The organism is Bacillus sp. 0102A (assembly GCF_036765155.1).
Classification (GTDB): Bacteria; Bacillota; Bacilli; order Bacillales; family Bacillaceae; genus Bacillus; species Bacillus subtilis_G.
Map to the genome: position 1 here is coordinate 395,148 of NZ_JBAIZW010000001.1, position 115,343 is coordinate 510,490.

Below are 115,343 nucleotides of genomic sequence, written 5' to 3' on the forward strand. Positions count from 1 at the left end.
TAGAGCATTGAAGAATCGCATTCATTTCAGCGTGAATCGTTCTTGCGCAATGGTCATCTATCATGAGGCAGCCTTCGTCTGCGCAGTGTACGCCGCCCGCGATTGACCCATTATATCCTCCTGCAATCATGCGTTTGTCTCTGACTATAGTAGCGCCGACAGACAATCTTGGGCAGGTGCTGCGCAGCGCCAGTAAATGGCTTTGAGCCATAAAGTATTGATTCCATGAAATTCGTTCCACGTTGTTCCCTCCAAATGTTGTGTTGCCTGACCTTAGTTTACCTATCATTATGCATGACCGTCAAATCACTTTACTGTAATGGAAGACTTTATTTTCTCAAGCGACTTCTCACCGATTCCTGAAACTTTAGTGATCTCTTCAATTGTCTGGAAACGCCCGTTTTCTTCCCGGAATGCAATAATAGCTTCAGCCTTTGATGGCCCCACCCCTGAGATGCCCTGTAATTCCTCTAAGGTTGCTGTATTGATATTTACCGGTGCTTCCTTCCCTCCATCGCTTTTCACAGCGCCTCCGGATCCTTGCTGCATCGTTGTCTCTTCTCCCTTTTTCGGGATGTACACCACTGTCCCGTCCTGCAGCAGCTCCGCCAAATTCACTTGCATTTCATCTGCTTGTTCACCGGTCCCGCCCGCTTTCTCAATCGCCTGAGATACTCTGTCCCCTGTTCGCATTTCATACACGCCAGGATGCTGAACAGCACCCTTTATATCAATCACAATGGTATCGTTCTCGTCTTTTACCGCCTCCTGCTTTACCTCCGTATTTTCTGTCTCAGTTGATACAGCCTGCTTCACCGGCTCTTTGTTTTCCCTGCTGGCCAAAACGAAAATAACCGCTATGAAAGCAGCTGCAGAAGCCGCTAAAATGATTGCTTTTTTATGCTGATACAACCAATTCATCGTGCATGTTCCCCGCTTTCGTCATAATTTATTTTCATCACACATATGGTTTAGAGGATAATAGCTCAAAGGAGGGGAAATCATTGAAGATTGGTTTTATCGGCACAGGAAATATGGGTACGATCCTTATAGAGTCATTTATTGAATCAAAAGCAGCCGATCCCTCAAACATAACAATCACAAACCGCACAATTGAAAAAGCGTTACACATAAAAAACCGCTACAACAGCATAAACGTAACAGAAAGCCTTGAAAAGCTTGTTTCTGAAAACGAGATGATTTTTATTTGTGTTAAGCCGCTTGATATATATCCTTTACTAGCAAGAGCGACGCCTTATTTAAGAAAGGACCATATTCTCATTTCAATTACAAGCCCGGTTCAAACTCAACAACTCGAGCAATATGTACCGTGTCAAGTGGCGCGAGTAATTCCCAGTATTACAAACAGAGCGCTGGCAGGCGTTTCTCTCGTCACTTTCGGCACAAGCTGCGGAGAATTTGCAAAAACGAAAATCAATGAGCTCATGAAGCATATCTCTCATCCGCTGCAAATTGAAAGTGACATCACGAGGGTGGCATCAGATATCGTAAGCTGCGGCCCCGCTTTTATGAGCTATCTGATTCAGCGGTTTATAGATGCGGCCGTTTCGGAAACGTCAGTGTCCAAACAGGATGCTATTCTGATGTGTAAGGAAATGCTTGTCGGAATGGGTAAACTGCTAGAAACCGAATTGTATACCCTGCCCGCGTTACAGGAAAAGGTCTGTGTTAAAGGCGGTGTGACAGGAGAAGGCATTAAAGCGCTGGAAAGCGGTGTGCAGGATATGTTTCACCGGGTATTCCAAAATACTCATATGAAGTACGAGGAGGATATTTCCGCAGTGAAGAAGCAGTTTCATGTGTAGACGAGTATGTCATACTTTTGTCTGCACTGCAAAAGCATAAAAAAGCATTTTAAAAAACCATCGTCTTAGGAAACGATGGTTTTTGATTTCTGCGCCTTGAAAAATAGGCGTTCTGATTGTGTTGTTGGTTCTAAATCTGTAAAATCAGCTGTCACGCCGTGCAGCTGAAAGCCGCAGTTCCTCAGCATTTCTTCATATTCATCCACCGGGAACGTTCTTTGCTCGTGCGTCTCATCAAAACGGTCATACGCTTCTCCGTTCCGCACAAAAAACGACATATCATGAATGACAGAAAGCTCTTCACTTCCGGCAAAACTCTGCCAAATATAGCTGATATCTTCATCCTGGTCAGCAAATGTGCTATCCGGAAAGACTTCACCGACTTTATAAGATGAATGAACATCAAATAGCAAAATGCCTTCAGGTTTCAACACCCGAAATACACTTTTGAAGGTCTCGATCACATCATTCTTCGTTTTTAAATAATTTAAAGAGTCACAGCATATCACAACAGCGTCAAACTGGCCGTCAAAGCCAGTAATGTCTCTCATATCCTGCTGAAGAAAAAGAATCGGCTGGTTACTGTAGACCTTTTGCTGGGCGTAAGCAAGCATTTCCTCACTGAGGTCGATCCCCGTGACCTCGAAGCCTTTTTTGGCAAGCCGGACTGAGATTTCCCCTGTGCCGCATGCCAGATCGAGGATACGGCCTTTTTCCGGGAGAGCTGCTTCAATCCACTTTGTCCATTGATCGTAAGGTGCGTGCGACATTAACTCGTCATACACACTTGCAAAGCCTTGGTAAATCATTGGTTCATTCCAAGCTCAAGATCTGCGAGCGGAGCGTCTCCCCACAGTTTTTCCAGATTGTAGTAGCTTCTTTCATCCTTGTGGAAGACATGCACAATCACATCGCCAAGGTCAACGAGTACCCATCTTGCTTCATCGAAGCCTTCCATCTTTTTGATTTGAATGCCGTTTTCTTCGGCCTGATCCTTGATTTCACGGGCAATCGCCTGCACCTGTTTATCTGAATTCCCGTGGCAGATCAGAAAATAATCAGCAACCAGAGATATGCCTTCCATATCCAGTGCTAAAATATCCTCTGCCCGTTTATCATCGCAAGCCGCAGCTGCGATCTTTAAAATGGACTTTTGGTTCATTCACAAATTCCTCCTGTTCAGTTGCCGGACACAAGCCAGTTATACGTTGAAAATGTGTCTGGAAAAACCGGTTGATTTTTTTTCATAAGAAACATCATTGTATTTTTAATGGATTGAATCAGCGCTTGATTCAAATCTGTCTCGGCAAGTTTACGCACCTCATCGACACCGGGAAATGCCCGGTTTGGTTCAATGTAATCGGCAACGTAAATCACTTTTTCTAAAAGTGTCATGCCAGGCCGTCCAGAGGTATGATACCTGATGGCGTCAAGAATGTCTTCATCTTGAATCCCCGCTTCTCTTTGGACCAAATAAGCGCCGACCGGAGCGTGCCACAGCTCCGGATTATGATCCAATAAATGCGAAGGCATTTTTTCTCGCGCAATAATTTGTTTCATTTCTTCTTTCGGGCGGAATTTGGCATAATCATGAAAGATAGCCGCTGTTTCCGCTTTTTTAGGGTTGGCTCCAAAACGCTCCGCAAGTTCGATCGCCGTGTTCATCACACCAATCGTGTGGATATATCGGTGTTCGGTCAATTGCTGCTTAACGCAGGCAAGTGCCTCCTCACGATTCATATAAACCATTCTCCTCTACATACTTCTTCACTTTATCAGGGATTAAGTAGTCAGTGGGTTTCTTGCTTTTAAACCGTTCCCTTATCATAGTTGATGATACCTCAAATTCCGGAACGTCTGCAAAGAGAAGCGGATAAGGGGTTTCAACATGAAAACCGGGGCGCTTTACTCCAATAAATTGAATGAGGTTCAGCAACTCATCCAGCTTATACCATTTCGGTAAATATTCAATCATATCAGCACCGATAATAAAGAACAGCTGATTATTCGGATAACGCTTCTTCAGTAAAGAAACAGTATCAAACGTATAGGAAGGCCCTTCTCTTTCCATTTCAGCCAGCTCCAGCTTAAAGGACGGATTAGACTGAATCGCAAGCTTCAGCATTTCCACGCGATGAAAGCTGTCCGTATAGTTTTCTTTCTGTTTATGCGGCGGAATTTGATTGGGCATAAACCAAATTTCATCAAGCCCCGCCTGAAACAGCACCTCATTCGCCATTAAGAGGTGGCCGTTATGCGGAGGGTCAAACGTGCCTCCGAAAATACCGATTTTCTTCATTTCAACCACCTTTAAGGAAGCTCGATTTGTTTATTTTCCTTTGATTCCTTATATAACACAATCGTATTGCCGATTGTCTGCACCAATTGAGAGCGGCTTCCTTTTACAAGAGCTTCCGCAACATCGTTTTTATCCTCTTCACAATTCTGAAGAACGCTGACTTTAATCAGCTCTCTCGCTTCAAGCGCCTCAGCAATTTGTTTAATCATGTTGTCGTTTACTCCGCCTTTGCCTACTTGAAAAATCGGCGTTAAATGATGCGCTTTTGAACGTAAAAAACGTTTTTGTTTACCTGTTAACATTCTGTTCCTCCTAATTTTCCTATAACAATTGATCTCATTTTTTCAATATCAGGCTCTTGTCCAGTCCACAATTGGAAAGACAATGCTGCCTGTTCTACAAACATGCCTACTCCATCTAGTGTTTTCAGGCCTTTTTGGTTTGCTTCTTTTAAAAGAGCCGTCTGAATTGGATTATACACGATATCACATACAACGGCACTGCTTGCGGCACGCTGTAATGAAATTGGCACATCGTTCACGTTTGGATACATGCCCACAGACGTTGTATGGATAATCACATCATACTGCTCAAGCCGCTCTTCTGCTTCTTTTATGCTTAACACTTCTTTATTTTGAAATGAGGGAGTGGATTCTGTAAGCTGCTTTGCTTTTTCTAACGTCCGGTTGCAAATGTCAAACTTTATCGGAACATTGCGGGCAATTGTTGTGAAAATGGCTCTTGCTGCTCCGCCCGCGCCGATCATTAAAAATGACAGTTCAGAGATGGGCTTGTCCAATACCTTCATTAATGACTTCACAAAGCCTTCCCCGTCGGTATTGTATCCGACAAGCTTGTCTCTCTCTCTTCTCACCGTGTTTACGGCACCGATCACTTTTGCACTATCATCAATATGATCCAGGTAATCCATAATGGAAACCTTATGCGGAACAGTCACATTGATTCCTTGTACGCCAAGTGCTCTTATTCCTTTTACCGCATCTTCCAGATCATTCTCTTCTACCTTGAAAGCATGGTAATGTCCGTCTAGACCGAGATCTTTCAATGATGCGTTGTGAATATCAGGTGACATGGAATGGCCAATCGGATTGCCAATAACTCCGTACAGCTTTTTCATGCTCCTCTCCCCTTTTCATTAAATTAATGAGCGCCGAACAAATACGTGAACGCCTTTTGGCGCGTAAGCAGTTACTTTTTTATCGGCGTCATGCACTGTTACCCAGCCTAACCCTGAGAAAACGATATCTGTCTTATTGTCTTTTATCGTAAACGTATGGGCGACCAATTCCGGAAACTCATCCATTTCATCTTTTCCCGGAGGTGTGAGCAATTCCCCTGCATGCTTTTCATAAAGCGCGTCTGCATTTTCCAGTTTTGTCCTATGAATCATCAGCTCATTCGGCATATAGCAAATAAAAGGAGCCCTTTCTCCGGACACATAATCGAACCTTGCAAGCCCGCCGAAATACAGTGTTTGCTGATCGTTAAGCTGGAATGTGCGAGGTTTCAGCTCCTTTTTAGGAGATAGTATTTTAAGATCCTTTTTATTGACATAATGCGCCATTTGATGATGGTTGATAATGCCCGGTGTATCATAAAGCGATGAGCCGTCGTCCAGCGGGATTTCAATTGCATCAAGAGTTGTGCCAGGAAATTGGGATGTCGTAATGATATCTTCTTCACCTGATACTTCTTTAATAATACGGTTAATAAAGGTTGACTTCCCTACATTTGTACACCCAACAACATAGACATCTTTATCGTTGCGATAATACTCAATCGCATCAATGACTTCTCTGATCCCCTGGCCGCGTCCCGCACTGACCAAAAATACGTCAACCGGTTTTAAGCCAAGCTCTTTCGCTTCACGCTTCATCCACTGGATCAGACGCTCTCTTTTCAGTGACTTAGGCAAAATATCAGCTTTATTGCCAATCAATAAGATAGGGTTTCCCCCCACCAAACGCTGCAGCCCATTGATCCAGCTGCCGTTAAAATCAAAAATATCAACAATTTTAACAACTAGAGAATCCGTTTCCCCAATACCGTGAAGAATGTTTAAGAAATCATCATCCGTTAAGGAAACATCTTGTATTTCATTATAGTTTTTCAGTCTGAAGCAGCGCTGGCAAATCACATTTTCTTTCGTAAGCGATGCAGGCGGCGCGTATCCCAGACCTGTTTTGTCCTCGGTTTGGATTGTCACTCCGCAGCCGATACAAACAACCTTTTCCATTTCTTACTCCTCCCACTGAATGTGCCCTTTTCGTTTGAGAGCACTCAGTATTCTGCGTTCGACCTGGCGGTTAAAGCGCGTAATAAACCCGTCAGATGAAGCAACAGGTACGACCAAAATCGTATGGTAGCCGTTTCGATTTCCCCCGAGTACATCGGTCATGAGCTGATCTCCGATGACCACGCAGTCCTCTTTTTTCAGCTCCATATTGCGCACAGCTCTGTTAAAGGCTTTGCCCATTGGTTTTCTTGCTTTGTAGATGAATGGGATTCCAAGCGGCTCTGAGAAAAGTTTTACTCTTCTTTCATTATTATTAGAGACAATCGTCACTTTAATGCCGTGGTCCTTCATTTCTTCAAACCACTCGATCAAACGCGGCGTCGCGTTCGGCCTGTCCCACTCAACAAGCGTATTATCCAGATCAGTAATAATTCCTTTTACATTTCGTTCCTTTAATTTCTCAGGCGTAATATGAAAAATATTTTTCACGAACTCGTCAGGTAAAAAAAACTTTTTTAACAAAACCCGCACCCTTCCCTTTTCTCTTTAAAATGATTGTCGAAAAAAATCGAACTTGTGCCTAAAGAAAAACTGAGCAAAAAAATTTCGACAAAAATTGGGTTTCTTCACCAGTTGTGGATAAAATTACACACACTATCCACTCTTATTACATCACTCTTTAGACAAATTATAAACACGATACTCACAGGTTATCCACTTTCTGGTGTGGATAACAGAACGATTGTTCTTATATGCATTTCATGGTAGATTAAAGATAACTTCAGCCTCAGATGTACGCAACGTATCAATGTATGCATTAAAATCATGAATGATTCCAACTTTTAAGGAGGTGCCACTCCCATTAATTGGGTTCCTAGCATGAGAAAACTGTCTGATGAATTACTAATAGAATCTTATTTCAAAGCCACCGAAATGAATTTAAACCGTGACTTTATCGAGTTAATTGAAAACGAAATAAAAAGAAGATCGCTCGGACATATTATTTCCGTATCTTCTTAATAGGAACTTGTCTATTTTTTCCGGGCGTATTTCCTTTTTTTACTCAGATGACTGATATTATATCACTTCGGTTGCGCGCTTTACTACTGTTTTCAGTAAAAAACACCCCTAAAAAGAGGTGTTTTCAAGGGACGGTAACTATGCTAACCAATATATGCCGCCCACAACCAGGAGAACAACAACTAAAACAACGATAAAAGCGTATCCATATGCTCTGCCTGCGCCATACATTGAAGCGCCTCCTTACATAAGGTTTATAACAGCCTATGTAGAAGAAATAAAACGGCTTAGGCCGTTGTCCGGCTCAGTACTTCAAAACCTGCCCATCTTGTATTCCTTCATATACAATCCTTGCCCCTTTAGGTGTCATATGATTGCCTGAAGGATCTATCAGACCGGATTGGATAAGCGCTTCATCAGTTGCTTTTCCGCCGCCTGCTTCTATAAAATGCTTCCAGTTATCTACAAGAGGGACATTCAGGCGCTCCGACACATCTCTTGTAATATCGTTGTATGAATTGTGCCATTTTCTCGCCCCGCCCTTTGGTTCAAAAGCAGCTGCTTTATATCTCGAATAGTAAAACAGATGGTGCTTCCCGTTTCCTTCTATAATTGGGATACATGTCATTAGGATTGGTTTGATCCCGTCTTCTCTGCTTTCTTTAATAAAATAAACGAGATTTTCTCTAAAACGCTGCTTCGATACTCTCGGTTTCCCCTCAGTCAGTATCGCGGCGTCATTTGTGCCGAACATAATAAACAAATACTTCGGTTTTTGATCCAGCACATCTGTCTGAAACCGCAGACGTGCATCCTCTGTCGTCTGTCCGCCAATTCCCGCATTGAGTATATCAAGCTTTCCGCGTTCAGCCGTTTTTAACATATTAACCCATTGCTGTGCTTTTGGATAATCGCGGTAGTCCCAATTAGAGCCTCGCGTATTGCTGTCACCAAATGCTACAACGTCTTCGTATCCCTTACCCTCGCATCCTGCTGTAACGGACAGTAGAAGGAAAAGGATAAAAAAATGCTTCATCTTTACACCCCCAAAAGCCTCACCTTAATGTTATACCTCTGTTCCCCTTCGTTCAACGAAGAGTTTTTTTGTTATTACTGTTTTTTCCTATTGTTAACGTGTCCCCCTTAGTGAAAATCATGCTGCTTTCATTACGACATAGGATGATTCTCTTAAAATTCCCTTCTTCTCAATCGAAAAAACACACAAACCACAGAGAAGAAAATAACCTGAATCCGCACTAGACACAGGTTATCCCTTACCCTGTGTTCACTTTAACTTCGATTTAAGCTTGGCCTTTGTTTTTGGTCCATAGATGCCGTCTGCAGTTAATCCGTTCATAAGCTGAAAACGCTTGACGGCATTTGCGGTTTTCGGTCCGTAAACTCCGTCAATTCCATTATTTTCGGCTCCCTTATCAGGGTAAAAATGAAGCGCGGCTAAAGCCTTTTGCAGCTGAAGGATTTTCGTGCCCTTTCAATAAGGCGAAGTGAGTTTTATCATCCCCGACGGCAGCGGATAAGATGGAGATGACTCTTTTGGAGGTGTATCGGAGAAAGAAATTCCGTTTATAAAAGAACTCCAGTGCTCCAAGAGTTTGCCCGGACAGTCCTTCCCGGACCATTTTTTGTGGGGAACGACATGTTTCAATGGAATATTTTTCGGATCAGCCACTGGGCATTTGCTGTTGCTTTTTCAAAATCGCCATCAGCATTTTCGCAGATTTCAATCCCGATTGATTTGCGGTTCCCTGTCCCATTTGTGCCGTCACCCGCATGCCAGCCATTTTCATCTATCGGGAGATGCTGATAAATGACTGAATCATCAACTGTAAAATGCCAGCTGACAGAAGTGCTTCGATTTTTCACATAATTGGCGTGCATTTTCGCATCAGCGCCTTTGGCGGTATTCGCTGTATTATGAACCGTAATATAAGCAGGAGTCAGCGCATAGCCCGGACGATTATCGTTCGATGCCGGAATAAAATCCTTTTTTATCGTGACCATTTCTATCCCTCCCTGCTATTAAAGAATGCAGAAAACATAGGGATGGCATGCCCTATTTTACAAGATAAAAAAGAATTGTGTTCTAAATCCAAATATCAATTTTAGTTGAATCGCTGAACTGACACCAGTTATACTAACGTAGATGACGGAGGTTTTGGCTCCTGACATCACCTTAGTTGGGAGTGACCATAGACATGTTAAAAAAGATACTAGGTATCATCGTGATTATAACTGTCATTGTAGTCGGTTTTTTTCAGAAAGAAGCTTGGCTTGAGGCAATCAAAGCAGGAGGGATGTTTTCTGTTTTATTCAGTATGCTGCTGATTGCTGCCGATGTTTTTTTCCCCATTGTGCCGTTTGCTTTGGTTGCTGCTTTAAACGGCGCTGTGTTCGGAATCGCAAATGGGATCTGGATTACACTGACTGGCTCAATGCTTGGTACAATCATGCTGTTTTTTCTCGCCAGATACAGCTTTAGAGATTGGGCCAGAAAAAAAGTTCAGGCCTATCCCGCTATCCAAAGCTACGAGGCTTCCTTCAACAAAAATGCTTTTACCGCTGTTTTATTAGGAAGACTCATCCCCGTCATTCCTTCTCTTGTCATGAACGTGATATGCGGGCTGAGTCAGGTTCGCTGGCATGTTTTTTTCTTCGCGTCTCTCATAGGAAAAATCCCGAATATTGTCGTTGTTACCATTGCAGGTGCTAATTTTTCCAGCGACAAATTACTGTCTTTCAGCATTTACGGAGCCTACATTCTGATCATCATGATGATCATTTGTAAAAAATTCCCTCATCTGCTGAACGTGCAAAAAAAATAAGGAGGCGTGTTCGTCCCCTTACTTTTTTTCTGTCGCATGGCCTCCGAATTCATTTCGAAGCGCAGCGACGACCTTTCCTGTAAACGTATCATCTGTTAAAGAACGGTATCTCATCAGCAGCGACATGGCAATCACCGGAGTTGCTGTCTGCAGATCAAGCGCTGTTTCCACCGTCCACTTTCCTTCACCTGAGGAATGCATGATACCTTTGATCTGATCCAGCCTCGCATCTTTAGAGAAAGCTCGCTCAGTCAGCCCCATAAGCCAAGAGCGAATGACAGAGCCGTTATTCCATACTCTGGCAACCTTTTCGTAGTCAAAATCAAATTGGCTGTTTTCAAGCACTTCGAATCCTTCACCAATCGCGGCCATCATTCCGTACTCAATGCCATTATGAATCATTTTCAAGAAATGTCCGCTTCCCGCCTCACCAGCGTAAAGATATCCGTTTTCGACGGCAGTATCCCGAAACAGCGGCTCTGCAATCTCCCATGCTTCAGGGTCTCCTCCTATCATAAAACAGGCACCATGGCGCGCGCCTTCCATTCCGCCCGACGTTCCGGCATCGAGATAATGGATACCCGCTTCTTTCATTTGATTGTGGCGGCGAATCGATTCTTTATAATGAGAGTTTCCGGCTTCAATGACAATATCGCCTTTGCTTAATAAAGGCGCCACATCACGCAAAACAGCATCGACAACGCCATGCGGCACCATAACCCATAGTATACGCGGCGTGTCTAATGAAGAAATCAACTCTTTTAGATTCGTTGTCCCCTCAGCCCCATAGGCTTTCAGTTCATCAACAGCCGCTTGATTCACATCATACCCGACAGCTTGATGTTTGCGGTCAATGAATTGCTTTCCTATGTTTATGCCCATTTTTCCTAACCCGATTAATCCAATTTTCATGTCAGTTCCTCCTGATTGTTTAAAAAGCCTTTACTCTTTATGTTCCCTGTGAACTGTAATGAGATACGTATAAAAACAAATGAGGCCAAAATGGATTTTACCGTTCCCTCATCCTTTGTGATTTGTATGTTCTTTAGCACAGCTTTTCTTTTTCCGAAACAGCTTTAAGTGGTTTGACTTTCAGCTGCGTGCTCCGCCGAGACGACTGCGAATTCGGATGCGTGTCTTGTGTACCCCGGGCGCTATTGTTTCCGACTGTTCTAGGCCCATTCTTGAGCTTTTCTTTTAATTCATCCTTGATTTACTATCTTTTTAAGTTAAAATATGGGAAGAGAATTTGATTTTTTCAAATAAAGAAGGTGACATATTGCAGAATCAATCTCACACTTTTATTGGAGTTACGAAAACTGCTGTTTATTTTTTATACGCTGCACTTGCAATCATCGGCTTTGGGATCGGGTATTTTATCCCGCAGTTTGCAAAATGGACATTATCACTCCCGTGGATTCCTTTTGAAGGACCGCTCCGGCTGGTCACCTCTTTTCAGGGATCACCAGCTGCATTTATCACTGCGCTGCTTGGCGTGTCTGCAGGGATTTGGTTCGCTCATTCTGTTATTGCAATGCTGCTGTCTGTAAAAATTACAAATGACACAGTGGAATTAATCAAAGGAAAAAAAGTGCAAACAATTCATTCCGGTGACATCGCTCTTGTGTTTATGGATCACAAACGGCTTGTCCTCCTAGGAACAGCCGGATATGAATTGGCACGGGAAGAAATTGATGAAAAACCAGTGAATGTCGAGAAGGCCTTTAGAAAGCACAATTACGAATGGGCAGCAGATGGTGATCCTTTTAAAGATCAATTTCGCCGATGGATACCTGATGCACCAGACCTCTCGCCAGGCGCCCATGCCTTATTAAAAGCTCGTCACAAAGCGCTGGAGGACGAAGAAAAAGACGATATTGAAGAATTCCGTCTCGAACTGGCACAGCTGGGCATTGTTGTACGGCACGAAGACACACGCCAATATTGGCGAAAAGCAGAAACCTATCCCCCGAAAATTCAGCACGGCGAAGGGTTGTAACAACAGAGGCTCAAGATAGAGCCTCTTCTTTACTACTGCACAATAAACAGCACTCTGGTGCCGTCAGGATAGCTGCTCATTTGATTCCCTACCCACGAGCCGGCCCCGCGATTATCAGAAGGCGTCACATATCGGACATCAGCTCCTGCGCCGCCTTCCTGACAGACCGCCATCGGCCACTCATCCCGGTCATAGCCCGGCTTCGTCGGGATCCCCTTTAATGATTCCTCCCGCCTTTTGTCTGCTCCATCTCTATCAATGGTGCAAACCTCAGAATGTCCCTCTGCAATCGCATCTCTAATATGATCGCCTGTTTCCGGATAACGAGACAGCGGAAAAGTCAACACTTTGTCATACAAAGAAGCGCCTTGGATCTGCTGCGGAACCATTAAACAAAGAAGAACTGCTGCAGCAAGAAACAGGCCTGCCATCCACTTTTTCATTCCCATCCCCCCATACACATTTTTTGTTCATTTCAATGTATGGGAGTCTGATAAAAATTATATTTAAAATTTGAAGTTCGTATGCTGCTCACAAAAGCCAAGCTCCCCTGCGAGAAATTTCCCGGTACAGACACAGACAGCCTCCCGCCTACATACATTTACATATAGGCTTTAGCCTATATACTTTTGTGGAGGTGACGATGGTGACAGGTGTTTTCGCAGCGCTCGGCTTTGTTGTTAAAGAGCTTGTCTTTTTAGTATCTTACGTGAAAAACAATGCCTTTCCACAACCGCTCTCAAGCAGCGAGGAAAAAAAATACTTAGAGCTCATGGCTAAAGGGGATGAACATGCCAGGAACATGCTGATTGAGCATAATCTTCGCTTGGTCGCCCATATTGTGAAAAAATTCGAAAATACAGGTGAGGATGCAGAGGACTTAATCTCCATCGGAACAATCGGGCTGATCAAAGGAATTGAAAGCTATTCCGCCGGAAAAGGGACAAAGCTTGCGACGTATGCCGCGCGGTGTATTGAAAACGAAATCCTCATGCATTTGCGCGCACTGAAAAAAACAAAAAAAGACGTCTCCCTTCATGATCCGATCGGGCAGGATAAAGAAGGGAATGAAATAAGCCTGATCGACGTTTTGAAATCAGAAAATGAAGACGTGATTGATACGATCCAGCTCAATATGGAGCTTGAAAAAGTGAAGCAATACATTGACATTTTAGATGATCGTGAGAAGGAAGTGATTGTCGGCCGGTTTGGGCTTGATTTGAAGAAGGAAAAAACACAGCGTGAGATTGCTAAAGAACTCGGTATTTCGCGCAGCTATGTGTCGCGGATTGAAAAGCGGGCGCTGATGAAGATGTTTCATGAGTTTTACCGGGCGGAGAAGGAGAAGCGGAAGAAAGCGAAGGGAAAATGATTAGAAGAAGCCGGATCTCATATTCCGGCTTTCTTTATTTTATTCTTTTAAAACTTTTAATATAAAACCAAATAAAAGACACTGACCCCCGTTTTGCCGATGTTTAAGGCTGATTCCAAAACAGCATCGAAACAGCTGGTATTACTCCTGCTACAATAAGAATAATGGCATTCCCGATAAGACCAACAACCTTTGTTCCTCCGCCCTTACTTACAAGTGCAATAATAATTCCGATTAATGGTAGAATAATCGAAAAAAATATCATAACTGGTCCTGAAAAAAGATCCCCATTAAAAAACGAAATTCCAAAAACCATCAACGAGATCAAGAAAAATAAAATTGAAATCCCACCTAAGTTTTTCATCATCCTCATCCTTTCTTAAACATTAAACTAACCATAAACATAATCTTGGGTGAAAAACAAATTAATAACTATCTGTTTATTTTATAGATTAAATAACAATGATCATTCACTTGTCTACAATATAAAGGCGTATAAAGACGAATTCCCTCATAGAAGAATTCCAATTGCAAATAAGCTTGACTATCGAGGACAATTCAATTGTGCAAGTTCATCTTTAGGATTTTGGGATCATGAATCAGTAAATGAACGGGACGCATTTTATTTGGTTGCGGAAAGCTTTACTGACTTTATAGGTAAATCTGGAAATGCTCTTTCCTTTATGGACTAATGCTGATCGGCAGAGAAAGTTGAAATACCTTCCATCGTAAGATAAATTGAGGCTTAGAAATAAAAAGATCGCAAAGCTATCTTGAAGAAGCTTCACGGTCTTTGAGTCTTTTTTTGCTAAGGCGAAGTCAATGGATTTCCAACGGAAACCGCTGCACATACATCCATTGATTTTTATTTTGATAGTGGTTTCCTCAACTCTTACGATCATTGTGTCTGAGATGATAGATGCATTTGGATTTACCCAATGCATAGGGGTTTTATGAGCATGTATACCACACAACAATGAAGGTGAAGGAACTTGCACGTTTCAATCAGCATTGGGATCAAACGGGTGTTGATGTTCCTCTGCTCTACTATTTAGTATTCGATAGCTGGACTCTCCAATATGAAGCGGAATATCCAGCTTCTCTAAATTTAGCATTCCATTTTTTAAGAAAAGCTCTTTATCTTGATATCTCTGTAATACTTCTCCCACAACCCACTCTTGATCGCCCAAAGTGGATATACTGTGTACTTTACACTCATAAGCAAAATACGCATCAGTTAAAATCGGTATCTTAGCTTTTCGTCCTTCTTCGTATTGAATATGAAATGCTTCAAACTTATTTATATCTCTGCCGCTATGGGTGCCTAATGCTTGAATTAATTCCGAACATCTCCCTGGAAGAAAGTTCACTCCTAAAACAGCACTTTTCTCAATCATTTTGTAAGTATATGTCCCTTTGCCTATTGATACCCCATACATGCCAGGAGAAGATCCAATATACGTGTGCCACCCAGAAGCCATTGCGTTTTTTTCACCTTCATATTGAGCCGTAACGACAGCTACCATTCCAGGGTAGGAGTACCAAGTTGGTTCGTCTATCGGCGCTCTCATATTCATCGCTCCTTTTGTTTTAAATTCATTTTTTACTAGAATTTGAAATACGATAAAACGTGTTTCAACGTCTTTTTGTTGATATCCTCCAATAATGGAAGTCACTTCAACATATTTTGTAAGTTATACGCATCTCATGGAAAATGTTCTGTAATCCCAAGTCCTGCAACATCAAAGGACTTTGGCTACATCCAGGCTTTTCTTCAAATGGATCATTCGTTTTAGGTGCAAGCCCGTTAAATAAATGGGCTCCAAGTACATACGGAGGGTTGTTTCCGCCTTGCCATTGCCGCATAAGTAAGCGAAGCGTTTTACCTCTTTTATTTTTCATCTTATACATCCTTCCTTTTACAAATTCATAAGAACGATGCATAAATCATAAACCCTATAGCAACGATAGGGTCAAGGGGTTCGTTATTTTTTCCGCACTCTAAATTCTGTGAGGAAGTCTTCTTCTCTTAATGAGTCGTAGCTGTTTGGAAGAGAAATTTGATATACTTTTTCATCCGTTTGGATGCCATGAGATTCAATAAAATGGTACAGTTTTTGATAGTATGAAAAATAATTTGTTGCAGAGCAATCAAATGAGATACACACATATTCACCGGATGGGAAAGAATCGATCGTAATGTTTTGTCCTCCTATCTCTATCTTTACTCCATCATGAATGGTCGTATAAACACTGTTGCAATAAATATCACCGGAATCTTTATAAGGCTTTAAATCATAAATAAGTCCATAATAGTTATCAACCAAATCTCCTCTTTCTTCAAGGACTTCAGCCAATTTTCGGTAATACAAATCTGATTGGTCATGAGGATTCACTTGAGGTGTCGCTGCTTTTAAAATGGTTTGGCCTTCTATATGTCGAACATAAACTAGACCTTCTTCTTTTTTAGTGCGTATCTCCACTTGTTCATGAAGCTGATTCTTTCTTCTATGAAGCAATTGCCTGGCACGTTCGAGTCTTTCCATTTCACGTTCAATCACGCTTTCTTGCCCGTTAAGAAAGGTTTGCATCCGTTCAGGGGTACATGTATGTGAGATAATGCGCTTAATGTCTTCCAAAGGTGTTTTAATACATTTGAGATATTTTATGATATCTAAATAAAAGAACTGTTTAACATGATAATAACGATAGCCGTTGTTCTGATCTGTATATTGAGGCTTGAAAATTCCGATCTTATCATAGTAGCGCAATGTTTGAATTGAAATGTGATTGAGACGGGCTGTTTCCCCAATCGAAAAGTATTCCTTCATCAAACTCATCCTTTCTTCTTTGTTCGTTCTTAAAAATTTCATTATGCACGATGACAGTCAAAATCCTAACTGAACGATCTCCGAGAAAAAAACCGTTTTAAGACAATCTTCTTTTTCCTCCAGTTCGTTTTTAATCCTACGTCTAATCTTGTCTACAGATGATCTACCGTCAGATCTTCCTGAGCAAAACCATTCCTTTCTTTACCACTTTAATACAATAAAAATGGTAACCCTTGATTTTAAAGATTTTTTAAGCCTTTGAAATAAAAAGCATCTCTAGAAACCCATTTTAGAACAAATAAAAAGAATCCATTTCGAAAAATGTTTGATCAAAATGGATGTCTTTTTTGTGAATTCGTATACATTTTTTATAAAAAAGGTTGATGATTAATTACTTAAAAGTAAACCTATATAAATCAGTGTCTCTTTGTCATTATTATTTCCGCAAAATCTTCTCCATCGATTTCCCCTTTGCTAGCTCATCGATTAATTTATCCAAATAGCGGATTTCCCGCATCGTTGATTCTTCGATATCTTCCACTCGGACGCCGCAGACTACACCTTTGATCAAAGCCCGTGAAGGATTCAGTTGGGGGGCTTTCGCAAAGAAGGTTTCAAAGTCTGTCTGTTTTTCCAGTTGCCCTTCTAACTCTTCCTGGCTATATCCTGTCAACCAACGAGTGATTTCATCGACTTCTGATTTTGTGCGTCCTTTTTTCTCAGCTTTCGAAATATAATAGGGATAAACTTTTGCGACACTCATTGTATAAATCTGATGTTTAGTCATGATAATCCTCCTTTATGGCTTGTTTGGGGAATAGTTACAATTCAGCTATTAACATAATTGTATCAAATTTTATTTCAATGCCACATATGTTTTGACTTCAAAGCTTGATACAAAATAATCACCACCTTTCGCTATAGAAAGATGGTGTTTTTATATTCAAAATCCTCATCTCTAAGAGTAAGATTCATATTCAGATGAGCAAGGATTTGTTCACCGGATCATTTCCGTATGGTGGTAAAATTTCCACTAACTAAGACTTTAGGAAAGATATGATGAATGCAGATCTATGAGTTAACACTTTATTAGTTTCAAAATAATCAATACCTATATTCTTACATTGACAAGGGTATGCCTCCTCCTTAAAATGAAAATGATTATCAACATCACTTAGGAGGAAATACAGATGCTTAGCGGGAAGATTCGTTTGAAAATTAAATTTACTTTCTTATCGATGCTCATCTTTTCTATTTTATTAGCAGGATGTACTAATGCAGGAAATTCAACAGAGATGAAAAAACATAACAATATGGTCACAATTGCTTGGCCTAGAGATATAGGCGAAATGAACCCGCATGTCTATAACCCTTCCCAATTGTTTGCCCAATCAATGGTATACGAGCCTTTGGTCACTTATGGAACGGGCGGGAAGCTTAAACCGCATTTAGCTGAGTCTTGGGATATATCTAATGACGGTAAAGTGTATACATTTCATTTGCGTAAGGATGTCAAATTCTCGGATGGAACAACCTTTAACGCAAAAATCGCGAAAAAGAATTTCGACTCCATTTTAAAACATCCTGAGTTGCATAGCTGGCTAGGATTTATGACAAAAATAGCTCAAACAAAAGTGATCGATGATCATACCTTTCAATTGACACTGACTGAACCATATTATCCAACCATTCAGGAGCTGGCAGTTGTACGGCCTGTTCGGTTTTTAGGAGAGGCTGGATTCCCTAAGGATGGCGATACATCAAAAGGTGTCGCAAAACCGGTGGGAACGGGTCCATGGGTATTGGACGAATATAAAGCTGATGAATATGCGATTTTTAAACGCAATGAAAATTATTGGGGTGAAAAGCCTAAAGTCGAGAAAATCAAGGTGAAAGTCATCCCAGACGCAGAAACAAGAGTGCTCGCATTTGAAAAAGGTGAATTGGACTTAATTTACGGTGAAGGCGTCATCAGCTTGGATGCATACAAGCAGCTGCAATCGACAGGTCAGTATGAAACTAGTCTTTCTGAACCGGTAGCGACGAGACAGCTTGTCATGAATACGAAAAAAGAACAACTTTCTGATGAACGTGTGCGCCAAGCCCTGCACTACGGTTTTGATAAAGACGCCATGGTGGAAGGCATTACCTCCGGGTTAGAAGAAAAAGCAGATCATATTTTGCCGACAACTTTCCCATACACGTCTGATATTGATGTAAAGCAAGTAAAATATGATGCGGAAAAAGCGAAAGCGTTATTAGATGCGGCCGGCTGGAAACTTCCGAAAGGCAAGACGGTTCGTGAGAAAGACGGAGAGCCTCTTGAATTTAGTTTAATGTATGATTCAGCGGAATCCATTCAAAAAGCAATGGCAGAAACGCTGCAAGCAGAGTGGGCAGCGATTGGAGTGAAGTTGAATCTTGAAGGAGTAGAATTGGCGACTCAGGTTAAGCGGTTCAAAGCGAATGAATTTGATATGAACTTCTTTAGCAACTATGGCTCGCCTTATGACCCGCATACATTTGTAAACATTGTCGCGTCAAAAGGATTTGGATTTAATGAAGCGATTTCTGCCTATCCAAACAAAGATAAGTTATTGAAGCAGATGGCAAAGGTTCCTCAAACAACTGATGAAAAAGAGCGTCAAAAGCTTTACTCATCTATTTTAACATCCCTTCAAGATCAGGGAGCCATCGTTCCGATCTCTTATATTAAAAAGACAGCGATCTACCAAAAGAATATGACAGACTTTACTTTCCCTGCCAACCGTGACGAACATCCATTTACAGGTATTCGCATGAAGCAGTAGGAGGCTTTTATGGGTATCTATATATTGAAACGAATCATGTCCATCATTCCAGTGTTTCTTTTAGCTGCGCTTCTGACAACTGGAATGATTCAACTCTCACCGGTTGACCCGGCTGAAGCGTATGTAGCAGCAGCGCATATCCAGCCAAACGATGACATTTTAGAACAAAAGAGACATGAGTTTGGCTTAGATCAACCATTCTTTATCCAATATGTAAACTCTATTTTGAAGATATGCCAATTCGATTTTGGCATATCTTATGTTTCGAATAAGCCGGTTTGGGACGAGGTTGCCCTCCGAATGCCAGCAACGATCGAACTTGCGCTTGGGAGTTTATTGATCGCGGTGCTTGTCAGTGTGCCTCTCGGCTTCTTTGCTGGAATCAAAAGAAATCGCGCAATTGATCATATCAGTCGCTTCATTTCCTTTTTCGGGGCATCCATTCCGACTTTTTGGTTAGGGTATATGTTGGTTTTTTTCTTTTCTGTTCAATTAGATCTTTTTCCAGTAGAAGGAATTGGGACATGGCAGCACCTCGTACTGCCGTCAATGACGCTGGCGCTTCCTTTAATTGCAATGTATACAAGGCTTTTGCGCGCCAGTGTGATAGAAAACCTGCAAGAACCGTATGTCCAATACGCAAAAATCAGAGGACTGAAAAATAAAAGCATTATGGCTAAGCATGTATTGAAAATGGCCATTTCTCCGATGATTACAGGACTAGGAATGAATCTTGGCAAACTTCTCACCGGAACAATTATTGTTGAAGTGGTTTTTTCTTGGCCTGGCTTTGGCCGTTATTTTATTGAGGCCATTTTCAATCGTGACATCCCGGTCATTCAATGCTATGTGTTCATAGCCGCCGCCTTTTTTATATTGAGCAGCTTAATCGTTGATCTCATTCAAATGTATATTGATCCGCGCATTTCCAGGAAAGAAGGGCAGTATCGATGATTATAAGCATACGCAGGATATACAAAAGTCAAAAAGTGATAACGGCATGCATCACCATATTATCCATTCTGTTTCTCATCGCTGTATTTGCCCCTTGGATTGCGCCGAATAATCCTGTTGCTGTTCATTTGGCATATAAGCTGCACCCTCCATCCTTGGAGTTCCCTTTAGGAACTGACCATTTAGGAAGATGCAACTTATCCCGCCTTTTGTACGGAACACGGATTTCTTTGGGATTTGCAATGCTCATTTTTATTTCCTCACTCGTGATCGGTCTCATTGTCGGTACGATTTCAGGGTATAAAGGCGGATGGGTTGATCAGCTGTTAATGAGATTTTGTGATGGTGTGATGGCCTTTCCAAACTTAATTTTAGTTCTTGGTCTAGTGGGCATATTCGGACCTGGACTTCCTCAAGTCATTCTTGCCCTCATGCTGGTGCAATGGGTCTATTATGCGAGAATCTTTAGAGGAATGGTGCTTAGCCTGAAAGAGGAAAACTTTATTAAAGCCGCAAAAATCAATGGATCATCACAATGGAAGATACTGAAAAAACATATCATACCTAATGTGCTCCCTCCCCTCGTTGTCATGGGTACATTGGAAATGGGCTGGGCCATTATGGACATATCCGCTATGTCGTTTCTTGGATTAGGCGTCCAGCCCCCAGCTGCGGAATGGGGAGCGATGATTCATGAAGGTAAATCGTATATTCGGACGAACCCTGAGTTGATGATTTATCCAGGGCTGATGATCATGGTTGTCGTGGTAACATTCAATTTATTGGGCGAGAGTTTATCAGAAAAATACGGAGTTAAACGTCGATGATAAAAAGGATGAGGAAGTTGGGAACAGAACAATCACCGGTGCTCAAAGTGAGAGATTTGCATGTACAGGCCAAAACGCAAAAAGGAGTTTCAACCCTAGTGCAAGACGTCAATTTCGAACTGAAGCGAGGTCAAATCCTTGGTCTGATTGGTGAGAGCGGATGCGGAAAAACAGTAACGGGCATGTCCATTCTTCAGATGCTTCATCAGAAAACAACCAAGGTGGAAGGAAGCATTTCCTTACAAGGCCGAGAATTAAACGGATTGGCAGATCAAGAAATGCGCAAGATCCGCGGCAAAGATGTTGCCTATATTATGCAAAATCCGATGAACGCTTTTACACCCGTTTTTACGATTGGTCATCAAATGGTCGAAACGATTCGCTCTCATACGTCTTTTAACAAAAAGCAGGCGAAGGAGCTTGCAATCGAAGCATTGCATAATGTGAGCTTATCCAATCCTGTTAAACTTTTAAAATCTTACCCTTTTCAATTAAGCGGCGGAATGCTTCAACGGGTGATGATTGCAACCGCTGTTTGCTTACATCCGGCCATTCTGATTGCGGATGAACCCACAACTGCACTAGACGTCAATAATCAGAAGACCGTGCTGAAACATTTAGACGCCATGCGCTCTGAATATGGAACGGCAATTTTGCTTATCTCTCATGATCTGGGTGTCATTGCTGAAATGGCGGACGAAGTCGCTGTGATGCAGAAAGGAAAAATCGCAGAAAAAGCAGATGTGTTTCAGCTGTTTGATGCACCAAAGCATGAATATACAAAGAAGCTATTGGGTGCACGTTTGACATTGCCAATAGATAAACGTTCCATTGGATCATGTTGATAGAATTTGATACGGGGTGATGAAGTGAGTTTACTACAAGTGAGAGGAGTCAGTCATTGTTATGGGGCTCGGACATTGTTTAAATGGCAAACCCAATCTAAACAAGTCCTTTCCGATATCAGCTTTTCGATTGACCAAGGTACATGCTTAGGCATGATTGGGCCAAGCGGAGCCGGTAAGAGTACATTGGGAAAAGTATTGCTTGGTTTAGAACGGCCGCAATTAGGTCAAATCCTTTTCCAAGGCCATGATATGTATAGCGCAAATAAATCGATCCGGCGAAAAATCCGTCGTGACCTTCAAGCTGTCTTTCAAGATTCATACTCGTCCGTCAACCCGCGAATGACAGCGGAACGGATTATCGCAGAACCATTAGAAAACTATGAAACACTTACAATAGCGGAACAAAGGCGAACCATCATCGAGCTGTTGGAAAGAGTAGGCTTAAGTGAACAGGATTTAACAAAATACCCGCACCAATTCAGCGGCGGTCAATTGCAGCGGATCAATATCGCTAGAGCAATCTCGCTCAAACCGAAGCTGATCGTATTAGACGAATCAGTCAGCAGTCTGGACATGGTAACCCAAATGCTTATACTCGATTTGTTAAAAGAGCTCAAAGATGAGTTTGGGTTATCGTATTTTTTTATTACGCATGATTTGAAAGCCGCTTATCAATTGAGTGACACACTAGGTGTACTGGATAACGGAAAATTAGTTGAACTTTACGAGTCCAAACTTCAGTTCTTTGCATCAGACCATCCAGCAGTAAAAGAGATGAAAAGCTCCATACTTGCAGAACACCCGCGCTTTCGTTCGATAGGAACAAAAACGGTTCAGCGATAAACTTGCTTAAGCCCTTTCATTACGTCAACTAGAAATGCCTCTTTCCTATGACAAAGGCAATGAAATCGTTCTTCGGTCGCCTGATCACCGGCGCAATCAATCAGCACGAACACTGATAAACATAAAAAAGCTGGCGCTAACGAGCACCAGCTTGATACTCTTTATGCTATAAACCCCCAGGCATCAGCACACCACGCAAAATTAATTTCCCTTGACTTTTAATTGGATACTGTTGGACTTATAGACGAGCTTCACTTTGTACTTGCTTGGCAAGCCCGTGGTTTCGATTGAAGAAAAGGATCCATTACGCTTATGATAGGTAATGATTGTGGATCCGTCAGCCGGTACATAATTGTCCGAAAAATGGAGACGTAATGTCCCTTTTATTTTTGCCTTGCCCTTGATTTGGAGCAGATCATGCTTACCGCTGAGATTGAGTTCAAGTATACCCTTGGCTGATTGTTTGTAGTCTCCACCGATGATCAGTTTTCCTGAGACATCTTCCTTCAGGATGCCTCTGTTGTTTGAAACATCACCTCTCCCAAAAGCTGTCTCGGAGCCGCCCTCAAGCGTACCCTGATTAATCCGCGTGCCGCCGGAGTATGTATTGTTCCCCTCCAGCTTTAACGTGCCTGTCCCCTTTTGGTAAGCTTTCCGATGCCGGAGATATCGTTGCGCCAGCGATCGAGTGCATAGAAGCCGCCTTTGGAAGAATCCATGGCCACGGTAACATTTTTGTCAAAAGCGCCATAGCCATCAGCGGCGGAAAAGAGATCAAGCCTTCCCCACCCTTCCCCATCATCAAGAACAGGATAAACGGAAGAGAGCGAAAAAGCTGCTGACTCCTCGTCAGCAGCTTTTTCAGAGACATCTAAGTAATCACTCTCTACAAAGGTAGACGTGTTTCCCTTTCTATCTATTTTCACAGTGAAAAAATGACCGTTTGTTTTGTGCAAAAGAAATAATACACTTCATGGGCATGTTACTCCTCAATTAATGCGCCATCATCTCATGGGCAATATCATGTCCGTCCATTTCTGACGGATAGTAGGTAGGCCAGTTTTTGACTTCATCGAGTAAAGCTTCACGGTCATCACCCCAATACAGATGGTAATGACTAGCTTTAGTCGGATAGATACTATGATCACTAAACTGAATATACTGAGGAAGGCCTTCAGCTTTTTTATCCAGTTTGAAGATGTATCTTACCCCTCTATTGCCCGCATCATATGTTAAAATTTCATACCCGTCATAAGTATACTTACCAGAATATTCTTTTCCGTTTTTGAAGAACTTTACAGTATCTTGCTGGATTAAGATACGGTCAACATCTGTTTTATACCCTTTTTTATAATACTCTTTATATTCTTCAGCTGTCTTGTCACCTTCATGTTCTGATTTATGCGAAAATACTTCATCAAGAGTGCCATCTTGCAGGTACGGATATACTGATTGCCAGTCTCCTTCCCAATCAGAAAGTGACCGATCCTTTACTTGGCTGTTTTTAAAATAGCCTTCATAAATTTTTTCTGTCTCTTTATCATGTGCATGTGCATGACTATGATCGTGATCATGATCATGAGATTCAGATGTTTGCTCTTGGGTTTTAGAAGAGTCTTCTGCAACTGATGAACTTGTTTTATGAGACTCACCTTTTGATGAATCTGAAGCCTGACATCCTGCCAATACTAGTAATGAACCAATCGTTAATATACCTAACCTCTTACAAAATAAAATTCCCATTACAACACTCCTTCTCATTAAAACGAAATAATTACGATTTGTATTATACAACGATCTTGTTAAAATATCAAAGGGAAAATGACCGAATAATGACTGAGTGCACTTTCCAGCCCCTCTCTCCTTATAAACACCGTGCGTCTGACTTGCCTACATCCGATTAATTTGCCATAAATCAAGTCCTTTAAAAGTGAAATTATTCCTAAGTTTTCGTTTCAAAGATACCCTATCCTTATAGAACCCCCCCCCTTTTAATCAGTTGTTTGTAATCATTTCATTAACTTGTAGCAGGAGCCGTTAGGCCGACGTCACCGCGTACAGATAGTTCATGCATCTTCGTGTACATGATTAGAATCATTCAATTTATATTGAATATGCAATTTTTTGCGGCGCAATGTTCTTTCTGTATGCTTCAAATTCATTTAGGGAAAAGTAACGTTGATTAAAGGAGGTTAAATCAATATGGATCATCAAACATTAGCTGCTCACGAGGCTGTAGACCTACATGAAATCGTGAACTTTAAAACACTTTGTATAGCGAAATCGAAATTAATGCAGGGACTTGTGTTTGATCAAGACCTGAAGGACTTGATGCAAAAAGATGTGCAGCAATCCATTCAAGATCTTACTGACTTACAAGCGGTTTATGAGCGTGCGCCATTTCAGGCCCCTGTCCCTGAAAGCCGTCCAACGCCAATCATCAATTGAAAGGAAGGTAAGCACCTTTGAACCATGATCATTTAGACCCTATTAATTCGCTGAATGTGCCTGAACTTGCCGATACCACATTTGCGATGGATTTTCTGATAAGAACAAAAGAAGGCGTGAGAAATATTGCTGTAGCTTTGACTGAAACCGCTTCTCCAGATGTAAGAGCCTTGTTGCGGAAACAGCTAATGCAAGGAATCGCGATGCATCAAGAGATTACAGAACTGATGATAAGCAAAAAGTGGTTTCACCCGTATGAGCTGAGCGAACAATATAAGCTGGATCAGCTCTCTGCAAAAAACACGATCATGGTCGGCAACATGGATCTCTTTCCTGTTAAAACAAATCGAAAAGGGATGTTTGACCGGACACCTGATGAACGCTAACACTGGAGGTTTTACAGCATGAAGGCAGTAACGTATCAAGGCATTAAAAATGTTGTTGTCAAAGATGTGCCAGATCCAAAGATTGAAAAATCCGATGACATGATTATAAAAGTTACCAGTACAGCCATTTGCGGATCGGATTTGCATTTAATCCATGGATTGATTCCTAATCTGCAAGAAGACTATGTCATCGGCCATGAACCGATGGGCATCGTTGAAGAAGTTGGGCCGGGAGTGACAAAGGTGCAAAAAGGCGATCGCGTCATTATTCCTTTTACGATCGCCTGCGGTGAATGCTTTTTTTGTAAGCACCAGCTGGAAAGCCAGTGTGATCAATCTAATGACAACGGCGAAATGGGCGCCTATTTCGGCTATTCAGGGGATACTGGCGGTTATCCAGGCGGGCAGGCAGAATATTTAAGAGTGCCCTTTGCGAATTTTACCCATTTTAAAATTCCTGAAACCTGTGAGGAGCCCGATGAGAAGTTAAGCGTGATATCCGATGCCATGACCACCGGTTTCTGGAGTGTAGACAATGCCGGTGTAAAAGACGGCGATACAGTTATTGTTCTCGGCTGCGGGCCAGTCGGCCTTTTTGCTCAAAAGTTTTGTTGGTTAAAGGGGGCAAAGCGTGTCATAGCGGTTGACTATGTAAACTACCGCTTACAGCATGCCAAACGAACAAATCAAGTAGAAATCGTTAATTTTGAAGACCATGAGAATACAGGGAGTTACTTGAAGGAAATCACCAAAGGCGGAGCGGATGTTGTTATTGACGCTGTTGGGATGGATGGGAAAATGAGCGACCTTGAGTTCCTTGCCAGCGGATTAAAACTTCATGGCGGAACGATGAGTGCATTGGTCATTGCTTCCCAAGCCGTTCGCAAAGGCGGAACCATCCAAATTACAGGTGTGTATGGAGGAAGATATAACGGTTTTCCGTTAGGAGATATTATGCAGCGAAACATCAATATACGCTCTGGACAAGCTCCGGTAATCCACTATATGCCATACATGTTTGAATTAGTGTCAACGGGCAAAATTGATCCGGGAGATGTTGTAAGCCATGTTCTGCCGCTTAGTGAAGCCAAGCATGGTTATGACATTTTTGATACAAAAATGGATGACTGTATAAAAGTAGTGTTAAAACCTTAAAAAAACGGAGGTTGCAGAAATGGAATATGCCTTACATGAAGTGCTTGAGGTCCAAGAAATGACTGCATTTAAGACCCTTTGTTTGACGAAATCCAAAACAATGAAAGCGCTGGTATCTGATCCGAAGCTTAAAGAAATCATGCAGCAAGACGTTGATATTACCACACGGCAGTTACAGGAATTTGCCTCTATTTTATCTAATGCAAAGCATGAATGAGGAGATGAATGATCATGAATCCTATCATTGAATATCTGACCGGCATGAACGTTTTAACAGACCAAATCATAGCCATGGACTTATTGATTGCAGCAAAAAACGGAGTCAGAAATTATGCGATGGCCGCAACGGAAGCTGGGACGCCTGAAGTGAAAGAGATCCTTACCCGTCATTTGGAAGAAGCCCTTGATATGCATGAACAAATCTCAAGCTATATGATGGAAAAGGGCTGGTACCACCCTTGGAACACAGATGAACAAGTCAAGCTGAATTTGCAAAATATTAATACTGCGATTAAATTACCCACCCTTTAATACATTGATTGATTTGCTGAGGAACAGTATTGATCAACTCAACCGTTCCTCAGCTTCTGTTTTTATTAAACGCTTAATTTAGTTTACTACATGAAGATCCCGCTATTTCAAGACCCCTTGTTTACATTTTGAAAGACAGCAGTTGCATCCCACACATTTAAGCCGAATTGACCTTCGGAGAATGTGGAATCATTCGTATCAATTACAAGACGATCATCTAAATAGATTTTGAAGTGATCACCCCGAGCCTCAGTTTTCAGATGATACTTCTTATTTACGTCTATCGGTGTTTTGTATTCGGCAATGACAGAAGCAGCACCGTTCTCAAATTTAAAGAATTTCACTAAGTCATGTTTCGCATCCACATTGGCAAGATAACCATTTTGGGCATCTTTGTCAGAGCGAAACATAAGCGCTCCTGCCCCCCTTCCGTTTCCATCCTTAATGGTGATATCAGATTCATAGGTGAAGTCAGATCCGGATGCTGAAGACAAAATAAAGGAATCACCCTCCGATCTTCCTTGTTTTCCTTCAATTGTGTCGGCCCACGTGCCATTTACAGTCGTCCAGCCAGCCAAATTAGAGATGAAAGGTGATGTTCCCCATACCTTTTTTAAAGGGTATATCGTTAAAGATTTCACCTTTACACCGCCATTCGCCGCATATAATTCTAGACCGTTGCTTGATCGATCCGGGAGTATGATGTCGGTTATGACCTGCTGTCCGTCATTCCCAAATACTTCAACTGAAGAGCGGTCGACAAAAATGCGCATCTTTACCCTTCCATTTACCGGTTTCAGCGGAGCTGTTTGTTTTCCGGTGTTAAAGGTCGGATTAAAGGTGACGTTCCCCGACTCACTCCGGTCAACGAACAGTTTGGCATTTTTTCGATCATAGCCGACTTTTGTGAATTGATTTCTGCCTGTTCGAACTTTAAAACCAAATTCAGCAGCTGAACGTGGTGTCACTTGAAATTCTGCATGTAGTTCATACGCATCTCCAGATAGGCCCGCTAACACATTTTGGCTTGTGGTCGATACGGTCTGATTCTTCCACTTTTTAGAGGTTCCGCGAATGGTTTGCAGCTCTTTTACTGGTGTTTGGACGACCCTAACCCCTCCAGTAAGCGTTTTCAATTTTAACTCTCTTGGAATGGACGCCGCACTTCTCCATGGGGAGGTAGGAACATCATTCGCATATTGCCAATTGCTCATCCACCCTAACCATAGCCGCCGGCCGTCTGAGGATGGAATATCGGACCAGGATACAGCCGCATAAAAGTCTTTGCCGTAATCCGTCCAGAGAACTTTGTTTGACGGATTTTCATTTTTAAAATGAGTTCCATCAAAGTCCCCTACAAAATATTGCATGCCTGATCCTCCCGAAACCGCTCCGTTTCCGACACTGACCTGCATCACCCATTTTTTTTGATTCGGATTGCCGTCTACCGGAAGCTCAAACAAATCCGGGCACTCCCATACTCCCCCATGGCTCCCTTGTCCCTGTCCAAACTCACTTGCATATGTCCACTGCTTCAGATTTTTTGATGTATAAATGAGGATTCGGTCATCGGCCGCAAGCACCATCACCCACTTGTTTTCTTTTTCATACCAAAAGACCTTCGGATCGCGAAAATCTTTTTTTCCCGGGTTCGGAATGACAGGGTTGCCAGCGTATTTCGTCCACGTTCTTCCTTTGTCATTGCTATAAGCAATGCTTTGCACTTGATGGCCTTCCCTGTCCTGTGTATAAACAGCCACAAGCGGCTTCTCTTCGCCTGTTTGAAAACCGCTTGTGTTATTTCTATCTACAACTGCGCTTCCAGAAAAGATCGTGCCTTTGTCATCCGGAGCCAGCGCAACAGGAAGGTGCTTCCACGTAACCAAATCTTTGCTCACGGCATGCCCCCAATGCATGGGGCCCCACTGAAGCCCGTATGGATGGTATTGATAGAACAAATGATATTCTCCAGCATAATAGACCATCCCGTTTGGATCATTCATCCAGTTTGCCTCCGGTGTGAAATGATATTGAGGACGATAATCTTCATCATAGTAGCTTGAATCTGCTGCCTCAACTGAAAAGGCGATAGTGAACAGCAGGGTAAACATAATAATGACTTGAATAAGTCTCTTTTTCATTTGTTTCGCTCCTCTCTTCATGTTTGATCACTTTCAAGAGAGACTGCTGCGCAAGTTGATCCGTTTCTGGCAATTCTCCTCTGTTCGCTGTTATCCGAATGATTGATATATGGTAGATTGCTGCAGTTTCCCTCTTCTTTCTTACATCACACAGCTTATGCTAAAAATCCAGCCCAATATCCAAGAATCCCGATAATAAAGATCCCGCAAATAATGAGAAGAGGATTCACCCCTTTGCGCAGCATCCATGCCACCAATAACGTTAACCCTAGAGGCAGCGCCCCCGGCATGATGCTGTCTAACACATTTTGTACGGTTTGAACATCCACTTTTCCGCTTTCATCCTTAATCCTGGACACAACGATGGGAATGTTGATGGTGGTCCATTTGGAAACGAGAGCTCCCATTACAAATAACCCGAGAATTGAAGCGCCCTCTGTCAGCTTTTGAATGCGATTCCCCGCTAAATCCTGCAGAATCTCCATTCCTTTCACATAGCCATACTTTAATCCGTAATATTTTGTGCTTAATCTTATGGCGTTCAGCAAGAAAAAGAATAGCAAAGGACCGGCAATGTTTCCGCCTAAAGCAAGGGATGCCCCTAACGCAGCTAAGACCGGGCGAATGGTTCCCCAGAAAATCGGGTCGCCTACACCCGCTATCGGCCCCATCAAACCGATTTTCATTCCGCTGATCGCTTTTCCATCAATTCCTTTATTGTTCGCCATTTCTTCTTCCATGGCTGCCGTCACGCCAAATATAGGCGCTGTCAGCCACGGATGTGTATTAAACCATTCCAAATGCCGCTGCAAGGCTTCGTTTCTTTTCGCGCCGGGACCGTATAGTTTTTTGATCGCCGGTATCATCACATAACAATAACCCATGGCCTGCACACGTTCGAAGTTAAAGGAGCCGAGCAAAAAATTTGAACGAATAAACATGCTGAAAATTTCTTTTTTCGTTAATCGCTTTTCTTTCTCCATCTTTTTCATCCCCCCTCATGGTTTAGGCATCAAGATCATCATCGTCATCATAAACACCGACTTGGCCACTGTCAGATGCGGCGGCCACCGCTCCGTGCGCAGTATGTTTTTGCATCATCTGCTGGTATAAAAGCGCCAGACAGAGACCGAGGGCTCCAAATCCTACTAAGTTGAAATCGGTAAACGCCGCTAATAAGAAACCAATATAGAAAAATGGCTTTAAATAAGGAATATTCATCATATTGATCACCATGGCATATCCGACAACAACGATAATGCCTCCACCTATTTGCAGCCCTTTTGTAATCACATCCGGAATATTGCCCAAGAACGCCTGAACAGCGCTGACACTGATCAATGCGACAATCAAAGTCGGTATCATGACGCGAAGCGCTTGAAACACCATCGCGGTTATATGCATAATTTCAATTCCTTTTATATTCCCTTCTTTTGCGTATTGATCAGCGCGGTGAATGAAAAAGACAGTGATCGTCCGCACAAAAATCGTCAGCGCTTGACCAGCAGCTGCCAAAGCAACAGCTACGGCAATACCTTCGCCAATTCCCTGATCAGCGGTAATGACTAAAATGGTTGAGATGACAGAGGCGATCGCTGTATCAGGCGCCATAGCAAGGCCGACGTTCATCCAGCCCAGCGCCATCAGCTCCAGTGTGCCACCGAGAATAATTCCTGTCTTTAAATCCCCGAGCACCAAGCCAACCAGCGTGCAGGCCACAAGCGGCCGGTGTGTCTGCCCTTCATCCAATACACTTGCGATTCCGGTGATTGCTGCAATGATTAACAACAAAATAATTTGTAATGAAGACATATTCTCATCCCCTTGATTATTTTGTTACGTTCCGTAAAATCTGTACAAAGTCCTCGCTGGCATCTGAAGGCAGCTGCCTCAACTCCAGTGTCACGCCCAGATCACTTAATGTTTCAAACGCCTTTATATCTTGCTCTGTGACGCTGACTGATTTTGTGATTTGCCTGCGATGATTTTCAAAACGCATCCCTCCAACGTTTACTGTTTTGATCGGTACGCCTGCTTCTACAAGAGATACAATATCGGACGGATTTTCAAACAAGAGCATTGCCGTTACCCCTTCATAACGCGGACTATGAAATGCTTTTGCCATTTTTGAAACCGAAACGGCACTCGCTTTTACATTTGAAGGCGCAACAGAAAGGATCAGCGCTTTTCTCATGTCGTCCTGTGCAATATCATCGGAGACAACGATAATTCGGTCTGCCGCATGGACTTTAATCCACCTTGTCAGGATTTGGCCGTGAATAAAGCGGTCATCAATTCTTGCTAACACAATGTTCATCACAATTCATCCTCTCTTGTTTCTTGATTGGCTGTTTTTACTTTTTCTAAATGTTCACTGCACACTTGAAAGCTTTGCTGGCTCATTGCTTTTAAGTTGTTCAGCAAAGCTTTAAGTGTCAGATGTTCTCTCAGGCTTAATACCTCCAGCAGAATCGGCAGGTTTACGCCGGCTGCCATATCCATTCTTTGATCTTCAGCAATGAAAGAAGCTGCCGCGTTATATGGCGTTCCTCCAAAAATATCGACTAAAAAAAGCACTTCATTTTCTTCCGGAATGTCTTTGAGCGCCTGATGATATTTTTCTTGCAGCGTTTGAACCCCTTCTCCTTTAAAAAACGGCACTGCAATCAGGTTATTTTCTTCACCGAATATCATCCCTGAAGACTCTTTTAATGCTATGGGAAAATCTCCATGACCACTGATAATAACTGAAATCATATCCATTGCTCCTTTCCTGTTTTGTACATCCATATATAATGCAAGGATCGTGCCAACAAAGTTGTGTTAAGCGCTTTCATTAAGTTTTCAGCAAATGACAGACGGTTGTTGAAACACTTGAAATCAAAAAAATAAACCTGTATTAAAATGGCGTTCCATTTAATACAGGTTCACATAAAAAAAACGCTTTTAAAACAGCTGGCCAGGCACTTCTTCAGCGAAGATGGCGGCTATAAATAATTTTTCATCATCACTTATGCGAAGTCCAAGCTTTTGTTCATATGGGGCTAATGTACGTTCTGTCACGTTCAGCATTCTTTTTAGCTGTTCATTTATTTCATCTTCCTCTGAGAAAGCTATCGGATTCTGCTTCATCACCCTCTCAAAGGCGAAAGCCGTATGCATGATGACTTTGATTAAAACAGCATTATTGAAAATGACTCCCAGCTCATCTTGAACGGTTTGCAGCCACTCTAATAACATCTCGATCATATGGTGGGGGTTCAAGAAGACAAGGTACTTTTTCAAGCTATCCTCGCAAAGCTCCCTGACAATGATATTCGCTTCGTTCAATCCATTGCTCAAGGGGATGCTTCCTTTGGTAATCGCCTGTTGAATCAGCTTCTCTCCCTCCCCTTCAATTAACACTTCTAAAGATACATGCGGAGCATTGATTTTAGGGTCTTTCGTTCCGACTGTCACAAGGATCTCATACTCTTTTTCAATTTCTTTTATGTTGTTTGCCAATTTAATGGATGAAACAGTCAATATGTGAATCGGGGTATCAGAGGCCTTGTTTACGATCGTTGTCAGGATGTCTTCCAGCTTTTTGGCCGTCCCGCTGCCTGTCGTACAGATGGAAACCAATGCCTTTTTTTTGCCGGCTACCGCTGGCTGCCGCTCCCATAACTCAATAAAATCCTTCGTGACCGATTGATAGATTGCATGCAAATTTAAATTCAAATAGTTCACTTTTCTGACAGCATCCAGCACCATTGAGGTCGTCACATTGCTGATTGTTTTGATGGCAATGCCTGTCTTTTCCTCCAGCTTGCTTTCCAGCATCGCAAGTGACCCCATATCTACCAGCATTAAAACACCTTCTCCTTCGTCAACCTGTTTCATTTTTTCCGCTACGCATTCGATAATGTCCGAAGGTGAAACAGAAAGCGGCATGTCAACTGCTGCAATGGGAGTGCTTCCTAACAGTTCTGTCGCGACTTCAACCATTGAACTCGCCGTGCTATTTCCATGTGCAGCCACGATAATACCAACCCTTTTGTTCTCTTTTAACGATTTGATGGAATGAATCAGCATTGTTAAGTAGATGACTTCTATTTCCGGGATGGCCACTTTAAAATATTTCTGAATTTGATCTTTAAATATCATCGCCACCCGATATTCTTTCACATGAGTGTCACGGATTTCATCAGTCTCCTGTGTATTTAAAACATCAATTTGTTTTCCGCGCTTTAAAAATGCGTCAATATGCATACTCAAGAAATAAATAAATTTACGGTCAAATGTGCAAGCCAGCTCATGCTCAGCTATTTCTTTTAACTGTTTGGTCATTTGAATCACGTCGTCTTCAACGAATGTCAGCAGGCTGTCCTTTTGAAACGCCCGATGATGAAAAAAACTTCTGACATGCAAATGGATATCAGTTAAGATGTACTGATTAATATCCTTTTTGGATAATCCTTCTTTCATAAGGGTTTTTACTTTTTCCTCGATCAAATGATACAAGTTAAATGAGAGGTCTTCGTCAATTTTTGTTGTTTCATCTTCTACAATCGGAGAGATAATCGTTGTAATATTGACATATTCAGAAATAGCTTTGCTTCTTTGCATGTTTTTGCTACTGGACATCCATTCTTGCTTGATTTCATCCGGCAGATCCCGAACAGTCAGTTCAATAACCTCATTTTTTTCAAGGTTGTGCAAAAACCCGTGTGCACAAACTAACTGGACATTTGATTTCAGCTGCCCCACATTTCCAAATTTCGCAGAATGAATAAGCGCATTATAGACATCTATGTGCACACTCAGATTTTTCTTAATTCGCTCTGCTTCTTTCCCTAATAAAAACGTCGTCAGATCCACTCTTTCTTTAAGCGATCGTTCTTCAAGCGAAGGAATATGTATGGTCATTGGAATTCTTCGCAAAAATGTTTTCAATAAAGCAGAACTCGGATTTTCTGTTGTGGCGGAAATAAACAATACGTTCGATGTTCGTTTATGTTCAGATTCCCCAAGCCGGTTATAAGAACCGCTGTCAATAAAATAAAACAGCATTTCCTGCCCCTCAGGAGGGAGACGGTGGATTTCATCCATAAAAAGAATGCCCCCATCTGCCTGTTCGACTAAGCCAGCCTTATCCTCGCCGGCACCTGTAAATGAACCTTTTTTGTGTCCGAATAATTGAGATAGCAATAATTGAGGATTGTTGTAGTAATCTGCACAGTTAAATGTAATAAATGGTGAGCCGGCCTTCAAAATGTCAGAGTAAATGGCAAACTGGTAAATACGGTTCACAAAAAGAGATTTACCGGAACCAGTCGGCCCTAGGAGGAGCATATGCAGGCCGTTCGGCGGATAAAAAACAGCTGCTTTTGCCTGAGAAATGGCTTTCTTCAAACTGCCTTTTGCCCCAATCATAAGCTCTAGAGGATTCGTAGAAATAGGTTGATGTTTCTGTTTGGAATTCCCAGAAAACGGCTTCAGGCTTTTCACTTCCATCAACTCGGTATCCCATTTCTTGTTGCATAACCTTTCCGCTATTTCGACTGGGATGTATCGCACAGGAAACGATTTTATTTTTATGACCTTTTTGGACCGGACGAGATTGTTCAACTCAAAACTGACATTGGACCGCTCCATTTTCAACTGATCAGCAATTTCCTTTGCTGAACTCCCCTGTACTTTTAAAAGATGATCTAAACTGGAATCATGAAAATTATGCATAAGCTGATGGTATATTTTATCTATTCTTTTCACGTCTATCATCCTTTGTCCTTATTAGATAAGCCCTGAATATTCCGAATCTTCATGGCGGAAACATCTCATTCTACACTTCCAGAAAGGCCTCTATAGCAGATTGACATGCCGGCCTTTTATGCTTATGTGTTTAGAATGTTGAATCATTTACATCTCATATTAGTATTTTAGATTCGCGTTCCCCAGGGCTGGACTCCTTCCAAAGTAATAATCAGTAAACAGTTTATCATTCTTGAGGAATGTAATGATGCCAAAATCACGAATGACAAAAAATGAATCTTAAAGACTAGGTCAAATCACCTAAAATACATCCAATTGAAACAAAGAAATGGCGTACACTCTATGTGTGTCCGCCGCAGTGATCACGATAAAAAATCAGGATTCAGCAACTGCTCGATCTTTCTCTTTTCATTATGCAAAACTTCTTCATCTTTACAATACATCTGGAAAGTCAGTGAATCTGTAAACATAAAAACTTTATCTCCATCGGCAAAAAATAAATATTGATGATTTCTTGCAGCCATTTTGCCCAGAATTGAAAAATCTCCGATATGATCGATTTGATATCCCCTGCTGGTCTCAATCAAAGCGGGCGTATGATCATACAATCCGCTACCTATTAAAAAAGCCTTGTACGCTTCATAAGCATCAGCAAACTCATCACCCAGATGACATTCACCCTCCCAGTCATTACTTAGAAATGGCGTAACAACTGTTTGCCCGAAAGTTGATAGATAAGGAGATATCCATTGAAAAAATAGATCCTCCATATGCACCCACTGTTTTTTTGAGATTTTTATATTTGAATACGGATTCTCGACTGATTCAAAACCGAATGATTGATAAAAACCTTTTATTTCAAGCTTATTCTCCGGGAGGCCAATCAGGATGCGATGTTTATTATTCTTTTGATGCTCCCAATCAAAAAACTGATATTCTGATAAAATTTTCAATAGCTGTGCTGTATGTAAGTTCATTATATGTCCTGCCTCATGTCATTCAATTCGCCTGTATCCTTAGTAATGCCCTCATAAGCATACTGTTATCATCTATCCTAGCAAAACAAAAAAGACATCGTCAAAACAATGTCTTTTTGTTTGCCATTACATATTTGTTACTGTTTTCACTCGGTCACGAATGACGGTTACGCCAGTAGGACGTTTTACCAAGACCTCTTTTCCTCACTGAGCATTTACCTTTTTTCTGCTATTCAATAAAACTGGGAGTGAAAATAAAGAGTGAGAGACATTTAGCACCTGTACGAACAAGCAAATGAAAATTATATTTTTAAAATTTAAAAAGTAAACATTGTATTCTTTTAGATGGTATAATATCCGATAAAACTTTATTCATCTTTTATTATTGGAGGAAAACAAAATTGAGAGGCAATTCTAACAAAGACAATTTTGGACAACAACAAAAATTGTCTAGAGGCCTTAAAAACAGGCATATACAATTAATGGCGATTGGGGGTGCAATCGGGACAGGTTTATTCTTAGGCTCAGGAAAATCCATCCACTTTGCGGGCCCATCTATTTTATTTGCTTACATGATCACCGGTGTATTTTGCTTTTTCATTATGCGTTCGCTCGGAGAACTGCTCTTATCAAATACGGGATATCACTCTTTCGTTGATTTTGTAAGGGACTATCTAGGAGACATGGCAGCGTTTATTACTGGCTGGACCTACTGGTTCTGCTGGATTTCTCTCGCGATGGCTGATTTAACGGCGGTCGGGATTTATACGCAATATTGGCTGCCTGCGGTGCCTCAATGGCTGCCGGGTCTTCTTGCGCTTATCATCTTGCTGATCATGAACCTTGCAACCGTTAAACTTTTCGGAGAATTAGAATTCTGGTTTGCATTGATCAAAGTTATCGCCATTTTGGCTCTTATCGCAACTGGTATTTTCTTGATAGCGAAAGGTTTTTCCGTTGATTCCGGCACAGCCAGCCTCACGAACCTTTGGAGCCACGGCGGCATGTTTCCAAATGGATGGCATGGATTTATCCTTTCATTCCAAATGGTTGTCTTCGCTTTTGTGGGAATTGAACTTGTTGGATTGACTGCAGGTGAAACTGAAAATCCTCAAAAAGTGATCCCTAAAGCCATCAATCAAATCCCAGTTCGGATTTTACTTTTTTATGTCGGCGCACTTTTTGTCATTATGTGTATCTATCCTTGGAACGTTTTGAACCCAAATGAAAGCCCATTTGTTCAAGTCTTTTCTGTTGTAGGCATCGTTGCCGCCGCCAGTATGATCAATTTTGTTGTATTAACATCAGCGGCATCAGCGGCCAACAGCGCTTTATTCAGCACAAGCCGCATGGTCTATTCTCTCGCCAAGGATCATCACGCCCCTGGATTATTGAAGAAACTGACTTCTTCTAAAGTTCCAAGCAATGCGCTGTTCTTTTCAACCATCGCCATTCTGATTGGCGTTAGCCTGAATTATATAATGCCCGAGCAAGTCTTTACATTGATTACAAGTGTTTCTACCATATGTTTCATTTTCATTTGGGGCATTACGGTGATTTGCCATTTGAAATATCGAAAATCAAGGCAGGATGAAGCGAAAGTAAACAAATTTAAAATGCCCTTTTACCCATTATCCAACTATTTAACACTCGCATTTCTCGCGTTCATTCTTATCGTATTGGCACTGGCGAATGATACACGTGTTGCTTTATTTGTCACTCCGGCCTGGTTTGTTTTATTGATTATCATGTATAAGGTACAGACCACCAGGGGACATAAGATAAAATAACAAAAAGACAAGGGATACACACTCCCTTGTTTTTTTGTATTAAAAATGATACTGCCGGACTAAAAGAGAATTTGAAAGGCAAAACAACTGCTTGACTGATCTCCAATTCATGTAAGCGGAATTTCAATTCATACCAGTTTTGATGCCGAAACCCACTAATATAATACCGGTTACTTTTTGAAACGCTTTCTGGAACTTCGAGTTTTTCATCCATTTTTTTGCGAAATCAATCATATAAACGAGAAAGAGGAACCACAAAACCGCTAATAAGGTTAGGATTGAAGCTAAAATGATGAGCTGCTGGTTTATATTTCCCTTTAGATTGATAAATTGGGGCATGATTGTAACATAAACCAAAACAGTTTTAGGATTGAGAATATTACTAAGTGATCCTTGCATAAAGGAAGTTTTATAATAACGTTTCGGAGAATTTTCCTTGCTTGCTTGAGATTGCGTTTCATCAAAAGAAAACATGCTTTTGGCAAAAAAACTCTTGATTCCTAAATAAATTAAGTATGCTGCTCCCAAATATTTGATCGTTGTGAAAAGAATCACCGACTTTGCAATAACTACTGATAAACCTAAAATGGCGATAACCGTCCAAAAGGAAAGTCCTGTTGCCAATCCAAGGATGTTATAACGGCCAGCCTTTGCGCCATATCTAAGGGTATTTTTCATCACAAGCATCGTATCTGCTCCCGGTATGATAACCATCATGGCAGCAATCGGTATGTATGTGAGTATGCTGTGCATTTCTTCTCCCCCTTTAAAAAATCTCCCCCAATATATAGTGACTACGATAGTAACTACTCATAAAATTGTAACAATGCGTTTGGAATAAATCAATATGGTTTGTTAAAATAGCGATTACAAGGGCAGCGACTGCTCTTTATATTGGAGGATGTATGAAGGAAAATATGTTAGACATTTTAAAAAACCTTAATTTTACCGAATATGAATCAAAAGCATATCTTGCTTTATTGCAAGAATCGCCTTTAACAGGCTATGCCGTCGCCAAAAATTCCGGAGTGCCCCGTTCTAAAATTTATGAAGTCTTGGAAAGTCTTGTCTTAAGAGGAGATGTTTTTGTAAGTCATGGAAATACACCTCAGTATGTGCCTGTTCCCGCTAAAGAACTGATTAAAAACCGCCGGCTCAAAGCGGAAGAGCATTTTGTTCAGGCTGAGAAATACTTTGAAAAATTCGAGCAGACCGCAAATGACCGGGAAAATATCTGGAATATCACCGGACGCAATGAAATTCTTGAAAAAGTGAAGGCTTGTATCTTATCCGCAAAAAAAAGAATTCTCTTGGAAATATGGGAAGAGGATTTTGAAGAAATAGAATCAGAGCTAAGACAAGCGGCAAATCAAGGTGTCATTGTGACCATTATTGCGTACGGAGACATCACATCTGATTTTGCTGCTGTTTACCTTCATGATATGAGCAGTGAAATTACAGAAGAGTATGACGGGCGGTGGCTTGTCTATAGCGGAGATGATTCAGAAGTTGTAGCAGGTATCGTCTCTCTTGGCAACAACAGCCGCGCTGCATGGACAATGCATGTAGGTTTAGTCATGCCTATAACTGAAGTGATCATTCATGATCTGTACCTCATGGAAATTCTGAAAAAGCATAGAGGACTTTTAGAAGAAAGCTTCGGGAAAAATCTCATCCAGCTGCGCCGCAAATTTTCAATCCACTCCGATTTCAAAAAACATTATTTGGAATAGAACAATAGTACAAAAAACATGGCTTGTATCAACAAGCCATGTTTTTTGTATGCATTTCTTTCTACAAAGTTTTTAGGATCCTCCCTCTCTGATCATTTCTTTTAAAAAAATGCTATTCTGCGCAAACTATTTTTCAGCCTTCCGCGTCTATCCTAGGTAACAGCCTATGATATACGTATATACAAAAAGGAGCCCTTTATTGCAATGAAGAAAAAACAAACAATAAAAGCGTTGCTTGTCACGTGCATTACTGATCATAAACAAGATTTCTACCGGTTGGCTTTCAGTTATGTAAAAAATCAAGACGACGCATTAGATATTATTCAAGAATCTATAAAAAAAGCGCTGAGCTCAGTTGAAACGGTCAGAAACCCTGAAACGATAAAAAGCTGGTTTTATAAAATTTTAGTACGTACAGCTATTGATTTTTTGCGCAAACAAAAAAAGGTAAAAGTGATGGATGACGATACGTTAGAGTTTTTAAGCAACGGAAAAGAAGACCATTACAAGGACACTGATCTCCATGAAGCGCTTGACGAGTTGCCATACCGCTATAAAACCATTATTATATTGCGTTTTTTTGAAGATCTCAAATTAGATGAAATTGCAGAAATAACAGGGGAAAACATTAATACCGTCAAAACGCGCCTATACAGAGCATTGAAGCTGATGCGCATTCAGTTGACGAAGGAGGATCTTTCTTAATGGATAAAAGATTGCAGCAATTAAGAGAAGAATATAAAAGTGTTCATATTCCTAAAGAACTTGATATCATTGTTGAAAATGCCCTTCAGCAAGAACCAAAAAAGAAAAAAATCGTCATGTGGCCGACATCAGCAGCTGTTGCAGCGGCTATTTTATTCACTGCACTTGTCAACATCAACCCTGACGCAGCACAAGCAATGTCGAAAATCCCTGTCATCGGTAAGATTGTCAAAGCCATCACTTTTATTGAGATTAAAGAAGAGAAAGATCAATCGAGCATCGATGTTAAAACACCTGCTCTATCCGGACTTTCTAATAAAGAGCTTGAAAACAGCATTAACCAGAAATACTTGAAAGAAAGCAAGCAGCTGTACAAGGAATTTATACAGGCCACATCCAAAAACAAAAAAGGACATCTCAGCATCTATAGTGATTACGAGACAGTAACAGACACGCCAGTTCTACTCTCTATCCGGCGCGATATTGAAAAAACACAAGCATCTTCTTACACCCAAAGCCGTTATATCACAATTGACAAAAAAAATGATATCTTACTGACATTAAAAAGCTTATTCAAAGATGAGCGTTATATCAAAGCCATCAGCCAAAACATCAAAGAACAAATGAAACAGCAAATGAAGGAAGATCCAAATAAAATATATTGGCTCACTGATGAAGATGCAGAACCATTCAAAACGATTCTTCCTGATCAAACGTTTTACATTACCGAAGATCATAAACTTGTGATCTCATTTGATGAATATGAAGTCGCCCCCGGCTATATGGGCGTTACCGAGTTTAAAATTCCAACCAGCGTCATATCAAGCTTGCTCGTGGGAGATCGTTATATTCGATAATATAAAAAAACATCCAACTGACATGATGGATGTTTTCTATCTTCTCTATTTGAGGTCGTAATCTAGCTATCAAAAACAACGAGAATATCTGCACACTATTGGAGGAATACCCATGTATCACAAGACACAGCATCATCGATACATCCCTGGACTCGATGGCCTTCGGGCTTTTGCCGTCCTCTCAGTTATCGCGTATCACTTAAACTTCAATTGGGCTAACGGGGGCTTCATTGGAGTCGATATCTTTTTTGTTTTATCCGGCTATTTAATTACATCCATTCTATTGCCGGTACATGGAAATGCTATCAGCCTTGATTTTCGTGACTTTTGGGTTCGCCGAATTCGGCGGCTCCTGCCAGCAGCTTACCTTATGATCTTTTCTGCTGTTATTTGGGTTGTATTGTTTGATAGGGAACTATTGCATACTGTACGCGGAGATGCCATTTCTTCTCTTTTTTATATAAGTAATTGGTGGTTTATTTTTCACAAACTGTCATATTTTGATAGTTTCGGTTCCCCATCACCTCTAAAAAACCTTTGGTCGCTGGCGATTGAAGAACAATTTTATATGATATGGCCGATGTTCCTTGTTGTTGGAATGTACATATTTAAAAGCCGCGCCAGATTGGCGGCCGCGGTGTCATTGCTGGCGCTTTGTTCAGCCGTGATGATGAGCTTTTTGTATGATCCCGGCGCAGATCCGAGCCGCGTGTATTACGGTACAGATACTCGTTCGTTTGAACTTCTCATCGGATGTGCCTTAGCATTGGTATGGCCGATGAAAAGGCTGTCGTCCAACAGGCTGCCAAACAAACTGAAGTACACTTTGCGCGCTACTGAACTTACGGCATTTTGTATATTAGTGTTGTGTGTCTATTTCACAGATGAATACGAGCCTTTTCTTTACAGAGGCGGCATGCTTTTGATTAGCATGGTCGCCGCAATCCTTATTGCATGTAGTTGCCATCCGAGCAGCTTTTTAGGAAATCTGCTTTCATGGAGGCCGCTCCGCTGGCTTGGAACAAGGTCTTATGGTATTTATCTTTGGCACTATCCTGTTATTGTGTTGAGCACGCCAGTCCAAGAAATCGGGAACCCTGTTTTTTGGCATATCGTGCTAAAGGTCATTGCTACATTTATACTCGCAGAGTTTTCCTATCAGTTTATTGAGAAGCCGATAAGGACTCAGGGATTTAGATCCTTTTTCCGCCGTATTTTTATACATAGAATCAGGGAATGGAAAACGATATCTGTCATCAGTAAAATGTCAATTGGTTTCGTCATTCTCGCTCTACTTATTTTTGCGGGAGGACTGTCTGGACTAGCCGGAGAGCAAAAGCACCCCACCAAGTGGACGTATAGCTCACAAGAAACAAACGCTCATACCAGCCAGACTTCTGAGGATAGTAAGAAAGCAGCAGCTGATAAAGACAAGGAAGACGATGCCGATCAAAAGACAACAGACTCCAATCAAGACCAAAAGGAGAACAAAGATAATAGACAAGAAGCTAATAAAAATAAAGACACGCAATCTCAGCAGGCGAAAGAACCCAAAGACTCTGATAAAGAAGTGTTAGCTATAGGAGATTCCGTCATGCTTGATATTGCCTCACACCTCCGTGAGTCACTTTCACATGTTACGATTAATGGAAAAGTGGGGAGGCAAATGTCTCAAGCTTTGGAGCTCACAAGGGAATACAAGTCTTTTAATCAGCCGAATAGAGCTGTCATCATTGAGCTGGGAACCAATGGCTACTTTACAAACAGCCAGATTGAACAATTGATTCAATCTTTCTCAAAAGCTCATATCTATCTTGTCAATACTAGAGTTCCCCGCCAATGGGAAAGCAAAGTAAATGAATCTTTGAAACAACAGGCCCACGCACATCAAAATGTTACGTTAGTTGACTGGCATACAGTGGCTCTTCAGCATCCAGAATACTTTACACCTGATGGCGTACACTTGGTTCCACAAGGGGCTAAAGCTTTGACTGGTCTTATTGTTCAGGCGATGGAATCGTTTTGGTAAAAAAAGAAGCCCTATTTAAAAACATTGCTGATCTTTCGCTCATCATCTCCATTTTTTCAAACCAATTCTTATGTTTACATGTCGTTTACGTGAGGGTAAGCCAAAATAGAATGGAGGGATGATAGTGGCAGCTAATGAAGAACATGACATCAAAAAAGAACTGAAACGATACGAACTTTTTTTCAAAAAACGATATAAGATTCTTTATACAGTAAACGATTTTATCATTGGTGCCTTGTTTCTTGTCGGGAGCTTTTTCTTTTTTTATGAGCAGTTCAAGTCGGCAGGGATATGGCTATTTGCGATTGGGAGCTTGCTGCTGTTAATCAGGCCGACGATTCGGTTGATTCATGACTTTCATTACCGTAAACATGTGGAAAACCAATTTAAACATCGATCTTCAACAGATGGTTCATCTTAAGGCATAAGCGAGAGCAAAATGAAATAAAACTAATGCGCAAACCAAAAACAAGACTTTTAGACTATTTATTTTTAAAAATAAGACAAAAGAACTAAACTTTTGCCCCTGTTTGACGATATGAACAATAAGGCCGGCGCGATACTCCCTATAACATCCTTTTCAGTAGATTTCATTATCGTGCCGGTTTTCTCACATGCAAAATTATCCCGCCAATCTGATGGCGGGATTTGATTTTTATTACATTCCTGTCCAAACGTCTTTTACATAACGTTTTTGGTCTTGCAGCTTTTGCAGCCATATGAGAGATTCTTCCTGACTTGCTCCTTTTTCAGCTTCATATGCCAGACGCAAAGTTTTCTCTACATCAGGAGCCATTTGCGATCCATCTCCGCATACGTAAATGTGAGCCCCTTTTTCAATAAGTGATATCAATTTCTGCGTATCTTGTTTGAGCAAGTACTGGACATATCCTTTTGGTTCGTTTTCGACGCGTGAGTAGCATCGGCGGATGGTGACAATACCATCCTGTTCCGCTTGATCCAGCTCTTCTCTGTATAGATCGTCATGATCGGGGCGCCGGCAGCCGAAGTATAAAAGAGCTTCTCCAAGCGTGCTTCCTTCCTTCTTCAAAACAGTTCTTGCCTGAATAAAGCCCCTGAATGGCGCAATTCCTGTACCCGGTCCAACCATAATCATAGGCGTTTCAGGATCATCCGGCATCTGGAATCCGGATTGCGGTGTTCGGATGAAACAGGCTGCTTCATCACCTGTATTCAGCTCTGCTAAATAATTAGAAGCAACGCCCCGGTATTCACCACGCCCGCTCCAAGCTGAGGCTTTAACAACGCCTACTGTCATGCTCACGATATTGGCGTTGACTTTCGGTGAGCTTGAAATGGAATAATATCTCGGTTTTAGTGATGGCAAAAGTTCTAAAAACCGCTCAAACGGCATTTCGCAAGCAGGGTAATCCTCTAAAAGGTCAAGCATGGTGAGACGTTTTGCCAGTACCTGCTCTTTGTAAATGCCACCATCTGAAACGAGCTGTTCCAGTTCTTTTTTGTGCGGCGGACAGACTGTATAAGAAGACAGCTCCCGCAGCTGAAGTCTTGAAGCCGGGTCCTGCAGCTCCACATAGGACGCCAATACATCCGCCACTTTAATCGGCCGATCCATCGGAAGGTGAGCCATATGAGGGCTTCCGCTCATTTTTATGACATGATTGGATTGCAAACCGAATCGGCTCAGGACCCGCTGAACAAGTTCCCGGCTGTTTTGCGGCAGAATTCCGATATGATCGCCTTCTTGATATATTTTGGCATCAGGAATTTGCAATTCAATATGGCGGGTAGAACGCGGACTATCTGCTGTCTGGAGCTCCCGATTCTCTAACACAATCCCTTCAAACGCGCCATATGCTTTAGCAAGCGGCGTTTCTGTCGCTTCACTGAGAAAAGTAATGGATAATGAAGGCCTGTCTTCTTTCTGAGATATTTCGTTTATATCAAATGCGTCCATCGTTTCCTTCCAGAAACGGTTTTCCCAAGACTCGCGATGGCTTTCAAAATCATCGGCGGCATCGCCTTCCCCGATGGTTGTTAAACGTGATGCGCCTTTCGCTTGCATCATGTCATCTATGAGTCGAGGAATTCGCTGATACGTGCTGGCCCAGCTCCGGTTTCCGCAGCCGAATACCGCATAGGAAACACCTTTCAATCGGCCCTCCTCAAGCTCCTCCAGCCACTCCACAAAGCCGGCAGCATTATCAGGCGGCGCCCCATTATAAGAAGCCGTAACAATGACCACGGCACCTTGGTCAGGAAGCTTGCCAATATAATCGTCAAGCGGAGCGATTTCAGCTGTAAAGCCCAGCTGGCGGCCGTAAGCAGACAGTTCACCGGCTATTCCTTCCGCTGTTCCAAGATTAGAACCGTAAAGAACAAGTAACGGTGTGCCGTGTTTAGGTTTTGTTTTTTTTGGCTTCGTTTCTGTTTTGATGTCAGCCTGTTCTTTTCTTTGTACGTTGATTGCTGCTGTTTTCCGCGGTTTCACAGTAATTTTAAATTCATCCGGCTTGATCGTTAATGCCTCTTTGATTTTCAGTTCGTACCCAGTATGGTTCATCAAATCAAAATGCTTTAATACAAGACCTAGAACCATCGTCGCTTCCTGGAGAGCAAACTGCATGCCGATACAAGCGCGCTGTCCGTTTCCAAACGGCTTATACGCATGGTGAGGAATGCGCGAAGGGTCTTCAAACCGTTCCGGACGAAAATCTTCCGCATCCTCTCCCCAAGCGTTTTGATCCCTGTGCAGTTTCGGAATCAAAATAGTGACAGGCTGCCCTTTACTGATCGGATATTCCCCGCCTAAAACAGTATCTTCCTTAGCGTAGAGAGAAAAGGCTGGAGCTGTTGGGAACAGTCTTAGCGTTTCATTTAAAACCATCCGAATGTATTTCAGCTGCTGGATTTGTTTATAATCTGGCGTGTCATCAACTAACACACGATCCGCTTCCTCTTGCGCTTTTTTCAGTTTTTCCGGATGTGTAAGCAGACAGTAAATCGCAAAGGAAAGCAAACCGCTTGTTGTTTCATGCCCTGCAATTAAAAATGTGATGATCTGGTATCTAATGTTTTCATCATCCAGCGTTTCACCTGTTACAGGATCTTTTGCATAAAGCATGAGTGATAGGAGATCTTTAATGTTTTCATCCGGGTTCGCTTTTCGCTCCGCTATCATTCTATCGACAAGAGCGTTCATGACTTCTATATCCTTTTGGAACTGCAGCTTTGTTTTCACCATCACCTTATCTTGCAGACCCAGTCTTTTCGATTGATTCATCGCCTCTTTTAAGGCACGGAGCATACTGGTGATAAACGGATGCTGTGAATCACGGTAAAAGCTGTTGAAACGGTAGTTAAACCCGCATAACCCAATCGTATCAAGCGTCAGACGGGTCATGTCGTCCGCTACATCAATTTCTTCATTAGGATTAAGCCGGCTCCATTTTTGAATCAGCTGGGTTGCGATATCCAGCATCATAGAATGATAGCTTTTCATCGCTTTTTGACTGAAACTCGGCAGCAGAATGCGATGGGCTTTTTGCCAATTCGGCTCATGCGTCCAGCTTGTAAATAAGCCGTCTCCGCCGAACTCGCGCACCTTTAGCAAGCCTTTGCCAAGGTTTTTGTCAAAACGGCTTTCATCACACACTTCAGCCACGAGATTGTGACCAGATACAAAAACACTGGACACCCCTGGAAAATCGAAACGGAAAATCGGCCCCAAATCATCGGCTATCCGCCATAAGGATTGAGAAAGCTGCTCTTTTTCCAGATGCGGAAGGTTTTTAAAAGGTCCGTATGTTTTGGGCTGAGGTATTGCTCTTGCCTGTTTCATCAACATCTTCCTTTCCTATTATTTTTGTGAAGTAAATGAATGAAGCTTAATGGCGTCCCAGCAGCATTGTTCCAATTCAGTCCTTAAATCCATATCCATCTCTATATCACCCGTTTGGACGAGCTGATATATCTTGAGAAACGCCCCTAACACAATCGCAATTAACACGTTTGAGGGCAGGCTGCGAATTACACCTTCCGCTTTTCCCTTATTAAAATAGTCATCAAGCATTTGAGTCAGATTTTCTATCATTTTTCTGCTTGTGGCATTTAAGTAATGAGCGTCTTTCTTCGTTTCAAGAAAGAAAAGCGCATAGTCGCTCTCTTTTGTAAATTGAATGAGACAGCAAAATACATGGTGAAAGCCTTCTCTGACAGTTAATTCCGAAAAGTCTTGTTTCAGCTTTTCCATAAAGCGCTGAATGCTTTCTTGAAACAATACGTTGACGAGTGTTTCTTTGCTGTCAAAATAGCGGTAGATTGTTCCTGTCCCCACATGGGCTCGTTCAGCTATCATTGGGATAGTGGTAGCGTCAAATCCCCTCTCTGTAAATAGAGAAACCGACGCTTTCATAATCATGTCGTATTTACTGCTGGATGCGGATAACATGGAATGTTAGTACCTCCGATTCGTTGCGGAATGAATATTCATTCCGTTTGTTCATAATGAATATCTGACCTGTCTGATATCACCTCTTTACCCTTTCTTATGATATCAGTTTATATGAAAAAAACTTTTTTTAATATAAAGTATATGCAAAAAATAAAAAATTAAGAAAATATACCCAAACCCCAAAATAAAGGCTCTGGATATATTTCCCGAGAAATGATTCTATTTAACAGCCACAATGCACAGACAGGAATCACGCCTGATGATAGAAAGATCCCTGAAATGCTGATCTTCCAGCAGTTGAATATACATTTTCTCTTTCTCACCGGTATTTGTATCAATATTGATGTAAAATTGGCCGTCAATTTGAAGCACACGGTAAATTTCCCTTAATGCAAGCCTAATATCAGTACAGCTCTGAACCGTATGTAAGGAAAACACTTTATTAAAGGTACGGTCATCAAAGGGAATGTTCTCGGGATAGCCATGAAAAATCTCCCCTTTCCCCATGTTCTTTCGATTTACGCGTGATATTTGCCTTACCTTTCGCTTTGAAGGGTCAATGCTTTTTAAGCTTCCCTTTTCTAGTTTCTCGGTTATGTTCTTAAAAACAGTGGCATTTCCGATTCCAATTTCTAAAATTCTGTCATTTTCTTGTATGTCTATAGAGTCAATCATCATATGCTCAATTGTTTTGGTTTGCTTATATTTCCGAGAAAATAATTTAAAAAGATTCCATTGTTTATAGAGTCTATTTTCTAGCATTTTAAACACCTGCTTTTGGTTTCCTATGTTTATTTATTATATTCGAAAAATAAACATCATCTTCATTTCCAAATGGGAATGAAGATATCAACTAGACGGCAATGTGTTTAAAAATGTTTCAATAGAACTGAACTTTTTCATTTTTTCCCGCAAAAAAAGCAGAAAACAAAATGTTTTCTGCCCTCTTTCTAGTGCCAATGATAAGGGAATACATACAACCTTTGCTGCTGCATGGCCATCAGCCTCTGCTGACGGAATGGATTTCCATAACCATGTTTGAAGGAATGCGGCATGGACGCATAACCATGGCCAATCGACGGCAGCCTTTTCTGATAATCGTTCATCATGCCATCACCTGCCTTACCGTAACGTTGGTTTATCATATGCAGGCAGACATTTTCTTGACAGCTGTTTCGCTAAACTTGGTCCTTCTCCATCGTATAATGCATCAATAATTCCATTCTAAGCATATGTCATCTCCCCCTTCAGTTTTTTCATTGCTTTTTAGCGCCAGTTTGTTAAATAAAGATGCTTTAACTGAGACTCTTTCATTTCATCATAAATCTGCTCAATCTGCTGTTCTCGTTCGAATTCTTCCGGGTTTTTAAACCGTTTGTTAATCGTTAACGTTAAAAAGAATAGGTTAATCGTCATATCGCTCACCCCCTTTCAAAGTCCGCTTCAAGCGAAATAACCCGCGGCATCATTTCTTCTGCCGCGGGCAAATAAAAACCGCAGACAAAAGAAGACACCAAACCAATGCCTCTACTGCCTGCGGGGAGTTGCGTATGTCCGTCTATTCCGAATTTAATGCGTGCGGTAAGCATCGGTTAAGGAAGGACACGAACTCTTCCACAGGCTGAATGAACCATGAATTTTTTCTTGTGTATCACGTACAGGTTGACGTCGTTGTCTCATTGTCATTTTGTTCAGCCTCCTTTGCTTTTTTCTTCCTTTGTAAGTATATCCACCAAATTCCATTTTGTAAACATCTTTTTCTAAAAATGGACTGAATTTGTACGTTTCATCAAGTGGATTTGCCCTTTATTCATGATACCTGCTTCATTTCTTTTCTGGAGCGGTCTTTCTTATGATATCCAATAAAATAAATGAGGCCGACAAACACTGCTCCGCCGATGACATTGCCGATAAAAGCCGGAATGATATTTCCGATAAACTGCCCCCACGTGAACGAGCCAGCAAAAATGGCAGCGGGAATCACAAACATGTTGGCGACAACGTGCTGAAATCCGATTGCCACAAAAGCCATAATGGGAAACCAAATGCCAAGGATTTTCCCTGCTCCGTCTTGGGCTCCGAAAGAAAGCCACACCGCAAGACATACAAGCCAGTTACAGCCGATGCCGGAAATGAGAACCTTGCCGAAGCTCATATCAAGCTTTCCTTGCGCAACGGCGATCGTTTTTTCTAAATAAGGGCCTGTTTCAGTCAACCCAACCAAATGCCCGAAAAAGTAGGCAACAAACAATGCGCCGATTAGGTTCATAATCGTGACGATTCCCCAGTTAACCGCCAATTCTTTTACTGATATTTTTCTCGAAAATAAAGCCATCGCAACGGACATCATATTTCCTGTGATCAATTCAGCGCCAGCGAGCACGACAAGGATCAGACCGACAGGAAATACGGCAGCCCCAATAAGGCTGGAAAGGCTTCCCCATTCTTTCGGCAGGTCGCCGATTACCCTGATATCAAGCAAGTACCCGAGCGCGATAAATGCGCCGCCTAAAAACCCCAATACAAGCAGAGACGGCAGCGGAAGCTTTACTTTTTTCATCCCTGCTTCAATTGCTGCATCCGCTATTTCATCCGGTTTTCGAAAAGCCATATTAAAACCCTCCATTATTTCTTCTTTTCTCACAGTTATGGCAGAAAGGCAATAAAAAAAGGCAGCACTCAAATAACCTGTGTCAACCAGGCGTTTGAATGCTGCCTAACTTGTATGCATACCCATACAACAATATCAAGCAGAATTTAAGATATTGAAAGAGAATATATACAGTTCGTGCATACATTCCATTGCTTTTGCCTTCTATAACTGTAGCCACATCATATCAAATGTGACAAATTTGTGTCAATGACAAATGTGCTAGCTTTGCAGGGCTTCTTTTTGATCATCTATTTTTTGGTCAAAGACAAACACAGATACAGCGATATTTTCCTCAATTTTTATATCAGAAAACAAATGGACTAGCTTAGCCCCAATCAGCTCTTCCATTCCTTCCGGCGTTTGTTTGGAATAAAGGTCTTGAATCAGGCTTGTCCGGGCCGCATGTACCATTTCTCTTCCTTCAGGTGTGCGGGCGATAAACTGTTCGCTTGCACTCAGATTTCCGTACAGTGTTGAGACTGCCATGTTTTCTACAAATACAGTATGAATCCGTTCAGGCCCTTTGCCGAACAATTCTTTACGAAGTTTTCGAATGATATCATTGAACTCATGAATTTTTTTAGACATGCTGATTACCCCTTCCGATATTGCCTCGTAAGGCTTTTCCCGGTTCCCCTCAGGACATTTCACTTGGTTAAAATTTTCCTGCTATATTGTATTATAATAAATATCACTTTATAATAAAAGCAGTGTTGATGGATTTGTAATAGGATTTTGTTATAAGTCTATCGTTTTATAAAAATCAAGGATTGGTCTGTTAGTAAGACTTGCTAGTGAACTATTCCGCCATGTGTGTTTACACCTTCTTAGCATTAAGGACAGGTGTATCTATACATGGCTTTTTTTGACTTCTTGAAAGAAAGATGGAGGGGAATATGAATATGATGGACGTTACGTCGATCAGTGTCCGTGTAGACGGAACAGAAATTCAAGCACGAGCAGGGGCCACAATTTTAGATATTTTAAATGAAAACGGGATTGAGTACCCACAGATTTGCCACGTTCCAGAGGTTGACCCGCTTCAAACTTGTGATACTTGCATTGTAGAGGCAAACGGCAAGCTGGTTCGTTCATGTTCTACTGTCGCGGAAAATGGAATGTCAATTGACCTTTCGGGAAATCGGGTGAAAGAGGCGCAAACCGAAGCGATGGACCGCCTTCTTGAAAATCATTTGCTGTATTGTACGGTTTGCGATAACAACAATGGGAACTGTACGCTGCATAACACAGCGGAAATGATGGGGATCGAGCATCAAAAATACCCATACACGCCAAAAGAAGATCCGTCTTGCGCGGTTGATATGTCTCATCCGTTTTACCGCTATGATCCAAACCAATGTATCGCCTGCGGCCAGTGCGTTGAGGTATGTCAAAACCTTCAGGTAAATGAAACCCTCTCAATCGACTGGGAACGCGAACGTCCTCGCGTGATTTGGGATGAGGGAGTTTCGATCAATGAATCTTCTTGTGTCAGCTGCGGCCAGTGTGTCACCGTATGCCCATGTAATGCGCTGATGGAAAAATCAATGCTCGGGCAGGCTGGCTTTATGACAGGCATCAAAGAGGATGTCATGGAACCGATGATTGATCTCGTAAAAAACGTTGAACCCGATTACGGCAGCATTTTTGCCATTTCTGAAGTCGAAGCGGCTATGCGTGACACGAGAACGAAAAAAACAAAAACTGTGTGTACGTTCTGCGGTGTCGGATGTTCTTTTGAAGTATGGACAAAAGGACGGGATATTTTAAAGATCCAGCCTGTTTCCGATGCTCCGGTTAACGCGATTTCTACATGTGTCAAAGGAAAATTCGGCTGGGACTTCGTCAATTCTGAAGAGCGGATCACAAAGCCTTTAATCCGTAAAAACGGGGCTTTTGTTGAATCTTCTTGGGAAGAAGCCCTCGATCTTGTCGCAAGCAGATTAGGATCAATTAAGGAGCAGTACGGCAAAGGTTCTGTCGGATTTATTTCCTCTTCTAAAATTACAAATGAAGAAAACTATGTCATTCAAAAATTAGCGCGTCAGGTATTTGAAACAAACAACGTCGATAACTGCTCACGCTACTGCCAGTCTCCTGCTACAGATGGATTGTTCCGCACTGTCGGGATGGGCGGTGACGCCGGCACGATTAAAGATATTGCCAAAGCCGGTCTCGTCATCATTGTCGGCGCCAATCCGGCGGAAGGGCATCCGGTGCTTGCAACACGTGTCAAACGGGCGCATAAGCTCCAAGGTCAAAAACTGATCGTTGCCGACCTGCGTAAAAATGAGATGGCGGAGCGGTCTGACCTGTTCATCAGCCCTAAACAAGGTACAGACCAAGTTTGGCTGATGGCTGTAACAAAATATATGATCGATCAAGGATGGCACGATCAGGCGTTTATTAATGATAACGTGAATTACTTTGAAGATTATAAAGAAACACTTCAAACCTATACGCTTGATTACGCGGAACGCATCACAGGCCTATCAAAAGAAAATATCATTCGAATTGCCGAACTGATTCGTGACGCTGACGGCACTTGTGTCCTTTGGGGAATGGGTGTCACACAAAATACAGGCGGTTCTGATACGTCAGCAGCGATCTCAAATCTGCTTCTCGCTACGGGCAACTACCGCCGTCCGGGGGCTGGGGCTTATCCTCTGCGCGGACACAATAACGTTCAAGGTGCTTGTGATATGGGAACATTGCCTGGCTGGCTGCCGGGATACCAGCATATTACAGATGACAATGCCCGCGCTAAATTTGAAGAGGCCTATGGTGTCACGATTGACGGAAAGCCTGGTTTAGATAATATTCAAATGCTTCATTCCATTGAAGAAGGAAAAATGAAGGCGATGTATCTTGTCGGTGAGGATATGGCACTTGTTGATTCAAACGCGAACCATGTACATGACATTTTATCAAGCCTTGATTTCTTCGTGGTTCAGGACATCTTCCTGTCAAGAACAGCTCAATATGCCGATGTCGTCTTACCGGCCACTCCTTCACTTGAGAAAGACGGCACATTTACCAATACAGAACGACGCGTTCAGCGTTTATATCAGGCGCTTCCGACGTTTGGTGACGCGAAACCGGACTGGTGGATTATTCAAGAGGTGGCAAACCGGTTAGGAGCCGGCTGGAATTACAGCCATCCTAGTGACATTTTCTCAGAAATGGCGAGCCTTTCCCCTCTGTTTGGCAAAGCAAGCTATGAGGTTCTTGAAGGCTGGAACAGTTTCCTATGGGGCAGCTTCTCAGGTGAAAGCACACCGCTTCTGTATGAAGACGGATTTAATTTCCCTGACAAAAAAGCCCGCTTTGCCCTTTCTGATTGGACTGAACCTGCCGCTTTTCCGGAAGAATATGATCTTCACATTAATAACGGACGTATGCTTGAGCATTTCCACGAAGGAAACATGACAAATAAATCGAAAGGCATTCAAGCAAAAGTGCCGAATGTATTCGTTGAAATTTCGCCTGAGCTTGCCCAGGAGCGCGGTATTTGTGACGGTTCACTGGTTCGCCTCGTTTCTCCGTTTGGAGCAGTCAAATTAAACGCGCTGATTACAGACCGCGTACGGAAAAATGAACTTTATCTGCCAATGAACTCAACAGACAAGGAATCAGCGATTAACTTCCTGACAGGGCCTGCGGCTGATAAACGCACGAACACGCCTGCTTATAAACAGACGAAGGTACGCATGGAAGTGCTGGGAGGCTGCGAAAGCACACCGCTTCCTAAAACAAATCCGCGTAACAAGAAACGGAACCCGCAAAACGGCGTCGAGGCAGAAAGAAAATGGAATCGTCCGGGCTATGTTCATCTAACTGATTAAACGAAAGGGGGACAAAAAATGGCTACTCCGATTACAACGATCAAAAAAGAAACAAAAACACCGGAGCAAATCAAGCTTGAAAAAATTGAGGAGCTGAAAGGGCTGCTGGCGGAAAATGAGGATGCTGTCTCGAAAACGATGACGTTAATGAGTGAACTGAATGAACTTGGAATCTTTGATGCGGCGGCAAGTATGCTGAGGGCGAAGGAAGACATCGCCAAGATTGCGCTTGGCCAAGTCTCGCGTGAACCTGTCACCAACCTCATCAACACGATGATGGCTGCCGGAGGCGCATTGACAAAAGCCGATCCTGAGTTTACAGGAAAGCTTTTAGAAAGCGTAATGGCAGGAACCGAACAGGCGCAAAGCTTTTTAAAAGAAGACAAGAAAGTCGGGATTCTCGACCTTCTAAAAGCAATGAACGATCCTGATATCAACAGAGCGGTCGGCTTCGGCCTTCAATTTTTAAAAGGCATGGGAAATGAACTGCAAGAGAAATAACAAGAAACAGCCATCGTTGATGATTGTATAACGATTCAAATCGTTCATTATATTGGTTTTAAAGGTGTTTTTACTTTTGTTTTTATGTTTCCCATCCCGTTTTGGAGAATTATTGGTGAGCATTACAAAATCCTTCTTCCGTTCAAAGATGAACGGAAGAAGGATTTTTTTATTTATGCTCTCACTCAATCTCAGCCATCTTTATCCTTTCATGGTTACTTCGCAATTACAAGATTCTTCACTTGAAAGCTTGCTAATTTGTTTTTATTAAGAAATGATTCTTTAATTTTTGGACACTCATCACTTCTGTGTCCGTAATTGGATTGGAACGTCAAATCTTTCAACATATTTCTTTAGATAAGCAACAATTTATTCTTTTGAAGGAAATCCATGTTTTTCTCCTTCAAGATGCATTCCAGGCAAAGAACTATACATTCGATAAGTAAATAAAACTAATGAGTCATACCGATCTCTCCAGCTTTCCCCTACCTCATCACTTTTATCCAAAATGATAAACTTTTGTTCGGACTGCTTAAGATCATATCCTATTGAAATACCTGCCTGACCAGCTCCGATTACTATTGTGTCGTACATATTCTCACCCCGTCAATTTTGTTTACACGAGAGATAGACTAACACTAGCTATAATGCCTTTTAATTTAGTAGACATAAATCTGTCTAATGATGATGGTAGTCATGCCGCTTTTCAATTTTGGCCTGACAAAGGATCGTATTGTCGTGATTATGAGCCGCTGTTTCAATTTGAATGGTTACATGCGTAATGCCTTTATGCTCAAGATCATGTTCAATTTTGCGCAAAATACTTTCACTTTCTGAAATGGTCAGTTGATCATCAACAACAGCGTGGCAAGAAAGAGCGTTTAATCCACTTGTGATAGACCATATGTGTAAATCATGAATGCTTTGAATTCCTTCTGTCTCTTCAATTGTATGAATGATGTCAGTGATATCGACACTTTCTGGAGTTCCTTCCATTAATATGTGAATGGAATCTTTAGTTACATGGTAACCGCTTCTTAGAACAAGAATAGCCACAATGACACTAGCTAATGGATCTGCCCAGCCCCACCCAAAGAAGATGATAAGTATGGCAGCTAGAATGGCACCTACAGAGCCGAGCATATCACTTATCACATGTAAAAAAGCTCCTCTTATGTTCAGATTATTCTCTGTATCTCCGCCTCTCAACATAATCCATGCGACCAATATATTCACGACTAACCCGATGATACTAATCGTAAGCATGCCGGTTGTTGCTACTTCTGGCGGATGAGAGAAACGTTCAATTGCTTCATAAATGATATAAATGGAAATAAAAATTAATGCAACACCGTTTATCACGGCGGCAAGAATCTCAAATCGTTTATAACCGAATGTCTTATTGTGACTTGCCTTTTTTTCAGCTAAATTAAAAGCAATCAGGGCAACCATTAATGAGATTGAATCACTTAGCATATGGCCTGCATCTGATAAAAGCGCCAGACTATTTGTTAAAAATCCACCTATAGCTTCTAGAATCATATAACCTGTAATGATGATAAAAGAGATCAATAATACCTTTTTATTGGATCCTTCAGGATGATTGTGTCTCATAAAATCTCCTCCTACTGCTTCTTGATACATATGCACTTATTATTTCTGATCAGTTAATAAGCATTCTAACATGATACATACCCATATATATGATCATGTAATCATATATTAATGTCAAAATAGTTTTAATATAAAATTTCCAATAACCCTCTGATCATTCCCCAGTATAACAGCATCTTGTTCATCTATGTGCGAATATTTAGTATCACTTGATGCTATCCATAGCAATCCTTTTATTAACAGAAAAAAAGAGGAGCAAACACACGGTTTACTCCTCTCTTTTGCTTCTTCATTGTCTGTTGTTTTTTGATATGCCAAGACGATCAGTTTCGCCGTTCCCTTGGCATACCACCATCTATTGATGATAGCTGTTTTTTTATTCGTCTGCTTCTTCCAAACGTTTCTTGTAAATCAATGAACGATCCACGCAAAAGAAGGCACCGGCTAAAAATACGCAATCCGCTAAAAGCATCACCGATTTTTGGCCTAACGTTAAGCCTTGATCGGGCAGAACTGCGCCTATATATATAAAAGTACTGACCGCAAGCAATGTAAAAGCAAAATGCTTGTAATCTTCTATTAAGGATTTCATTCTATTTTTATTCAAAAGAATCACCTGCCAGATTCAGAGTATACGACTATTATAATATAATCCGGCGGCTTACAGAGAAAGTAATTGTATCCATTTGTTATATATTTTTAAGTGCTTGCCCGATATCTTCCAGCAAGTCTTCTGCATCTTCAATTCCTACAGAAATTCTGATCAAGCCATCTGTAATGCCGAGTTCAAGCCGGCGTTCTCTCGGAATAGAGGCATGGGTCATTCTTGCCGGAACGGAAATTAAGCTTTCCACCGCGCCCAGGCTTTCAGCAATGGTAAACAGTTTCAGATTCCCTAAAAATGCATCAACCCGCTCTTCACTGCCGATATCAAAGGAGATCATGCCGCCGAAGCCGGACCCTTGCGTTTTTGCAAGCTCATGTCCAGGATGATTTGAAGAACCGGGGTAATATAACGTTTGAACAGCAGATTGATTCTCAAGGAAACTTGCGATTTTTCGCGCATTTTGATCGATCGCTTCCATTCTGAGGCCCAATGTTTTGATTCCTCTCATTAACAGCCAGGAATCTTGCGGGCCGAGCACACCGCCTGTGGAATTTTGCACAAAATGCAGCTCTTCTCCAAGATCTTTCGAAGCTGTCACAACTAAACCGCCGACGACGTCACTGTGTCCGCCAAGATATTTAGTCGCACTGTGAAGCACGATATCAGCGCCTAAAGCAAGCGGCTGCTGGAAATAAGGAGTGTTAAAGGTATTGTCTACGATAAGGAGAACACCGGCTTTGTTTGCGATATCAGCCATGAGCGACAAGTCGGTGATTTTAAGGAGCGGGTTTGTCGGTGTCTCAATATAAATGGCTTTCGTGTTAGGACGAATCGCCTTTTTAACTTCTTCTCTGCTGCTTGTATCGACAAATGTTGATTCAATGCCAAGACGATTGAGCACCTTTGTCATCACGCGATATGTTCCGCCATACACATCATCAGTCAAAACAACATGATCCCCGCTGTTAAATAGCATCATAGCCGCTGTAATGGCAGCCATTCCAGAACTGAATGCATAACCTGCTTGCCCGCCTTCCAGCTCTGTAACAAACGCTTCTAAAGCGGCTCTTGTCGGATTGGCCGTTCTTGAATATTCATAGCCTGTATGCTGTCCTGCTTTCGGCTGCTTGTAGGTGCTTACTTGATAAATAGGCACGGAAACTGCGCCTGTTTTCTCATCACCTGTGATTCCGCCATGAATCATCAATGTTTTTTTCTTCATATCAGATGCCTCCTTCATATATTTGTTTGCTGATATATCGGTCACTGCTATCAGGAAATACGGTGACAATGTTTGTTCCTGCAGATGCTTTTTTCGCTTCCTCCAACGCTGCATAAAGTGCTGCGCCTGAAGAGCTTCCGATCAGCAGACCTTCTTTTTCTGCCGCTTCTTTCACAAGTCTAAATGCATTCTCATCTGTTACGGTGTATATCTCATCAAAATGGCTCTTATTCATATATTCGGGGATGAACTCCATGCCGATTCCTTCTGTTTTATGGGCGTGGGGCTCTCCTCCGTTTAAAATGGAGCCCTCCGGTTCGACAATCACTGTTTTAACTGCAGGATTTCTTTCCTTTAAGAAGGAAGCAGTTCCTGCGAATGTGCCCCCTGATCCTGCCCCTGCGATAAACGTATGAACCTTGCCGTCAAGCGCTTCCCATATTTCAGGCCCAAGTGTCTTATAGTAAGTCGATGGATTTACTTGGTTTTTAAATTGCAAAACGCAATAAGAATTTTCAATTTCCGTCTCCAGCTGTATGGCTTTTTGAATGGCTCCCTGCATTCCATCCTGACGCGGCGTATGAATGATTGATGCTCCAAGCGCTCGCATAATTTGCTGTTTCTCTGTGCTGAAATGTTCAGGGACACAGAAAATCGCTTTTAATCCATATTTTCTTGCACTCAGAGCTAGGCCGATTCCTGTATTGCCTGCCGTAGCTTCTATAATCACTCCACCGGGATTCACCTTGCCTGACTCCAGCGCGTCACGGATCAGCATATCTCCCAGTCTGTCTTTAATGCTTCCGCCGGGATTCATCATTTCAAGCTTTGCATACACTGCGACTCCTTCAGGAACATCAAAGTTCTTCAGGCGAAGAAGCGGTGTGTTTCCAATCAGCTCGGTGATGTCCGTTATAACAGTCATATATGTCCTCCTCCTTGATAGAGGTTGTTTTTAGGGAAAACGGAGGAGAACGCTCCCCCGTTTTTAATGAATTCGTTTAATCACCTTTAACACAAGCTCTGTTGAATTGACAGCAGCCTGCTCTAAAAATTGGTCAAAAGACACATGTGATTCTTTTCCTGCGATATCAGATAACGCTCTGATGACGACAAACGGCGTTTTAAATTGATGGCATACTTGAGCCACTGCCGCAGCCTCCATTTCAACCGCGTACAGATCAGAAAATCTCGCACGCACCTCTTCAACCCGCTTCGGATCGTTCATGAAAGAATCGCCTGTTGCGATCGTTCCTTTCGCAACCTGAATGCCGTCGAGTTCAGAAATCGCTTCTTCTGTAATGCTGATCAGCTTTTCGTCTGAATCATAAGCAGCAGGAAGACCCGGCACCTGACCGTATTCATAGTCAAAGGCCGTTACATCTACATCATGATGGCGAACGTCAGTTGAAATGACGACATCTCCTACATTCAGTGTATGATGAAATCCGCCCGCTGAGCCTGTGTTAATGACATAATCAGGCTTGTAACGATCAAGCAAAAGCGTTGTGCTGATGGCAGCATTTACTTTTCCAATTCCTGATTTTAAAAGAATCACTTCAGTTCCTTCATATTCACCTGTTGTAAATTCACAGTGTGCGATTGTTTCTGTTTTTGCATGTTCAAGTTTGCTTCTCAGGATCGTAACTTCCTCTTCCATTGCTCCGATAACTGCTAGTTTCATTTATTCACATTCCCTTCACTTTACCGTTTGATCGCCTCCATTATCCACACAAAATCGTTTTGCTGAGTGAATTGAACTGCAAAACCTTCAGCTGTAAACATCTCTTTCAACGCATCCAATGTGGGATAATGCTCCGTCTCTAAATCATTTGCCAGCTGATAGAAGCCTTGAGAACGGGCTTTATCAATAGCCTGTTGATACGCTTGCGCATCTTCAAAGACGGTATCGGCAAACACTATTTTATCATGCAAGTGAAGGTATTTGCCATATTGCTTTATGGCAGCCTGCTTTTCTTCGTCGGTCAAATGATGAAAAGCATATGAACTGACAATTGTGTCAGCCTGAAATGGGGGCTCGTGAAATGTCAAGAAGTCTCCGTCAACGATTTCCACCCTGCCTGAAAGCTTGTCAGAAGCCAATTTGCGCATTGCGGGAGAGGGTTCGATTCCAAATACAGATTTGCCCGCCTCCAGCAGCTTAGCTGTCAAATTCCCCGTCCCCGGGCCAAATTCTAACACATGTGTTCCAGACCTGCTGACGATCGCATGAAGAATATCATCATAGCCTCTGAACGCTTCTTTATACTGAACATCAAAACCTTGTACTGTTTGATCATAAGTTGCTGCCCAATCTTCAAAAAGAGGGATAAATTCACGTCCCATATTTGTCACACTCCATATTTTATAATTCCTATAAGTATACTATGAATTAATGATGGAACAGTTCCTATCATACCACATCTTCTGAAAAGGAGGTACTAAAACACTTTGTGTATTTTATGCCAACGATATTGCGCGTTTACGGCAAAAAAGCTTATACTTCATATGACTTGTGAAAGCTGGAGGGCCGAGAGATGAATTTTCAATTAGATTTGATAATAGACAAAGTGGAATTTTTCGAAGCGGCTTCATTGCAGGAGCTTGAAAAGAAAATCAATGCACAAATTGAAAACAATAAAGCCATCATGCTCCGGGTGAAGTCTGTTTCACACCAGACCGCTGTGGCAGACGGTAGAATATTGTACAGCGCGGTTGTTCATTTCGCAGCTGAAGCCTAAAACAAAAGCAGCCGGCTCTAAACCGGCTGTTCAGCGTGTCGACAAACCCTCGCATTCGTTGTCAGGCCTGCGCGTCGATGCTCACGAATCCCGATATTCGCTGTGCTTCGATGCTCGTCCTTCCTAGACTTCAAGGGTTTTCAATCACGCTGAAAAGATGACAAAAAGCTAAAATGAACACCATTTTAGCTTTTTGTCAACAATCTGAGCAGCCGGTTCTAGACCGGCTGCTTTGTTTATTTTAGTTTTTCTACTTTTGTCGGCTTCCAGCCTTTGTCATCAACCCATGTAATCGTGACTTGATATTTATCTCCGGTCGTCTTGTCTAAAATCTTGCCTTTGGCATCCTGAGGGCTGCCGTTATTCCCAAGCCAGAGCACCGTCATGTTATCTTTTGAAACACCGGTTGCATATGAAATGGCTTTCAGCATCTCAGCCCAGTCTTGTGAGCTTGAGTCATAAGTGGCGGCATGTTCGCCCGTCTGCTCAGTTCCGACTGCTTTCCAATCAGAATTTTCATACGTTTTTTCCACATCGCTTGATGAGCCACCTTCTGTTACTTTTGCGTCTTTAAGCGGGGCATCTGAGCTTGAGTCTGAATCGGAATCAGAGTCATCATCTTTAGAAGAGTCATCTTTTTTCGAATCTGAGTCTGAATCAGAAGACTTCTCAGCATCCTTTTCGCTGTCAGATGTATCTTTCTTGTTGTCTTTTATATCCTCATCCGATTTCTTTTCCGTCTTTCCTGAAGCCGGAGATTCTTGTTTTTGCGCCGTTTCAGAATCCTTGCTGACATCTTTGCTAGAAGGACTGTTAATGAAGAGATTAGCTGCTACCACGACGATTAGTATGGATACGATTGCAATTAAAATGTTAAGCACTAAATTAGTTTTCCTGCGCTTATCACGGTTTTCATAACGAGATTGATTATTGCTCAATAATTCTGCACTCCTTTATCCCTCTTGGCTCAGCATATATTTTACCATGTGCTGAGAAGTTGTTCTATTTCTGATTGATTTCAATTTCGTGTACTTTTTTAACAATATCATAAAACACGGAATTTGTCAGAGCCTTATCCCCCGGCGTATCCATGTGTAAAACGACAAGAGCGTATTTCGGCTTATCAGCCGGAAAATATCCGGCAAACCATTTTTCATAGAGTGCTTTTTGCTCTTTTGAAAGCTTGCCTGTCTGGGCTGTACCTGACTTCCCTGCTACAGTATACGGAAGATCCTGAAACCTTCTGCCCGTTCCGGAAGGAGATTCCACCACCCGCCGCAGCATTTTTTGAAGCTGCTGTGCCGTATATTTGTCTATCGTTTCTCCGCTGAGCTTCTGATCTTTAAACTTGGCGAGCGTTGTGCCGTTTTTATATTCAATTTGTTCAGCGATTTTCACCTGCCGCTTTTCTCCGCCACGGGCGATGGCCGCCATCATATTGGCTACCTCGAGCGGCGTTACCTTCACATTTTTCTGCCCGATCGCTGTTTGCGCAATGGCTTTTTTGACTGATTTGTCTTTTTCATCCCCCCAAACCACGCCGCTTTTTTCATTATACAATTGACGGAAATTTGATTCGTGATACAGTTTTCCTTCCCAGCCTGCCCGATCTGTGAGAGCCAGCTTTTCTGCCATATCTTCAATAACCGAGCTGTCTTTTTTCATTAATTGTTCTGCAAGACTGGTAAATGTGTAATTGCAGCTCTGGGCAAAACTTTCATCAAAAGACAAGGTTCCTTTGTCGTCGCCCGGTTCCCCATACAGGTTTAAATTGCAATTAAAGGTTTGACTCGGCTTCACCGTATCATTTTCGATTGCAGCTGCGGCAATGACTGTTTTAAAAACAGAACCGGGATAGATTGGCGTCAGCATGTAATTTTGAAGCGTGTTTTGCCGGGACACATCCGCATTCGGTTTGCTTACAATTCCCAGAACACTGCTATTTTCGATGTCCAGCAGCACAGCTCCTCCTTTTTTCAGCCCCTGTTCATCCAATACCTCCTCCATCGCTTTTTGAATGCTTTGATCGATCGTTGTTTTGACCTGGAGCGGATAAAACGTATTGGCTTCAGCTGTATATTTGACGTCCATGCCAAACAAAGGATTTCCTCTTCCGTCCACATGATATAAAAGTTTTGTATCTTGTTCTGGAAGCAAAAACTCATCGAATGTCCGTTCTAAGCCGGTTGTTCCGATTTTCGTTGTAATTGGGAGGTTCTCCTGGTCAGGATATTTCTTCCGGAGAAGCGCCGGATCTTGATTTGTGCTTCCTATCGTATGTGAAGCAAGGCTTGGCTTGGCTTCATTCTCCATATATACGCCGTAAATGCCGGGATATTTCAAAGAATTGATTTTTGTAATGGATTGTTTCGAAAGTGTTTTGATTTTCCTTTGATGCAAAATGACCGGTTTTTTTGCTTTTGTGAGTGTCTGGTGCAATTCATCTTCAGACATGCCGAGGATGTCCGCAACTTTTTTGATCGGCCAATCCTGCGTCAGCAGAAAAGGGAACAAAACAACTGCAGGCTCGCTTTTTCCGGTCAGCGCCTGCCCGTTTCGATCTAAAAAGGAACCTCTTCCGTCAGAAATGAGCACTTCCTCCGTCCGCTGTTTCACACTTTCCTGGATCAAATTGATTTTCTTTTTAGAAAATGATTCGGTGAAAAACAGCTGGATTTCCGCCAGCCGCAGCAACAGCAAAAAAAACACGATCAAAAAAGCGATGACTGCCAGCTTCATTCGTTTCGATATCTTCATAAAAAAACACCTCACCCACATTGTGGACGAGGTGTTTATCCGCTAAACGGATATTATGAAATTTTCACAATTTTCACGAGCATTTCTCCGCCCGGTGTTTGAACTGTGACTTCATCATCGACTTTTTTGCCCAGCAGGCTTTTTGCGATCGGTGAGTCGTTTGAGATTTTCCCTTCAAACGGATCAGCTTCAGCGCTTCCAACGATTGTATATGATTCTTCTTCACCGTCAGGCAATTCGACGAAAGTAACCGTTTTACCCAAACCGACAACGTTAGAGCCGCCGTCATCTTCAATGATTTTCGCGTTGCGGATCATATTTTCTAGAGTCGTTACACGGCCCTCTACGAATGCCTGCTCTTCTTTTGCTGAATCGTATTCAGAGTTCTCGGAAAGGTCTCCGAAACTTCTCGCAATTTTGATGCGCTCTACTACTTCTTTTCGTTTAACCGTTTTCAAATATTCCAATTCTTGTTCAAGTTTTTGTTTTCCTTCTTCAGTCATAGGAAAAACTTTCTCTTGTGCCATGTCCCTTCACTCCTTCTGGTTGTCCCTCAACATCTTCGATTATGTATGAGAGCATAAACTAAAAAATTCAAGAATGAGAACACAGGGCAGTCCTCGTTCTTCTCTCCCATATAGGTACTGTTTATCTTAAACTGAATCTTGTCGTTCTGCAAATATTTCGCGTTTATAAACAGGGAAAGAAGGGAATTCGCACATCCCCTTCCTGCCTATACATAATATGGTCAGAGTTATTTATGTCTATGCTATGGTATTACAAAATCGCGTTTTGTTCAAGGATGGTCTGTATTTTCGTGACCATCAGATCAATCGCGACGTGATTCTGTCCGCCTTCCGGGATAATAATATCAGCGTATCGTTTTGTCGGTTCAACGAATTGGTTATGCATCGGGCGGACAACTGACACATATTGTTCAATGACAGAATCAATAGAGCGGCCGCGCTCATTAATATCTCTCATAATCCGTCTGATGATACGCAAGTCAGCGTCTGTATCCACGTAAAGCTTGATATCCATCAGATCACGGAGTCTTTTGTCTTCAAGAACAAGAATGCCTTCAAGGATAATAACATCCTTTGGCTCTACGTGAACCGTTTCTTCTGAACGTGTGTGAAGCTTATAGTCGTAAATCGGCTTTTCAATCGGGCGGTAATTCAATAGATCTTGAATATGCTCGATTAAATAGTCATTATCAAACGCAAGCGGATGATCATAGTTTGTGTTCAGCCTTTCTTCAAATGGAAGATGGCTTTGGTCTTTATAATAAAGGTCTTGCTGGATCATTAAAATCGAGTGCCCTTTAAATTGTTCATAAATGGACCGTGTGACACTCGTTTTTCCTGAACCGGAACCTCCTGCGATTCCAATGACTACTGGATTCTTACCCATGGGTTGTTACTTCCCCTTTCTCATCATGTTGCTCGGATAAATCTTTTTGTCTAGTTTGAATTTGACAATTTGCAGGGGATGGCGGGCAGCATCTAGCTCATTTCCGTCTTCGTCCCAAATGGCTTCAATCGTATGTGTAAAGTTTTCAATTTCCGGACCGAAAAATTCCACTTCGTCGCCTTTTTTGAAGAAATTACGCTGCTGAAGCGTGACCATTTGTGTGTCTTCGTCATAATTCAGCACCAAGCCGACAAAATCAAACGTCGTTTTTTTGGCGTGCTCGCCGAACATTTGCTCTTCATAGCCTGGCGTTCCTTCAAAGAAAGCTGTCGCAGTGTCCCGGTTGGCGCACTTATCAAGCTCTTCAAGCCATTCTTTTTGAATCACAAAGTGATCCGGATCAGCGCAATAAGCGTCAATGACTTTGCGGTATACGCTGACAACTGTCGCTACATAGTGAATTGACTTCATGCGTCCTTCAATCTTTAAGCTGTCGATGCCCATTTCGATCATTTTCGGAATGGATTCAATCAGTTTCAAATCTTTAGGGCTCATTGCAAATGGCGCATCTTCTCCACCATACAAAGCGACGGCGTTGGCACCGTCTGTTTGATACAGATCATAATCCCAGCGGCATGACTGGCAGCAGCCTCCGCGGTTGGAATCCCGCGCTGTCATGTGATTGCTCAACACGCAGCGGCCGGAATATGCGATACACATCGCGCCGTGAATAAAGGATTCGATTTCGATATCTACCTTTTCTTTCATTTCTCTGATTTCGAGAGCGCTTGTTTCACGTGCAAGCACAACGCGGTCAAGGCCTTCTTCCTTCCAGAACTGGACAGCCTTCCAGTTTGAAAGAGACTGCTGCGTGCTCAAGTGAACCTCAACATTCGGCGCCACTCTGCGGCATGTTTCGATAATAAGCGGATCTGCCACAATGATGCCGGCGACGTTGGCGTCTCCAAGCGCTTTTAAATATTCTTCTAGCCCGTCCATGTTTTCATTATGGGCGAAAATATTCGTCGTCACGTAAATCTTTGCGCCATATTGTTTCGCGAATTCTACGCCTTCTGCAATTTCTTCGATCGTAAAGTTATCGGCATTTGAGCGCAGACCGTATTCCTGTCCTCCGATAAAGACCGCGTCCGCTCCGTAATGAACAGCAATTTTCAGCTTTTCAAGATTACCCGCGGGTGCGAGAAGCTCGGGCTTTTTCGTAATCACACGCTTACCATTGACAATTTTGGATATCTTATCATTTACGGCAGTCATAGCTTAACCTCCTTTTGATTAATAAACCGTTTCTTTGAAGAAGAATCCGGTATCGATTTTTCTGTTTACTGGCTGGATGCTTTCAATGCGTTCGATCCAGTCTTCTTTTTTCGCTTCATATTCGTCACGGTTTTCCACACACAGATCAATGGCTTCTCTGTACATTTTGGTGACTTCTATTAAGTATTCAGACGTTTTCAGGACACCGTCGATTTGGAAAGAATCAATGCCGGCATCTATCAATTCTTCGAGCTCATCAATGATGCACACATCGTTCGGGCTCATGATGTGCGTGCCGTTTTCATCTTCGAAAATCGGATATTTATTGTCACGTTCTTTATCGTGCAAAAACATGCCCGATTCCTTTTTCTTTCCTTCAATGTCCATGACTTTGCCTTGGTATTCAAAATAGTTTCCAATCAAAGAACGCTTCGATTGGAACATGCACGTCATTCCATGCACCTGGATTTCAATTTCGACTTCGGCGTTTTCTTTGATCTCCACCATACTGTCCATGTTTAACTCTCTGGCAAGCACAGAACGCGCCGCGCCTTTGCGTCCCCAGTAGTTGCATGTATAGTAGTTGGTGCCTGTCGTTTCTGTGCTCCAATGAAGCTTCAGGTCAGGCGCAGATTCACGAGCAGCCATAAGCACGGCAGGATCGCCAAACACGGCTGCATCGACACCGGTTTCCGCTAAATAAGCCAGATATTCGCCAAGCTCTCCCACTTTATCGTTATGGAAAATGGCATTTACAGCAACGTATACTTTTGCCCCTTCTTTGTGAGCGATCTCTACAGCTTTTGTTACATCTTCACGAGAAAATTCCCCGGCTAATCTCAAGCCGTATCTCTGTTCCCCAACTAAAAACGCAGTTGCCCCCGCCTGTATCAGCGGCAAAATGTCCGCCGTACTCGTCGGCGTTACTAAGAGCTCTGGTTTTTTCATGACGTTCACCTCTTCTTTTTACTAATCGCAAGTCCGTCCCCGACTGGAATAATCGCAGTTTGATAATCCGGATGATTCATCAGCCAATGATTATATTCATCAATTTTTGCTATCAGCCTGCGCCTTCTTTTCGGTTCTATTTTGCTGTAATCCTCTGCCACCAGACCTTTAAACAGCACATTGTCTGTTATAATCACCCCGTCCGGCGAAAGCATCGGTTCATATAAATGAAAAAAGTTTTGATACTGACCTTTTGCAGCGTCAATAAAAATGACATCGTAAGGCGCGGTTACATGAACGGCGGCGGCTAATTCAAGCGCGTCTCCGTAAAAAACATGAATCCGGTCATCAAGCTGAAACTCCTTGATATTGTTTACCGCTTCTTCATGCCGTTTCTCATTGCGTTCAATTGTATATATTTCGGCAGACGGCAGCTCCAGCGCCATACGAATGGCGGAATAACCAATGGCCGTTCCGATTTCTAGTATTTTTTTCGGCTGTTTCACAGACAAAATTTGAAGCAGCACCGCCATGCCCGCTTTTTCCATAATTGGGACATGATGTTCATCTGCATATGCTTCAAGCTTCTTCACGTTTTCCGGCCGAGGCTTCAATAATGCTTCTATATAGTCATTTATTTGTTCATACCGGTCAGTCACTACAAACAGCCTCCCGTTCTAAAAAGGAGTGCCCCAGTCTTTTTACACAGGACACTCTCTGAATACGTCATGATACATCGGTAAACAACCCGATATATTTTATCATAAAACCTTGCGGAAAGCGAACAAAAGGAGAGCTTTTTGCTCCCCTTTTATTGCTCATTTTTTGAGAAAATGTATTTTTCTTTTGCTTTATTATGCTCTTTTAACGTTTTTGTAAATACAACCTCACCACTTGATTTAGCCAAGAAGTACAGATAGTCCGTTTGATCTGGATGCAACGCCGCTTCCCATGACGACATGCCGGCGTTGGCAATCGGTCCTGGCGTCAATCCCGGGTTTTTATACGTATTGTACGGTGAATCGATTTCCAAATCCTTATAAAGAACACGATCTTTATGCTTGCCTGCCGCGTATAGCACGGTCGGATCTGTTTGGAGCGGCATTTTCTTCTTCAGACGGTTATAAAAGACGCTCGCAATTTTATGGCGATCGACTTTTTCAGTCGCTTCTTCTTCAATCAAAGAAGCCATCGTCAGCAGCTTATGCACGGAAAGTTTATTTTTCTTCATTTCTGCTTTGTATGTTTCGACATAAGAATTTGTCTGTTTAACCATTGCCGTGATGATGTCTTCAAGTGACGTGTCTGGATCATGAAAAGGGTATGTAGCCGGGAATAGGTACCCTTCCAGCGGATGCTTAATGTTTTTATTGAAAACATCGTTTGTAATAGTGCCCGGGAATTCTTTCTTCAGCTGATTAATAAATGTTTCATCGTCCAGCTTCGCCATGACTTGTTTTTTAGAGTATTTCGTTTCATCAGCAATAGCGGCCGCGATTTGTGTCAGCTGCGCTCCCTCAGTTGCCGTAATTTGAAATGCATAGCCTGTAGCCCCGCTCGTCAGCTTATGAATAATGGCATCTACATCCATTCCTTTATTCAAATGGTAGAATCCCGCCTGAAACCCGGAAGCGCCTTTATATTTGACATAATACTGAAATGCCTTCTCACTTTTTATGACATCGTTTTTCTTCAATATCGATGCGATGGCCGAAACAGACGAGCCGCTCGGAATGTTGATGTTAACTGTCGTTTCACTGTCTTTTTCAACAGGTTCAAGCAATGTTTTCCCATATAAAAATGCCCCGCCAATGATGAGAAGCAGCACTATAATGGAAGACAGTATGATTCTTTTTTTATTGAAGAATGATTTTTTTTGCTGATTGATATACATTAGGTCTCCTCCCATCAGCTCTTATACTACATGATTCATTGGATTTCGGCAATTTATTACAAAACAAGGGTGAAAGAGGCCTTATACAGCATAAAAAAAGCCGGAGCAGTATGGCTCCGGCTTTGGCGCGGTGTTTTATTCTTCGTCTTCGTCCGCTAAGAATGTGTTAAGGGTTTCTTCAATCATATCCCATTCTTCGTCAGTTTCGATCGGATGTAGCTCACCGTTTTCACTGCCTTCGTTTGGCGTGAAGCTGGAAGCAAGAATTTCTACTTCTTCATCATCTTTTGCTTCCATTGGGTAGTACAGCACATAAGACTTCCCAAACTCTTCGTTTTCAAATGTAAACAGCACTTCACAAAGCTGTTCATTTCCTTGATCGTCAACAATTGTAATATTATTTTCGCCGTGTTCCATTTTCTTCACCCCTGGCTTTAATTTAAACTGTCAAGATATCCTTGCAAAATCATAACAGCCGCCATTTTATCAATGACTTTTTTTCGTTTTTGCCTGCTGACATCAGCGGCAATCAGCATTTTTTCAGCCGCCATTGTGGTAAGACGCTCGTCCCACAGCACAACAGGAACATTGTACGTTGTTTCAAGCATTTTCGCAAATGTTTGGCTGGCTTCGCCTCTCGGGCCGACTGTTCCGTTCATATTCTTAGGAAAGCCGAGCACGATTTTATCTATAGTATACTCCTGAATCAGATCAGATAAACGGGAAAAACCATAATCGCCTTCAGCTTCATTGATCTTTATGGTCTCAATGCCCTGAGCAGTCCAGCCCATTTCGTCGCTCAGAGCAACACCGAGTGTTTTGGTTCCTAAATCGAGTCCTAATATTCTCATCTTTTTTACGCCTCTTTATGCTGTTCTAAATAAGACTTCACCAATTCCTCGATTAATTCGTCTCTTTCAAGTTTGCGAATTAAATTACGAGCGTCACGATGCCTAGGAATATAAGCGGGATCACCTGACAGCAAGTATCCGACAATCTGATTGATTGGATTGTAGCCCTTTTCCTGAAGCGCGTCATACACTGTAATCAGCACTTCATTTACGTTAGTCTCAGCAGAATCATCGGAGAAATTAAATTTCATCGTTTTATCAAACGAGCTCACCGTTTTGCACCTCTTTCCCAAATTCGCAGGCAAAGTTCAGCCTGGGGTCCTAATCTTACCATCATTCTACACTACATGGGCAAATTATAAAACGGATTTCACCCAATCTTCTACAGAAGTCAAAGCTTCTTCTAATTTTTCCGGCTGTTTGCCGCCTGCCTGCGCCATATCCGGACGGCCTCCGCCGCCACCGCCGCAAACTTCCGCAGCTTGTTTGACCAGCTTGCCGGCATGTAGGCCTTTCTCAATGAGATCCTTTGTTACGCCGGCGGAAATATTGACTTTATCGTTTTGTACCGCACCGAGCACAATCACCGCAGATCCAATCTTCGCTTTCAGTTCGTCCACCATTGTGCGGAGATGATTCATGTCTTTCGCATTTACTTTTTCCGCAAGCACACTCACACCGTCAACATTTTTCACTTTTGACAGAATCGCTCCTGCTTCCACGTTGCCTAGTTTCGCAAGAAGAGATTCATTTTCTCTTTGTGCTTCCTTCAGTTCAGCCTGCAGAGCCGCAACCCGTTTCGGCACTTCTTTGATATTTGTTTTCAGCTCGTCAGCAGCGTGCTTCAATACTGAAATTTGGCTGTTCATTTCTTCGTAAGCGCCTTGCCCCGTTACAGCTTCAATCCGTCTTGTGCCCGCGCCGATTCCAGATTCAGAAGCCACTTTAAACAAGCCGATTTCCGCTGTGTTTCTGACATGGCATCCGCCGCACAGCTCTAAACTGTAATCTCCGACTTGAACGACACGGACAATGTCGCCGTATTTTTCGCCGAACAGAGCCATCGCGCCCATTTCTTTTGCTTCAGCGATCGGTTTCAAATCAATGCTGACCGGGATGCTCGCCCAGATCTTTTCGTTTACGATTCTTTCAATTTGTTCAAGCTCTTCTTTTGTCACTTGACCAAAGTGCGAGAAATCAAAACGAAGGCGGTTTTCAGTCACAAGAGATCCCGCCTGATTGACATGAGTTCCAAGAACGTCTTTTAGTGCCTGATGCAATAAATGCGTTGCCGTATGGTTTTTAATGACGCCGCTTCTCATATGGTCTTCAACTTCAGCAGTAACATGCAGGCCTTTTTGAACAGTGCCGCTTTCCACAACACCTTCATGCACATGCTGGCCGTTCGGCGCTTTTTGTACATCTTTAATTCTTACCACTGCCTGTTCGCTGCGGAGATAGCCTTTATCGCCGATTTGGCCGCCGCTTTCTGCATAGAACGGTGTTTCATCAAGAATCACTTGAACGCTGTCTCCTTCATGAGCCTCTTCAATGAATTGGCCGTCTTGAAGAAGCACGATGACACTGGCATCAGCTTTTGTTTGAGAGTAGCCGACAAATGTGCTTTCATCGGTCACGTCGCGCAATGCGCCGCCCTGCACCTGCATGCTGCCGACATCCTGGCGGGCGTTTCTTGCCCGTTCACGCTGCTGATTCATTTCTTCTTCAAAGCCTTCATGGTCAACCGTCATATTCTCGTCTTCGGCGTATTCTTCCGTCAGTTCAACTGGGAATCCATACGTATCGTACAGTTTAAACACATCGGCCCCTGAAATAACGCTGCTGCCCTTGCCTTTTTCTTTTTTGATCATTTCTGACAGGATCGCAAGCCCTTCGTTAAGAGTTTCGTGGAAGCGCTCTTCTTCAGTTTTGATGACTTTTGCGATAAAATCCGCTTTCTCTTTTACTTCAGGATAGAAATCAGCCATGATTTCAGCGACAACCGGCACTAAGTCGTACATAAACGGACGGTGGATGTTGATTGTTTTGGCATAACGCACTGCCCGGCGCAATAAGCGTCTTAAGACATAGCCGCGGCCTTCATTGGACGGCAGCGCCCCGTCACTGACAGCAAAGGCGACCGTTCTGATGTGGTCGGCAATCACTTTAAACGCAGTATCTTTCACATTGTCTTTGCCATATGTTTCACCAGAAATGCTTTCTGTTGCTTTGATGATCGGAACAAATAAATCGGTATCAAAGTTTGTCGGAACATTCTGGATGACAGATACCATTCTTTCAAGCCCCATGCCCGTATCAATGTTTTTCTTCGGAAGCGGCGTGTACGTGCCGTCAGGGTTATGGTTGAACTCAGAGAACACAAGATTCCATACTTCCAGGTAACGGTCGTTTTCTCCGCCTGGGTAAAGCTCCGGATCTTCCGGATCATTTCCGTATGCTTCACCGCGGTCGTAGAAGATCTCTGTGTTCGGTCCGCTCGGTCCTTCACCGATGTCCCAGAAGTTCCCTTCCAGACGGATAATTCTGTCCTCAGGAATACCGATTTTTTTCGCCCAGTACTCATACGCCTCTTCATCCTCAGGGTGAACCGTAACAGAGAGAAGCTCTTTGTCGAAACCGATCCACTTGTCACTCGTTAAAAACTCCCAAGCCCATGTAATGGCTTCTTCTTTGAAATAATCGCCAATGGAAAAGTTTCCGAGCATTTCAAAGAATGTATGATGGCGCGCAGTTTTACCTACATTTTCTATATCGTTTGTTCTGATCGCTTTTTGAGCGTTTACGATTCTTGGATTTTCCGGAACGACACGGCCGTCAAAATATTTTTTCAGTGTCGCAACACCGCTGTTGATCCAAAGCAGTGAAGGATCCTCATGTGGCACTAATGATGCGCTTGGCTCTACCGCATGTCCTTTTTCTTTAAAGAAATCCAAAAACATTTGACGAACTTCAGCAGAAGTTAAGTGTTTCATTGTATTTCCTCCTCTATAAAAATCGAAATTCTCTTTAGTGACAGCAAAAAAGCCCTCCCCCTATGCAAACCACACGTTTACACAGGGACGAGAGCTGTCTCGCGGTACCACCCTGATTACGGGCTTTATTTATCATTCGCCCGTCACCTTTTACCCTGTAACGCAGGATGTGCGGCAGTGATTAACTGCACTCAGGATTAGCTTCCTCCGATCTTCTGATAAAGCTCCTTTCAGCTTGCGGAGCTTCTCTCTTTAACAGGGCTTCGGCGTACTCGGATCCGTCACTCGAGATTCGTATGTATTCTACGAGAAATTATAGACAAGCTGCACGTCAATGTCAATGCTCCGTCCTCATCCGCAAAAAATGGATCATCATCACTTTTAAAACAGCCGTCGCAGGAACAGCCAGAATCATCCCGACGATTCCCGCAAGCTCTCCTCCGGCAAGCAGCGCAAGCATGATGATGACAGGATGCATTTTAAGGCTTCTTCCGACAATGAACGGACTGAGGATATTCCCTTCCATAAACTGCAGAGTAAACACTGTAATCACCACAACAAGTATCGCATTCACTGAGATCGTCATCGCAATTAAAAGCGCAGGAACCGCTCCGATAAACGGACCAAAATAAGGTATGACATTCGTTATCCCTGAAATTAGGCCTAAGATCAACGGATATGGAAGCCCAAATATCCAGAATGTAACGCCCGCCAGCACGCCGAGAATGAAACAGACCAGAAGCTGGCCGCGGACGTAATCGCCAAGAGAGTCATCCACATCCCGCAAGAAGGCGCTGCCCCGCTTTCTCCACGACTTCGGAGTCAAGTACCATACCGTCTTTTTCATCAACTCAATATCCTTTACCATATAAAACACGAGAAAAGGGATTGTTGCCGCAATGATGAAATAATCAAGCACGTTGCGAATTCCGCTGATTGCACCCTCGATCGCTCCCGCGAAAAACGCCTCCGTCTGGCGGATCATTTTATCTATCCGATGGTGCATGCCGTCCGGCCAGTCATCAGTATGGTTATGCACATGAAGAAGGAGCCCGTTATACGTATCAGCAAACATAGGGATATTCTCTGATAAATCCGTCAGCTGCACAATTAAAACAGGCACCCCTTTATACAGCGCCCAGCCAATTCCACCAAAAAAAAGAACATAAATCACCAAGATGCTCAAGGTCCTCGGCAATCCTTTGCCGTGCAGCCACTCCGTGACCGGGAGCAATAAATAAGAAATAAAAATGGAAATGATCAAGGGAATAAAGATTGTTTTTATGACGAGCCAAAAGGGCGACCATAACACATCAAGCATAAAAAAGACGTAGACTGTTAACAGGACCAGCAAACAAATGGCCACCCACAACAAAAGCTGCACCGGTTTTTGAAGCATCTGCTTTCACCTCTTCTATATCTTTTGAGGAACGGTGCGAATTATTCTCTCTCCTTATAACAAAAAGGATACTCTTCCGGAGAGTATCCTTTTTCACTTAAAACATTTTCGTTATTCTTCTTCTCATCCGCTTCATGCTTCGATTATTCAGCATGTCGGATTGAGTCGTCATTCGGTACACGAGAGCCCCGGCTCCCAATGCCAAAAGAGAAGTCATCGTCCGATTCATCCTGCGCATCTCCCTTCATCATTAAAAATTGATGCTGCGTTCATCCTCAGAAAACAAATCATCTAAGCTGCTTAACGTTCCGTCTTCTTCCACCTGATGAGTTGCAATCTTCCCTTTGGCTACTGTCAGTTCAATAAAACAGCTCCAGCAATAATATTGGTTCACGCCGATTTTCCCGATATCCTTACTTTTGCAGTTCGGGCATATAAGCATATCTCACACCTCTATCCGTTCAGAACGATCTCGTCTTTCCGCACCTCGACAAGCGAATCCGCTCTTTGGATCTGATGCTTGCTTCCCGCCAGATCAGAAAAGAAACCGTCCGAGAGTTCATATGCTACGATTATGCCCCTGTCCAAACAAAAGTATACATCTTCCAGCATCCCCAATATATCCCCCTCTTGCGATTTTACAAGCTTCATTTTCATCTGCTCGTATGTGAAGCATGATTTCGGAAGAGGCAGAAGCTGATCTGAACTGATCGAGACCAATATGCGGTCATCAAGAATGCAAGAAATATCACACGCCCGTAATAACGCGTGATGATGATGCAAAAACCGTTTTTGTGCAAGAATAAACCCGAGACAATCTCCCTTAAGAGAAAAACAAATATCGGAAATTGTCCCAAGATAACAAGAAGTTCGTTCTGAGTATACTGGGAATCCTTCTATCTCATGGCATGTTCTCAAAGTGTGATCAACCACCTTTTGTTGAACAAGCTTAGGTTTTGCTTTGCACCTTAGACTCATACGATGAAATCACTTCCACCGCAAAATAAAAAAACTCCCGCAGCGCGGGAGCTTTTTTACAGCTGTCCTTCTTTCATAAAATCGAATGGTGTAATGCCTTCCATACCAATATTGGCATCGTGTACGCTGAATGGGAGCTCTTTTTGCAAAGCCTCAAGCTCAGCATCCATTTCCTCAATCTGTATTGAGAGCCTGTTTCTCAAGGCGGTCTGCCTGACCGTTGCGTCATTATTTTTCACGCCCCACTCCAGCGCCTCCTCTTCTCCGCATAAAATGAGAAACTTCTTCGCTCTTGTAATCGCAGTATAAAGAAGGTTTCTTCTGAGCATTCTATAATAGCCTTTCACCACAGGCAAAACCACAATCGGAAATTCACTTCCCTGCGATTTATGAATAGAGCAGCAATACGCGTGTGTAAACTGGTTAAAGTCTTTTTTCGTAAACGTCATTTCATTCCCGTCAAAAGAAACGACAGCCATATCTTCTTTTTCTGTATTTTCCTTCGCATAAAATATCGACGTAATTTCGCCAATATCTCCGTTGAATACATTGTTTTCCGGCTGATTGACGAGCTGCAAAATTTTATCTCCGGTTCTGTAGACAACATCTCCGAACTTCAATTCCCTCCGTTTTTCTTTAGGAGGATTTAAAATGTCCTGCAGCATTACATTTAGTTCATTGATCCCGGCTTTTCCTCTGTACATCGGAGCGAGAACCTGAATGTCCTTTGCCGTATAGCCTTTTTTCAATGCATTAGCGACGACCTTTTCAACTACCTCTTTAATTTGCGATCCTCCGCAGCGAATAAAGGAACGGTCCTTCGTCGGGGCAGTCAAATTGTTTGGCAGCAAACCATTTTTCATCTGGTGGGCAAGCTCGACGATTGATGATCCTTCCGCCTGGCGGTAAATATCTGTCAGTCTCACAGTGGGTATCACCTGAGATGCCAAAAGGTCTCTCAGCACTTGGCCCGGACCGACAGAAGGCAGCTGATCTTCGTCTCCCACAATGATGATTTGAATATGATCAGGGATCGCCTTGAACATATGGTTTGCAAGCCATATATCAAGCATACTCGCTTCATCGATGATTAACAGCTTCCCTTCGATCGGCTGATCCTCTGTATGGGTAAAGCCCTCTGCGCCATTCCAGCCAAGGAGCCTGTGAATCGTGACTGCCGGAAGGCCCGTTGATTCACTCATCCGTTTCGCCGCTCTCCCTGTCGGTGCGGCCAATACAATCGGAAAAGCTTCATCCTTTTTATAAGCTGACGGGTCTAGCGACACACCATGAAGCTCTCCGTACAATTCCACAATCCCTCTGATTACCGTCGTTTTCCCTGTTCCCGGGCCTCCCGTTAAAAGCAGCATCGGTGAGGAAAGGGCTTTTTGAATCGCTTCCTTCTGGCTGGGGGCATACTGAACGTTCATCCGTTCCTCCAGCTCTCCCAAAGCAAGCAGAAATTCTGATTCAGGAAACTGGTCGTCATAATCAGTTTGGCTTGCGATATGTTTCACGCGCTTTGCAACATTTTGTTCCGCGTAGAACAGAGATGGAAAATAACAGCGGCCATCTTCTATGACAATGTCTTTATTTTCTCCCAGAGCGATAATCGCGTTAGCTGCATCCATTTCTGAGATGCGTTGCCCTTCTCTTGCTTGATTTAACAGTGATTGGGTGTCGATAATAAGCTGTTCCGTTTCTATGTACGTATGCCCATCTGACAGACAAGTTGTTTCAAGTGTGTATAAAATGGCAGCTTTTACCCGCTCAGGATGATTACCCGAAAGCCCCATTCTGCTGCCCAGTTCATCCGCTTTTCCAAACCCGATGCCTTCTACATCTTTCACAAGCTGATAAGGATTTTCCTGAATCTTTTCCAGCGTCTCCGATTCATAGGCTTGATAGATTTTCATAGACAGCTGCGGGCCGAATCCAAACTGATTAAGGGATATCATGATTTGTTCCAGTCCCTGATGCCGCTGCAGGGCGCCGGCTAGCGTGTCAGCTTTCTTTTTTGACAGCTTTGGAACGTCGTAAAGCACTGAAGCGTCCGCTAGTATTTTATTAATCGCGCTGTCACCCAGTTTTTTCACAATTTCTTCGGCTGTTTTTTTGCCGATCCCCTCGAACAAATCACTCGATAAATAGTGAATGATGCCTTCCTTAGTCGTCGGAATCTCCTTTTTGAAATGCTCCGCCTGAAATTGGAGCCCGAATTTTGGATGGGTTACGATCTTTCCGTAAAATGTGTAAGTCTCTTCTTCTTGAAGCGCAGGGAAGTAGCCCGTCACGGATACGGCTTTATCTTCAATGGCTTCGGAGGTCTCTCTGACTTTCACTTTCAGAACCGTATATAAATTGGTGTCATTATGATAGATGACTGTGTTGACTGTCCCTTTTAAATAGGGCTCTTCCTCCATGTTAAGCTGATCCGGATGCTGCTGCACGAGCTGTCCCTCCTCCTGTGCTGTTATGATGGATCGATCAGTTTTTTAGCATGAAGCGCAAGCATATGATCCGGCTGGATGGCAATCGCCTTGTCCAGCATTTCTAGCGCTTTTTCTCGATTTTCTTTATATGCATAAGCGACACCGGCATTGTAAAATGCATCAGCGTGCCCCGGATTTAGCTCAGTTACAGCTGTGAACTGGCCGAGGGCTTCGTCCAGCATGCCCTCGTTTGCTAAGCACATCCCAAATTGAAAGCGCGCTTCCGCATCATTCTCATTCAGTTCAACCGCTCTTTGTAAATATGGCAGTGCAAGCTTAGGTTGCTCGAGCTTGATAAGAACCGTTCCGAGCATGTAAAACAGGTCGCCGTTTTCCATTCCAGCACGAAGCGCCTTTTCAAACATGTCTTTCGCTTCTTTGTATTTTTCTTTTACCACATAGACATTTCCTGCCCCATAATACGCAGTGGCTGCGCTATTGTCTAATTCAAGCGCTTTATCATAAAACGCAAGCGCCCGTTCCAGCTCGTTTACGGATGAAAGCAGGTTTGCAAAGTTAATATACGGAATCGCGTCTTCTTTATTTTCTTCAATCGCTTTTGTAAATGCCTCTGCCGCTTTCTCGTAATCGCCTTCCTGCATCGCCTCTATGCCGAGTTGATTATAATCCACCGATCATCTTCCTTTCATTAAAAAACCCCAACTCAGTGTTGAGGTTTTTCATCTTTTATACGTACCACAATTTTGTTCCGTCTTTGTACACATCATCAATTGTTCCGCCGCCAAGGCATTCTTCGCCATCATAGAAGACAACGGCCTGTCCCGGCGTAACAGCGCGGACTTGTTCATCGAAGATGACTTCCGCTTCGCCTTCACCCGTCATGCGCACCGTCACTTTATGATCTTCTTGACGGTAACGGAATTTAGCCGTGCAGGAAATCTCTTCGCCCTTCATGATATCCGGACGAACCCAGCTCATATTCGTTGCTGTAATTTTGTCGGAATAAAGAAGCGGGTTATGGAACCCTTGATCCACGTAGAGGATGTTCTTTTCAAGATCTTTACCGACCGCAAACCACGGCTCGCCGCTTCCGCCGATGCCAAGTCCGTGACGCTGTCCGATCGTATAGTACATTAATCCGTCATGGCGTCCTTTAACTTCGCCGTCCATTGTCATCATATCGCCCGGTTGCGCAGGGAGATATTGGCTAAGAAATGTTTTGAAGTTGCGTTCACCGATAAAACAGATGCCTGTACTGTCTTTTTTCGTCGCTGTTGCAAGATCTGCTTCTTTGGCAATTTCACGCACACGGCTTTTTTGAAGCTCGCCGATCGGGAACATGACTTTGCTAAGCGTATCTTCTGTCAGCTGATTCAAGAAGTACGTTTGATCTTTGTTTTCATCAATGCCTCGCAGCATTCTGACTTTGCCGCCGCTTCTGTCTACCCTTGCATAGTGGCCAGTCGCTAGAAAGTCTGCGCCAAGTGACAGAGCGTGCTCCAAAAACGCCTTGAATTTAATTTCTTTGTTGCACAGCACATCCGGGTTTGGTGTTCTGCCTGCTTTATATTCATCAAGGAAGTATTGAAATACCTTCTCATAATATTGCTTTTCAAAATTAACGGCATAGTACGGGATTCCGATTTGGTTGCAGACGCGGATCACATCTTCATAATCCTCTGTCGCCGTGCAAAAACCGTTTTCGTCCGTATCATCCCAGTTTTTCATAAAGATTCCGATAACATCATAGCCCTGTTCTTTTAACAGCAGGGCCGCCACAGATGAGTCTACACCGCCGGACATACCGACGACGACTCTTGTATCTTCCGGCCGTTTTTCCAATTTCAATCACTCCAATAACTAAGCCGCCTTATTGTGTCAGCCGTTTGACAACGTCGGCCACATGTTTGGCAGCAGTTTTCACTTGCTCAGCGGTATTGCCGAGGCCGAAGCTGATCCGAATTGAGGACGTCAGCCGGTCACTCTCTTCTCCGAACATAGCAGTCAGAACATGTGACGGCAGGACCGAACCGGCCGTGCACGCTGATCCGCTTGAAACAGCTACTCCCGCCATATCCAGATTCACCAGCAGCGCTTCCACTGATACACCGGGGAAATAAAGGTTCAGAACATGCGGCAGGCAATGCTCTTTTTCCCCGTTGATCTCGAATGCCACACCGGCATTTTCAAGCGTGTCGGCGATGATTGTTTTAAACGATTGATACTTCTCGTTTTTTTCGTCCCGTTCTTCACTTGACAGCTTGATGGCTTCTTTCAGCCCGACAATGCCGGGAACATTTTCTGTTCCGGCACGGCGTTTTCTTTCTTGCTCTCCCCCAAATAAGAGCGGGGAAAGCTTCACATCTTTACTTGCATATAAAAAGCCTGTCCCTTTTGGCCCGTTGAGCTTGTGCCCAGAAACAGACAGAAGGTCGATATGGCTGTTGTTCACATCAATTGGCAGCAACCCGAATGCCTGAACAGCATCGGTATGAAAATAAGCCTGGTGTTCCTTCAGCAGCTCACCGATTTCATCGATCGGCTGCACTGTCCCGACTTCATTGTTTCCATACATCACTGTCACAAGGATTGTATCATCACGCAGTGCTTCTTTCACCTGTTTTGCACTGACTCTACCATTTTGGCAAACGTCCAGATACGTAACTTCAAATCCGTCTTCCTCAAGTTTTTCACAAGCGTGAAGCACGGCGTGATGCTCAATTTTTGTCGTAATGATGTGTCTGCCCAAATCTTTTCTTGCAAGCGCGGTTCCCATAATGGCTAAGTTATCAGCTTCTGTCCCGCCGCTTGTAAAAATGATCTCCTGCTCCGCCGCTCCGATTTCGGCTGCAATCTGCGCTCTTGCTTCGTCCACCCATTTTCGAGATTCCCTTCCAAATGAATGAATACTGGATGGATTGCCGAAATTGCCGGAGAAATGAGGGATCATTTTTTCCAGCACGCGCTCATCCATCGGAGACGTTGCGGCATGATCTAAATAAATCCGTTCCATTATGTCTGCACCTCTGTTCTAAATATAAAACATATAAGCTTCTTGCTCTCCGTCTGTATAGCTGGCAAGATCTTCTAATGTTGTACTGTCTAAAACCTCTTTCACAGCATCACGTATACGAATCCAGAGCTCACGCTTGGCGGGCTCCTCGTCTTCCAGCACTTCAACAGGACTAATCGGCCCCTCAAGCACACGGATGATATCTCCCGCCGTGATCGCATCTGGCTCGCTTCCTAATACATATCCGCCGTATGCGCCTCTGATGCTTTTCACTAAACCGGCATTTCTGAGCGGCGATACCAGCTGCTCTAAATAATGCTCGGACAGATTATTCGTCTGTGCGATGCTTTTTAATGAAGTCGGGCCTTCCCCATGCTTTTTTGCAAGTTCAATCATAATGGTGAGCCCGTATCTTCCCTTAGTTGATATTTTCAACATGAACACCTCTGTTATTTCATGATTTTCCACATTTATAATGGTAATTTCTATATGATTCGTCCGTTTATTATCTAATAGACCAACTGTTATTATAACATACCTTCAGCGATTTTTCATTGAGGCGGGGGGAAACGGGCTTCCCTCTTTCCTAATGTCCGGTTTTCCGTTACCCTGTAATTATGTAAGGAGAGATGATGATGAAGCCATTGGCATATCGGATGCGTCCGACAAAAATTGAGGATATTATCGGCCAGCAGCATCTGGTGGCTGAAGATAAAATTATCGGCAGAATGGTTCAGGCAAAACATTTGTCATCCATGATTTTGTACGGGCCGCCCGGAATTGGAAAAACATCAATCGCAACAGCAATCGCCGGTTCAACAAGTATTGCTTTTCGGAAGCTGAATGCTGTCATTAACAATAAAAAAGATATGGAAATCGTAGCCCAGGAAGCTAAAATGTCAGGCCAAGTGATTTTGATTCTGGATGAAGTTCACAGGCTGGATAAAGGGAAACAAGATTTTCTTTTGCCCTATTTAGAAAATGGGATGATCATTTTGATCGGAGCAACCACAGCTAATCCGTATCATGCCATTAATCCGGCAATCAGAAGCCGGACACAGATTTTTGAGCTTGAGCCGTTAACACCGGAATTGATTAAACAGGCTCTGGAACGGGCGCTTCATGATGAGCATCGTGGCCTTGGCACACATTCTGTATCCATTGGGGATCAGGCGATGGATCATTTTGCCCGCGGATGCGGAGGGGATGTCCGCTCCGCTTTAAATGCGCTTGAGCTGGCCGTGTTGTCAACAAAGGAGTCACCAGACGGTGTGATTCACATTACATTAGAAACCGCGGAAGAATGTTTGCAGAAAAAGAGCTTTACTCACGATAAAGATGGTGACGCGCATTATGATGTTTTATCCGCTTTTCAAAAATCGATCCGCGGCTCTGATGCCAACGCTGCTCTTCACTATTTGGCAAGATTAATTGAAGCTGGTGATCTGGAAAGCATTGCAAGAAGACTGCTTGTCATCGCCTATGAAGATATCGGCTTAGCAAGCCCCCAAGCTGGCCCAAGGGTGCTGCACGCTATTCAGACCGCTGAGCGAGTCGGATTTCCCGAAGCACGAATTCCGCTGGCCAACGCAGTCATTGAACTTTGCCTCTCGCCGAAATCAAACTCAGCCATTCTGGCAATCGATGAGGCGCTTGCAGATATCAGATCCGGAAAAATCGGGGATGTCCCTAAGCATTTAAAAGACGCGCATTATAAAGGAGCTCAGGAATTAGGAAGAGGAATCGACTATAAATACCCGCATCATTACGACAACGGATGGGTCGAACAGCAATATCTCCCTGATCCTTTAAAAAACAAGCAATATTACAAGCCGAAACAGACAGGCAAGTTCGAACTCGCATTAAAGCAGGTATACGACAAATTAATGAAAAGAAAATAAATTAAAAACAGCCTTGAATATCATCAAGGCTGTTTCTATGCGTTATTTATCCTTCACGCGTTTGATTTCAATGTCTTTCAAAAGATCCATGACAACATGCCCACCCATAATCAAACCGGCCACTGACGGCACAAAAGCATTAGAAGATGGCGGCATTTTTGCTTTGCGGATGTTCGCTTCGTCATTTCCCACTTCTTTTCTGACATCTTCCCGAATAACAATCGGGCTTTCGTCAGAGAAAATCACTTGAACACCCTTTTTGATGCCCTCTTTCCGTAATCTCGTACGGACAACCTTCGCAATTGGATCAGTGTGCGTTTTTGAAATATCAGCGATTTGGAAGCGTGTCGGATCCGTTTTATTGGCGGCACCCATGCTGGAGATGAGCGGAATATCCCGTTTCAAACATTCTTTCATTAAATGGATTTTATAATGAATGGTGTCTGACGCATCAATGACATAGTCAAGCTTATATTCAAAAAATTGCTCATACGTTTCTTCCGTATAGAACATTTTTAATGCGATCACTTCACACTCCGGGTTAATGTCCGCGATCCGCGCTTTCATTAAATCAACTTTCGGCTGTCCGACTGTTGAAAGAAGCGCGTGAAGCTGACGGTTTACGTTTGTAATGTCCACATCATCTTTGTCGACAAGCAAAATGCGGCCGACGCCTGACCTCGCGAGAGCTTCCGCCGCGAACGATCCGACTCCGCCGACCCCAAGCACAGCAACCGTGCTGTTTTTCAGCGTTTCAAGGCCTTCCTTTCCGATAGCTAATTCATTGCGTGAAAACTGGTGTAACAAGAACCTCACTCCACATTCGTATTCTGGTTTCATCTATAAAATGGCTGATCCAGGAACAGCCGTTTTTTTCTGCGCACAAAAAATAAAGTCCCAATAGTGCCGTTGCAACTTTCCTTTGTTTTGAACCCGCTCTCAGCAGGTGGGTGCCCTCTTTCAAATCTTGTAAGTCCTCTTTACCGAATGAAAAGAGGCATGTACGCCATTTAAAAATACGGGCTCCCAAATCAAAAAAATGTTCGGTCAAAACTAGGTGTACAACTAACACATCAGGACTTTATTTAACTTGTCAAAATCATATCATAGACGATTTTGATTTTCAAGAATCGAACTGCTCATTCAGCTCTTTACTTTTTTCTTGATAGAAAGGTGAAGCTCGTCCAGCTGGGCGTCGCTTACTTCGCCTGGCGCTTCTGTCATCAGGCAGCTTGCACTTGCCGTTTTCGGGAATGCAATCGTATCTCTTAGGTTCGTACGTCCTGCGAGAAGCATGACGAGACGGTCTAAGCCAAGCGCGATTCCGCCGTGCGGAGGAGCGCCGTAATCAAATGCTTCAAGTAAGAACCCGAACTGCTCAGCCGCTTCTTCTTGTGAGAAGCCAAGAAGCGCAAACATTTTTTCCTGAATGTCCTTTTCGAAAATACGAATCGAACCGCCTCCAAGCTCATAGCCGTTTAAGACGAGGTCATAGGCTTGTGCTTTCATGTCTTCAGGCGCTGTTTCAATCAGTTCAAGGTCTTCACGGACAGGCATTGTGAACGGATGGTGGGCTGCGTAAAAACGGCCTTCCTCCGGATCATGCTCTAAAAGCGGCCAGTCGATAACCCATAAGAAATTGAACAGGTTTTGGTCAATCAGTCCGCGTTCTTTCCCAAGCTTTAAGCGCAGGGCGCCGAGCGATGCGGCAACCACTTCGAATTTATCCGCTCCGAACAGCAGCAAATCACCTTCAGCAGCATCAAGCGCCTCAATCAGCTTGGACTGCTTGTCTTCATCAAAGAATTTGGCAATCGGGCCTTTCACTCCGTCTGCCTCAACTTTCACCCAGGCAAGTCCTTTTGCCCCGTAGTTTGCAGCAAAAGCGCCAAGAGCGTCAATATCTTTTCTGGAGTAATCGCCCGCTCCGCCTTTTACGTTGATTGCTTTTACCACGCCGCCGTTTGCCACAGCTGATGAGAATACTTTAAACTCTGTATCCTTCACAATGTCAGACACATCTGTCAAAAGCATATCAAATCGAGTATCCGGTTTATCAGAACCATAACTGTTCATCGCCTCATTATACGTCATTCGAGGAAGAGGAAGCTTGAGCTCCACACCTTTTGTTTCGCGCATAATCTTTGCCATCATATCCTCAGCCAATGACATAATATCTTCCTGGCTCATAAAGGACATTTCAATATCAATTTGCGTAAACTCAGGCTGGCGGTCCGCACGCAAGTCTTCATCTCGGAAACAGCGGGCAATTTGATAATAGCGTTCAATGCCGGATACCATCAGAAGCTGTTTAAATAGTTGCGGGGACTGAGGCAGCGCATAGAACTCACCTTCATGCACTCGGCTCGGAACCAAGTAGTCACGTGCGCCCTCAGGTGTGCTTTTTGTTAAAATCGGCGTTTCAATATCAAGAAACCCTTTTTCATCTAAAAAGCTGCGGGCTGCTTTCGTCACGTTATGACGCATTTGCATTGTTTGAAACATAGCCGGTCTGCGTAAATCTAAGTAACGGTGTTTTAAACGGACATCCTCTGATACGTCTTCCGCTTGATCAGAAATCGCAAACGGCGGTGTCTTTGCAGCACTTAATACGGCCACTCCATCAGCGTGTATTTCGATCGCGCCTGTTTTTAAATTCTGATTGACTGTTCCTTCTTCACGCGCCACCACTTTTCCTTGAATGTCGAGCACGTATTCGTTTCTGATGCCTTCCGCAATAGCAAGCGCTTCTTTTGACACATCAGGGTTAAACACGACTTGAACGATCCCCGTACGGTCGCGCAAGTCAATAAAAATCAGTCCGCCGAGGTCCCGTCTTTTTTGGACCCAGCCTTTCAGCGTTACAGATTCACCAATTGCTTTTTCAGTTATTTCGCCGCAATAATATGTTCTTCCAAACAATACATTCCACTCCTTATCCCTTTTGATTTGCCTTCATCACATGTATAAATTCATCAAGTGCCACTTCAATCTGTTCGCCCGTCTGTGCATCTTTTACATTGATTTTATTTAGGGCAAGCTCATCTTCACCCAAAATCGCAATAAATCTGGCATTTAGGCGGTCAGCTGTTTTGAATTGGCCTTTCATTTTCTTATTTTCATAATCGATTTCGCTGGAGATGCCTGCTTCCCTCAGTTTGTACACCAATGAAACAGAATAATCCTTTGCTTTTTCTCCGAGCGTGACGACATAACAGTCGATTCCCTGATCAACAGGCAGTTCTCTTTTTTCAGCATCAATTGCGGCAAGCAAGCGTTCAATGCTCATCGCAAACCCGATGCCCGGCGCTTCAGGCCCGCCGATCTGTTCGACCAAACCATCGTAGCGTCCGCCGCCTGCAAGTGTCGTAATCGCGCCAAAACCTTCCGCATTGCTCATGATTTCAAATGCGGTGTGGTTGTAATAATCCAGCCCTCTCACAAGGTTAGGATCAATTTCATACGCAATGTTAAGATCGTTTAAGTATTGCTTTACTTTCTCAAAATAAGCGGATGATTCTTCATTTAAATATGTCAAAATCGAAGGTGCTGATTTCATCAGTTCATGATCGCGGTCTTTTTTGCAGTCCAAGATTCTGAGCGGATTTGTGTGCAGACGTGACTGGCAGTCTGAACAAAACTCTTCGATGCGAGGCTCAAAATGTTTCACGAGCGCTTCTCTGTAGCTTTTGCGGCTTTCTTGGTCGCCGAGACTGTTTATGACAAGCTTGACGTTTTGCAAACCTGCTTTTTGATAAATACTCATCGCAAGTGCCATGACTTCGGCATCAATCGCAGGGTCACTCGAGCCTATTGCTTCAATTCCAAACTGATAGAACTGGCGGTACCGGCCCGTCTGCGGACGTTCATAACGGAACATCGGCCCGACATAATAAAGCTTTGTCGGCTGGACAGGATTTGCAAATAGCTTATTTTCATTAAAAGCGCGAACCGCCGCAGCTGTTCCCTCTGGTCGAAGCGTCAGGCTTCTGCCTTTGCGGTCCTGGAAGGTATACATTTCTTTTTGTACGATATCTGTAGACTCTCCGACACCTCTGGCAAACAGTTCTGTATGCTCAAAAATCGGTGTGCGGATTTCTTTATATTGATAAGTGCGGCAAGTGTCTCTCATAATTTGTTCAACGAACTGCCAGCGATCTGATTCTCCAGGCAGAATATCCTGTGTTCCTCTTGGAATGTTATATCCCATATGTGGACCTCCTCATGTATTCCTTATAAAAATATACAATGATCATTCATGATGAAATTAAAAAAACTCTCGCCCCTACTATACATGTATAGTAGGGACGAGAGTTATACCCGTGGTGCCACCCTAGTTGGAATATGTTCATATTCCCGCTCGATCCTTTAACGCAGGTTCACGTTCACTGCCTAATGACGGGATTAACGCGTTCAGCAGGAAACCTCCGGAGTGTTGTTTCGAGAAAGACGCAATGGGATCCGCTTTCAGCCTGGGGCGGTTCCTCTCTATCCATGCAATCTGACCTACTCTTCTCCATTATTGGTTCAAATCTTTCATCATTTTGCTATGTACTCAATTTCTATTATAATAATGGGATTGAGGTTCTCTGTCAAGCTTTATTCCGGTTGTTTTTCCTCATCGCTGCTTCTTTGGACATAAGACCAAATTCAGATGCCGTTTCAGTAAGGAAACCGCTCGTATCAGGTTCAGCGTGATCGCTGTAATGCAGATTTGCTTCACCGTCTTGAAACGCGCGGCCCATTTTTGGATGATATTTCATGATTTGCACACCTTTTTGATTGTATTTACGCCTAGTATAAACAAATCATTTTATTTTTATTTAAAAATCAGAAAGGACTTTACGATATTAAGCAAGAAAGCTTTTTTTATGATCATCTGAAAGGAGGACACAATGAGCAAGAAATACTTTGTTCTTATTGTATGTATTATCGTCGCGGGGGCGCTTTTCCCGCCTTTTTCTTCCGTTACAGCCGCTCAGGGAGAAGCGGTCATCGCAACAGATGAAATGAACGTCAGAAGCGGCCCGGGGCTTAGCTACGGGATTACAGCGAAAGTAAAAAAGGGAGAGCATTACCCGATTTTAAAAGAAGAAGGAGACTGGGTGCAGATACAGCTTGGTTCCGGAGACAAAGGATGGGTGGTGTCATGGCTTATTACAAAAGAAGATCAGGGCAGCTCAAGCTCTTCGGAAAGCAGTGATACTGTTACATCAACAGATCCCGATCTGCGAATGAGAACCGGACCGGGCACTTCATACGACGTCATCGGCAAATTCCCGCAAGGCAGCCAAGCGTCTGTCATTGATAAAGATTCGGGCTGGATCAAGATATCCTATCAAAATGCCACCGGATGGGTGTCATCTGAATATGTCACGTCAGACGGCAACAGTTCAGTATCTGATGGGAATGATCAAACCGAATCTCCCGGTGCATCAACGGGCACGGTCGGTGTTTCCTCACTAAATGTAAGAGCCTCCGCCTCACATGACACGGCGATTATAACGAAACTGGATCGCGGAAAGAAAGTGACGATTCTCAACGAGAAAAATGGCTGGGCTCATATCGAAGTGAACGGGTTGAAAGGCTGGGTTGCAAGCCATTACCTTTTGACTAGTTCTGATCCAGCTGAAGATTCAGCAAATGCCGGCAGTTCCTCCTCCGCTAAAAAAGCCTATATCGTATACGGAGGAACGAACGTAAGAAGTGATGCGTCAACATCATCTTCGATCGTAGAACGTGCTGCCAAAGGCGATTCCTATCCGATAACCGGTTCAAAGGGCAGCTGGTATGAGATAAAGCTTGATAACGGACAGACTGCTTATGTCGCCAACTGGGTGGTCCAAACGTCTAAAAGTGCGGAAGAATCAGGAGAACCGCCTGTCGCTGATTCCCCGTCCGGAAACGGCTCTCTAAACAATAAAACGATTATTGTTGATCCGGGACACGGAGGAAAGGACAGCGGAACGATCGGCTACTCGGGTAAATTCGAGAAAAACCTGACGATTAAAACAGCAAAACTACTCGCCGGCAAACTTAGATCGGCTGGAGCAGATGTGTATGTGACACGCCAGGATGATACCTTTGTCAGCTTACAGTCACGGGTCTCTACGTCTCACTATCGCAACGCTGACGCCTTTATCAGCATTCATTATGACAGCTATGCGGATGCTTCCACCAGAGGCAGCACCGCTTACTACTACAGCCCTGCCAAAGATCAGGGACTGGCGTCAGATGTACATTCTGAAGTGGTGAAGCGTTCTTCCATTCCTGACCGCGGCGTGTTATTCGGAGATTATTATGTACTTCGGGAAAACAGACAGCCCGCTATGCTGTATGAGCTGGGATATGTAAGCCATCCGCAGGAAGAGGCCATTGTACATAGCAGCTCTTACCAAGAAAAAGTAACAGACGGTATCGAGAGCGGATTGGAGAAATATTTCCAATAAAAAAAGCTGCCTTTTAGCAGCTTTTTTATTTTGAATCCATCATGAGCGTGACAGGTCCTGAGTTTGTAAGCTGAACATCCATCATCGCTCCAAACATTCCGGTCTCCACTTTGATTCCTTTTTCACGAAGCAAGTCGTTCCATTTTTCATAGAGGCCTAAAGCTTTATCAGGTTTTGCGGCGTTCATGTAGTTCGGCCGGCGCCCTTTTTTCGTATCTCCGTAAAGCGTAAACTGTGAGACGGATAAAATCTCTCCTCCTATATCTAAAAGAGACAGATTCATTTTCCCTTCACTGTCATCGAATATACGAAGATGAACCATTTTATCGGCCAAATAAGCTGCATCCTCTTCTGTATCATCGTGAGTGATGCCGACCAGCACCATGATGCCTTGTCCAATTTGACCGACAACCTCTTCATTCACTGTTACGCTTGCTTCAGTTACTCGCTGAACAACTAATCTCATTTTCTAACCCCTTTAGTTCATGACGCGGCGCACAGAATAGATATCTCTTATCTGTTTAATACGCTCGACGACTTTGTGCAAGTGATTGATGTTCTGAATAAAAATCGCCATATGAATAGTTGCCACTTTATTGCGATCCGATTTGCCGGAAACAGATGAAATATTTGTTTTCGTTTCATTCACTGCCTGAAGCACCTCGTTCAGCAATCCGCGGCGGTCATACCCAAGAATCTCTATCTCAACATTATATTCCTTGCGCTTTTGAACCTGCGACTCATGTTCCCATTCTACCGGAATCAGCCGCTCCAGGGCTTCATTCGTTTTGACATTCGGGCAATCTTCACGATGGACCGAAACCCCTCTGCCTTTTGTGATAAATCCGACAATATCGTCACCCGGTACAGGATTGCAGCATTTTGATAAACGGACAAGAAGATTGTCGATCCCCTTGACGCGAACGCCCGCTTCCCGTTTCCTGCCTTGTGGGTACGGCTTAGATTCCGCAGTGACTTCCTGAACGCTCTTTTCCTGTTCTTCCTGATCGCGCTGCTTTCTCTCTTTTTCCGTCAGGCGGTTTGCGACCTGCAAGGCTGTAATGCCGTTATAGCCGACCGCTGCGTACATATCCTCTTCATTTGAGAAATTAAACTTGTCAGCAACCTTCTGGATATTCTCCGGTGTTAAGACATCCTTCACTTCAAAATCCAGATTTTTAATTTCTTTTTCTACCAGCTCACGGCCTTTTTCGACATTTTCTTCGCGCCGCTGTTTCTTAAAGAATTGACGGATCTTATGCTTCGCCTGGGAGGTTTGGGCAAGCTTCACCCAATCCTGGCTCGGACCATAGGAGTGCTTAGACGTCAGAATTTCAACGATATCACCTGTCCGAAGCTTATGATCCAGCGTTACCATTTTTCCGTTTACTTTGGCACCGATTGTTTTATTGCCGATTTCAGAGTGAATCCGGTAAGAAAAATCAATCGGAACAGAACCGGACGGAAGCTCGATTACATCTCCTTTCGGTGTAAAGACATACACCATGTCAGAAAACAAATCGATTTTGAGCGATTCCATAAATTCTTCAGCATCTGTTGATTCATTTTGGAATTCTAAAATTTCACGGAACCAAGAAAGCTTTTTCTCAAAGGTTGCGCCTTCGGTGGCCGCTTTCCCTTCTTTATAAGCCCAGTGAGCCGCAACTCCGTATTCCGCAATTTCATGCATTTCAAAGGTGCGGATCTGCACTTCCAGCGGATCGCCTTTAGGCCCGATAACCGTTGTATGAAGCGATTGATACATATTCGGCTTTGGCATTGCGATATAATCTTTGAATCTGCCGGGCATCGGTTTCCAGCATGTGTGAATGATGCCGAGCACCGCGTAGCAGTCCTTTATGCTATTCACAAGAATGCGGACAGCCAATAAATCGTAAATTTCGTTAAATTGCTTATTTTGTAGCACCATTTTGCGATAAATGCTGTAAATATGTTTCGGACGTCCCGAGAAGTCAGCTTTGATGTGCACTTCTTCGACACGTTTCTTCACTTCATCGACTACCTCTTCGACATAAAGCTCACGTTCAGCGCGTTTCTTCTTCATGAGGTTGACAATTCTGTAATATTGCTGAGGATTCAAATAACGGAGCGCCGTGTCTTCCAATTCCCACTTAATTTTGGAAATCCCGAGTCGATGCGCCAAAGGAGCAAAAATCTCCAGCGTTTCATTGGAAATTCTCCGCTGTTTTTCCTGAGGGAGATGTTTCAGCGTCCGCATATTGTGAAGACGATCCGCCAGCTTGATCAATATGACCCGGATATCTTGAGCCATAGCGACAAACATTTTGCGATGATTTTCCGCCTGCTGTTCCTCTTGAGATTTATATTTAATTTTGCCGAGCTTCGTTACGCCGTCCACAAGCATTGCCACTTCTTCGGAAAATGCTTCTTTCAGGTCATCAAGCGTCACATCTGTATCTTCCACGACATCGTGAAGAAATCCGCCCGCGATTGTGGAAGGATCCATTTCAAGATCCACGAGAATTCCCGCAACCTGAATCGGATGAATAATATATGGCTCGCCCGATTTGCGGTATTGCTCGCGATGAGCATCCTCAGCGTACAGATATGCTTTTTCGACAAATGCGATATGCTCATCAGATAAATAGCTGCGCGCTTTATCAATAACTTGCTCGGCAGTCAATACTTGTTCGTTCGCCATGGAATCACCTTTTTTAGAATGTAAACTGTATTGTAGTTTATTATCAAGAAAAAAACGAAAGATGTAAAGAGCAGAAGTTCAAATCGCCAAATATTATATAAAATAAATGCAAAACAATAGGAAAAAAGCACCCTGACATGGAGTGCTTTTTCGTTATGCGATTATCCTTAGTATTTCATCAATGTTAACATGTCATAATCTTTAAGCTTTTCTCTGCCGTCAAGGTAAGAAAGCTCGATTAAGAAAGCGATACCAGCAACAACGCCGCCAAGTTCTTCAACAAGTTTGATTGTGGCTTCAATTGTGCCGCCTGTCGCAAGCAGGTCATCTGTAATGAGCACACGCTGACCCGGTTTAATCGCATCTTTATGGATCGTTAATACGTCTTTTCCGTATTCCAAGCCGTAATCCACTTTAACTACTTCACGAGGCAACTTGCCTTCTTTGCGGACCGGCGCAAAACCTACGCCAAGCACGTAAGCAACGGGACAGCCAATAATAAAGCCGCGCGCTTCAGGGCCGACGACCAAATCAATTTGTTTTTCTTTCGCATATTCAACAATTTGGTCTGTGGCATAGCGGTATACATCGCCTTTATCCATCAATGTCGTAATATCTTTAAATTGCACGCCCTCTTTCGGGTAATCCGGTACAATTGTTACGTATTGTTTTAAATCCATCTGTTTTATGTCCTCCTCGTACTTTCATAAGCCTCTGAATCTTGTTTCATCAGCTTATTCAGCCATTCCTTCAGCTCTTCAGCAGAAGAATAATTCAGCTTTTGATCCAATTCCATCAGCTGCTTCTTCGCCTGATAGGTTTGTGAGTCTGTTAAGTCGCGTTTCTTGACTCCGCTAATCACAGACAGCACACCATTCTCTATTTTAACAAAACCGAGATCAAAAAACACCTTTGTCATGAAATTGATTGTTTCAACGGACCAGCCCTTATGTCTCGCAAGCTCTGAGCCGTGTTGTTTCACGTCAAAAGAACCTCTTTTCAGAAGAAACCCATAATACCATTTAAAGTGGTCTCTTGCTGGAAAAGCTGATAAAAAGTGATCCTCTTGATTAAGAAAAATAAAATATATCCGCTCAGGCATCTTGCCTTCCAGCAAATGTGCGAGCATGTCCAACGAAGGCGGCGGATCCAGTAATACAATATAAGCACCATCGAGATCTAACGCCTTCGCCTGATCTTCAGAACTGATGACGTGCACTTCGCGGCGGAGATCTTCAGTCTGAAGAAGTGTTGTTGAGTCTTCTTTGAAAGAGACAATGGCCCGTTTAGCAGATGGAAGGGCAGAAACTGTGTCTTCCCACATCCGTTTCCCCCTTAAATCAAACAGCTGCCATTCAGAAACAGCGGCATCCTTAATCATAAGCTGCGGTTTTTTTCTATTGTTCCATTCGTTGATAGACATCTCACCGACAATTGAAATTCTTGAGCCGCGGACGATGCCTTCTTCAAGCTCACCTTTATTAAAACCGACGCAATCAAGCTGAGATGACTCGTTTCTGACCGTCATTTTGACATGATTTTTATTTGCTCCAATCTTCCGGACATCTTCCAGCACAGCGTTTTCTACGAGAACGTGCGGTTTCGGGTTCAGCATGCCAAAGGGGGACAGCAGGTTCATTTCTGTAATGCTATCAACCGTAATGTCCTCGACACCACAGACGAGATCGACTTCCTGTACAGGAATAAAATCCTCTTCCGTAAGCGTATTGTCCGCTATTTGATTCAGCCTGTTTCGCAAATCCGGCACATCTTCGGCATTCAGCGTCATCCCCGCCGCCATTGGATGGCCGCCGAAATGAGGAAGAATATCTCTGCATTCAGAAAGGCTTTCGAATAAATTAAAGCCCCTGATGCTCCGGGCCGAACCTTTAGCGATCCCTTTTTCTTCATCAATGCCAAGCACAATGGCCGGGCGGTAGAAACGGTCCACAAGCTTTGAAGCCACAATTCCGACGACTCCTGGATTCCATCCGGCTTTGGCCACGACGATTGCAGTTTGATCGAGGCTTTGCTGTTCAACCATTTCAATTGCTTCATCCGTCATTTTGCTGACCATCTTTTGGCGCTCTTTGTTCAGCTGGTCAATTTCAGCGGCAAGCTCTCCCGCTTCAAACGAATCCTCTGTCATGAGCAAATGAACAGCGGGATCCGCCTGTTCAATTCTTCCGACGGCATTCAGCCTTGGTGCAAGCTGGAACCCGACTGTTTCTTCGTTCGCTTCTCCGATGTCTCCGCTTGACAGCTTGATCAGCTCTTTTAAGCCCAGCCGATTCGTCCGACGAAGCCTTTCAAGTCCCAGTGTTGCAATTAATCTGTTTTCGTCATGCAACGGGACAAGATCGGCAATGGTGCCGATTGCCGCCAGGTCAAGCAATTCATCTGGGAGTTCGCCCAATAAAGCGTGGGCAAGCTTAAACGCGACTCCGACTCCGGCCAGTTCTTTAAACGGGTAGGTGCAGCCCGGCTGCTTCGGGTGGACGATCGCGTAAACATCCGGAAGTTCCGGTCCCGGCTCATGGTGATCTGTAATGATGACATCCAGTCCGAGTTCCTTTGCCACCTTTGCTTCATGTACAGCGGCAATTCCTGTATCAACCGTAATAATCAGAGAGAAGCCCCGTTCCTTAATCGAACGAAATGCCTGTTCATTAGGGCCGTAGCCTTCTTTAAAGCGGTCAGGTATATAAAAATCAACTTGAGCCGACAGCTTTTGCAGTGTGTGCAGCATCACTGACGTACTGGTAACTCCATCGGCATCATAATCGCCATATATCATAATCTGTTCTTGTTGTGCAATCGCCTGTTTTATTCGCTCTGCCGCTTCTTTCATGCCCTTCATTTCAAAAGGATCATTAAAATCGGCATCCTTTGTATGTAAAAACAGCCTTGCGCTTTCTGCTGTATCAAAGCCTCTTTTTACAAGCAGGGACGCAACAAGAGGTGTTATATGCAATTGTTCTGTGAGTGATTTGACCTTATCCTGATCTGGTCGCTGGATTTCCCATCGCATTTTTGACGCTAACATAAATTCACCCCTCAACCACCCTATTATACTAGAGCAGGCTGAGGGGTTTCAAATATTATTCGAAAACTAGTCTTTTTTCTCAAGTCTGGCTGATACATCCTGTGTGTCATTCAGGTCATCATGCAACGTATCCTCTTGTTTATGTATCGTTCCTTGTACAGTTTTCTTTTCTTTCCGCAGCGCTTTTATTTCCCGCTTTAGTTTCATCACCTGAAAAACGCCGGCAGAAAATACGATCAGCGCGCCCATTAAAACTGAGCCCAAAATAACTAAAATAAGCGGCCACTCCGATCTGCCAAACAGGTAATCAACTTCTACCGATCTTACATTAATCACTGCAAAAATAGCGACAATTAAGGTGAAAATAAGTGCGAAAATAATGGTCCATTGTTTATTCATTCTCTTCCCCCCAAAAAATTTCAGAATATTAGGTAACTTTCCCTATCAAGGCTTGTTTTAAACATGGCTTGACACTAGGTCAAGCCTCATTTGCAGTTAATTTTTCCCGGATCAACCTCTTCAATCCGTTTCCCTCACCGGAAATCACAAGGGTATCTCCCTCATCAATAACTATTTCCGATCCCGGATTCAATTGTTTTTCCTGATTCTTCTTAATGATCGCAATGACAGTCACATGATATTCCTGTCCTGCATTCAAATCACCAATTGTATGATGAATGGCAGGCGCTCCCGCCTCTGCTTTACACCACTCTATGATTAAATCATTAAGGGCTGCCTCGACGCTTTCTAATGCTTTCGGTTTATATGCCATTCCGCCGAGAATCGCAGAAATTTGCCTGGCTTCAGCATCATCAAATTGGACGGAGGCCACACATTCTTCATGATCATTTTCGTCAAAATAGTACAACTCTCTCCGGCCGTCATGATGAATGATAATTGAAATTTTATCGCAGTTTCTAGTGATGATTTCAACTTTATGCCCTATGCCCGGCAGCACTGATTCACGAACCTTCATAGATAAACCCTCCCACATATCTGAAAACCAGCCACAAATACTCTTAACACCATTTATATGTTTAAATGTAAGCGCATGTCATTATAGCAAATGTCTATTTTAAGTTCAATGAAACTTCAAAAAAACAAGCTGCCCTGCAAAGGACAGCCTGACATTTTTTTATTGCACCGAATCTTTTTTCAGTTCTTTCCCTTTCCATACAAGCCAAATTTGTGCGGCGATATAGAGGGATGAATATACACCTGTTAACAGCCCGATTAACAGTGCGACTGAGAAGTTTGTAATAGAGGCCGCTCCAAAGATCAACAGCGCCACTACAACAATAACTACAGTCAGTACAGTATTAACTGAACGCGTAAAGGTTTGCTGCAGGCTTAGGTTTACGATATGGTTCAGGTCAGCAAACGTTTTCGGCTTGCGTTTTTTCATATGCTCGCGAATCCTGTCAAATGTAACAATTGTATCGTTTATCGAATAACCGATAATTGTCAGGACGGCGGCAATAAACGTCACATCTACTTCCAGCCTTGTAATGCTGAAAATGGTGAGGATGAAGAAAGCGTCGTATAACAGTGAAGCAATAGCAGCAATCGCCATTTTGTATTCAAACCGGATCGAAACGTAAATAATGATACCGATAGAAGCGATCGCAACTGCGTACAGAGCACTTCTTGCCAGCTCTTTACCGACTGTCGGTGAAACTGTGCTGACATTCGGCTCTGTTCCGTATTTGTCTTTGAAATACGTTTTTACTTTGGCAATCGTTTCTTTATCTGGGACCCCGACAAAACGCGCAACCCCAATATTGCTCTTGTCACCAGAAAGAACAACCGTATCAGGGTCCATGCCAAGTGATGCAAAATCTTTCTCCACCTGCTCTGTCGTCAGCTTATGGCCGCTTTGCACTTCAATTCGTGCGCCGCTTGCAAAATCAATGCCCAGATTCAGCTTAAACACAAGCAGAATCACAATCCCTATAACAGTGATGGCACTGGATAATATGAGGAAAAATTTACGTTTGCTTGTGAAATCCCATTTTTGGAACGGCGTATACGGTTCGGTATTTTCATCTGTATGCTGAATATCCATGATATGTTTCTTTTTGACGCCGAACCAGCCTTTTTTCCGATCAAACCATCTGCTTTCCACAAGAAGCGACAGCAAAAATCTAGATAAGAAAACCGCTGTGATAAAGCTTGTTAAAATCGACAGAATCAACATTGTCGCAAACCCTTTTACAGAGCTTGTCCCAAAGATGAAAAGCACAACGGCCGCAATAATTGTTGTAATATTCGCGTCAAGAATCGTCGCGAATGACCGTCTGTTTCCTGAACGGAAGGCAGAGCGGACTGACTTTCCTAGCTTAAGCTCCTCTTTAATCCGTTCATAGGTGATGATATTCGCATCAACAGCCATCCCGACACCTAATATAAGCGCGGCAATTCCCGGAAGTGTGAGTACAGCGTTCATCCAGTCAAAGACCTGGAGTGTAATATAGATGTAGACTGACAGCGTAATCACCGCAATAAATCCAGGCAGGCGATAATAGAAAAGCATAAATAAGAAAATAATTGCGATTCCGATAATGCCTGCAAACACCGTATCCTGCAGCGCCTGCTGTCCAAATTGCGCGCCTACTGATGTTGAATATTTTTCAGTCAGTTTTACAGGAAGCGCGCCGGCGTTTAAAATGCTGGCTAAATCTTTCGCTTCTTGAACTGTAAATTGGCCTTCAATTGTAACATCTTTTGTGTTTAATTCTTGACTTACATTCGGAGCGGATACATATTTAGGATGCTCTTTTTGAACTTCTTTCTTAAAGGAGTCTCCTTTTTCGTAATCCATCCAAATGACAAGCTGGTTGTTTGGCGCCATGTTCATGACTTTTTTGGTCACTTCACCGAATTTATCAGCGTCTTTCAATTTAATGCTGACAATGGGTTCATTTGTTTTGGCGTCATATGTTTGTTTAGCCCCGTTTTCCACGAGGTCAGAGCCGTTCAGCAATTCTTTGTCATTTGTATCTCTGAAAGAAAGCTGCGCTTCAGTGGCCAAGATTTCACGTGCTCTGTTTTGGTTTGTCACCCCAGCGAGCTGAACACGAATCCGGTTATTTCCTTCAATTTGAATGTTCGGTTCACTGACACCGAGAACATTGGCCCTGCGGTTCAACGCCTCTACTGTGCTGACCAGAACGTCTTTTGTGATTTTGTCACCTTTTTTTACGGGCTGTACATCATACAGCACCTCAAATCCGCCTTGCAAATCCAATCCTAACGTAATATTGTTAGCGGCAGACTTCGTAAAGTAGCCCAAGCCCGTGCCGATCAATAAAACGAGAAGGAAAAACGCAATCAAGCGTCCTTTTTTCATTATGTATATCCTCCCTTAAACCTATGCGAATCAGTTGCTATCTCAGCAGTTCTTCCAATGCTTCCTGGCCTTCTTCACTTCCCAGCCAATTAGACGTTTTAAATGACTCAACGGTTGCATAGTTCATAAATTCGCCAATTTTCACTGATAAAATATCGCTCGTCAGTTCATAAATGTGCAGTTCCGTTTTCTTTTTCCACTTCTTATGTGTTAAGTATGACCACAAACTTTCGAGTTCAACATCATCATACCCGAGAATCTTAAACTCTTCCAGTTTGCTGTAAAGAAACGGCCTGACGTGGTCTTTATATAGATCGGCGGGATGCTTCTCCATGAATTCCACGCTCCTTTTTTTATTGTTTTTCAAGAAGACTTGTCATGCTTGGACGATATATACGCATATCTTTATTGTATATGATTACAGGTAGTTTGAGAAGGCAGGGGGTAAAAATGGCGAAACAGACGTTTTTAAGGGGCACTCTTATCCTGATCGCAGCAGGAATGGTTACAAGAATGCTCGGGTTTGTCAACCGGGTGGTTATCGCCCGTTTTATCGGTGAAGAAGGAGTCGGGCTTTACATGATGGCGGCGCCTACCTTCTTCTTGGCCACTACATTAACTCAATTCGGTCTGCCGGTCGCGATCAGCAAGCTTGTCGCTGAAGCCAGCGCGCGCGGGGATCATCAAAAAACAAAAAATATTTTAGTCATGTCTCTGACCATCACAGGAGTGCTCAGCCTGATCTTTACACCGCTGTTTCTGTTTTTCGCCCCGGTTATGGCGGAAACGATGCTGACAGATAAGAGAACACTGTATCCGCTCCTGGCCATTACGCCGGTTGTGCCGATTATTGCCATATCGAGTGTGCTGAGGGGATACTTTCAAGGAAAACAGAATATGAACCCGCTTGCCGTGTCACAAGTTCTTGAACAGGTCGTCCGCATTTCACTTGTCGCTGTATGCACGACGATTTTTCTCCCTTACGGAATTGAATATGCCGCAGCGGGAGCAATGATATCCTCGGTCGCAGGTGAACTGGCGTCACTTCTTTATTTGTTCATTTGCTTTAAGTATAAAAAGACAATTAAAATCAGAAAGCATTTTTTCCAGTCAATTAAAAACGGAACACAAACCTTTACCCAATTAATGAGCGTGTCCCTTCCAACGACCGGAAGCCGATTTATCGGCAACCTCTCTTGGTTCTTCGAGCCGATTGTCGTCGCTCAAAGTCTTGCCATCGCCGGTGTGGCAACAGTTGCCGCCACGAAGCAATACGGGGAACTGACCGGCTTTGCCATGACGCTGCTGACCCTGCCCAGCTTTATTACATATTCTTTGTCGACTGCACTTGTTCCTGCGATCAGTGAAGGAATGGAGCAGAAAAAACTGCAGGTGGTGGAATACCGGCTGGAACAGGCTATGCGTCTATGCCTGCTCAGCGGAGGCATTGCGGTTGTCATTTTATATGTTTTTGCGGATGAGCTGATGAGGGTGATGTATGGTTCCTCAGGCGCAGCTGTATTTATAAAAGTCATGGCCCCGTTTTTTCTGCTTTATTATTTCCAGGGCCCTCTTCAAGCTGTGCTGCAGGCGCTTAATTTAGCGGGTGCTGCGATGATGAACAGCTTAATCGGAGCACTTGTCAAAACAGGCCTAATTTTCGTCCTTGCCACCAGACCGTCTCTCGGCATCATGGGCGCGGCATTAGCGATCGTAACAGGCATGGTGCTCGTTACGCTTTTGCACGCGGCAACAGTCAGCAAGGTGCTGCCGATCAGTATCAAAATCAAGGAGTACGCACTCAGTTTCGCTGTGATTGCGATATGCGGATTCATCAGCTCCGCCATCAAACAATATGTCACCTTTGGAGCGTCCGAGGTTGCGAATGTCGCCGGATGGATTGCGACGAGTGCTGCTGTCTATATCATCCTCCTGCTTGTTTTCCGTTTAATTAAAAAAGATGAGCTTCGCCGCATTCCTATTATCGGACGTCTGATTGTCCGATAAAGATCACGTGCGGGGCCCATCTTTTTCATCAATAAATAATTCTCCGTCAGTAAACGAGCAAAATGAAATGTTTGAAGGATTTGTATATCTGTGTTTTCTTAATTTTTCAAGCAGCCATTGTTTATCTTTACCGATTCTGGATAGGTTTTCCGTTTGAATAGAACCGTCTATAATGAGCGGTATTTCGAGCTGCCGATGCTCCCCGCTGTTTTCTTTCTTTACAACAGTCAGTTTACCTGACGGTTCTAAAATGGCAAATGATACATCAGCTACTCTGTCGATATTATTTTCTCTGAGCTGAACCATTAAATCATCAAAATTATAACGCTGTGATTTCATGGCGTTTTCGTCAATTTTTCCATATTTGATAATAATGGTCGGCTTGCCGTCCAGAAGCTGGCGAATTTTTCGGTTTTTTAAAGAAAAGTAGGCGAATGTCACTTGAATGATCATTAAAACAAGCATTGGCAAAATGGTGTGAAAAAGATGATCTTCTACGTTTTCTATAGCTAAAACGGCAATTTCAGCCATCATAATAAAGACAACGAGGTCTAAAATGCTAAGCTCCCCGATCTCCCGTTTGCCCATGAAACGAAAAATGACCAATATCACAAAATACAATATGATTGTGCGAAACGTAATAGTGAGAAGCTCTTCCATCATACACCTCCAACTCATCATAGGATGCAACAAAACGAACAATTTATGTAAGATGAATGGATCGTATTTCATAAAGCTTTTACGTCTAATTCATGGGGCAAGGGAATACATTTTTACAAAGACGAGCCATCAGCATGTCTGACGGCTTTGTTCAAAAAGAACAGAAGCCTTTTAATACAGGCAGAGAGGAGACATTCATGGAGGAAACGAAACAAGTTGGAAAAGGCATTCTTTACGGCTTAATCGCCATTTTTTCAGCTATGCTCCTGACGAGCTTAGCCGTTTCACTTTTACTGACGGCAACCTCGCTGGAAGAGTCATCATTCAACTGGCTGATCACTGCCATCTCATTTCTTTCTTTATTCATCGGCGGGTTTATTTCAGGAGGAAAAGGGAAGGAAAGAGGCTGGATGATCGGGGCATTGACTGCCTTGAGCTTTTCTATGATTATTTTATTGTTTCAGTATTTAGGATTCGGAAAAACATTTACAGCTGAGCAGCTGCTCTACCATCTGGGATTTTTAGGGGTATGCATGCTGGGTGGGATTTTCGGCGTGAACATGAGGGGAAACAGGTCTTCCACATAAAAAAGATGACAAAAAAAGAGCGGGATCATCCGCTCTTTTTTTGTTTGCTATGTACAGCTCCTGCTGTTATTCAGCAGCAGAAACTTCTCTGATCGCGCGGCGGTCGAACGTAAGACGTGTGTTTTCACCAGTCTTAATGACAACTTTGCTTTCGTCGATAGTGTCAACAGTGCCGTGCAATCCACCGATTGTCACTACTGAATCGCCTTTTTTCAGTTCCTCCTGCATTCGGCGCACAGCCTTTTGCTGTTTTTGCTGAGGACGAATCAGCAAGAAGTAAAGGACCGCAAACATTAAAATAATAGGAACCAATGTGCCTAAAGTGCCTGTCATGATTTTCACCCCTTTCTGTAAGCCTGTGATTTATTTTTATTTAGAAGCTTTTCGCATTTGGCTTGTTATAGCCGTAACGCTCAAAGAACTCTTCTCTGAAATCACCCAGACGATCCTCACGAATAGCCTGTCTTACCTGCACCATTAAGTGTAACAGAAAATGAAGGTTATGGTAAGTTGTTAATCGAAGGCCAAATGTTTCGTTGCAGCGGATCAAATGTCTGATATACGCGCGAGTGTAGTTTTTACATGTATAGCAATCACACTCTTCATCAATCGGCCGGAAATCTCTTTCGAATTTCGCATTTTTCATATTGAGACGGCCTTCAGCTGTAAACACCGTACCGTTTCTAGCGATCCGCGTAGGCAGCACACAGTCAAACATGTCTACACCGCGGATCGCTCCGTCGATCAGCGCGTCCGGAGAACCGACTCCCATCAGATATCTCGGTTTATCCTTCGGCAAGAGCGGTGTTGTAAACTCGAGCACACGATTCATGACATCCTTCGGTTCACCGACAGATAATCCGCCTATAGCATATCCCGGGAAATCAAGAGAAATCAAGTCCTTCGCGCTTTGCGTGCGCAAATCTTCATATTCTCCGCCTTGCACAATGCCAAACAGCCCCTGTTCATCCTGACGGGTGTGGGCATTGAGGCAGCGTTCCGCCCAGCGGCTTGTCCGCTCAACTGAGCGTTTCATATAATCGTACTCTGCCGGATATGGCGGGCATTCGTCAAACGCCATCATAATATCAGAGCCGAGTGCGTTTTGGATCTCCATCGCTTTTTCCGGAGATAAAAACAGCTTGTCTCCATTTAAGTGATTGCGGAAATGGACGCCCTCTTCCTCTATATTACGAAACTTGCTTAAAGAAAAGACCTGAAAACCGCCTGAATCTGTTAAAATCGCGCGGTCCCAGTTCATAAATTTATGGAGCCCGCCCGCTTCTTTGACAATATCTTGACCCGGGCGGAGCCATAGGTGATACGTGTTGCTTAAAATGATGCCCGCATCCATTGCTTTAAGCTCTTCAGGCGACATCGTTTTGACTGTCGCCAGTGTGCCGACCGGCATAAAAACAGGCGTTTCAAAGGAGCCATGAGGCGTATGCACTTTGCCCAGCCGCGCCCCTGTTTGTTTGCATTCTTTTATAAATTCATAGCGTATTGGTTGTTCAGCCACTTTTGATGAGGCCTCCTGTTCTCGAATTATAGGATCAGCATCGCGTCTCCGAAGCTGAAGAAACGGTATTCCTCTTCCACCGCATGGTTATAGGCGCGCAGAACGTTTTCTCTTCCCGCAAGCGCGCTGACCAGCATAATCAATGATGATTTCGGCAAATGGAAGTTTGTAATCATTCCGTCAATGGCTTTAAATTCATAGCCCGGATAAATGAAGATAGATGTCCAGCCGCTTGATGCTTTAAATTGCCCGTCATGCTCCCCGGCAATCGTTTCAAGCGTGCGGGTCGAAGTCGTACCGACAGAAATGATCCGGCCGCCATTTCCCCTTACTTTGTTTAAGACCGCAGCCGTGTCTTCTGACATTTGATAAAACTCCGCATGCATATTATGCTCTTCCACGTCATCGGCACTCACAGGGCGAAACGTTCCAAGGCCTACGTGCAGTGTGATGAACTCAATTTGCACACCTTTGTCTTTCAATTGCTGTAAGATTTCTTCGGTGAAGTGAAGGCCTGCTGTAGGCGCAGCGGCAGAGCCAATTTCTTTTGAAAATACTGTTTGGTAGCGCTCTCTGTCATCAAGCTGTTCTTTGATATATGGCGGGAGCGGCATCTCTCCAAGAGATTCCAGCACCTCGTAGAAAATGCCTTCATAGTGAAATTCCACTTTTCTGCCGCCATGCTCAAGCTCTTCCGTGCAGACTGCCTTTAACCTTCCGTCTCCAAACGTCACTACGGTTCCTTTTTTCACCCGTTTCGCCGGTTTGACAAGCGTCTCCCACTTGTCACCAGCTTCTTGTTTGAGCAAAAGAAGTTCCACTTTCGCGCCGGTATCCTCTTTTGTTCCGAATAACCGCGCCGGCAGCACACGGGTATTGTTCAGCACAAGACAATCTCCTTCTTTAAAGAAGCTGATAATGTGTTTAAACGAGCTGTCAGTTAGCTCTCCTGTATGTTTATCAAGCACCATAAGCCTTGAAGCATCGCGCTGCTCCAACGGCACTTGTGCAATTAAACGTTCCGGTAGTTCAAAATCAAATAAATCGACTTTCATGATGATTTCACCTTTATTCTAGTCTTTTGTTATTTCATTCTGCCGAAAAGATTAAGCAAAATTGATAATACCACACTTATGATGATACAAGTGACAACCGGGAAGAAAAACGTGACATTTCCCTTTTTCACAAAAATATCTCCCGGCATCTTGCCAACAAAATGCAATACTGCTCCGATGATAAGCAAAACAGCACCAAGAATCATAATGATCTTAGGGAATTCAATCATATCGTGGAGCCTCCATTTGGAAATGATGATACACGGCCGGTGTCACGATCCTTCCACGCGGCGTTCTTTGGATAAAACCGATTTGCAGCAGATACGGTTCGTATACGTCTTCAATCGTATGAGGTTCTTCACCGATAGTGGCTGAAATGGTGTCAAGACCCACCGGGCCGCCATTAAACTTTTCGATCATACCCATTATCAGCTTGTGATCAATATGATCCAAACCGAGGCGGTCAACCTGAAGCCGCTCCAGCGCATCCTGCGAAATCTCTTCCGTGATCCGGCTGTCACCCAGCACCTGGGCGAAATCGCGGACCCTCCTCAGCAGGCGGTTCGCTACGCGGGGCGTACCTCTCGATCTCCTCGCAATTTCAAGAGCTGACGGATTATCAATTTCAACCTCGAATACATCAGCGGTTCTTGTGACGATATCCGCCAGCTCTTCTTGCGTATAGTACTCAAGGCGCGACATCACGCCGAACCGATCTCTTAACGGCGCCGTCAAAAGCCCTACTCTCGTCGTTGCGCCTACCAGCGTAAAAGGCGGCAAGTCGAGCCGAACCGAGCGGGCAGAGGGGCCTTTTCCAATCACAATATCCAGACAAAAGTCCTCCATCGCCGGATAAAGCACCTCTTCTATCGATCTGTGCAGCCTATGTATTTCATCAATAAATAATACATCACCCGGTTCCAGCGCCGTTAATATGGCAGCCAAATCACCAGGTCTTTCAATCGCGGGCCCTGATGTCGTCCGCAATTCCACTCCCATTTCATTGGCAACGATGGAAGCAAGCGTGGTTTTCCCGAGCCCGGGCGGCCCGTACAGAAGAACATGATCCAGCGTCTCCTGTCTCATTTTAGCCGCATCTATAAACACACGCAAATTTTCTTTCACCTTATGCTGTCCGATATACTGCGCCAGATTTTGCGGCCTCAAACTTTGCTCTATCACTGATTCATGGTTGTCTGCTTCACTTGAGACGAGCCGTTCATCCATGAACATCACCTTACTTCAATAGTTTTTGTAATGCTTTTTTCACATATTGGTCTGTTGTCAGCCCTATTTCTTCTTTTAAGTGAGGAAGCACCTTTTTGATTTCTTTTTCAGCATATCCTAGAACCCTGAGGGCCTCAAGCGCTTCTTCGAGAGCGGTTTCTGCTGTTTGCTTTTCAAGCCTTTCTTCATGATTAAACAGATTTTCAATCATTTCAGGCACAACATCAGCGAGCTTTCCTTTTAAATCAAGAATAATCTGGCGCGCAGTTTTCTTTCCTACACCAGGAAACTTGACCAAAAAGGCTTCATCCTCATTTTCAATTGCTTGGATAACCGCTCCCGGATCACCTGAGCCTAAAATAGCGAGTGCCCCTTTTGGACCGATTCCGGTCACGTTTAACAGCTTTGTAAAGAGCGCCTTCTCCTCCCTTGTTGAAAAACCGTAGAGCGAAAAAGCATCCTCTCTGATATGGTGGTACGTAAAAATCGTTTCTTGGTTTCTCTCCTTATATATAAACGGATTCGGCGTGAAAATCTGATAGCCAATGCCGCCGTTCTCTATCACAATATATTGGGGAGATACATAATCAATCGTCCCTTTAACAAATTCAATCACGCAAATTCACCTCTTTGACTGTTCTTCATTGTACCATAAAAACAGCCAAAGTCTTATAGAAAAGTTAACATACGTTCGCTTCTCTCTCATTCTTCCACGAAAAAAAAGACATGAATACATGTCTTCAATCAGCGGACGTCACCCGCTGTATATCTTCATATGTTCTATGACATCTTCAAACTCCGCTTTTGTCCGAAATGGAATGCCTTTCAGCAGATTTTTTTGCATGTGGCTTTCCAGCCTCTCTAAATCAATTTGAAAAAAAGACTGAATTGGTTCGGAAGCTGACTCAGGTCGCCCATGAAAAGTGGATATCACGCCATTATCCGATACACCGATATATCCGTTGACCTTGCTGAGCGGAGAAATATCGTCCATTTGCTTCCGGAAGAGCACATATCCCTTACTTTGTTCGACAAGCGTCCAGCCGGTATAAGCTGCCCAAAACTCATCCATAGAAAGCACTTTTTCACGCTTATGCTCAATGCTGACATCTCCGTCCAAATACACTTTTTCAAGCTGCACATGCACCTGCAGCGGTTCATAGTGCTCCACTTCCGCCCCTAACGCATGGGGAGGAGCACCTAATAGAAATGCTGAGGCTGAGCAAAGAATGCCCAGCAAAAGATACGCCGTGCTGAATCGTTTCACCCTCTACACCTCTTTGCACACGTTTATGACTAGTTTGACCAAAGAGGCTACTGCTTAACCGTTTTCTCGAAATTTGTTTGCATGTTTTCCGTGACAAGCCTTTCCTCCGTATACATATCAGCGTTTTGCTCAGAAATCGTTAAAAATTGTGTCAGAAAAGCGCTGAAAAAATACAATGCCGCAAAGATCCAAATGACACCACCTGCACCGAGCGGTCCAATGAAAAGACTGACGATGCCCGGCGCGATAAACGCACATAAACCGGACCCTAAGTTCAAGACTGACATGGCAGCGCCTTTATTATCAGGTGCAAATGTCGGCAAAAGCGCGCTCAATGGCACGTAGCCGGCCAATGCTGCACCGTAGCAGCAGGCGATGATCATCAGCACCCAATACTGATGCCCGATCAACTGAGGCGTGTAATAAAGCGCCAGCGTAAAAATACCGCACCCGACACCGCCAAACCACATCACGGTATTGCGCCAGCCAAGTTTATCTCCGACTGCACCGAAAATGATATTAAACACAATATTCACGGAAAATAGCGTTCCCCATATTTGCAGCCATTCTGAAACGGAATACCCGTAACGCGCTAAATAAGTTGGGAGAAAAATCGCAAATCCAAATTGTCCTATGGCATTAATTGTCTTGACCACACCGCCGATGCCGACTTTAGGGTTTTCAAACATAATTGTAAACGCCTTCGATAGTTCTTTCCATTTCGGCTGATCTTGTTGTTGTACCGGTGTGAATTGATCTTTGTTTAAAAATAGGGCGAGGAATCCCCCTGCCGCGACAAACAGCAAAGCGCTCCAAAGCGTATTGATTTCTCCAAAGGTCGGAACCGCATAACTGGAATAGAACGGACCGAGCACATTTAAGCCGCACGTAAACATAAACCAAAACCAGCCGACGGCTTTTCCGAGAATATGATGAGAAGTGCTGTATGACACCCACACGAGAAAAGAGTATGCAAACAGCGGATATCCCAAGCCTCTAAGTGCATAGCTGCCCAGGAGAGCCGGATAATGCATATGAGGAATTGCCCAGCCGATAAAAGCGGCCGAACCGAGGATAAATGCAAGCAAGCCGACAATCATCGTTTTTCTCGGCCCCCAAGTTTGGACAAACGTGCCTGAAAGCCAAGCCGAGATGGTGACAGCAATGCCGTACATGGTAAATAACGATGCGGATTGCTGCATGCTGAGACCATGTTCAACGAGAAAAGGAGACAGCCATCCTTGTTCGAGTCCGTCTCCAACCATAAAGATAACAACGCCAATATAACCCCAAATCATGTGAGAAGGAATTCCGATTTTGTTCAAAATATTTCCTTTATCTTGTGCTGGATCCATTTTCTCCACCGCCTACTTAAAGTATCAATGGAGGTTATATACCCAAGCATTCTGAATTGTAATCCTGCTTGATCAAAAAGCGATTTTTTCATTGTGCTCGACACTGACAGGCATGCCGATAGCGAGCGACTGCTGAGCCGCTCTGGCGATCCGTTCCGCCTGAAAACCGTCGTTTCCGGTGCACGCAGTTTCCCGGTTTGTGCCGATCGCTTCTGCAAACCGAATCATCTCCTCCTCATACGCATCCTTATAGCGTTCAAGGAAAAAGAAATGCGGTTTATCTTTCATCACAAAATCAGCAGTTGACACTTCGACTGTCGTCGGCCTGCTGTTGTCCGCCGCTGCCGAGCCTTTCGTCCCGAAAACCTCGATTCGCTGGTCATATCCGTAAACAGCTTGGCGGCTGTTGTCAATCACAGCCATGGCACCGTTTTCAAAAGTCAGCGTAATGACAGCCGTATCAATATCTCCCAGCTCTGAAAAGGAAGGATTCGCCAAAGCCCCCCCTTTTGCATACACTTCCGTCACTTCGCTTCCCATAATATATCTGGCCATATCAAAATCATGGATCGACATATCCATAAACAAACCGCCAGAAGTGCGGACATAATCTATATTCGGGGGTTCTGGGTCCCGCGATGTGATTTTTAATAAGTGGGGCGTTCCGATTTCACCTTTTTCAACAATGGTTTTGATTCTTTTAAAATGAGGATCAAAACGGCGGTTAAAACCGACTTGAAGTGCAACCCCGTGTTTCCGTACGGCAGCAAGCGCTTCTTTTGTTTCATCTAAAGAAAAACTGATGGGCTTCTCACAAAAAATATGCTTTTTCGCCTCAGCCGCTTCTCTGATCATCTGTGCATGTGCGGCTGTCGGTGAGCAAATAAAAACAGCGTCAATATCAGAGTCATGCAATAAATCACGATAGTCAGAGGTTATGTATTCAATTTGATGACTGTCAGCCCAGCTTTTTATACGGCTTACCTGAATATCAGAGACCGCCTTTATTTTCATATGAGGAATCCGGCGTATATTTTGAACATGAAGTTTGCCGATGCGACCTGCACCGATAATCCCTGTTACAATCTGTTTTGTCATAGCTTGTTCCCCCTTGAACATTTACGAAAGCGCTTTATTTTAAATTAATACTATCCCATTTGTAAGCGCTTTTCAAGAATGGAAATGATCGCTTTATGTCTCTTTTATCACAATCGAGGTTTATAGGTAGCCTTCTTCTTCAAGACCAGATACACTAGATATAGGCTCTTTTTCCTGAACAGTTTATGATTTTCCTATAAACAGCTGCATAAAATAGAGCAAAGAAGGTGAATGAAATGCTGACAAAAGCAGAGGCACTGGCCCATTCAGTCATATACCACAAAAACAGCAGATTTGATAAAGTCAAAGAAAAGCCCGGGGAATTGACACTCATCGGCAAGGGAAGAAGCGCCTATGTGTTTGCCTTAACAGAGGGCGATCGAAAATTGGCGCTGAAAGTATTTTTCCCGGAGTATCAAGCGACAGCCGTCAAAGAAGCCGCGATCTATGAAAAATTAGCCGGGTCCGCGTTCTACCCTGACATCTACGAAACTGGTGATTCATTTATTCTCATGGAATATATTAAAGGTGAAACCTTTTATAACTGTCTGAAGAAAGGCATCGCGATCAGTGATGACATGATTCAGCAGGTTGAGGAAGCACTTTCTGACGCCCGGGCCGCCGCTCTGAACCCGTCAGACATTCATTTGCGGAATCTGATTTTGACAGAAACCGGGGCAGTGCGGGTGATTGATGTTGCAAGATTCGAACAGACCAAAACGTGCACCCAGTGGGACGATTTAAAATCAGCGTATCATGCACTCTACAAAAAACCGATATTCCCCAAAAAGATTCCGGGTTTTTGGCTGGAGGTCATCGCATTTTTATATAAGAAAGATTGGTTCCAAAAGCATTTCGCACAACGGAAAAGAAAATATTCTTAAAATGAAAAGGCAGCCGCACAAGCGGCTGCCTTTGTCGGTTTATATTTACTTTCTGACAGCAGAAATCAGTTTCATTTGTTCAGGTGACAGCTTAATTCGATAGCCTCTCACAGTTAAGTAAACCGCTTCTGAGTCTTTCTCCCAGGAATGACAAAATATTTTCTCCATTTCTGTCTCCCCCACCCTTTATTTGATTAGTCCATCATACCACCGCTTTATTGAGTGAATTTTAAGGAAATGTAAAGATCGTATGAACATGAGAGTGAAAAAGGGGAGCATTACATGTTACACGCAGTAAAATCCGCTTATCCTATTTGCACTTCTGATATTCTTCGGCGCCGCCGTCTATTGGATGTTATGTTCACTGAAGAGCGTTCCGAAAGGCCATTTCGAACAATCGGTTGAATCGCCGGATGGCAGTATACGTTTCACACTTATGTATCCCGCAATACCTTTAGCTTAGATGCGGTCCGAGGCGAACTTGTGAATGAAAAAACACTTGTCAAGGAAACAACTTACTGGAATGATCCGGACAGCAGCCCAAGTCACATGGATCAATCACAATACAATGAAGATCGACAATCAGACTTTACACCCTGCTATTCATGAAACGTATGATTGGCGAAAGGATGATCATTGGTTACGTGAAGAACCGCCGCAGGCGCCATTGAGGTGATGAAATATGAATGATATGAACAGAACTAGTGAAAAACGAACCAACAACTGACAGAACTTGGCCATTTGCTGCTAAAGGATCTTATGACAATTTCCCTCAGTTTGCCTCTATAAGAAAAACGCGACGTTTTCTTTTTTTTCCTTCCTCTTCTTATTGATAAATACGTGTCATATAATGTGACAAACCAATTGTAGAAATAGTTCGATTAGCCCAAAATCCTTTTTATACATGTATTCGAAATGAAGTGAGGAGGAAGCTTGATGGAAGATTTTGTTACGAGTTTAACTGCTGTCTTATGGAGTACACCCGTTATTTATATTTTATTGGGAATTGGATTGATCTTTTCTATTATGACTCGTTTTTTACAAGTCAGGCATTTGAAAGAAATGATTGTTCTGATGTTCAAAGGTAAGAGCTCTGAAGCCGGCGTTTCTTCTTTTCAAGCATTATCGATTGCGCTGTCCGGCCGAGTGGGAACAGGAAACATCGCGGGTGTGGCGACAGCAATCGCCTTCGGCGGACCCGGTGCGGTGTTCTGGATGTGGACGATTGCCTTTATCGGTGCGGCGAGCGCCTTTGTTGAATCAACTCTTGCCCAAATTTACAAAGTGAAACAAGACGGCCAATATCGAGGAGGCCCCGCTTATTATATAGAAAAAGGATTAGGCATTAAGTGGTTTGCCGTCTTATTTGCCGCTGCTGCCCTTATCGCAATGGCCCTTCTGATGCCGGGCGTCCAGTCCAACTCCATTGCGGCCGGCGTCAAAAATGCATTCGGCATCTCTCCTGCCATTACAGGCGGTGTTCTCGTTTTATTGTTAGGATTTATCATTTTTGGCGGTGTCAAACGTATTGCCAATGCCGCGCAAATGATTGTTCCGTTTATGGCCATTGGCTATATCCTGCTGTCTTTGATCATTATTGTCATGAATGTTTCTGAATTGCCTGCTGTGATCTTATTAATTTTCAAAAGCGCTTTTGCATTGGATTCCGCTTTTGGCGGCCTGATCGGCATGGCGATTTCTTGGGGTGTCAAACGAGGCATTTACTCAAACGAAGCCGGCCAGGGAACAGGCCCGCATCCGGCGGCCGCCGCAGAAGTTTCCCATCCGGTCAAGCAGGGGCTGGTTCAGGCATTTTCGGTTTATATTGACACCTTATTTGTATGCTCGGCTACAGCTTTCATGATCTTATTTACCGGCATGTACAATACCCAGACTGCAGATGGTTCTTTTATCGTACATCACCTTAAAGGCGTAGAGGCTGGACCTGGTTTCACTCAAGCGGCCATTGACAATGTCCTTCCCGGATTTGGCGCTGGTTTTGTTGCCATCGCTTTATTCTTCTTCGCATTTACAACGATTATGGCATATTACTACATCGCAGAAACAAATATCGCCTATTTAGCCCGAGGCAGAAAAAGCAAATGGGCAATGTTTGGTTTAAAACTGATTATTTTAGCCGCGACGTTCTACGGAACTGTAAAAACCGCTTCACTTGCTTGGGCATTAGGTGATGCAGGGCTTGGCATTATGGTATGGCTGAACGTCATTGCGATTGTGTTGCTTGCCAGACCGGCGCTTCTCGCTTTAAAGGATTATGAGCGCCAAAAGAAGCAGGGCTTAGACCCCGTCTTTGATCCGAAAGCGCTGGGCATCAAAAACGCTGATTTCTGGGAGAAAGAATACACACAGGAAAATGAGCGTGTCTCTTGAATACACCAAAACGGGCCCGATATGACATCGGGTCCCGTTTTTCATGAGCGGTAATTTGTATATACTTCTTGAACATCATCGTCATCTTCAAGAATGTCGATCAATTTTCCCAGCTTCTCAACAGCCTGATCATCGGCATCCGCATAGGTTTTCGGAAGCATGGTCACCTCTGCCGAAGAAATTGGATATGTCGATTTAAGAGCTGTTTTTACGTCTTCAAAACGCTCAGGCTCCGTTAATACCACATATTGATCTTCTTCTGTCTGCATCTCTTCTCCCCCTGCTTCCAGCACATCAAGCATGAGCTCATCTTCATCTATTTGATGTTCTGTACGGTCAATTGTCATAAATCCCTTTCGTTCAAATAAAAAGGACACACATCCACTTTCCCCCAGACTCCCGCCATTTTTATTAAATGCTGTCCGCACATTTGATGCCGTACGATTTTTGTTATCTGTTACACATTCAACCATAACAGCAATCCCTGATGGGCCGTAGCCTTCATAGGTGATTTCCTCATAGCTGCTTCCGTCTTGGTTCCCCGCGGCTTTTTTAATAGCGCGATCAATATTTTCATTCGGCATATTGGCGCCTTTAGCTTTTTCGATGACAAGACGCAATGCTGAATTCGCTTCAGGATCAGCTCCGCCTTCTTTGGCTGCCACATAAATTTCTTTCGCAAGCTTCATAAATATTTTCCCGCGTTTTGCATCCTGCGCATTTTTCCTTTTTTGTATGTTTTTCCATTTGGAATGGCCTGCCATGCTTTCACCTTCTTTTGACATTTTCTATGTACACTTTAATAGGTGTTTTTCGCTGATGCAAAGAAAAAGGCTGCCGAATATTTTCCGGCAGCCTGTCACTCCTAGCGGGTGTTCATTTTATGCAGTCTTCTGAACAGCCCTTTATCTGTGGACACTTGAACGTCACGGTCATTCGCATAGTTGCGTGCGGCTTTTGTAACGTTATCCTTGTCGGACTTTGTGAAGTCTCTGTGGCTTCTGACTGCGACAACTACTTTTTCATCCGTTACCATTACTTGTGTGTCATTGACGTTTTTTACTTGTTTCACACGGTTGGCAATCTTCGCAGCTAGTCTTCTGTTTTCTTGGTTGTCATATCCGTTGTTTGTCACGTTCCGATTCATGTTTCTGTTATTCGTGTTATTATATGTTCCATCAGTTGCCAAAGGAACGCGATCATCAGCAGTAACACCGTTACGGTTATTCACATTAGCAGTGTTTCGGTTACCGTCGTTCTGGTCCTCCATTAATTCAGTAACAGGACCATCGTTGTCGATTCCTTCTCCCTGTCTGTCAGCATCATTTTCATTTGTATAATATCCAATTGGACGGGTATTGCCGTTATTACGCGTATCATTCTGAGCATTATCGTTTGCTCCGCATGCAGTTAAGCCGGCTGTCATTAGAATCAAGCTCGCGATCGTCATTTTTTTACCCAATGGAAAAACCCCCCGTGGACGAATTGAGCATGTTTGCTCTGTTTTATCATGTGCGTTCGAGGGACATGTTAAGCTTGTCAGTTCTGTCCATTTGACGGAGATCTGCGCAAAACAAAAAAAGGAACGATTTACATCGTTCCGAATCATCACTCATTTTCTTCTTCCGGCCGGCCAAACATTTGGTTGACAGAAGGCTGATTCGACATTGGCATAGAAGCTCCGGCCGCATATGGATTTGGGTTTGGATTTGGGTTTGGGTTAGCTGCGCCGTAAGGCATATAAGGGCTTCCATAAGCTCCAAGTCCCGAATAGTCAGGTGCAGAGAAATATGGCTGATGATCATCGTCACAGCCGCAGTCGTCAGGATCTTTGTACGGCATGTAGCCAGAGGCCGCAGCCGGCTGGTATGCTCCCATCACTTGAGGAGTGCCATAATGAGGGCCATACGGCATTTGTCCATACGGAGATCCATAAGCCGGAGATGCGTATTGAGGCGCTCCGTATGAACCGTAATGTCCGTGGTGGCTGTTTTCATGATGCTGGTTTTCATATTGACCCGGATCATACTGAGGCGATACAAAGCTTGGCTGGTATCCATAAGGCTGGACCATTGGGTAAGCTTGAGCCGGATAGTACGGGTAGCATAATCCTGATCCTGGAAGGACCGGTGAAATAGGGACCGGACACGGTACAAAATGAGCTGGATAATGATAATAAGGCTGAACAGCCGGCATATTCGGAACTGTGTGATGAATATTTTCTTCTTCCATACCGCCTACCTCTGGCGCCTTTGGCATATTAGGCATATTCGGATAATTTGCATTTTCCATATTACTCATAGCCTCCTGTTGTGGAAATTGATCTTGCATGTGATGCATATGATCCATATTTCCGTCATGATGTTTTTTCGGCTCCTCCGGTTTAGGAGGCGACCAAGGCTGGAAAAGCTGTTTCATATCATAATAATCGTTCACATCAGCTTCAGGATACACATCTTCCTGCAAATTAGGCATCGGCGGGACATACGGCACAGACTTTTTTTCTTTCGGCTTTGTGTCTTCTACATCAACAACGGATTTAGGTTTTTCTTTCGCATATGGATGCTCTTGCTTCATACTCCCGGCCGAAGCCGGACTTTTGCCTGCTTTTGGCTCTTTTCTGACCGGGACAGCTTCAGACGGCACTTTTATTTTCATTCCAGGCATGATTAAGTCTGGATTGCTAAGCTGCGTATTGAGTTTCTTCACTTCCTCAATATCAACTCCGTACTTTTCAGCTATTTTCCAGAGCGAATCGCCTTTTTGAACGATATGGATTTTCAACGTTTTCCCCTCCTATGCAAAACGTGAACAGTTCAGCTGAGATTACAATATGTTTCTTCACAACATATGCCCGAACAAAAGAAGTTATGAGTCAGGAGGAGAAATATTTCTGATTTACGTAATCAAAAGCATACGATTCAGGGCAAGGAGGGCATCTTGCTGAATAGCTTTTGGCACCTTAATCACGCCTGAAGGTTCTCCTTTTTCTATTTGTTCTAAAGACCATAGCAAATGCGGCAAATCGATTCGGTTCA

The 115,343-nt window shown here is 43.3% G+C and carries 120 protein-coding genes, 1 other RNA gene, 4 pseudogenes and 1 other annotated feature (2 of these 126 cut by a window edge); of the genes and pseudogenes, 32 read left to right on the top strand and 93 right to left on the bottom strand.

The features are described from left to right. Together V6D41_RS02315 and V6D41_RS02320 are read right to left on the bottom strand one after the other, a co-directional pair. On the bottom strand, positions 1–241 hold the 5' end (the start) of the coding sequence (locus V6D41_RS02315) for a ComE operon protein 2 (RefSeq protein WP_003237106.1). Its footprint begins 329 nt before the window's first position; 241 of the gene's 570 nt are visible here — the first part of the coding sequence; it begins with the start codon at positions 239–241; the stop codon falls past the left edge of the window. A 65-nt stretch (positions 242–306) separates the two neighbouring features. Next, complete coding sequence (locus V6D41_RS02320) at positions 307–921, bottom strand: helix-hairpin-helix domain-containing protein (protein WP_333517155.1); 615 nt, start codon at positions 919–921, stop codon at positions 307–309. Between the two features lie 83 nt (positions 922–1,004). Between V6D41_RS02320 and comER the strand changes: the two genes are divergently transcribed. Further along, positions 1,005–1,826: a late competence protein ComER gene (comER, locus tag V6D41_RS02325; RefSeq protein ID WP_333517156.1), complete on the top strand. Its 822-nt coding sequence runs from the start codon at positions 1,005–1,007 to the stop codon at positions 1,824–1,826. Between the two features lie 65 nt (positions 1,827–1,891). Here the strand turns inward: comER and V6D41_RS02330 are convergent, their stop codons facing one another. Genes V6D41_RS02330 through V6D41_RS02365 form a run of 8 tightly spaced genes read right to left on the bottom strand, consistent with a single transcriptional unit; the run spans position 1,892 to position 6,904 of the window. After that, complete coding sequence (locus V6D41_RS02330; RefSeq protein WP_333517157.1) at positions 1,892–2,635, bottom strand: class I SAM-dependent DNA methyltransferase; 744 nt, start codon at positions 2,633–2,635, stop codon at positions 1,892–1,894. Further along, positions 2,632–2,988, bottom strand: coding sequence for a ribosome silencing factor (gene rsfS / locus V6D41_RS02335; protein ID WP_019258939.1), 357 nt, complete (start codon positions 2,986–2,988; stop codon positions 2,632–2,634). Before rsfS ends, V6D41_RS02330 begins: the two co-directional genes overlap by 4 nt. Before the next feature lie 17 nt (positions 2,989–3,005). After that, on the bottom strand, positions 3,006–3,566 hold the full coding sequence (gene yqeK, locus V6D41_RS02340; RefSeq protein ID WP_087990783.1) for a bis(5'-nucleosyl)-tetraphosphatase (symmetrical) YqeK: 561 nt from the start codon (positions 3,564–3,566) through the stop codon (positions 3,006–3,008). Beyond that, entirely contained in the window at positions 3,556–4,125 is a 570-nt protein-coding gene (locus tag V6D41_RS02345) for a nicotinate-nucleotide adenylyltransferase (RefSeq protein WP_333517158.1), read from the bottom strand. The genes yqeK and V6D41_RS02345 overlap by 11 nt, the downstream gene beginning before the upstream one ends. A gap of 11 nt (positions 4,126–4,136) precedes the next feature. Further along, positions 4,137–4,427, bottom strand: coding sequence for a ribosome assembly RNA-binding protein YhbY (gene yhbY / locus V6D41_RS02350; protein WP_003226133.1), 291 nt, complete (start codon positions 4,425–4,427; stop codon positions 4,137–4,139). Then, positions 4,421–5,263, bottom strand: coding sequence for a shikimate dehydrogenase (gene aroE / locus V6D41_RS02355; protein WP_333517159.1), 843 nt, complete (start codon positions 5,261–5,263; stop codon positions 4,421–4,423). Before aroE ends, yhbY begins: the two co-directional genes overlap by 7 nt. Positions 5,264–5,281: 18 nt before the next feature. After that, entirely contained in the window at positions 5,282–6,382 is a 1,101-nt protein-coding gene (gene yqeH / locus V6D41_RS02360; protein WP_333517160.1) for a ribosome biogenesis GTPase YqeH, read from the bottom strand. Between the two features lie 3 nt (positions 6,383–6,385). After that, on the bottom strand, positions 6,386–6,904 hold the full coding sequence (locus V6D41_RS02365) for a YqeG family HAD IIIA-type phosphatase (protein ID WP_087990787.1): 519 nt from the start codon (positions 6,902–6,904) through the stop codon (positions 6,386–6,388). 357 nt (positions 6,905–7,261) lie between these two features. On the opposite strand from V6D41_RS02365, the gene V6D41_RS02370 reads away from it, so the two are divergent. Next, the gene (locus tag V6D41_RS02370) at positions 7,262–7,402 is read left to right on the top strand and encodes a sporulation histidine kinase inhibitor Sda (protein WP_003226124.1); all 141 of its coding nucleotides are present in this window, start codon (positions 7,262–7,264) and stop codon (positions 7,400–7,402) included. Between the two features lie 304 nt (positions 7,403–7,706). Here the strand turns inward: V6D41_RS02370 and V6D41_RS02375 are convergent, their stop codons facing one another. Continuing rightward, positions 7,707–8,438: an SGNH/GDSL hydrolase family protein gene (locus tag V6D41_RS02375; RefSeq protein WP_333517161.1), complete on the bottom strand. Its 732-nt coding sequence runs from the start codon at positions 8,436–8,438 to the stop codon at positions 7,707–7,709. A gap of 249 nt (positions 8,439–8,687) precedes the next feature. Continuing rightward, a pseudogene (locus V6D41_RS02380) lies at positions 8,688–9,424 on the bottom strand (peptidoglycan recognition protein family protein). A gap of 194 nt (positions 9,425–9,618) precedes the next feature. Between V6D41_RS02380 and V6D41_RS02385 the strand changes: the two are divergent. Further along, positions 9,619–10,245 (top strand): TVP38/TMEM64 family protein, encoded by a 627-nt coding sequence (locus V6D41_RS02385; protein ID WP_333517162.1) that lies wholly within the window; start codon positions 9,619–9,621, stop codon positions 10,243–10,245. A gap of 18 nt (positions 10,246–10,263) precedes the next feature. Here V6D41_RS02385 and gnd read toward each other — a convergent pair whose 3' ends face one another. After that, on the bottom strand, positions 10,264–11,157 hold the full coding sequence (gene gnd, locus V6D41_RS02390; RefSeq protein WP_202327124.1) for a phosphogluconate dehydrogenase (NAD(+)-dependent, decarboxylating): 894 nt from the start codon (positions 11,155–11,157) through the stop codon (positions 10,264–10,266). Between the two features lie 364 nt (positions 11,158–11,521). On the opposite strand from gnd, the gene V6D41_RS02395 reads away from it, so the two are divergent. Beyond that, positions 11,522–12,244: a YqeB family protein gene (locus tag V6D41_RS02395; RefSeq protein WP_333517422.1), complete on the top strand. Its 723-nt coding sequence runs from the start codon at positions 11,522–11,524 to the stop codon at positions 12,242–12,244. A gap of 32 nt (positions 12,245–12,276) precedes the next feature. On the opposite strand, the gene nucB is transcribed toward V6D41_RS02395, so the two are convergent. Next, positions 12,277–12,687, bottom strand: a complete 411-nt coding sequence (gene nucB, locus V6D41_RS02400; RefSeq protein WP_333517163.1) for a sporulation-specific Dnase NucB — start codon at positions 12,685–12,687, stop codon at positions 12,277–12,279. Positions 12,688–12,887: 200 nt separating this feature from the next. Here nucB and sigK point away from each other — a divergent pair, with 200 nt between their 5' ends. Beyond that, entirely contained in the window at positions 12,888–13,616 is a 729-nt protein-coding gene (gene sigK / locus V6D41_RS02405) for an RNA polymerase sporulation sigma factor SigK (protein WP_013308023.1), read from the top strand. A 103-nt stretch (positions 13,617–13,719) separates the two neighbouring features. Here sigK and V6D41_RS02410 read toward each other — a convergent pair whose 3' ends face one another. The 5 genes from V6D41_RS02410 to V6D41_RS02430 all read right to left on the bottom strand — a co-directional run bounded on the left by V6D41_RS02410 (position 13,720) and on the right by V6D41_RS02430 (position 17,234). Beyond that, the gene (locus V6D41_RS02410) at positions 13,720–13,980 is read right to left on the bottom strand and encodes a hypothetical protein (protein WP_333517164.1); all 261 of its coding nucleotides are present in this window, start codon (positions 13,978–13,980) and stop codon (positions 13,720–13,722) included. A 637-nt stretch (positions 13,981–14,617) separates the two neighbouring features. Then, positions 14,618–15,187 (bottom strand): flavin reductase family protein, encoded by a 570-nt coding sequence (locus V6D41_RS02415; protein WP_333517423.1) that lies wholly within the window; start codon positions 15,185–15,187, stop codon positions 14,618–14,620. A gap of 106 nt (positions 15,188–15,293) precedes the next feature. Further along, the gene (locus V6D41_RS02420) at positions 15,294–15,518 is read right to left on the bottom strand and encodes a hypothetical protein (RefSeq protein WP_333517430.1); all 225 of its coding nucleotides are present in this window, start codon (positions 15,516–15,518) and stop codon (positions 15,294–15,296) included. Between the two features lie 83 nt (positions 15,519–15,601). Then, entirely contained in the window at positions 15,602–16,447 is an 846-nt protein-coding gene (locus V6D41_RS02425) for a MerR family transcriptional regulator (protein WP_333517165.1), read from the bottom strand. A gap of 436 nt (positions 16,448–16,883) precedes the next feature. Then, the gene (locus V6D41_RS02430) at positions 16,884–17,234 is read right to left on the bottom strand and encodes a DUF2200 domain-containing protein (protein ID WP_333517166.1); all 351 of its coding nucleotides are present in this window, start codon (positions 17,232–17,234) and stop codon (positions 16,884–16,886) included. 403 nt (positions 17,235–17,637) lie between these two features. Between V6D41_RS02430 and nikA the strand changes: the two genes are divergently transcribed. From nikA to nikE, 5 genes are read left to right on the top strand one after another with little or no spacing between them, the layout of a single operon-like run. Then, complete coding sequence (nikA, locus tag V6D41_RS02435) at positions 17,638–19,257, top strand: nickel ABC transporter substrate-binding protein (RefSeq protein ID WP_333517167.1); 1,620 nt, start codon at positions 17,638–17,640, stop codon at positions 19,255–19,257. A 9-nt stretch (positions 19,258–19,266) separates the two neighbouring features. After that, the gene (gene nikB, locus V6D41_RS02440) at positions 19,267–20,211 is read left to right on the top strand and encodes a nickel ABC transporter permease subunit NikB (RefSeq protein ID WP_148962123.1); all 945 of its coding nucleotides are present in this window, start codon (positions 19,267–19,269) and stop codon (positions 20,209–20,211) included. Continuing rightward, positions 20,208–21,038 carry a nickel ABC transporter permease subunit NikC gene (nikC, locus tag V6D41_RS02445; RefSeq protein ID WP_333517168.1) on the top strand — a complete coding sequence of 277 codons (831 nt, stop codon included), beginning with the start codon at positions 20,208–20,210 and terminating at the stop codon, positions 21,036–21,038. Before nikB ends, nikC begins: the two co-directional genes overlap by 4 nt. A 17-nt stretch (positions 21,039–21,055) precedes the next feature. Beyond that, positions 21,056–21,883, top strand: coding sequence for a nickel import ATP-binding protein NikD (nikD, locus tag V6D41_RS02450; RefSeq protein WP_333517169.1), 828 nt, complete (start codon positions 21,056–21,058; stop codon positions 21,881–21,883). 24 nt (positions 21,884–21,907) lie between these two features. Further along, positions 21,908–22,729, top strand: coding sequence for a nickel import ATP-binding protein NikE (gene nikE, locus V6D41_RS02455; RefSeq protein WP_333517170.1), 822 nt, complete (start codon positions 21,908–21,910; stop codon positions 22,727–22,729). 201 nt (positions 22,730–22,930) lie between these two features. On the opposite strand, the pseudogene V6D41_RS02460 reads toward nikE, so the two are convergent. Then, positions 22,931–23,556: pseudogene (locus V6D41_RS02460) on the bottom strand (autotransporter-associated beta strand repeat-containing protein); the annotation flags it as partial. Between the two features lie 166 nt (positions 23,557–23,722). Then, on the bottom strand, positions 23,723–24,472 hold the full coding sequence (locus V6D41_RS02465) for a metal-binding protein ZinT (RefSeq protein ID WP_333517171.1): 750 nt from the start codon (positions 24,470–24,472) through the stop codon (positions 23,723–23,725). 459 nt (positions 24,473–24,931) lie between these two features. On the opposite strand from V6D41_RS02465, the gene V6D41_RS02470 reads away from it, so the two are divergent. Genes V6D41_RS02470 through V6D41_RS02490 form a run of 5 tightly spaced genes read left to right on the top strand, consistent with a single transcriptional unit; the run spans position 24,932 to position 27,249 of the window. Further along, positions 24,932–25,177 (top strand): hypothetical protein, encoded by a 246-nt coding sequence (locus tag V6D41_RS02470; RefSeq protein ID WP_064814326.1) that lies wholly within the window; start codon positions 24,932–24,934, stop codon positions 25,175–25,177. 17 nt (positions 25,178–25,194) lie between these two features. Next, entirely contained in the window at positions 25,195–25,563 is a 369-nt protein-coding gene (locus V6D41_RS02475; protein WP_333517172.1) for a spore coat protein, read from the top strand. 18 nt (positions 25,564–25,581) lie between these two features. Next, a complete protein-coding gene (locus tag V6D41_RS02480; RefSeq protein ID WP_087993818.1) occupies positions 25,582–26,718 on the top strand; it encodes a zinc-dependent alcohol dehydrogenase in 1,137 nt (378 codons plus the stop codon). A 19-nt stretch (positions 26,719–26,737) separates the two neighbouring features. Continuing rightward, positions 26,738–26,935 (top strand): hypothetical protein, encoded by a 198-nt coding sequence (locus V6D41_RS02485; RefSeq protein ID WP_014480384.1) that lies wholly within the window; start codon positions 26,738–26,740, stop codon positions 26,933–26,935. A 14-nt stretch (positions 26,936–26,949) separates the two neighbouring features. Next, positions 26,950–27,249, top strand: a complete 300-nt coding sequence (locus V6D41_RS02490; protein WP_333517173.1) for a spore coat protein — start codon at positions 26,950–26,952, stop codon at positions 27,247–27,249. A 107-nt stretch (positions 27,250–27,356) separates the two neighbouring features. Here V6D41_RS02490 and V6D41_RS02495 read toward each other — a convergent pair whose 3' ends face one another. The 8 genes from V6D41_RS02495 to V6D41_RS02530 form a co-directional block, all read right to left on the bottom strand. Then, positions 27,357–29,390, bottom strand: a complete 2,034-nt coding sequence (locus V6D41_RS02495; RefSeq protein ID WP_333517174.1) for a GH32 C-terminal domain-containing protein — start codon at positions 29,388–29,390, stop codon at positions 27,357–27,359. After that, on the bottom strand, positions 29,323–29,463 hold the full coding sequence (locus tag V6D41_RS02500) for a hypothetical protein (RefSeq protein ID WP_333517175.1): 141 nt from the start codon (positions 29,461–29,463) through the stop codon (positions 29,323–29,325). The genes V6D41_RS02495 and V6D41_RS02500 overlap by 68 nt, the downstream gene beginning before the upstream one ends. An 82-nt stretch (positions 29,464–29,545) precedes the next feature. Further along, the gene (levG, locus tag V6D41_RS02505) at positions 29,546–30,373 is read right to left on the bottom strand and encodes a PTS fructose transporter subunit IID (RefSeq protein ID WP_014114571.1); all 828 of its coding nucleotides are present in this window, start codon (positions 30,371–30,373) and stop codon (positions 29,546–29,548) included. A gap of 22 nt (positions 30,374–30,395) precedes the next feature. After that, complete coding sequence (levF, locus tag V6D41_RS02510; protein ID WP_087993810.1) at positions 30,396–31,202, bottom strand: PTS fructose transporter subunit IIC; 807 nt, start codon at positions 31,200–31,202, stop codon at positions 30,396–30,398. A gap of 16 nt (positions 31,203–31,218) precedes the next feature. Further along, positions 31,219–31,707 carry a PTS fructose transporter subunit IIB gene (gene levE, locus V6D41_RS02515; RefSeq protein ID WP_333517176.1) on the bottom strand — a complete coding sequence of 163 codons (489 nt, stop codon included), beginning with the start codon at positions 31,705–31,707 and terminating at the stop codon, positions 31,219–31,221. After that, a complete protein-coding gene (gene levD / locus V6D41_RS02520) occupies positions 31,707–32,147 on the bottom strand; it encodes a PTS fructose transporter subunit IIA (RefSeq protein ID WP_333517177.1) in 441 nt (146 codons plus the stop codon). Before levD ends, levE begins: the two co-directional genes overlap by 1 nt. Positions 32,148–32,336: 189 nt before the next feature. Beyond that, positions 32,337–35,144, bottom strand: coding sequence for a transcriptional regulator LevR (gene levR, locus V6D41_RS02525; protein ID WP_333517178.1), 2,808 nt, complete (start codon positions 35,142–35,144; stop codon positions 32,337–32,339). Positions 35,145–35,506: 362 nt separating this feature from the next. Then, positions 35,507–36,121: a hypothetical protein gene (locus V6D41_RS02530; RefSeq protein WP_333517179.1), complete on the bottom strand. Its 615-nt coding sequence runs from the start codon at positions 36,119–36,121 to the stop codon at positions 35,507–35,509. A gap of 401 nt (positions 36,122–36,522) precedes the next feature. Here V6D41_RS02530 and V6D41_RS02535 point away from each other — a divergent pair, with 401 nt between their 5' ends. Then, on the top strand, positions 36,523–37,911 hold the full coding sequence (locus V6D41_RS02535) for an amino acid permease (RefSeq protein ID WP_333517180.1): 1,389 nt from the start codon (positions 36,523–36,525) through the stop codon (positions 37,909–37,911). 123 nt (positions 37,912–38,034) lie between these two features. Here the strand turns inward: V6D41_RS02535 and V6D41_RS02540 are convergent, their stop codons facing one another. Continuing rightward, complete coding sequence (locus V6D41_RS02540) at positions 38,035–38,664, bottom strand: LysE family transporter (protein WP_333517181.1); 630 nt, start codon at positions 38,662–38,664, stop codon at positions 38,035–38,037. Between the two features lie 152 nt (positions 38,665–38,816). On the opposite strand from V6D41_RS02540, the gene V6D41_RS02545 reads away from it, so the two are divergent. From V6D41_RS02545 to V6D41_RS02565, 5 genes are all read left to right on the top strand, one after another. Then, positions 38,817–39,644, top strand: a complete 828-nt coding sequence (locus tag V6D41_RS02545; RefSeq protein ID WP_333517182.1) for a TrmB family transcriptional regulator — start codon at positions 38,817–38,819, stop codon at positions 39,642–39,644. Positions 39,645–39,848: 204 nt separating this feature from the next. After that, positions 39,849–40,349 (top strand): RNA polymerase sigma factor SigV, encoded by a 501-nt coding sequence (gene sigV / locus V6D41_RS02550; protein WP_166850309.1) that lies wholly within the window; start codon positions 39,849–39,851, stop codon positions 40,347–40,349. Beyond that, positions 40,349–41,206: an anti-sigma-V factor RsiV gene (gene rsiV, locus V6D41_RS02555; RefSeq protein WP_333517183.1), complete on the top strand. Its 858-nt coding sequence runs from the start codon at positions 40,349–40,351 to the stop codon at positions 41,204–41,206. Before sigV ends, rsiV begins: the two co-directional genes overlap by 1 nt. Positions 41,207–41,318: 112 nt before the next feature. Then, entirely contained in the window at positions 41,319–43,235 is a 1,917-nt protein-coding gene (locus V6D41_RS02560) for an acyltransferase family protein (RefSeq protein WP_333517184.1), read from the top strand. Between the two features lie 124 nt (positions 43,236–43,359). After that, complete coding sequence (locus V6D41_RS02565; protein WP_333517185.1) at positions 43,360–43,656, top strand: YrhK family protein; 297 nt, start codon at positions 43,360–43,362, stop codon at positions 43,654–43,656. Positions 43,657–43,893: 237 nt separating this feature from the next. Here the strand turns inward: V6D41_RS02565 and cypB are convergent, their stop codons facing one another. The 7 genes from cypB to V6D41_RS02600 form a co-directional block, all read right to left on the bottom strand. Then, a complete protein-coding gene (gene cypB / locus V6D41_RS02570; RefSeq protein WP_333517186.1) occupies positions 43,894–47,058 on the bottom strand; it encodes a bifunctional cytochrome P450/NADPH--P450 reductase CypB in 3,165 nt (1,054 codons plus the stop codon). Between the two features lie 18 nt (positions 47,059–47,076). Next, a complete protein-coding gene (gene fatR, locus V6D41_RS02575) occupies positions 47,077–47,667 on the bottom strand; it encodes a transcriptional regulator FatR (RefSeq protein ID WP_333517187.1) in 591 nt (196 codons plus the stop codon). Between the two features lie 222 nt (positions 47,668–47,889). Beyond that, positions 47,890–48,432 carry a class I SAM-dependent methyltransferase gene (locus V6D41_RS02580; RefSeq protein WP_333517188.1) on the bottom strand — a complete coding sequence of 181 codons (543 nt, stop codon included), beginning with the start codon at positions 48,430–48,432 and terminating at the stop codon, positions 47,890–47,892. 188 nt (positions 48,433–48,620) lie between these two features. Then, complete coding sequence (locus V6D41_RS02585; protein WP_003229817.1) at positions 48,621–48,779, bottom strand: hypothetical protein; 159 nt, start codon at positions 48,777–48,779, stop codon at positions 48,621–48,623. Positions 48,780–48,936: 157 nt separating this feature from the next. Then, on the bottom strand, positions 48,937–49,086 hold the full coding sequence (locus V6D41_RS02590; protein ID WP_087992248.1) for a YrzI family small protein: 150 nt from the start codon (positions 49,084–49,086) through the stop codon (positions 48,937–48,939). A gap of 394 nt (positions 49,087–49,480) precedes the next feature. Next, a complete protein-coding gene (locus tag V6D41_RS02595; protein ID WP_087992460.1) occupies positions 49,481–50,281 on the bottom strand; it encodes a formate/nitrite transporter family protein in 801 nt (266 codons plus the stop codon). Positions 50,282–50,542: 261 nt separating this feature from the next. After that, positions 50,543–50,911, bottom strand: a complete 369-nt coding sequence (locus tag V6D41_RS02600; RefSeq protein ID WP_024714924.1) for a DUF2294 domain-containing protein — start codon at positions 50,909–50,911, stop codon at positions 50,543–50,545. A 314-nt stretch (positions 50,912–51,225) separates the two neighbouring features. Between V6D41_RS02600 and fdhF the strand changes: the two genes are divergently transcribed. Both fdhF and V6D41_RS02610 read left to right on the top strand, forming a co-directional pair. Continuing rightward, positions 51,226–54,168 carry a formate dehydrogenase subunit alpha gene (fdhF, locus tag V6D41_RS02605; RefSeq protein ID WP_148962463.1) on the top strand — a complete coding sequence of 981 codons (2,943 nt, stop codon included), beginning with the start codon at positions 51,226–51,228 and terminating at the stop codon, positions 54,166–54,168. A gap of 18 nt (positions 54,169–54,186) precedes the next feature. Next, a complete protein-coding gene (locus V6D41_RS02610; protein WP_333517189.1) occupies positions 54,187–54,669 on the top strand; it encodes a DUF1641 domain-containing protein in 483 nt (160 codons plus the stop codon). A gap of 221 nt (positions 54,670–54,890) precedes the next feature. Here the strand turns inward: V6D41_RS02610 and V6D41_RS02615 are convergent. From V6D41_RS02615 to V6D41_RS02645, 7 genes and pseudogenes are all read right to left on the bottom strand, one after another. Beyond that, positions 54,891–55,263 (bottom strand): annotated as a pseudogene (locus V6D41_RS02615) (NAD(P)-binding domain-containing protein); the annotation flags it as partial. 84 nt (positions 55,264–55,347) lie between these two features. Next, on the bottom strand, positions 55,348–56,283 hold the full coding sequence (locus tag V6D41_RS02620) for a cation diffusion facilitator family transporter (RefSeq protein WP_333517190.1): 936 nt from the start codon (positions 56,281–56,283) through the stop codon (positions 55,348–55,350). A 376-nt stretch (positions 56,284–56,659) separates the two neighbouring features. Next, entirely contained in the window at positions 56,660–56,890 is a 231-nt protein-coding gene (locus V6D41_RS02625; RefSeq protein WP_333517191.1) for a YrhC family protein, read from the bottom strand. A gap of 82 nt (positions 56,891–56,972) precedes the next feature. Continuing rightward, entirely contained in the window at positions 56,973–58,112 is a 1,140-nt protein-coding gene (locus tag V6D41_RS02630; protein ID WP_333517192.1) for a bifunctional cystathionine gamma-lyase/homocysteine desulfhydrase, read from the bottom strand. A 1-nt stretch (position 58,113) separates the two neighbouring features. Next, positions 58,114–59,037: an O-acetylserine dependent cystathionine beta-synthase gene (locus V6D41_RS02635; protein ID WP_333517193.1), complete on the bottom strand. Its 924-nt coding sequence runs from the start codon at positions 59,035–59,037 to the stop codon at positions 58,114–58,116. Positions 59,038–59,100: 63 nt separating this feature from the next. Next, the gene (gene mtnN, locus V6D41_RS02640; protein WP_333517194.1) at positions 59,101–59,796 is read right to left on the bottom strand and encodes a 5'-methylthioadenosine/S-adenosylhomocysteine nucleosidase; all 696 of its coding nucleotides are present in this window, start codon (positions 59,794–59,796) and stop codon (positions 59,101–59,103) included. A 20-nt stretch (positions 59,797–59,816) separates the two neighbouring features. After that, a complete protein-coding gene (locus V6D41_RS02645; RefSeq protein ID WP_333517195.1) occupies positions 59,817–60,458 on the bottom strand; it encodes a class I SAM-dependent DNA methyltransferase in 642 nt (213 codons plus the stop codon). 191 nt (positions 60,459–60,649) lie between these two features. Between V6D41_RS02645 and V6D41_RS02650 the strand changes: the two genes are divergently transcribed. After that, complete coding sequence (locus V6D41_RS02650; RefSeq protein WP_333517196.1) at positions 60,650–60,853, top strand: YrzA family protein; 204 nt, start codon at positions 60,650–60,652, stop codon at positions 60,851–60,853. Between the two features lie 236 nt (positions 60,854–61,089). On the opposite strand, the gene V6D41_RS02655 is transcribed toward V6D41_RS02650, so the two are convergent. From V6D41_RS02655 to cymR, 21 genes are all read right to left on the bottom strand, one after another. Further along, positions 61,090–61,791, bottom strand: coding sequence for a YrrS family protein (locus tag V6D41_RS02655; RefSeq protein ID WP_333517197.1), 702 nt, complete (start codon positions 61,789–61,791; stop codon positions 61,090–61,092). A 64-nt stretch (positions 61,792–61,855) separates the two neighbouring features. Continuing rightward, entirely contained in the window at positions 61,856–63,610 is a 1,755-nt protein-coding gene (locus V6D41_RS02660) for a peptidoglycan D,D-transpeptidase FtsI family protein (RefSeq protein WP_333517198.1), read from the bottom strand. A gap of 53 nt (positions 63,611–63,663) precedes the next feature. Then, positions 63,664–64,137 carry a transcription elongation factor GreA gene (gene greA, locus V6D41_RS02665; RefSeq protein WP_010327863.1) on the bottom strand — a complete coding sequence of 158 codons (474 nt, stop codon included), beginning with the start codon at positions 64,135–64,137 and terminating at the stop codon, positions 63,664–63,666. 250 nt (positions 64,138–64,387) lie between these two features. Then, a complete protein-coding gene (udk, locus tag V6D41_RS02670; RefSeq protein WP_003225916.1) occupies positions 64,388–65,023 on the bottom strand; it encodes a uridine kinase in 636 nt (211 codons plus the stop codon). A gap of 6 nt (positions 65,024–65,029) precedes the next feature. After that, the gene (locus tag V6D41_RS02675; protein ID WP_087992257.1) at positions 65,030–66,298 is read right to left on the bottom strand and encodes a peptidase U32 family protein; all 1,269 of its coding nucleotides are present in this window, start codon (positions 66,296–66,298) and stop codon (positions 65,030–65,032) included. A gap of 18 nt (positions 66,299–66,316) precedes the next feature. Continuing rightward, positions 66,317–67,246, bottom strand: coding sequence for a peptidase U32 family protein (locus V6D41_RS02680; RefSeq protein WP_087992258.1), 930 nt, complete (start codon positions 67,244–67,246; stop codon positions 66,317–66,319). Positions 67,247–67,251: 5 nt separating this feature from the next. After that, the gene (locus tag V6D41_RS02685) at positions 67,252–67,905 is read right to left on the bottom strand and encodes an O-methyltransferase (RefSeq protein ID WP_087992259.1); all 654 of its coding nucleotides are present in this window, start codon (positions 67,903–67,905) and stop codon (positions 67,252–67,254) included. Positions 67,906–68,057: 152 nt separating this feature from the next. After that, positions 68,058–69,140 (bottom strand): endolytic transglycosylase MltG, encoded by a 1,083-nt coding sequence (gene mltG, locus V6D41_RS02690; RefSeq protein WP_333517199.1) that lies wholly within the window; start codon positions 69,138–69,140, stop codon positions 68,058–68,060. A gap of 135 nt (positions 69,141–69,275) precedes the next feature. Further along, on the bottom strand, positions 69,276–69,557 hold the full coding sequence (locus tag V6D41_RS02695; RefSeq protein WP_087992261.1) for a DUF1292 domain-containing protein: 282 nt from the start codon (positions 69,555–69,557) through the stop codon (positions 69,276–69,278). 17 nt (positions 69,558–69,574) lie between these two features. Further along, positions 69,575–69,991 carry a Holliday junction resolvase RuvX gene (gene ruvX / locus V6D41_RS02700; protein WP_087992262.1) on the bottom strand — a complete coding sequence of 139 codons (417 nt, stop codon included), beginning with the start codon at positions 69,989–69,991 and terminating at the stop codon, positions 69,575–69,577. Positions 69,992–69,996: 5 nt separating this feature from the next. Continuing rightward, positions 69,997–70,263, bottom strand: a complete 267-nt coding sequence (locus V6D41_RS02705; protein ID WP_003225903.1) for an IreB family regulatory phosphoprotein — start codon at positions 70,261–70,263, stop codon at positions 69,997–69,999. 84 nt (positions 70,264–70,347) lie between these two features. After that, complete coding sequence (gene alaS, locus V6D41_RS02710; RefSeq protein WP_333517200.1) at positions 70,348–72,984, bottom strand: alanine--tRNA ligase; 2,637 nt, start codon at positions 72,982–72,984, stop codon at positions 70,348–70,350. A gap of 337 nt (positions 72,985–73,321) precedes the next feature. Beyond that, the gene (locus V6D41_RS02715) at positions 73,322–74,383 is read right to left on the bottom strand and encodes an AI-2E family transporter (RefSeq protein ID WP_333517201.1); all 1,062 of its coding nucleotides are present in this window, start codon (positions 74,381–74,383) and stop codon (positions 73,322–73,324) included. A 97-nt stretch (positions 74,384–74,480) separates the two neighbouring features. Next, on the bottom strand, positions 74,481–74,612 hold the full coding sequence (locus tag V6D41_RS02720; protein WP_148962201.1) for a YrzQ family protein: 132 nt from the start codon (positions 74,610–74,612) through the stop codon (positions 74,481–74,483). A gap of 21 nt (positions 74,613–74,633) precedes the next feature. Then, the gene (locus V6D41_RS02725; RefSeq protein WP_087992266.1) at positions 74,634–74,825 is read right to left on the bottom strand and encodes a hypothetical protein; all 192 of its coding nucleotides are present in this window, start codon (positions 74,823–74,825) and stop codon (positions 74,634–74,636) included. Between the two features lie 11 nt (positions 74,826–74,836). After that, positions 74,837–75,361: a PRC-barrel domain-containing protein gene (locus V6D41_RS02730; protein ID WP_148962202.1), complete on the bottom strand. Its 525-nt coding sequence runs from the start codon at positions 75,359–75,361 to the stop codon at positions 74,837–74,839. A gap of 56 nt (positions 75,362–75,417) precedes the next feature. Beyond that, positions 75,418–77,811, bottom strand: a complete 2,394-nt coding sequence (recD2, locus tag V6D41_RS02735) for an SF1B family DNA helicase RecD2 (RefSeq protein WP_333517202.1) — start codon at positions 77,809–77,811, stop codon at positions 75,418–75,420. A 23-nt stretch (positions 77,812–77,834) separates the two neighbouring features. Further along, on the bottom strand, positions 77,835–78,455 hold the full coding sequence (locus V6D41_RS02740) for a tetratricopeptide repeat protein (protein ID WP_333517424.1): 621 nt from the start codon (positions 78,453–78,455) through the stop codon (positions 77,835–77,837). Between the two features lie 85 nt (positions 78,456–78,540). Then, on the bottom strand, positions 78,541–79,656 hold the full coding sequence (gene mnmA / locus V6D41_RS02745) for a tRNA 2-thiouridine(34) synthase MnmA (RefSeq protein ID WP_333517203.1): 1,116 nt from the start codon (positions 79,654–79,656) through the stop codon (positions 78,541–78,543). A 28-nt stretch (positions 79,657–79,684) separates the two neighbouring features. Beyond that, positions 79,685–80,827, bottom strand: a complete 1,143-nt coding sequence (locus tag V6D41_RS02750) for a cysteine desulfurase family protein (protein ID WP_333517204.1) — start codon at positions 80,825–80,827, stop codon at positions 79,685–79,687. Between the two features lie 18 nt (positions 80,828–80,845). Next, positions 80,846–81,262 carry a cysteine metabolism transcriptional regulator CymR gene (gene cymR, locus V6D41_RS02755; protein ID WP_003225879.1) on the bottom strand — a complete coding sequence of 139 codons (417 nt, stop codon included), beginning with the start codon at positions 81,260–81,262 and terminating at the stop codon, positions 80,846–80,848. A gap of 200 nt (positions 81,263–81,462) precedes the next feature. Between cymR and V6D41_RS02760 the strand changes: the two genes are divergently transcribed. After that, a complete protein-coding gene (locus tag V6D41_RS02760) occupies positions 81,463–82,728 on the top strand; it encodes a replication-associated recombination protein A (RefSeq protein WP_333517205.1) in 1,266 nt (421 codons plus the stop codon). A gap of 42 nt (positions 82,729–82,770) precedes the next feature. Here V6D41_RS02760 and V6D41_RS02765 read toward each other — a convergent pair whose 3' ends face one another. From V6D41_RS02765 to V6D41_RS02785, 5 genes are all read right to left on the bottom strand, one after another. After that, positions 82,771–83,535 carry a tRNA threonylcarbamoyladenosine dehydratase gene (locus V6D41_RS02765; RefSeq protein ID WP_333517206.1) on the bottom strand — a complete coding sequence of 255 codons (765 nt, stop codon included), beginning with the start codon at positions 83,533–83,535 and terminating at the stop codon, positions 82,771–82,773. Between the two features lie 83 nt (positions 83,536–83,618). Next, positions 83,619–83,811, bottom strand: a non-coding RNA gene (gene ssrS / locus V6D41_RS02770) — 6S RNA. Between the two features lie 60 nt (positions 83,812–83,871). After that, entirely contained in the window at positions 83,872–85,650 is a 1,779-nt protein-coding gene (gene aspS / locus V6D41_RS02775) for an aspartate--tRNA ligase (RefSeq protein ID WP_333517207.1), read from the bottom strand. 13 nt (positions 85,651–85,663) lie between these two features. Next, a complete protein-coding gene (gene hisS / locus V6D41_RS02780) occupies positions 85,664–86,938 on the bottom strand; it encodes a histidine--tRNA ligase (RefSeq protein ID WP_333517208.1) in 1,275 nt (424 codons plus the stop codon). Between the two features lie 90 nt (positions 86,939–87,028). Then, positions 87,029–87,260, bottom strand: a binding site (T-box leader). 60 nt (positions 87,261–87,320) lie between these two features. Then, positions 87,321–87,491 (bottom strand): YrzK family protein, encoded by a 171-nt coding sequence (locus V6D41_RS02785; RefSeq protein ID WP_333517209.1) that lies wholly within the window; start codon positions 87,489–87,491, stop codon positions 87,321–87,323. Between the two features lie 132 nt (positions 87,492–87,623). Here V6D41_RS02785 and V6D41_RS02790 point away from each other — a divergent pair, with 132 nt between their 5' ends. Continuing rightward, positions 87,624–89,177 (top strand): SH3 domain-containing protein, encoded by a 1,554-nt coding sequence (locus V6D41_RS02790; protein WP_333517210.1) that lies wholly within the window; start codon positions 87,624–87,626, stop codon positions 89,175–89,177. Between the two features lie 25 nt (positions 89,178–89,202). Here the strand turns inward: V6D41_RS02790 and dtd are convergent, their stop codons facing one another. From dtd to comN, 8 genes are all read right to left on the bottom strand, one after another. After that, positions 89,203–89,643, bottom strand: coding sequence for a D-aminoacyl-tRNA deacylase (gene dtd / locus V6D41_RS02795; RefSeq protein WP_087992278.1), 441 nt, complete (start codon positions 89,641–89,643; stop codon positions 89,203–89,205). Between the two features lie 12 nt (positions 89,644–89,655). Continuing rightward, positions 89,656–91,860 (bottom strand): GTP diphosphokinase, encoded by a 2,205-nt coding sequence (gene relA, locus V6D41_RS02800; RefSeq protein ID WP_087992279.1) that lies wholly within the window; start codon positions 91,858–91,860, stop codon positions 89,656–89,658. A gap of 167 nt (positions 91,861–92,027) precedes the next feature. Further along, positions 92,028–92,540 carry an adenine phosphoribosyltransferase gene (locus V6D41_RS02805; protein WP_087992280.1) on the bottom strand — a complete coding sequence of 171 codons (513 nt, stop codon included), beginning with the start codon at positions 92,538–92,540 and terminating at the stop codon, positions 92,028–92,030. 5 nt (positions 92,541–92,545) lie between these two features. Next, positions 92,546–94,906 (bottom strand): single-stranded-DNA-specific exonuclease RecJ, encoded by a 2,361-nt coding sequence (gene recJ, locus V6D41_RS02810; protein WP_333517211.1) that lies wholly within the window; start codon positions 94,904–94,906, stop codon positions 92,546–92,548. Between the two features lie 66 nt (positions 94,907–94,972). Continuing rightward, positions 94,973–95,305, bottom strand: coding sequence for a LapA family protein (locus tag V6D41_RS02815; RefSeq protein ID WP_333517212.1), 333 nt, complete (start codon positions 95,303–95,305; stop codon positions 94,973–94,975). A 79-nt stretch (positions 95,306–95,384) separates the two neighbouring features. Continuing rightward, positions 95,385–95,882, bottom strand: coding sequence for a cation:proton antiporter regulatory subunit (locus tag V6D41_RS02820; protein WP_333517213.1), 498 nt, complete (start codon positions 95,880–95,882; stop codon positions 95,385–95,387). A gap of 159 nt (positions 95,883–96,041) precedes the next feature. Beyond that, entirely contained in the window at positions 96,042–98,255 is a 2,214-nt protein-coding gene (gene secDF / locus V6D41_RS02825) for a protein translocase subunit SecDF (protein WP_333517214.1), read from the bottom strand. Positions 98,256–98,292: 37 nt separating this feature from the next. Then, positions 98,293–98,589, bottom strand: a complete 297-nt coding sequence (comN, locus tag V6D41_RS02830; protein WP_087992285.1) for a post-transcriptional regulator ComN — start codon at positions 98,587–98,589, stop codon at positions 98,293–98,295. Between the two features lie 116 nt (positions 98,590–98,705). Between comN and spoVB the strand changes: the two genes are divergently transcribed. Next, a complete protein-coding gene (gene spoVB, locus V6D41_RS02835) occupies positions 98,706–100,262 on the top strand; it encodes a stage V sporulation protein B (protein WP_333517215.1) in 1,557 nt (518 codons plus the stop codon). 3 nt (positions 100,263–100,265) lie between these two features. Here the strand turns inward: spoVB and V6D41_RS02840 are convergent, their stop codons facing one another. Further along, positions 100,266–100,922: a DUF421 domain-containing protein gene (locus V6D41_RS02840; protein ID WP_333517216.1), complete on the bottom strand. Its 657-nt coding sequence runs from the start codon at positions 100,920–100,922 to the stop codon at positions 100,266–100,268. Between the two features lie 197 nt (positions 100,923–101,119). On the opposite strand from V6D41_RS02840, the gene V6D41_RS02845 reads away from it, so the two are divergent. Beyond that, entirely contained in the window at positions 101,120–101,509 is a 390-nt protein-coding gene (locus V6D41_RS02845) for a TIGR04086 family membrane protein (protein WP_176365292.1), read from the top strand. A gap of 66 nt (positions 101,510–101,575) precedes the next feature. Here the strand turns inward: V6D41_RS02845 and yajC are convergent, their stop codons facing one another. From yajC to iolG, 9 genes are all read right to left on the bottom strand, one after another. Beyond that, positions 101,576–101,842, bottom strand: a complete 267-nt coding sequence (yajC, locus tag V6D41_RS02850) for a preprotein translocase subunit YajC (RefSeq protein WP_333517217.1) — start codon at positions 101,840–101,842, stop codon at positions 101,576–101,578. 40 nt (positions 101,843–101,882) lie between these two features. Beyond that, on the bottom strand, positions 101,883–103,028 hold the full coding sequence (gene tgt / locus V6D41_RS02855) for a tRNA guanosine(34) transglycosylase Tgt (RefSeq protein WP_148962219.1): 1,146 nt from the start codon (positions 103,026–103,028) through the stop codon (positions 101,883–101,885). A gap of 26 nt (positions 103,029–103,054) precedes the next feature. Then, positions 103,055–104,083: a tRNA preQ1(34) S-adenosylmethionine ribosyltransferase-isomerase QueA gene (gene queA / locus V6D41_RS02860; protein WP_202327060.1), complete on the bottom strand. Its 1,029-nt coding sequence runs from the start codon at positions 104,081–104,083 to the stop codon at positions 103,055–103,057. Between the two features lie 29 nt (positions 104,084–104,112). Then, entirely contained in the window at positions 104,113–104,313 is a 201-nt protein-coding gene (locus tag V6D41_RS02865) for a DUF2905 domain-containing protein (protein ID WP_087992292.1), read from the bottom strand. Continuing rightward, a complete protein-coding gene (gene ruvB, locus V6D41_RS02870) occupies positions 104,306–105,310 on the bottom strand; it encodes a Holliday junction branch migration DNA helicase RuvB (RefSeq protein ID WP_333517218.1) in 1,005 nt (334 codons plus the stop codon). Before ruvB ends, V6D41_RS02865 begins: the two co-directional genes overlap by 8 nt. A gap of 10 nt (positions 105,311–105,320) precedes the next feature. After that, entirely contained in the window at positions 105,321–105,926 is a 606-nt protein-coding gene (gene ruvA / locus V6D41_RS02875) for a Holliday junction branch migration protein RuvA (protein ID WP_014664824.1), read from the bottom strand. A gap of 138 nt (positions 105,927–106,064) precedes the next feature. Further along, complete coding sequence (locus V6D41_RS02880; RefSeq protein WP_333517219.1) at positions 106,065–106,577, bottom strand: intercompartmental signaling factor BofC; 513 nt, start codon at positions 106,575–106,577, stop codon at positions 106,065–106,067. Positions 106,578–106,624: 47 nt separating this feature from the next. Next, positions 106,625–107,932 carry an MFS transporter gene (locus V6D41_RS02885; protein WP_333517220.1) on the bottom strand — a complete coding sequence of 436 codons (1,308 nt, stop codon included), beginning with the start codon at positions 107,930–107,932 and terminating at the stop codon, positions 106,625–106,627. A 72-nt stretch (positions 107,933–108,004) separates the two neighbouring features. Further along, the gene (gene iolG / locus V6D41_RS02890) at positions 108,005–109,030 is read right to left on the bottom strand and encodes an inositol 2-dehydrogenase (RefSeq protein WP_333517221.1); all 1,026 of its coding nucleotides are present in this window, start codon (positions 109,028–109,030) and stop codon (positions 108,005–108,007) included. A 236-nt stretch (positions 109,031–109,266) separates the two neighbouring features. On the opposite strand from iolG, the gene V6D41_RS02895 reads away from it, so the two are divergent. Then, a complete protein-coding gene (locus V6D41_RS02895; RefSeq protein ID WP_087992297.1) occupies positions 109,267–109,914 on the top strand; it encodes a phosphotransferase in 648 nt (215 codons plus the stop codon). Between the two features lie 45 nt (positions 109,915–109,959). Here the strand turns inward: V6D41_RS02895 and V6D41_RS02900 are convergent, their stop codons facing one another. Next, positions 109,960–110,082: a hypothetical protein gene (locus V6D41_RS02900; protein WP_148962226.1), complete on the bottom strand. Its 123-nt coding sequence runs from the start codon at positions 110,080–110,082 to the stop codon at positions 109,960–109,962. Between the two features lie 114 nt (positions 110,083–110,196). Here V6D41_RS02900 and V6D41_RS02905 point away from each other — a divergent pair, with 114 nt between their 5' ends. From V6D41_RS02905 to V6D41_RS02920, 3 genes and pseudogenes are all read left to right on the top strand, one after another. Continuing rightward, a complete protein-coding gene (locus V6D41_RS02905; RefSeq protein ID WP_289628032.1) occupies positions 110,197–110,319 on the top strand; it encodes a hypothetical protein in 123 nt (40 codons plus the stop codon). Beyond that, a pseudogene (locus V6D41_RS02915) lies at positions 110,320–110,590 on the top strand (DUF5412 family protein). It abuts the gene before it with no gap. Positions 110,591–110,850: 260 nt separating this feature from the next. After that, entirely contained in the window at positions 110,851–112,305 is a 1,455-nt protein-coding gene (locus V6D41_RS02920) for an alanine/glycine:cation symporter family protein (protein ID WP_333517222.1), read from the top strand. A 41-nt stretch (positions 112,306–112,346) separates the two neighbouring features. On the opposite strand, the gene V6D41_RS02925 is transcribed toward V6D41_RS02920, so the two are convergent. From V6D41_RS02925 to nadA, 4 genes are all read right to left on the bottom strand, one after another. After that, a complete protein-coding gene (locus V6D41_RS02925; RefSeq protein ID WP_333517425.1) occupies positions 112,347–113,069 on the bottom strand; it encodes a YebC/PmpR family DNA-binding transcriptional regulator in 723 nt (240 codons plus the stop codon). 101 nt (positions 113,070–113,170) lie between these two features. Continuing rightward, complete coding sequence (locus V6D41_RS02930) at positions 113,171–113,767, bottom strand: YhcN/YlaJ family sporulation lipoprotein (protein WP_333517223.1); 597 nt, start codon at positions 113,765–113,767, stop codon at positions 113,171–113,173. 146 nt (positions 113,768–113,913) lie between these two features. Continuing rightward, on the bottom strand, positions 113,914–115,089 hold the full coding sequence (gene safA / locus V6D41_RS02935; protein WP_333517224.1) for a spore coat assembly protein SafA: 1,176 nt from the start codon (positions 115,087–115,089) through the stop codon (positions 113,914–113,916). 114 nt (positions 115,090–115,203) lie between these two features. After that, positions 115,204–115,343, bottom strand: the final stretch of a protein-coding gene (gene nadA, locus V6D41_RS02940) for a quinolinate synthase NadA (protein ID WP_333517225.1). Its footprint extends 967 nt past the window's final position; the window shows 140 of its 1,107 coding nt (coding positions 968–1,107); its start codon lies beyond the right edge, outside the window; its stop codon occupies positions 115,204–115,206.

Bases quoted from the DNA above. Each gene is read 5' to 3' on its own strand.
- V6D41_RS02320 (WP_333517155.1), bottom strand. From the start codon at position 921: ATGAATTGGTTGTATCAGCATAAAAAAGCAATCATTTTAGCGGCTTCT.
- V6D41_RS02330 (WP_333517157.1), bottom strand. From the start codon at position 2,635: ATGATTTACCAAGGCTTTGCAAGTGTGTATGACGAGTTAATGTCGCAC.
- rsfS (WP_019258939.1), bottom strand. From the start codon at position 2,988: ATGAACCAAAAGTCCATTTTAAAGATCGCAGCTGCGGCTTGCGATGAT.
- yqeK (WP_087990783.1), bottom strand. From the start codon at position 3,566: ATGAATCGTGAGGAGGCACTTGCCTGCGTTAAGCAGCAATTGACCGAA.
- V6D41_RS02345 (WP_333517158.1), bottom strand. From the start codon at position 4,125: ATGAAGAAAATCGGTATTTTCGGAGGCACGTTTGACCCTCCGCATAAC.
- yhbY (WP_003226133.1), bottom strand. From the start codon at position 4,427: ATGTTAACAGGTAAACAAAAACGTTTTTTACGTTCAAAAGCGCATCAT.
- aroE (WP_333517159.1), bottom strand. From the start codon at position 5,263: ATGAAAAAGCTGTACGGAGTTATTGGCAATCCGATTGGCCATTCCATG.
- yqeH (WP_333517160.1), bottom strand. From the start codon at position 6,382: ATGGAAAAGGTTGTTTGTATCGGCTGCGGAGTGACAATCCAAACCGAG.
- V6D41_RS02370 (WP_003226124.1), top strand. From the start codon at position 7,262: ATGAGAAAACTGTCTGATGAATTACTAATAGAATCTTATTTCAAAGCC.
- V6D41_RS02375 (WP_333517161.1), bottom strand. From the start codon at position 8,438: ATGAAGCATTTTTTTATCCTTTTCCTTCTACTGTCCGTTACAGCAGGA.
- V6D41_RS02385 (WP_333517162.1), top strand. From the start codon at position 9,619: ATGTTAAAAAAGATACTAGGTATCATCGTGATTATAACTGTCATTGTA.
- gnd (WP_202327124.1), bottom strand. From the start codon at position 11,157: ATGAAAATTGGATTAATCGGGTTAGGAAAAATGGGCATAAACATAGGA.
- nucB (WP_333517163.1), bottom strand. From the start codon at position 12,687: ATGAAAAAGTGGATGGCAGGCCTGTTTCTTGCTGCAGCAGTTCTTCTT.
- sigK (WP_013308023.1), top strand. From the start codon at position 12,888: ATGGTGACAGGTGTTTTCGCAGCGCTCGGCTTTGTTGTTAAAGAGCTT.
- V6D41_RS02410 (WP_333517164.1), bottom strand. From the start codon at position 13,980: ATGAAAAACTTAGGTGGGATTTCAATTTTATTTTTCTTGATCTCGTTG.
- V6D41_RS02415 (WP_333517423.1), bottom strand. From the start codon at position 15,187: ATGAGAGCGCCGATAGACGAACCAACTTGGTACTCCTACCCTGGAATG.
- V6D41_RS02420 (WP_333517430.1), bottom strand. From the start codon at position 15,518: ATGAAAAATAAAAGAGGTAAAACGCTTCGCTTACTTATGCGGCAATGG.
- V6D41_RS02425 (WP_333517165.1), bottom strand. From the start codon at position 16,447: ATGAAGGAATACTTTTCGATTGGGGAAACAGCCCGTCTCAATCACATT.
- V6D41_RS02430 (WP_333517166.1), bottom strand. From the start codon at position 17,234: ATGACTAAACATCAGATTTATACAATGAGTGTCGCAAAAGTTTATCCC.
- nikA (WP_333517167.1), top strand. From the start codon at position 17,638: ATGCTTAGCGGGAAGATTCGTTTGAAAATTAAATTTACTTTCTTATCG.
- nikB (WP_148962123.1), top strand. From the start codon at position 19,267: ATGGGTATCTATATATTGAAACGAATCATGTCCATCATTCCAGTGTTT.
- nikC (WP_333517168.1), top strand. From the start codon at position 20,208: ATGATTATAAGCATACGCAGGATATACAAAAGTCAAAAAGTGATAACG.
- V6D41_RS02465 (WP_333517171.1), bottom strand. From the start codon at position 24,472: ATGGGAATTTTATTTTGTAAGAGGTTAGGTATATTAACGATTGGTTCA.
- V6D41_RS02470 (WP_064814326.1), top strand. From the start codon at position 24,932: ATGGATCATCAAACATTAGCTGCTCACGAGGCTGTAGACCTACATGAA.
- V6D41_RS02480 (WP_087993818.1), top strand. From the start codon at position 25,582: ATGAAGGCAGTAACGTATCAAGGCATTAAAAATGTTGTTGTCAAAGAT.
- V6D41_RS02485 (WP_014480384.1), top strand. From the start codon at position 26,738: ATGGAATATGCCTTACATGAAGTGCTTGAGGTCCAAGAAATGACTGCA.
- V6D41_RS02490 (WP_333517173.1), top strand. From the start codon at position 26,950: ATGAATCCTATCATTGAATATCTGACCGGCATGAACGTTTTAACAGAC.
- V6D41_RS02495 (WP_333517174.1), bottom strand. From the start codon at position 29,390: ATGAAAAAGAGACTTATTCAAGTCATTATTATGTTTACCCTGCTGTTC.
- levG (WP_014114571.1), bottom strand. From the start codon at position 30,373: ATGGAGAAAGAAAAGCGATTAACGAAAAAAGAAATTTTCAGCATGTTT.
- levF (WP_087993810.1), bottom strand. From the start codon at position 31,202: ATGTCTTCATTACAAATTATTTTGTTGTTAATCATTGCAGCAATCACC.
- levE (WP_333517176.1), bottom strand. From the start codon at position 31,707: ATGAACATTGTGTTAGCAAGAATTGATGACCGCTTTATTCACGGCCAA.
- levD (WP_333517177.1), bottom strand. From the start codon at position 32,147: ATGATTTCAGTTATTATCAGTGGTCATGGAGATTTTCCCATAGCATTA.
- V6D41_RS02530 (WP_333517179.1), bottom strand. From the start codon at position 36,121: ATGAACTTACATACAGCACAGCTATTGAAAATTTTATCAGAATATCAG.
- V6D41_RS02540 (WP_333517181.1), bottom strand. From the start codon at position 38,664: ATGCACAGCATACTCACATACATACCGATTGCTGCCATGATGGTTATC.
- V6D41_RS02545 (WP_333517182.1), top strand. From the start codon at position 38,817: ATGAAGGAAAATATGTTAGACATTTTAAAAAACCTTAATTTTACCGAA.
- sigV (WP_166850309.1), top strand. From the start codon at position 39,849: ATGAAGAAAAAACAAACAATAAAAGCGTTGCTTGTCACGTGCATTACT.
- rsiV (WP_333517183.1), top strand. From the start codon at position 40,349: ATGGATAAAAGATTGCAGCAATTAAGAGAAGAATATAAAAGTGTTCAT.
- V6D41_RS02560 (WP_333517184.1), top strand. From the start codon at position 41,319: ATGTATCACAAGACACAGCATCATCGATACATCCCTGGACTCGATGGC.
- cypB (WP_333517186.1), bottom strand. From the start codon at position 47,058: ATGAAACAGGCAAGAGCAATACCTCAGCCCAAAACATACGGACCTTTT.
- fatR (WP_333517187.1), bottom strand. From the start codon at position 47,667: ATGTTATCCGCATCCAGCAGTAAATACGACATGATTATGAAAGCGTCG.
- V6D41_RS02580 (WP_333517188.1), bottom strand. From the start codon at position 48,432: ATGCTAGAAAATAGACTCTATAAACAATGGAATCTTTTTAAATTATTT.
- V6D41_RS02585 (WP_003229817.1), bottom strand. From the start codon at position 48,779: ATGATGAACGATTATCAGAAAAGGCTGCCGTCGATTGGCCATGGTTAT.
- V6D41_RS02590 (WP_087992248.1), bottom strand. From the start codon at position 49,086: ATGACGATTAACCTATTCTTTTTAACGTTAACGATTAACAAACGGTTT.
- V6D41_RS02595 (WP_087992460.1), bottom strand. From the start codon at position 50,281: ATGGCTTTTCGAAAACCGGATGAAATAGCGGATGCAGCAATTGAAGCA.
- V6D41_RS02600 (WP_024714924.1), bottom strand. From the start codon at position 50,911: ATGTCTAAAAAAATTCATGAGTTCAATGATATCATTCGAAAACTTCGT.
- fdhF (WP_148962463.1), top strand. From the start codon at position 51,226: ATGATGGACGTTACGTCGATCAGTGTCCGTGTAGACGGAACAGAAATT.
- V6D41_RS02610 (WP_333517189.1), top strand. From the start codon at position 54,187: ATGGCTACTCCGATTACAACGATCAAAAAAGAAACAAAAACACCGGAG.
- V6D41_RS02620 (WP_333517190.1), bottom strand. From the start codon at position 56,283: ATGAGACACAATCATCCTGAAGGATCCAATAAAAAGGTATTATTGATC.
- V6D41_RS02630 (WP_333517192.1), bottom strand. From the start codon at position 58,112: ATGAAGAAAAAAACATTGATGATTCATGGCGGAATCACAGGTGATGAG.
- V6D41_RS02635 (WP_333517193.1), bottom strand. From the start codon at position 59,037: ATGACTGTTATAACGGACATCACCGAGCTGATTGGAAACACACCGCTT.
- mtnN (WP_333517194.1), bottom strand. From the start codon at position 59,796: ATGAAACTAGCAGTTATCGGAGCAATGGAAGAGGAAGTTACGATCCTG.
- V6D41_RS02645 (WP_333517195.1), bottom strand. From the start codon at position 60,458: ATGGGACGTGAATTTATCCCTCTTTTTGAAGATTGGGCAGCAACTTAT.
- V6D41_RS02650 (WP_333517196.1), top strand. From the start codon at position 60,650: ATGAATTTTCAATTAGATTTGATAATAGACAAAGTGGAATTTTTCGAA.
- V6D41_RS02660 (WP_333517198.1), bottom strand. From the start codon at position 63,610: ATGAAGATATCGAAACGAATGAAGCTGGCAGTCATCGCTTTTTTGATC.
- greA (WP_010327863.1), bottom strand. From the start codon at position 64,137: ATGGCACAAGAGAAAGTTTTTCCTATGACTGAAGAAGGAAAACAAAAA.
- udk (WP_003225916.1), bottom strand. From the start codon at position 65,023: ATGGGTAAGAATCCAGTAGTCATTGGAATCGCAGGAGGTTCCGGTTCA.
- V6D41_RS02675 (WP_087992257.1), bottom strand. From the start codon at position 66,298: ATGACTGCCGTAAATGATAAGATATCCAAAATTGTCAATGGTAAGCGT.
- V6D41_RS02680 (WP_087992258.1), bottom strand. From the start codon at position 67,246: ATGAAAAAACCAGAGCTCTTAGTAACGCCGACGAGTACGGCGGACATT.
- mltG (WP_333517199.1), bottom strand. From the start codon at position 69,140: ATGTATATCAATCAGCAAAAAAAATCATTCTTCAATAAAAAAAGAATC.
- V6D41_RS02695 (WP_087992261.1), bottom strand. From the start codon at position 69,557: ATGGAACACGGCGAAAATAATATTACAATTGTTGACGATCAAGGAAAT.
- ruvX (WP_087992262.1), bottom strand. From the start codon at position 69,991: ATGAGAATATTAGGACTCGATTTAGGAACCAAAACACTCGGTGTTGCT.
- alaS (WP_333517200.1), bottom strand. From the start codon at position 72,984: ATGAAACACTTAACTTCTGCTGAAGTTCGTCAAATGTTTTTGGATTTC.
- V6D41_RS02715 (WP_333517201.1), bottom strand. From the start codon at position 74,383: ATGCTTCAAAAACCGGTGCAGCTTTTGTTGTGGGTGGCCATTTGTTTG.
- V6D41_RS02720 (WP_148962201.1), bottom strand. From the start codon at position 74,612: ATGAATCGGACGATGACTTCTCTTTTGGCATTGGGAGCCGGGGCTCTC.
- V6D41_RS02725 (WP_087992266.1), bottom strand. From the start codon at position 74,825: ATGCTTATATGCCCGAACTGCAAAAGTAAGGATATCGGGAAAATCGGC.
- V6D41_RS02730 (WP_148962202.1), bottom strand. From the start codon at position 75,361: ATGAGTCTAAGGTGCAAAGCAAAACCTAAGCTTGTTCAACAAAAGGTG.
- V6D41_RS02740 (WP_333517424.1), bottom strand. From the start codon at position 78,455: ATGCAGGAAGGCGATTACGAGAAAGCGGCAGAGGCATTTACAAAAGCG.
- V6D41_RS02750 (WP_333517204.1), bottom strand. From the start codon at position 80,827: ATGGAACGGATTTATTTAGATCATGCCGCAACGTCTCCGATGGATGAG.
- V6D41_RS02760 (WP_333517205.1), top strand. From the start codon at position 81,463: ATGAAGCCATTGGCATATCGGATGCGTCCGACAAAAATTGAGGATATT.
- hisS (WP_333517208.1), bottom strand. From the start codon at position 86,938: ATGGGATATAACATTCCAAGAGGAACACAGGATATTCTGCCTGGAGAA.
- V6D41_RS02785 (WP_333517209.1), bottom strand. From the start codon at position 87,491: ATGAAATATCATCCAAAAATGGGCCGCGCGTTTCAAGACGGTGAAGCA.
- V6D41_RS02790 (WP_333517210.1), top strand. From the start codon at position 87,624: ATGAGCAAGAAATACTTTGTTCTTATTGTATGTATTATCGTCGCGGGG.
- dtd (WP_087992278.1), bottom strand. From the start codon at position 89,643: ATGAGATTAGTTGTTCAGCGAGTAACTGAAGCAAGCGTAACAGTGAAT.
- relA (WP_087992279.1), bottom strand. From the start codon at position 91,860: ATGGCGAACGAACAAGTATTGACTGCCGAGCAAGTTATTGATAAAGCG.
- V6D41_RS02805 (WP_087992280.1), bottom strand. From the start codon at position 92,540: ATGGATTTAAAACAATACGTAACAATTGTACCGGATTACCCGAAAGAG.
- recJ (WP_333517211.1), bottom strand. From the start codon at position 94,906: ATGTTAGCGTCAAAAATGCGATGGGAAATCCAGCGACCAGATCAGGAT.
- V6D41_RS02815 (WP_333517212.1), bottom strand. From the start codon at position 95,305: ATGAATAAACAATGGACCATTATTTTCGCACTTATTTTCACCTTAATT.
- V6D41_RS02820 (WP_333517213.1), bottom strand. From the start codon at position 95,882: ATGAAGGTTCGTGAATCAGTGCTGCCGGGCATAGGGCATAAAGTTGAA.
- secDF (WP_333517214.1), bottom strand. From the start codon at position 98,255: ATGAAAAAAGGACGCTTGATTGCGTTTTTCCTTCTCGTTTTATTGATC.
- comN (WP_087992285.1), bottom strand. From the start codon at position 98,589: ATGGAGAAGCATCCCGCCGATCTATATAAAGACCACGTCAGGCCGTTT.
- spoVB (WP_333517215.1), top strand. From the start codon at position 98,706: ATGGCGAAACAGACGTTTTTAAGGGGCACTCTTATCCTGATCGCAGCA.
- V6D41_RS02840 (WP_333517216.1), bottom strand. From the start codon at position 100,922: ATGGAAGAGCTTCTCACTATTACGTTTCGCACAATCATATTGTATTTT.
- V6D41_RS02845 (WP_176365292.1), top strand. From the start codon at position 101,120: ATGGAGGAAACGAAACAAGTTGGAAAAGGCATTCTTTACGGCTTAATC.
- yajC (WP_333517217.1), bottom strand. From the start codon at position 101,842: ATGACAGGCACTTTAGGCACATTGGTTCCTATTATTTTAATGTTTGCG.
- queA (WP_202327060.1), bottom strand. From the start codon at position 104,083: ATGAAAGTCGATTTATTTGATTTTGAACTACCGGAACGTTTAATTGCA.
- V6D41_RS02865 (WP_087992292.1), bottom strand. From the start codon at position 104,313: ATGATTGAATTCCCTAAGATCATTATGATTCTTGGTGCTGTTTTGCTT.
- ruvB (WP_333517218.1), bottom strand. From the start codon at position 105,310: ATGGATGAACGGCTCGTCTCAAGTGAAGCAGACAACCATGAATCAGTG.
- V6D41_RS02885 (WP_333517220.1), bottom strand. From the start codon at position 107,932: ATGGATCCAGCACAAGATAAAGGAAATATTTTGAACAAAATCGGAATT.
- iolG (WP_333517221.1), bottom strand. From the start codon at position 109,030: ATGACAAAACAGATTGTAACAGGGATTATCGGTGCAGGTCGCATCGGC.
- V6D41_RS02895 (WP_087992297.1), top strand. From the start codon at position 109,267: ATGCTGACAAAAGCAGAGGCACTGGCCCATTCAGTCATATACCACAAA.
- V6D41_RS02900 (WP_148962226.1), bottom strand. From the start codon at position 110,082: ATGGAGAAAATATTTTGTCATTCCTGGGAGAAAGACTCAGAAGCGGTT.
- V6D41_RS02905 (WP_289628032.1), top strand. From the start codon at position 110,197: ATGTTACACGCAGTAAAATCCGCTTATCCTATTTGCACTTCTGATATT.
- V6D41_RS02920 (WP_333517222.1), top strand. From the start codon at position 110,851: ATGGAAGATTTTGTTACGAGTTTAACTGCTGTCTTATGGAGTACACCC.
- V6D41_RS02925 (WP_333517425.1), bottom strand. From the start codon at position 113,069: ATGGCAGGCCATTCCAAATGGAAAAACATACAAAAAAGGAAAAATGCG.